Genomic DNA, 115,343 nt, shown 5'->3' on the forward strand with positions numbered 1-115,343 from the left:
CACTTGGGCTAAATCCTTGTTTCTCAACAAGTTTTAATCAACATCACCGCCGATGGATGTGCATTCTACAGCATTTCTAACCCCTTGCAACACCTTTTTCCATTATTTTACTTCAAGCGCATATTTTTTATTCAAAAATGTGATTTTTGTCGATTATTAAAGCAATTTTAACCATCACTGTTTATTTTTCGTTAAAATAAGCTCACTTTCGCTGCCAAGCAAAATGAATAATGACAGCTTTTAAATACAAAATTTATTTAACTCTATTGTCCTGTTTAATGATTTCTCAGGCACAGGCACAGCCGCAACTAAATCTCCCCGCAACCACATTGACGATTTTGAGCTATGTGCGTTGGAATACACCTACGCCTATTTCTTTATGCATTTTAAATAACAGCCAATTATCCAATCAGTTCATTCAAGTGAATCAGCAACTCAAAAATGCGTATCAAATTCAAGCGGTCAGTTTGTCTGAATTAAATAAGGTTATGTGCAATGCTGTTTTTTTCTCAACCTACACACCACGTGAAGAGCAAAATATTATAAACAACCTAAAAGATGCTCCACTGACTTTTAGCTCCAACAATACTGAATGCGAATTAGGTAGTGCATTTTGCTTATATCAAAACAAAACGCGAACTTCCTTTAAGGTAAACTTGGCCAGCCTGTCCCAGTCCCAAGCACGTGTAGATCCACGTGTTTTATTATTAGCAAAATCTACGGAGCCTTAAGTCAATGTTTCGTAAAAGCTCTAATACGTCCCTACAAAAAATTTTTAGTCAGTCTCAATTGCTGATTTTTGCTCTTACTCTTGGAATTTGTAGTTTAATTTTCGTGGTAATTTCCATCTACACCATGAATACCTACGCCAAGCAAAGCCTCAATATTTTTAGCGCAACCTTAAGTGAGCAAATTCAACCTGCTGTCATTTTTAATGATCGTATTACACTACAGCAAACGCTGAACAATCATATTCAGCAATATCCCATTCGCGCCATTCAAGTCATCAATCTACAAGGAAAACCACTGGCCGAAGCATACAAACCTACACCTGAGTTTGCATGGATGGAAAATCTGTTTGATAAGGTCTTCTTTAAACACCCAGTGACACGCACCATCAAACATCAAAATAACCAGTATGGGACTTTGATCATTTACGGTAGTGCCACTCAACTCATGAGCTTTTTCTTTCAACTCTTGATTTGTCTCTCCGCTGGGATTTTTGTCATCCTGCTGATTATGTTATGGTTGGTACATTCAACATATCAAAAACTGATGCACTCGATTCAACCCATGGTCAATACTGTTGAAAGCCTTAATCTAGATACTCAATATCAAGCACGTCTTCCGTCATCCCCCATTTATGAATTTCGCGTGATCAGTGGTGCATTTAATAATTTATTAGATAAGGTGCAGCGCACCAATGAAAAACTACAAAGCGAAAACTCTCAGTTATCACATCAAGCATTGCATGATCAGTTAACCGAACTCCCGAATCGTCATTATTTTTACAATATTTTGTTCAATCAATTTGAGCACCCTGAGAAAAACCAGACAGCTCTTTTTTTTATCGACAACAATAACTTTAAAAACATTAATGATGTTTATGGACACTTAGCAGGTGATGCCGTGCTCAAAGAAATGGCGCAACGCTTAAAAAAGAATGTCCGAAGCCACGATGTGGTAGCACGATTAGGTGGTGATGAGTTTGCCATCCTCATTCGCAATATTAAACATTATGATCACTTAGAACTAATTTGCGAGCATTTAATCGAATGCAGTAAAGCCCCGTTATCTTTTGATCAACAACAGATTCATTTTAGTTTCAGTATTGGTGTTGCTTTCTCAAAATGTGCAACAACACCGGAAGATTTGATTGCTGAAGCAGACAATGCCATGTATAAAGCCAAAAACTTAGCTCAAGGGTGGTACATCACACCTTGCCTAAATCCTGATCAGGAATCCTCATGTTAAAACATCTTTGTAAATTTATGCTTATCGCAGGTCTTATCACTGCTTTATCTGGCTGTCTCAGTTTAGGGCACCTCAACTATAAACAAGCGCGTATGCTGAAGAAACAAGGCTTTACCCTGACTGAAGAAGGCTGGACACTGAGACTGCCTGAAAAGTTATTGTTTGGTTTTGACCAATCCGACATTCAAGCTTCTCAAAAACCTGCACTCGAAGCGCTTTCTAAACAGTTGCAGCAGTATAATTTGAATAAAATTAAAGTAGTTGGACATACGGACAATATTGGTGACCCAAGCTACAACCAAACACTCTCAGAGAAACGCGCATCAACAGTTAGCCAGATTTTTATCGAAACAGGGTTTAAAACTCAAAATATTCAGAGTATGGGTCGCGGCGTATCACAACCTCTGGTAGAAAATAACAGCGAGGAAAATCGAGCGCTGAATCGTCGTGTAAATATTATTATTATTCCTTAAGCATTTCTGTTTTATCTTGAGCCTTCGTCACGAAGGCTTTTTTCTGTATTTACTAAATTTCAGGCATAAAAAAACCGCTTAATGCGGTATCTTTATCTCGACCATTTCAATAAATGGTCGGAGCAGTAGGATTCGAACCTACGACCCCCTGGTCCCAAACCAGGTGCACTACCAGGCTGTGCTATGCTCCGATTTCAACTTTTTAAAGTTGGGGTGAATGACGGGATTCGAACCCGCGACAACTGGAATCACAATCCAGGGCTCTACCAACTGAGCTACATCCACCATAACGTGTCGGTTCTTAATACCAAGCTACCTAATGGCGCGCCTGACAGGATTCGAACCTGTGACCATCCGCTTAGAAGGCGGATGCTCTATCCAACTGAGCTACAGGCGCATGACCAATAATACGAGGTATTATGGATAACCTTGCCTTGAAGAATTGGTCGGAGCAGTAGGATTCGAACCTACGACCCCCTGGTCCCAAACCAGGTGCACTACCAGGCTGTGCTATGCTCCGATTCATCTCAGCTTTTGTATCGAACATCTCGTTCGGTACGGTGTGCATTCTAGGCGTGACGCTTGATAACGTCAACACCTATATTTAAAAAAAATAAAAAAATCACGTCAAATGTATATTAATCAAGCATTTCAGGCATTTTTTATACAAATTTTAACGTTTTAGCGATGCACTGAAATCCAACATGCGATCTAAAGGTAATTTCGCACGCTCAGCAAGTGCCGGGTCTACAAATATTTCCTGATCGCCACGCTGTAATACCTCTAAAATACCATCCAGCTCATTCATAGCCATCCATGGACAGTGTGCACAAGAACGACAGGTTGCACCCTCTCCGGCTGTTGGTGCTTCAACCAAAATTTTGTTGGGCACCGCTTGTTGCATTTTGTAGAAAATACCCCGATCTGTTGCCACAATCAGTCGTTCATTTGGCAAAGTTTGCGCAGCTTTAATTAGTTGTGACGTACTTCCAACGGCATCAGCAACATCCACCACTGACTCAGGTGACTCAGGATGTACCAGAACCGCAGCATCAGGATAAAGCGCCTTCATTTGTGCAATGCCACGTGCACGAAATTCTTCATGCACAATACAAGCACCATCCCAAAGCAACATGTCTGCGCCTGTTTTCTTTTGGATATAACGACCTAAATGCTGATCAGGCGCCCAAATAATCTTTTCACCTAAACTGTCTAGATGCTCAATAATTTCGACCGCACAACTTGAAGTCACCACCCAATCAGCACGGGCTTTAACGGCTGCTGAAGTGTTGGCATAGACCACTACCTTATGGTCTGGATGGGCATCACAAAACTGACTAAATTCTTCAACAGGACAACCCAAATCTAAAGAACATGTGGCCTCTAAAGTTGGCATCAGAATGGTTTTATTCGGTGATAAAATTTTTGAGGTTTCACCCATAAATTTAACCCCCGCCACCACCAAGGTCGATGCTGGATGATCACGACCAAAACGTGCCATTTCCAATGAATCGGATACACAGCCACCACTTAACTCTGCTAATTCCTGCACTTCAGGATCGCAATAGTAGTGCGCTACCAATACCGCATCGCGCTTTTTCAACTCAGCCAAGATTAAAGCAAATTTTTCTTGCTTTACTTCTTCACTGAGCTTTGAGTCTTTGGTTTCACCCAAACGGTCCAAATGCGCCTGCACAATTGATTTTGCGTCATTGGCAATTAAATTGGTCGCATTGTTCATCATTCATTCATCCCTTCATGCTTGTCGGCAAGCAAGTCCCGCACTTAATTTATTGGCCAAATGGCTTCTCGGCTTTTGACCAATCATTCAAAAGTTCTTATGGTAAAAAAGCCTCCAAAGGAGGCTTTTTAAAACTCGTTAAGATTAAGAGCGATAATCCGCATTAATCTTCACATAGTCATAAGATAAGTCACAGGTATACACTGTGTCTTTCGCTGCCCCACGTCCTAGATCTACACGAATGGTCATTTCAGCTTGTGACATTACACGAGCACCTTCCGCTTCCGTGTAATCGGCAGCTGCGCCACCATCCTTACAGATTTGCACATCATCTAACCAAACTTGGATTTTTTCAACATCTAAATTTTTTACCCCTGCATAACCAATCGCAGCCAAGATACGCCCCCAGTTCGGATCGGAGGCAAAAATCGCGGTTTTAACCAAAGGTGAATGCGCAATACTATAAGCAATATCACAGCATTCTTGCGTGTCATACCCACCTTCAACTGCAACCGTAATAAACTTGGTTGCTCCTTCACCATCACGCACAATCAACTGTGCAAGGCGTTTCATCATACGCGTGAGCACATCTAACACTACAGTATAACGTGCATCTTGGGTTGAGGTGATTTCAACACCACCCGCTTGCCCCGTAGCTGCCAAGATACAGGAGTCATTGGTTGAAGTATCACCATCAATGGTAATTCGGTTGAACGAAACATTAACCGTTTCGCTCAATAGTTGCTGAACCAACTCGCGGCTGATAGGTGCATCGGTTGCAACATAGCCCAACATCGTCGCCATGTTGGGACGAATCATGCCTGCGCCTTTAGAAATACCAGTCATGGTATACGTGACGCCATCCAATTCGAATTGCTCAGATGCGCCTTTCGGTGTGGTGTCTGTGGTCATAATCCCAGTAGCAGCATCACCCCAAGCATCAGGACTCAAACTATTTAATGCAGGCTGTAATCCATTTAACAAACGCTCCAACGGCAATTGTTCACCAATCACCCCTGTTGAAAACGGTAACACTTCCGTTGCTTGCACACTGGCAAGCTCAGCCAATTTTGCACAAGTACGCTCAGCATTCAGCATGCCTGTCTTGCCTGTACCTGCATTGGCATTACCGGTGTTAATAATGAGGTAGCGCGGATTCGCCACGTGTAAGTGCGCTTTTGACACATGCACGGGCGCTGCACAGAACGCATTTTGAGTGAAAACACCCGCAACATTCGTTCCTTCAGCAAATTCGAAAATGACAAGATCACGTCGGTTCTGATAGCGCACATAAGCTTCAGCCGTTCCGATTCTCACCCCTTTCACCACGTGCATTTGTGGCATTGATACGTCACCTACTGGCATTTTAAACGTCCAATTCATTTGTTAGAAAAAACACAGCTTATTAGAATTTTCAGAAAAAATCGAGCAGAAGACTTTGTTTGCTTTAACTTTTCAATGCACACTCATTTTTGACATAAAAAAACCAATCCGAAGATTGGTTTTATGCAGCAGCATTTGATTAATTTGAAGCAAGCTGTGCTGAGCTAGACAAAAGCGCTTGTTTAGCATTTTCTTGACTTACAGGAGAAAGCGCTGGGTTTGAAGCCACAATACGGTTCACCGTTGCGGCATTTACAGGAGCAATAGCAGCCGTTTGCAGAACCACTGGGCGTTGATTTGGATTGGCAAAGGTATAACGAATCCCTGTACGCGGACTTTGTACCGTAATATTGCCATTGGCTTGTGCCGCAGGTGCTGTGGTTGCACCGCGCGCTTGTTGAACTTTAGCTGCGGTAGTGGTATCTGCAAATGCAAAAGTTGGAAGCGCTAAAGCTACAATCATGATTGGTTTTAATACTTTTTTCATTGTCTTTCCACTTTAGAGGTTTAGATGATGAGCAACTAAATAGCATTTAATGCCTAACACTGCAAATGCTATTCACATTATGCAACGCTTTAGCTGTAATCAGAATCGTATTTGGATTGATCTTAACGTCAATTTTTCAGTCATATCAATAAAAAGCAGAACCGAAGTTCTGCTTTTTCACTCGTTCACAGTTTAGATTTTACCGTGACACTGTTTGTATTTTAAGCCTGAACCACATGGGCAAGGCGCGTTACGACTCGCAGGTGCAGCAAACTCTTCTACTGGCTCGTACTGTGCATCTACTTCTGCGAAGTGGCTTTGATCATCGGCCAACAAACCATCAAAGTCTGCATGCGACAAGTTCAATTGCATCGCTTCAGCTTGAGCTTGCTTTTGAGCTTCCATTTCAGCCAGCTCTTCAGCCGTTGGCACATGTACGCGAGATAAGTCAGTCACAACATCTGATTTGATAATCGCCAACATATTTACAAATAAGTTATACGCTTCTTTTTTGTATTCTTGCTCAGGATTTTTCTGTGCATAGCCACGTAAGTGAATGCCTTGACGTAAATAATCCATCGCCGCCAAGTGATCTTTCCAGTGGCGATCCAGCGAGTTCAGCATGAAGTGACGCTCCAGCATAACTGCTGTTTCATCGCCCATTTGCTCACGGCGGCTACGGTAGCGCTGTACCACTTCATCAGTAATACGCTCAACCAAAGACTCTTCATCTAAACGACGGTCATCTTCCAACCATTGGTTGATTGGCAAATCAATCGCAAGGTCTTCACGTAACGCTTTTTCAAGCCCATCAATATCCCATTGGTCATGAATTGACTCAGGTGGAATATAGTTAGAAATCACGCCTTTCATCACATCACGTTGCATCTCTTCGATGTAATCTTGCAATGTACTTTCAGCCAAAACTTCATCACGTTGCGAGTAAATAATCTTACGCTGTTCGTTGTTGACGTCATCGTATTTCAATAAGTTCTTACGAATATCGAAGTTACGTGCTTCAACTTTACGCTGCGCATTTTCAATCGAACGTGACACCATTTTATGCTCAATGGCTTCATCTTCTTGTAAGCCCATCGCACGCATCATGCCCACAACACGATCACCCGCAAAGATACGCATTAAGTCATCTTCAAGGGACAAGTAGAAACGTGACACACCAGGGTCACCCTGACGACCTGCACGACCACGAAGCTGATTATCAATACGACGTGATTCGTGACGCTCAGAACCAATGATGTGTAAGCCACCAGAACTCAATACCATTTCATGGCTTTGTTCCCATTCAGCTTTTAAGCGCGCTTCATCTTCAGGGGTTGGGTTTTCAATTTTTGCCAGTAAAGCTTTCCAGTTACCACCGAGCAGAATGTCTGTACCACGACCTGCCATGTTGGTTGCAATGGTTACTGCTCGCGGTGCACCCGCTTGCGCAATAATATCCGCTTCACGTTCGTGTTGTTTCGCATTCAACACTTCGTGCTGAATACCGGCATCACGTAATTTATCAGAAAGAATCTCAGAAGCTTCAATGGTTGCTGTACCAATCAAAATTGGTGCGACACCAGACTCATGCACGCGTTGAATTTCTTGAATAATCGCATTGTATTTACCATTACGATTTAAATAGATTAAATCGTTTTGGTCGAGACGAACCATTGGACGGTGCGTCGGAATGATCACCACGTCTAGACCATAAATTTCTTTCATTTCCGCTGCTTCAGTATCGGCTGTACCGGTCATACCTGAAAGTTTTTTGTATAGGCGGAAATAGTTCTGGAAGGTCGTGGTTGCGAGCGTTTGGTTTTCAGGCTGGATTTCTAAGCCTTCTTTTGCTTCAACTGCTTGGTGTAAACCTTCTGACCAGCGACGACCTGGCATGGTACGTCCTGTGTTTTCATCGACAATAATCACTTCACCATCATTGATGATGTAATGCACATTGCGTTGATACAAGTAATGCGCACGAATGGCAGCGGTAACATGATGAACCAAGTTCAAATTGGTCGATGAATACAGGCTTTCACCTTCAGCCAACAAGCCCATCTCAATCAGTTCATTTTCAACCGTTTCAAAACCAATTTCTGTCATTTCAACAGAACGTTGTTTTTCATCAATCCAGAAATGACCGCCATCCGCGACTTTTTCTTCTTTCTGCGCATGCAGTTTCGGTGGGATGCTATTGATTGCAGCATACAACTGTGAAGAATCATCACTTTGACCTGAAATAATCAAAGGCGTACGCGCTTCATCAATTAAGATCGAATCGACTTCATCGATAATGGCATAGATCAAACCACGTTGTTTTTTCTCAGCAAGCGAGAACACCATGTTATCACGTAGATAGTCAAAGCCAAATTCGTTGTTTGTACCGTAGGTAATATCGGCACGATAGGCTTCAGCTTTCTCTGTTGGATCTTGCATGGAATAGATAATCCCGATGCTTAAACCCAAAAATTCAAATAGCGGACGGTTTAATTCAGCATCACGCTGTGCCAAGTAGTCATTCACGGTAATGACGTGAACACCTTGAGCACTAATCGCGTTTAAATAACACGCCAAGGTACCCATCAGGGTTTTACCTTCACCTGTACGCATCTCCGCAATTTTACCTTCGTGTAAGGTAATACCACCGATCAACTGTACATCGTAATGACGCATGCCCATTACACGCTTAGCTGCTTCACGGCAGACGGCAAATGCTTCTGGGAGTAATTTATCGAGGCTTTCGCCCTTGTTATATCGTTGTTTAAATTCTTCAGTTTTTGCAGATAAGTCTGCATCGCCAAGAGCGGATATCGTCGGCTCGAGCGCATTAATCTTGTCTACGATTTTACGCATGCGTTTGAGTTCGCGCTCATTTTTGGTACCGAAGATTCCTCCGATCAGACTTGCCAACATGAATAGACTCTCTAAATCTTGCTTGTCAAATGAATATGTTTTCTTAGTCGTTATTATGGTGCTAGAAATTTGAAGTACAAGGGCTTTACACAAAACCATTTAAAAAATCTATTCATTGTTTCTAGCCCGTCGAATCTAAGGCAAACTAATGTAACAAATTTTAAACAGCCGACATAGAGATTTCATCCGAACTCATCAGGATTCACGGTCTTTTTTAAAGTAGTGACTTTAATTGTTTGCAGTTATTCAAGGTTTTGCTTTCAAGCGCTTGATTTTGCCGCAGCGAAGCTTTCACCCCGTTGTTGGGTTGATTTGGATTCATGCTCTGTAGAAAACCCAAGAGTTGTTCATCATTGACCCGCATCGCGGTGAGAATCGGAACGAGCTGTACGCAGGTAATATTATAGACATTACTCGCATTCGTATTCTGACCTTGAGCCAACTCACGCTCGAGAGCCTGTGAAAGGGTCGCTTTACGCTGTTTGATGCTTTTTTGAGATGCTAGATATTGATCTGTGATTTGTTGTGGTGTTTGATGGGAGGTACTCACTTGGGCTTGTTTCAATTGCCCACCATTCTGCGCATGGGTTGAAGCGACCCCACACAGCAGAAAAGTCAGGGCGATACCTATTTTTTTCATTGTTCTAATACTCAAGTTTTTTATACTTTGTGAAATTACTTTAAGAAACAACTACAAATCAATCATAAAAATAATTATAGCTCATAATAAACCGATCGTATGCACGATCAATTCTATAGAGCGACCCCCTTCAGAAGCAGAAATAATCTCATCTAAACACCGTTACCAAATATGCAAATAAGCGGTCTCTAGAGCAACCATGAAGGTCATCTTTGACATACCCAAATACTTAACAGCTATCCGACCAATTATGAGTATTTTGTATAAACAAATAATAAAACACTATTTTTCATGCAAAAGAAATTGCGCCATAGTGATGTTCATTCCATAGACATAAAGATAATTTGAGGTTCAACATGAGTTTACGTTTAGGCGACATCGCACCCAATTTCCAACAAGCATCAAGTGCAGGCGAAATCGATTTTTATCAATTTTTAGGCGATAGCTGGGGAGTATTGTTTTCACATCCTGCTGACTACACGCCAGTATGTACCACCGAGCTTGGCTTTACCGCAAAACTCAAAGATGAATTTGAAAAACGTGGGGTAAAAGCCATTGCCCTCTCAGTCGATGATGTCGAGTCACATCAGGGTTGGATCAAAGACATCAATGAAACCCAAAATACTACGGTGAACTTCCCAATCATTGCCGACCAAGACCGTAAAGTGTCTGAGCTATATGGTTTTATCCATCCCAATGCCAGTGAAACATTAACAGTTCGCTCTTTAGTGATTATCGACCCAAACAAAAAAGTCCGTTTGATTATCACTTATCCTGCATCAACAGGTCGTAATTTCCATGAAATCTTACGCGTGATTGACTCACTGCAACTGACCGATCATCACAAGGTTGCAACTCCTGCGAACTGGCAACAAGGTGAGGATGTGGTGATTGCGCCATCACTCAAAGATGAAGCTGAAATCGCACAGCGCTTTCCGAAAGGCTATAAGGCCATCACGCCGTATTTACGCCTGACTCCACAGCCTGAGCAAGGATAAAATACTCTGCCCTTGTCGCAGACAAGCGAAGCCCGAAGTTTTGACCGAACAGCCCCATTGAAAACAAAAATGGGGCACTGAACTCCAAGCAATCCAAAGAGGAACCTAAACAATAAAAATACGTTCTGAGTCACCTTGTATGATCGTTTCAAACTCCAATGACGAGCCGAGTTTGAACTTTTGAAAGCCTGTCAATCGACAGGCTTTTTTCCGCTTAAAGCACGCACACATGACTCTTTAACAAAATCAAACTGTTAAAACTCAAATCTTCCGCTATAACAGTCAAAACAATACGATAAAAATGACTTTATGATCTATAACATTCACCATTTACATTGCGGCACCATGTGTCCAGTGTGTGCCCCACTCTTTGGTCAAAAAGGTTTTCAAGCTAAGGTGGTATGCCATTGTCTTTTGGTTGAAACAGATCAAGGGCTGGTGCTGATTGATACGGGCTTAGGCATACAGGACTATCTATACACCAAGCAGCGTTTAGGGCAGTTGGTGGCTCGAATTGGAAAAATTGAACAAAACTTAGAATTAACCGCAATTGCACAAATCCAAAAACTTGGCTTTAGCCCAAAGGATGTCAAACACATTTTGGTTTCACATCTGGATTTTGACCATGCGGGTGGCATTTCCGACTTTCCCAATGCAACAGTACATATCCTGTCTAACGAATATAATGCGGCACAAAATTTAAAATCATTTAAAAATACAGCCCGTTATAAAACACAACAATTTCAGCAGCATCGTCATTGGCACTTTATCGAGCCGATCCACGGTGACGCATGGTTTAATTTGACTCAAGTGCAAGGGTTTGACTTATTTCATGATGAGATTCTTTTGATTCCACTGTTTGGGCATACTGAAGGTCACTGTGGCATTGCCATTAAAACCCAACAAGGTTGGAAACTCTTCTGCGGGGATGCCTACTACTCCCACCTAGAGCTTAACCCTCAAAATAAACTTCGCAGCTTAAATGCTTTGGAAGTATTTTTTGCCGAAGATAACTCACAGCGCTTAAGCAACCTGCATAAGATTCAACAATTGGCACAGTCTGAACCAAGTATCGAAATCTTTTGTGCGCATGACCCTGTTGAACTTTCACACCATCAGAGCCTGATCCTATGACCAAATATCTTGTTATGCTTTCTCTTTGTATCAGTGTTTCTGGCTGTATGACTACGCCTGCGCTGCCCGAGACAGAGCGTCCACAACACTGGGGGCAGTCGATCCAACCTGCGCATAATTTCTATCAAATCAGTGAAACTGTTTTTCGTAGTGAGCAACCCGATCAAGATTTAGTTCAGAGTTTAAAAGCACAGAAAATTGATGTGATTATTAACTTACGCTCCCGCAATCAAGACCTGAAAAAACTGTCCAACCAAGGATTTGAATTGGTGCACATCCCGATTCATACATGGGCAATTGACCGAGAAGATTTGCTAAAAGTAATGCAGAAAATTCAACATGCGGAGCAAAACCAGCAAAAAGTTTTATTGCATTGCTACCATGGTTCAGACCGTACAGGCGCCAGTGTGGCTATGTACCGCATTATTTTTCAAAACTGGTCTACCGCAGATGCCTTGGCTGAGATGAAACATGGCGGTTATGGTTTTCATCCGATTTGGCAAAATATCGAGCCTTTATTTAGCCCCGAAAATATAAAATGGATTCAACAGCAACTGTTGAATCCATCTTAGGGAAGGCAATTGGATTAAACCCGATCTTAACGTTTGTCGAGTGGCACCCAGTCAATCACCCATGCTGACTTCATGCCAAGGCTCGCATCTGAAGTAATCTTCTTGCGGGCTGCATCGGCAGTATCACGGTCTTTAGATGGCCCCACCATAATTCGCACACCTTTAGAGGTTGGACTTTTAGTGACCTTATAGCCCTTGGCACGAAGCTTAGCAGCCAGTGCATCCGCATTGGCTTCATTGGCAGCCAATGCCACCTGTACCATCCACTGCTTATCGCCATGTTCAAGCAAATCACGCGCTTTCTCAGCTTCCACCTTTTTCTTGGCTTCATCAGCTTTACGCTTTTCATCTGCCTTACGTTTGTCTTCCGCTTTTTTCTCAGCATCTGCTTTACGTTCAGCTTCTTTTTTCGCTTCAGCCTTACGCTCGTCTTCTGCTTTACGTTTAGCCTCTGCTTCTCGTTTAGCTTTATCTTCAAGTGCTTGCTTTTCTGCTAAGGCTTTTTGCTCAGCCAGTTTTTTTGTAGCCGCTGCTTTTTCTGCTTCAGTACGTGCTTGCAGCTTTTGCTGTTCCAACTTCTTTAGCTCAGCGGCTTTATCCGCAGCCATTCGCTGTTGCTTAGCTTTTTCATCTTCAACCAATTCTGGTGGAATGTTATCCGAGCTTTGCTGTGCAGCATTACGGTGTGCATTTAACGCGGCATATTCTTCCGCTGCTTTACGTGCAGCATCTGCTTCGGCTTGCTGTTGCATTGCTAAAAATTCGGCCGCACGAGCTTCTTGTTCAGCAACCGATTTTTCACGTGCTACACGTTGTTGTTCCAGTAAACGCTTTTCTGTTTCAACATCGACCGTTAACGGCTGAAGTTGAACCAACTCACCTTCGGCATTGCGTTGCACATTTTGTGTGACTAGCTCTGGTGTTTTAATATTATTTTGATGTATTTCTTCTTTGCCTTTAAGCAGTAATGCCGCCAAAAGGACACCACCACCTAATAAAACAACGCCACCCATCCAACGTTGTTTGCTATTCATTGACATTCTTCCAAATACTCCCATACCGCTTCTAATGTATGAAATGAACCACATACCAAAATCAGCTGATTATTCTTTGTTTCGTCGAGCGCTGATTTAAAAGCCAATTTCACACTGTCAAAGTGCTGCACATGTTGCCCTTGCAGCGCTTGATCCAATTGTTCAATTGGAGCTGCACGCGGGACAGTTAATGCCGCAATTTTCCACATTTGTATGGAGTCTTTCAATAACTCTGTGACAGATTTCACATCTTTATCTGCCAACATCGAGAAAACACTGACTACTTCAGTGTACTGTTTATTGTATTTTAGGAAATTTCGCAATTGATTTAATAAAAAAGCAACACCATGCGGGTTATGCCCTGCATCAAAAATCACCGTTTTGTTCTGTATTTGGCGAATTTCAAAACGACCTTGCAATTTTGCATTTTGAATTCCTTCAGAAATAGCCGCTTGAGTGACCGTTAAACCACTCAATAAAACAGCAGCAACAGCTGTTGAAATATTCTCAACCGCCAATGTGCCGAGCGGTAAATTTAAAGTGGTGCCGCTGGATGCAAACATCCATGACTGACTATGTTCACTGCGTTGATAAAAATAGTCACGATTCACTGCATAAAGTTTTGCAGCACAAGCATCCGCTTTATCGATAATCGCTTGAGGGATTTGTTGTAAGCCACCAAACACAACAGGAATATTGGGACGGATAATGCCAGCTTTTTCAAAGGCAATCTTTTCGATGGTATCGCCCAGCCAGTCAGTATGGTCTAAACCAATATTGGTGATCACCGCAACATCGGGTTCAATCACGTTGACCACATCTAAACGACCGCCCAGCCCCACTTCAAGCACCCAAACATCACATGCTTGGTCTTTAAAAATGACAAAAGCCGCGAGTGTGGTCGCCTCAAAAAACGAGAGGCTTAAATCACAATCACGGCGCGCTTGATCCACTTGTACAAAAGCATTGACCAAGCTTTGGTTATCGACCTCTACACCACGCAATTTAACCCGTTCATTAAAACGATAAATATGTGGTGACTGATACAGTCCCACCTTATAGCCTTGCGCATTTAAAATGGCAGCCAGTGTGGTGGTGGTCGAACCTTTTCCATTGGTTCCCGCTACGGTTAAAACTTTGGCATCGGGACGCGTCACACCGAGCTTTTCAGCTACAGGAATGACCCGTTCCAATCCTAAATCAATCCCCGTAACATGAACATGGCCCCAATAATCGAGCCATGTTTCTAAAGAGTCTGTTGCAAGTGGTGCTGTGTTCAAGACAAATTCATCAGTTTCGCGACAATACGATAAACTGTATCACGTAATGCGTGACGGTGAACAATTTGATCGATTACACCATGATCAAGCAAGTATTCCGCACGCTGGAACGGCTCTTCTAGCTTTTCACGCACAGTTTGTTCGATCACGCGTTTACCAGCGAAACCAATCATCGCTTTCGGCTCAGCAATATGTACATCACCGAGCATCGCTAGAGATGCGGTTACACCACCATAAACAGGATGCGTCAACACCACTAAGTATGGTAGGCCAGCATCTTTCATTTTTTGAATGGCCGCTGAAGTACGCGCCATTTGCATCAAAGACAACATACCTTCTTGCATACGCGCACCGCCTGAAGCAGCAAAGCAAATCAGAGGTTGCTTGTCCGCAATGGCTTTTTCAGCCGCTTGCACAAAACGGTCACCAACAACTGTACCCATTGAGCCGCCCATGAAGTCAAATTCAAAGGCACAGGCAATCAAAGGAATACCTTTGAGTAAACCTTGCATCACCACCAAGGCTTCAGTTTCACCTGTTTTGGTCTGCGCTTCACTCATACGCGCTGGATATGGCTTTGAATCGACAAATTTCAACGGATCTTTGGCTTTAAATTCTTGTCCCAATTCTGTTTGCACTTGGTCAAAGAACCAATTCAAACGATCACGGGCTTTCATACGCAAATGTTCATCACACTGAGGGCAAACATAAGCGTTAAATGACATTGCAGTACGTGTAACAAGTGCATGGCACTCAGGGCATTCAATCGTTGGTTCTGTAAACGTCGCCTTGAGTGAGGTTTGCTCATCAGGTACTTGAATACCGGGTACACCACGTTCAGTCCATGGCGTCGATGGGCTTAGGATTTTCCCTGATTTAACATCTTGACTCATACTAACTCATCGAGCGCTGCTCGAAGCTCCTTGACTTTATTAACCGTTTCAACCACGGCTTGTTCTGGCGCTAAGCTTGCAAATTGCTTAACAAAAGCACTACCAACAATCACAGCATCAGCCACTCCGCCCATTGCTTTGGCAGATGTCGCATCACTGATCCCAAAACCAACACCGACAGGAATATCTGTTTCTGCTTTAATTTTAGCAATTCGGTTTGCAGCTTCAGCAACGTCTAAAGTTGCTGCACCTGTGACCCCTTTTAAAGACACGTAATAGATGAAACCACTCGCCTGTTTCACCACATGTTTAATGCGTTCGTCCGTTGAGGTTGGCGCTAGTAAAAAGATTTGATCCATATCAAATTGCTTCAATACAACATCAAGCTCTGCTGCTTCTTCTGGTGGTAAGTCCACCAGTAGAATGCCATCGACACCACATGCATGCGCAGTCGATACAAACTTTTCATAACCAATGACTTCAACTGGATTCAGATAACCCATCAATACGACTGGAGTCTCTTGATCCTTTTGACGGAACTCTTTGACCATATTCAAAGCATCTAAGGTATTGGTGCCACCTGCCAATGCGCGTTCTGCTGCAAGGGCAATCACAGGACCATCTGCCATAGGGTCTGAAAATGGAAGACCGAGTTCAATCACATCTACACCCGCCTCGACCATCTGATGTAACAAAGGAACTGTTACCTGTGGATGAGGGTCACCAGCCATAACATAAGAAACCAAAGCTTTACGCTGTTGAGATTTAAGCTGTCCAAAACGAGTGGCTAAACGTGACATAGGGTTGTGCTTTCCTTAACTTGTTTAAAATTAAAACTACTGAGGAGTTGGCTTTGTAAAAATACAAGACGCTGCATTGTAACGCTATTTTTTACTCATTGAATAGAGCACATCGCGTTCGCGTTCCAATTCATTTTTCGTCAAATATTTTCAGAACAACCGTAAAGCACCATTTACTGATATTTCGGTTTTTTTCTCAATGATCAAAGATGCCTAATTTTAGGAAATACCAAAATGTCTAAGTTTTAGATAAACTTATTTTTATTTACAAAAAAATGATAAAAATAGACGGCTTAGCTTTTACATTTAAAGTTTTATGAAATAGCAAAACCTGCATTATACTACGCACATTCTTTCATTTCCCTATCTCCTATGACCACCGATAACTCAGGTTTAGTGCAAGCACGTGCGCTTGCGCTGTTACCGCTTATTGTTTTTTTAGCCATTTTCTTAGGCAGTGGTATTTACCATTCTGTGATTGGAACCGAGTTTGCGTTCTATCAAATGAAAGCGCCTGTTGCGGCCATTCCTGCCATTATTTTTGCGGTGTTGATTTATCGCGGTGAGCTGAATCAAGGCATCGAAACCTTTCTGCGCGGTGCAAGTCACCCGAACCTTATCTTGATGTTCATGGTGTTCATGCTGGCAGGTGCATTTGCCAGTACTACCAGTGCCATTGGCAGTGTAGATGCCACAGTGCAAATGGGCTTGTCTGCGATTCCACCAGCCTTTGTGCTGCCCATGCTATTTATTATTTCAGCGTTTATTGCAACGGCAATGGGCACCTCGATGGGCACCATCGCGGCCTGCGCCCCCATTGCCTTTGGTTTCTCTCAAGCCACTGATATTGCCGCAGTCTATGCCATAGGTGCGGTCGTAGGCGGTGCGATGTTTGGTGATAACCTGTCGATGATTTCGGATACCACCATTGCAGCCACCACCAGTCAAAAAGTTCAGCTTCGAGACAAGTTTCGCGTCAATGTCTGGATTGCAGTACCTGCAGCTTTAGTCACGATCGCGATTTATGTCTTTAGCATCCATCAAACCGAAACCATTCAATCCAAAGACTTTAATCCTTGGCTAGTGTTGCCCTATGTGGTGGTGTTTTTCCTCGCCTTCAGTCGTTTACACGTGCTTGCAGTACTTACAGTCGGCGTGGTGCTCTCTGGGGTGATGGGACTGATTGCACAACCAGAATTTACCGTCATTCAACTCAACACAGCCATCTATGATGGTTTTGTCGGTATGTTTGAAGTCGCGTTACTGTCGATGTTCTTGGGCGGTCTTTCGACCATTATGCAAAAAGAAGGCGGACTCGACTGGCTTATTCAACGCATTTACCGCCTCACCCGTTTATTCAAAGTCGGTCGCGAGCGAGCAGGTGAAATCGGATTGAGCTTTTTAGTGGTGTTTTCCAACATTTTTGTGGCCAACAACACTGTAGCGATTATTTTATCGGGCGATATGGCACGTGAAGTCGCGAAAGAATATGGCGTAGACCCCAAACGTGCAGCCGCTTTGCTCGATATCTTTTCATGTGTTGTACAAGGGCTTATCCCCTATGGCGCACAGCTTCTATTGGCCTGCTCGATTGCAAAGCTTTCGCCTGTTGAACTCATCGGCAGCATTTACTACTGTTGGATACTGGCGATCTTTGCCATCCTTGCAATTGCATTCCGTTTTCCACGACTGAAATCAGTCTAGTCATTTCATACATTTCAGCGCCTGTACAAAGGCGCTTTTTTATGCGTGCTGTTATTTCAATTGTCGTTTCAACTGTAATAAGGTCTGTCCACTGTGCTGTTTATAGGCACGCGCTAAAGCAGACTGCCCCGAATAGCCGAGTTGTAAGGCGATTTCAGTCAAACTCAAACCTTGTTGTAATAAATATTCACAGCGCTTCATGCGCTCTGACTCAAGTACTCGCTTAAATGAACTATCCCAGTCTTGCAACTGGCGTTGTAGGGTCCGCGTTGACAGGTGTAATTCATTGGCAATCTGTTCAATTTTAGGAGCTTCCGCATGTGCTTTAAGATAATCAGCCACGGCGCTATGAATCTGGTGTAATACGCTCTCATAACGAGGCTTGAGGGCAATTGCAATTTCTGCTTGTTTCAGTAAAAGCTGCGTTAAGGAAGGATCAGCAAAGCCCGATTTTAAGGTCAGACTGTCCACACTCATCACATAGGCATAGCAGGCTTGATTAAAGCTCACTTCACAGCCATAAAATTTTTGATAATGATACTGTGCCATCTGGGCTGGATGCGCCATTTGGATTTTTAAGAACTGTAATTGATCGGGGAAAATTTTCTTGGCCAAATGCACAATGGATGCCATGGTCATTTCATTCAGTGAAGCATATTTTTCATTGAGAAAAGGCCAAGTCAGCCAAATCTCATTGCCCCTTTGCTGCATCTGCATGGGACTAACTTCTGCACCATCAATCACCAAACGACTAAAACGCATCACATAACTCAGTGCTTCAGCCACGCTATTACTGCGTGTGGCCATATAGCCTAAAACACCAAAATGCTCAGGTTGAATAAATTTTGCCATCTCCATAATCAACTGAGGACAATCCAACTGTTCTCGCGTCAGGTATAAAATCGTTTGAAAGAACGAAAATGGCGATTGGGTATCGATTGGCAGTTGTAATACATGCTGCAATTCATTCTGATATTGCGCTAAAAAACCGAGTTGATGAAAATCGATTCCTTGCTCTATGAGGTACATGTTCCAGAGCTGAAAATAACCATTGGGGATTTGTAATTCTTGCATGACGGCCCACCCGCTATTTGACATGCGATATTTTCACATTGGCGTAAAATGTATAAAAAATGGCAATATCTGTCAAAACAAACTGCATTTTCTCCGACATACTGCAATCATCCAAGGCAAATGAAGTAAAACAAAATGAATGCCATTGTTACAGCCCCTGTTGAACCGATTGTACGAACCCAACTCAATTTTAAGCTCAATGAAGTGCCACGTTTTTGGTTTGGCAACGACCCATTTCGGACCCGAATGTTCGATGCACTCAGCCTCACTTTCCCCGATGGAGAACGCTATTTTATTCAAAGCGTGCGTTTGTTTCGGGACCAAATTACAGACCCAAGCTTAGCGGCTCGTGTCACCGACTTTATTAAGCAGGAAGCACAGCATGGCATTGCCCATGACAAAATGAATCAGGTCATGCGAGAACAAGGCATGCCTGTCGATCAGTTTATTCAGCGTTTAAATAAAATCTTTAAGTTCGAATTAAGCAAACGCTCACCTCAATACAACATTGCTATGACTGCGGCAGCAGAACATTTAACCGCACTAATGGCCGAGACTTTTTATAGCCATAAAGCCACGTTGGCTGAGGCCCACCCCTATGTGCGTGCTTTATTTGCATGGCATGCCATTGAAGAAATGGAACACCGTGATGTCGCGTTTGATGTGATGAAACAAGTCGGACATGTGCCTGAAGCGACGCGTCTATTTGCATTGGCCTTTACCACGGTGATGATGTTTGGTTTCACCACTTATCGTGCAGATGTCATGCTCAAACATGATGGCTTTAACCGTATTCAACGCTTGCAAATGATGCGCAAAGGACTGCCGTGGTTCTTTGGGAAAAAAGGGATACTGTCTCGAATGCGTGGTCAATATCTGGATTGGTTTAAGAAAGACTTTCATCCCAATCAACATTCTGTGATTGCGCAGTACGATGTTTGGATCGACGCCCTAGCAGAAAGTCATGATCCGATTTTAGCGGGTGAAGCTTTTTGGCAAGCAGGAAAATAAATTCATAAACATAACAAAAGAAAAAACCAGCATGATGCTGGTTTTTTTGTTATAGGTCTTTTACCACTTTGCATAGTGCTGTTCGAGCAGTCCATATTCATTTAGCAATACAACCTCTTGATCATCCTGCTGAATCGTACCGCTAATTTTGGCTTGCCACTGACTAAACTGACTGCCCACGAGACGCAAATTTAGGTTTTCAAAACGGCGCCAGCCCGTAGTCACAGTTAAATTTAAGCGTTCATCTAGCGAGCGAATGCTCCAACGCCCTTCTTCTTCCATTTGGAACAGAACATCACTCACGGTGTAGAGCTTTCCATTCACCCACAAACAGTTTTCATTGCCAAAACTTTCATTCACACCAGAAGCTAAATTGAGCCCAATGCGTCTGCCCTCAGCATCCCAAAAACTACAAGAGAGCCAAAACCAAGCTGTTTCTGGTCGGAGGAAACCACAAGTATCATCTAGCGCAGCCAAGGTCCGCTCATTAAACTGAATAATCTGCCCGGCTTTATTGGTAAAAAACCCCTCACAAGCTAAGGTGGTCAATTTCTGGGTATAAGTCCAGCCATTAATCCCTGTTGGACTACACATACTCAATGGATCAGTACCTGCGCAGAAAATACGGGCGCTCAGCTTAATTTCACCATACTTAGTGACTTGAACATAGCGCACCCCATTGGCATGCTGGATTTCAATTTGAAAAGGTGAATTTGCAAACACACTTTGGTTATATAAAGGCTGTTCATCTAATACGGTTTTACGCGCCAGAAAATTCACGGCATTCCATTCAAGCACTTCATTTTTGAGATGATCATAAATATAAACGAAACCGTGTCCAGCCCAAGCAATATCAGCAATCGCTAAGCCAATGGTATAATGCTCATGTTGAATGCTACAAAACTTAAATTTCTTATATTTCAGCTTTTTCCGCCAGCCAGTGAGCACTTCACCATATGGGGTTTTATACTGATACTTATTTAAATCAATGGTTTTTGGGAGTTCGCTAAACCGACCATAATGTGGTTGTCCGTTGGACTGAATCAAATCCATTGATGCTTTATCCTTAAGCAAAAGTTAATTAATATCCAGAAGCCTATTATGCCTATAATTTTAAAGGTGAAAAGTATTTAGTTTGTTTTTTCATCAAATTATTCACTAAACCTGCTTTTCGTTTTAATACATCACTTAAAAAAATTAGGAATAATCCAACCTAATTTAACATGAGATATGTATTTTCCCATGTGTTTGCATCGAATTCAGCTTCAACCAAAACCACATAACGCCCATGTACACAATCAATCTCAATACAGTCATCGACGTCTAAAACACGGTCAGTATGTTGCTTTTGCCACTTTTGATCAAAATATTGTTTGCCAAGTTGTTTAGCTTCCGCGGCATGCGGCGCAACGACGAGTACATAACGATGTAACTCCCCAAATTCACGTGTGTCATAGCCACCTAAATTTATGAGCCACAGTTTTTCATCCTCTGCTTGGGGTTGGGCATCACTAAACTGTATTTGGTATTTTTTCCCTGCACTTTCGACACCCTCCACTTGCATCCAAGCATCAATATGTAAGCCTTTTTGTTCACCAAACCATGCATTTTTAAGTTGCGGGTAACTCTCTTCTAAACTGTCAGCGACTGCAAATACAACATCATGAACTTCGGTATTGGCGCGGGCATGACGACCACCTAGCATAACCATAAATAGATTAGGCATTCTATTTCCTTTCTTTTGACACATTTTTTATAGCTAACATGCGATTCACAGAAACGTCTTTCGCAATTGTTCGAGGTAGACCACACTGCGAGTGAAATGTTTTAGCAACGACATTAATCACATGAAAGTATAGGACGAGTTTTGCGAATGACAATGACTTTGGTTACTTTGGTCTTATCCAAAGTAACATTATTAACTCCTTACATTTGAGGTCTAAGCCGCAAGACCCCCTCAAAATGTAAATAACGTTACGACCAATAAGATAGATTTGACCAGAGTTTTCATTGCTAGGAAATATCTTACTTTTGTTTCGGCAAAAGTAACAAAACCATCTTATTGAGCAGACATTACATCCCTGTAATGCTGCTCAACGGGCAACATCCATGTCGCCTTCACTTATTCATGTTTTGGATAAACTTCTATTTCAAAAAAAGTCGTGCTGAATTACTTCAGCACGACTTTTGTAATCCAACCAACCCTCATTTATTAAAAGGGGGAGGCTTTTCTCTCTTTTTCAAAAGTGGTTAGTGGAGGATTCTTACATCTCAACCATTTCCACACCATCAATACGTGCCACAGTCATTAAGTCCTTATCACCACGACCTGAAACAGTCGCAATAATAATTTGATCTTTAGACATGGTTGGCGCAAGTTTAGTGACATAAGCCATCGCATGTGAACTTTCTAATGCAGGAATAATGCCTTCAATATGGGTTAAATCACGGAAACCTTGTAAAGCTTCATTGTCATTGATAGGCACATATTCAACACGATGCATATCTTTCAAGAAGCTATGTTCAGGGCCTACACCGGGATAATCCAAACCTGCTGAAATTGAATGTGTTTCAATAATCTGACCTTGTTCATCAGACATCAAATAAGTACGGTTACCGTGTAAAACCCCAACATGACCTGCGTTTAATGGAGCAGAATGTTTACCTGTTTCAATACCATAACCGGCCGCTTCAACACCATACATTTTGACATCTGGGTCATTTAAGAATGGGTAGAACAAGCCCATTGCATTTGAACCACCACCGACACATGCCACCAAAGCATCAGGTAAACGCCCTGCTTGTTCTTGAATTTGCTTGCGTGCTTCACGACCAATAATCGATTGGAAGTCACGTACCAATTGTGGATACGGATGTGGCCCTGCAACAGTTCCAATCACATAGTAGGTTGAATCAACGTTGGTCACCCAATCACGCATGGCTTCGTTCATGGCATCTTTCAATGTTTTAGAGCCACTTTCCACAGGCACAACGGTCGCACCGAGTAAACGCATACGATAGACATTCATGGCTTGACGTTTCACGTCTTCTGCACCCATGAACACCACACACTCAAGACCTAAACGTGCTGCGATAGTCGCAGTTGCCACGCCATGCTGCCCTGCTCCCGTCTCTGCGATAATGCGTTTTTTACCCGACAGTTTTGCCAATAAAGCCTGACCAATCGTGTTATTCACTTTATGTGAACCTGTATGATTAAGGTCTTCACGTTTTAAGTAAATTTGCGCACCACCCAACTCTTTCGACCATCGCTCAGCATAATATAAAGGACTAGGACGACCTACATAGTAGGCGAGGTCACGGTCGAATTCTGCCAGAAACTGCTCATCATCTTTCATACGGAAATAGAGCTTTTCTAAGTCTTCTAATGCTGCCATTAGAGTTTCTGACACAAAACGTCCGCCATGGATACCGAAATGCCCACGTTCATCTGGGTATTGGGTATAGTCAATCACATTACTTTGCTGATCCACGATGGACTCCTTGCATGAAGTTTTCTATAAGTTGTTGGTCTTTTATACCTTTAGCGGATTCTACGCCTCCGCTGACATCTACAGCATAAGCCCCAGTCGTCTTTATAGCGTCTTCAACATTAGTTGGAGTTAAACCACCAGCTAAAATTAAAGGAATATCCAGTTTAGGGAATTTTGACCAGTCAAAACTGTGTCCTGTTCCCCCTTTCAGTTCAGGATGCCATGCATCTAAGAGCACTGCGCTTGCCCCTGCTTGCTGAAAGCATTGAACTTCTGCCACCACATCCAGTTCAGGTTTCACTTGAATGGCTTTATACCAACGGCGCCCAACCTGTGCCGCAATCGCCTGACAGCCTTCTGGTGTTTCATCACCATGAAACTGAATGATATCCAGCGCCACTTGTTTTAACACATCGGCAATGTCATCCGCAGTGGCATTCACAAAAAGTCCAACAGTTTGCACATAGGCAGGTATATGTTGGATCAGTTCTTTGGCTTGAGCTGCACTGACATGACGTGGACTAGGCGGGAAAAATACAAAACCAATTGCATCTGCCCCGGCATTGACCACAGCGTGAATATCTTGGCTACGGGTAATTCCACAAATTTTGGCACGGGTTCGCATAGGTTATGACTCTGGCTCAACCCTATTTATAGCTGATCTATAAATAACAGGGCGAATCATTGTAATGCAATTTTTTCGCCTTGCGTAAAGTTCATCCTGAAAAATCTTTACATAGATTGTTTAATTCGCATACAAACCTTATACTTCGCCCAAATGCAATAAGTCTAAGCACTATGCTTTAGGGAAGTTGGTGAGAGTCCAACACTGCCCCCGCAACGGTAAAACGAAACGTATATCTTTATAAGTGTTTACACTTACATCACTGCACCCGTGTGGGAAGATGGATATACCAATATTGTTCGCAATATTTATATTTAAGTCCGGAGACCTGCTTATTGCGCCATTTAACTCAATCATTCACGGGGGGTGAATGTATGGAGCCAGCATGCCAAATTTATTTCAGCCTACAGCTTTAGTGGGTGCAATCGCTATTGCGATGGGTTTCTCCGTTTCTGCATCTGCACAAGACAGCGTTAATGCGTCTTTAGATACACTAGTTGTGACTGCCACACGTTCTGAAGAAAAGATTAAAGACGTACCAGCACGTATTTCTGTGATTTCAAAAAGTGAAATCGAAAAGCATCCAACTCTCAACTTATCAGATTTAATTCAACGTGATCCTTCTGTTTACGTGAAACAAAGTGGCGGTATGGGACAAATTTCTGAAATTGGATTGCGTGGAACAAAAGCTGTCCATACCTTAGTTTTAAAAGATGGCGCGCGTTTAAATAGTCAAAATGAACTTGGCCCACTTTATCCTGCTTTTTTAGATACTTCAGATGTTCAACAAATTGAGATCTTGAAAGGCCCCGCTTCCGTCCAATATGGTAGTGATGCAATCGGTGGTGTAGTTCAGCTTATTTCAAAAAAACCTGTGAAGTCTGGTGCAGAATTAACTGGTATCTATGGTGAAAACAATACCTATAAAACCATTGTAAAAGCAGATTTAGTCACTGATCAAGGTTTCTATGCTCAAGTAGGTGGCCAACGCTTAGAAAGTGATGGCACTCGTATTTTTGAAAGCCAAGATAAAAGTGATAAGGCCAGCTATGATCAAAAAGGCTATAATGCAAAAGTTGGATATTTCCAAGAAAATCAGATTGATGCTTCTGCTTCGATTAGTGAAAATAAAGGAACAAGTATTTTCAGTAATGACTACATTACCAATACAGCTCCTCGTAATTTTGTAAATCGTGTTATTAATGCGAAAGTTGATTACAACATTCTACAAAATCTAATTTTAGGTGCACATTTTGCAAACGTTCAAGACAAGCAAGATGTTCCATCATATTTCACGCAGTACAACACTGAAAATAACCAAAGTGATTTAAACCTAAAATGGAAATTCACACCAAATCAAAATATTTTAGTTGGTGCAACTTATAATGACGCCAACTACAAAACCAGCTCAATCAAAAATCAAGATCAGAGCGTTAATAGCACAGGTTATTATCTACAACACCAATTTAAAAATGAACTGTTTGACACCCAAGTTGGTCTGCGTGTAGAAGACAATGAGCTTTTTGGAAGCCACACAGTAGGTCAAGGCGCTATTCGCTATCATTTCCTGCCTAATGCAAGCGTTTATGCCAATATTGGCAGTGCATTCCGTGCTCCGACCCTAAATGAACTCTATTCTCAGTGGGGCGGTAATGAAAATTTAGAACCCGAAGAAAGCATCTCTTATGAACTAGGTTTTGATTATGCGATTACGGATAATCTAGCGACTAGTTTTTCTGTTTATCGCACCAATGTGGATAACTTAATCGTCTATAGCGACAGCATGAATCAAAATGTTGGCGAAGCCAATTTTACAGGTGGTGAGGCAGGTCTGAAATGGAAACAAGACGATTTATTCCTCGCGACAGAATATGCTTATGTTGAAACTGAAAATAAAGCAACAGGTTTAGAAATTGCCTATCGCCCAAAACAGACGCTTACCTTCACCGCAGGACTAGAAAATGCTGTCTATGGACTTAGTACTTCGATAATAGCTCGTTCACATGCCAATGCTAGCAATAGTGCAAATAGCGTAAAAGTTCCAGGTTATGCAACTGTCGACTTCAATGCCTATTGGAATATTAACCCAACAGTTAAAGTGTTTACTAACATTCAAAACATGGGTGATGTTCAATATCGAGAAGCATATAAAGCGGCAAGTTCTTGGGATAACTCCCCAGAAGATTGGTACATCAACGGCGGTCGTTTCGCTTCCGCAGGAGTCACTTTCCGTTATTAATTTAACGTAAAGACTCAAAAAACAATTTAAAACAGCGCAGTTTATGGATAATGTTCTTGACCGACATTATCCTTTTTTTCATTTAAACCTAGGAAAAATTATGGGCCACCGTTTAAGTAAAATTTATACCCGTACTGGCGACTCAGGCACCACAGGTCTGGGTGATGGATCACGTGTCACTAAAGATGATCTAAGAATTACCGCACTTGGTGATGTGGATGAACTCAATTCAACGATTGGTGTGCTTCGTGCTCAAATTACTGCAAGCCAAATCACAGACAAAGCCACATGGGATAAAAGCTTAAGCCTGATTCAGCATTGGCTTTTCGACTTAGGCGGTGAAGTGTGTATTCCAAACTATCACTTGCTGCAACCGGTTTGTATTGAGTTTCTTGAACAAGAAATTGACCGCATGAATGAAGACTTACCCATGCTGAAAGAATTTATCTTACCTTCGGGTTCTTTGGCATGTAGCTATGCACATCAAGCACGAGCGGTATGTCGCCGAGCTGAACGTAGCTTAATGTCGGTGCACACGCGTGATCAAAATATTCAAAGCACCGCACTACAGTTGCTCAACCGCTTATCGGATTGGCTTTTTGTTGCATCGCGTGCTTTACAGCGTGCTGAAGGTGGCTCGGAAGTACTTTGGCAAAAAAATATCAATGAAACTATTTAAACGATTCTAAGTTTTTAGAACGAAATAGATTTTTTCAGAGTCTTCCTGTGATCAATTCACTGGAAGACTTTTTGATATTATTTTTCTTTTGGGAATAGAAACCAAAAGCATTTGCCAAGCGTAAAACTCATCTACTACCATCTCTTATCCTAAATTTCACAGAAGCCTTTCATTCAAATTCAGCTCTGCCTCAAACCATTACGAATCGCATTTACGCATATCTAATATTCCCACCTTAGAATCTATCCCAATCAGATATTTTTAGCGCTACAATCACTCAAAAGACGTATATAGCTCAGGTTCAATATGAGAATCATCGGACATCGTGGTGCACGTGGCGAAGCCCCAGAAAATACACTCGGCGGTTTTCAATATATTCATGATCTGGGCATACGTGCGGTCGAATTTGATGTTCGTCAGCTCAAAGATCATGAGCTGATCATTATGCATGATGACAACATGCTCCGAACCACTGGTATCGACCAAGCACTCTACCCATTAAACAGCACACAACTCGACACCTATAACCAAGCACATATTTGGCTAGACTGGGAAAAGCAAAGTACGCCAACATTGCTACAAGCACTCCAGATTATGCAGGACTTCGAACATCTTGAAGTTGAAGTCAAAGCCGTGCAAACACAAGCTGAAGCGGAACGACTGACACAACATCTCACACAGCAACTTAGAGGCTTTGAACACAGTGCGGTCATCACCAGTTTTGATCTTAAAATCCTACAAGCACTCCAAGATCAACACTCCCCATTTAAACGTGGCTTATTGATTGAAGCCGATATTCAACATCTTGCGATTGAACAAGCGCTCACATACGACTGTTGCCAAATCGGCTGGATGAACCAACTGGCAACCGATGACCTGTTAAAAGCCACACAACAAGCGAATTTAGCCATTAGTGTTTGGACAGTGAATGACATCGAGCGCGCCAAACATTTACGTGACTGTGGCATTGATGGATTAATTACCGATTTTCCTAAAATGATGCTACAACATTTGATAGATGTGCATTGAACAGGCCACAGATTGACTTGAGTTTTACATGAGTAGTAGCACTGAAAATGGTTATTTTTCATATTGATCGCTCTGCTACTATAAAGCCTAGAAAAGCTTCGGTAATTTCGATATCTAAACATTCGTATTCTGTTACTGTTTAGTACAATACATCTGTACAATAATGCTAGTGAACCAAGGTTCGCTCATGCTAATATGCTGTAGCTTAATCCATGCAAAAAGTAATGGATTGACCTTCCATTTATACCTCCCAAGGTTTCAGGAGTGCTGTTGGAGATGAATGCTCCCCTACCCAAAGCCCCATTTAACTGGGTTGCAATTTTTGCATTGGTTTTTCTTCCGATTGTGGCTGTGATTGCAATTCCCTTATATGCCTTTCAGCATGATTTCAGCTTAGCCGCTTGGATCAGTATGTTTGTATTACTGGGTGTTAGTAGCTTAGGTATTACCGCTGGCTATCACCGCTTATGGGCACACCGTGCTTATGAAGCAAGCTTACCTTTAAAAATCATTTTGATGATTATGGGTACCTTTGCCGTGCAAAACAGTATTTTATTTTGGAGTTCAGGTCACCGTACCCACCACCGCCATGTCGATGATATCGAGAAAGATCCGTACTCGATTAACAATGGCTTTTGGTATGCGCACATGGGTTGGATGCTTCGTGACTATCCATCAGCAGAACCTGACTTTAAAAATGCACCCGATTTGCTCAATGACAAACTGGTCATGTTCCAACACAAATACTATGTTCCTTTAGTGATCATCGTCCACACTGGTATTTTACTACCAATTGGTTGGGCTGTAGGGGACCTATGGGGCGTGTTATTATTGGGTGGATTAATGCGTTTAATCCTCAGCCACCATGTCACATTCTTTATTAACTCTTTATGTCATATGTGGGGCAAGCGTCCATATACCGATGAAAATACTGCACGTGACAACTTCTGGTTAGCCATTGCCACTTGGGGTGAGGGTTATCATAATTACCACCACATTTTCCAATACGACTATCGTAACGGCGTGAAATGGTGGCAATATGATCCAACAAAATGGTTGATTTGGTCATGCTCAAAACTCGGTTTAGCTAAAAACTTACGCCGTATTCCAAGCTTTAATATTAAAAAAGCTGAACTTGCGATGAAGTTTAAATACGCAGAACAGGACTTAGAAGTTCATGGTCTAAATGTCAGTGATGACATTAGTTCCGCTAAAGCTCGTATTGCACAAGAGTATGATGCGTTCACCCAGACCTTGAATGACTGGGCAAAATTGAAAGAACAAGAAATTCAAGCCAAGAAAACGGCTGTGGCAGAAAAAATTCACCAGATGGATGAGAAACTCAAAATTGAGTTTCAGTTAGTCGAACAGCGCTTAGGTCATCATCGTCAAACCTTGACCACACTGATGCGCAGCATTAAAAAAGCGCCTGTTTCACAATAACTAATCTCTGATTTACCATTTCAAAAGAAAGCTCCGCAAGGGGCTTTTTTTAGCAGTTTATAAAGGATAACAACATGGATATTAAGAATATTCCTTTCGATATCACCAACTGGGCCGAGATACCAACCACCCACCATACAGGTGATCAAGGTCATGCCCTATGGCGTACTCAGCAATTTGATGCGATTCGCGTGCGTATGGTGGAGTATTCTGAGAACTATCTGGCCGACCATTGGTGTTCAAAAGGGCATATCTTGTTGTGCTTAGAAGGCGAACTACACACCGAACTAGATGATGGTCGTAGCTTCACCCTCACGGCTGGCATGAGTTACCAAGTTGCGGATCAAGCCGAAGCCCATCGCTCGTCTACCTCAAAGGGTGCCAAGCTGTTTATAGTTGACTAAAATAGTTGGATATATGCCTTAACACTAAAACTTTGCTATATTGATGGGGTCATGGCTTATCCCTTGTGATCCTTCACTATGCAGTTCAATTCACGCTACTCCCTCCTTCCTTCAAAGCTTTATCACCATCAACAGCCCCTGCCACTGAAAGGCGCAAAAGCGGGGCATTTCAATGCCGCTTTAGCAGAACAGTTGCAATGGTCTGAAGCCGACAAACAGTCTTGGGTAGAGATTTGTAGCGGACAAAAAACCTTTAGTGAATTTGAACCTTTGGCAATGGTTTATGCAGGACATCAATTTGGTCAGTGGGCAGGACAGCTCGGTGATGGTCGGGGTTTATTGATCGCACAAATTCTCGATCAACATGGGCAAACCATTGACCTGCATTTAAAGGGCGCAGGCTCTACGCCTTACTCGCGTATGGGAGATGGTCGTGCGGTACTTCGTTCTGTCATTCGTGAGTATTTAGCTGGACATGCGCTGAATAGTTTAGGCGTGGCTTCAAGCAACGCGGTGGGCTTTACCTCATCAGCTCAAGGTGTACAGCGGGAGAAACTGGAACTCGGTGCAATCATGTTACGTACATCGGACTGTCATATTCGCTTGGGACATTTTGAGTGGATCAACCAGTATCAACCTGATTTACTCGACGAATTTACCCAAAAGTGCATCGCATGGCATTACCCCGATTGTTTAGATACGGAACAACCTATTTTGGCATTTGCAACCCAAGTGATTCAACGGACTGCGGTAATGATTGCCAAATGGCAACTGGTCGGCTTCGCACATGGGGTGATGAATACCGATAATTTAAACATTACAGGCTCAACCCTCGATTTTGGCCCTTATGGTTTTATGGAACGCTTCCGCCCGAATTGGATTAACAATCACTCTGACTATCAAGGCCGCTATACCTATCAGCAGCAACCGAGCATTGGACACTGGAACTTATGGACATGGTTGAATAACCTCATTCCGCTTTGTCCGCAAGACTATGACAAAGAACAATGGAAGCAAGACCTTGCCGATTGCCTAGAGCACTATGAACCCACGTTCTTGGAGCACTACAAACTGGGTTTAAGTCAGAAAATGGGCTTACCTCATTTTCATACTGACAGTTTTGACTGTGCCATGACCTTCTTACGAATTCTACAAACCGAGCAGCTCGACTACACACAAAGCTTTACGCGTTTGCAGAATCAACAATATGAAATGATTAAAGATGACTGCCTTGACCGTCGTCAGTTTGAAAGTTTCCTCGCGCAATATGAACAAATTCGTGCGAATCAAGACACGGTAGAACTCAATGCAGCCATGCAACAAGCCAACCCTGTTTATATCCTACGCAATCACATGGCACAAAAAGCGATTGAACTGGCTGAGCGCAATGATTTCTCAGAAGTCGAACGCTTATTTGACCTGCTTAGCCAACCGTTTGAGCGAAATGTAGCACTAGAGAAAGCTGAGGATTTAGCACCTTTGCCAACGGATGTTCCTGAGGTGATGGTGAGTTGTTCCTCTTAAGCGTTTGGCTTAGACTGTGGATAAATTAAACAATATCCACAGGGCTTCGCCCACTAGAGTGATGATCATCATGTCCTTACACCTTATTGCTGCAAAAGCTGCACTTGCCCTGCCAGAAGTGACGTGTAGTCAGCCTTTTGGTGAAGGCTGTGATGTCTATAAAGTTATGGATAAAATGTTTTTGCTCAATTCATCTTTAAGTGGGGCAGCTTTAAGTAACTTAAAAGTTACGCCTGACCACGGCGCGATGCTACGTGATATTTATCCGTATATTCATGCAGGATGGCATATGAATAAAAAGCATTGGATTTCAATTTATGAGCATGAAGACTTAGATTCGGATTTAGTTATTGATCTAGTACAAAGTTCTTATGAGCTCGTGGTATCCAAGCTGAATAAACTACAAAGACAGCGAATCGCTGCACTTCAAGCCATCACCTAAATATGTATTGAATGAAAAAGATTTTTTAATTATTCCTATTATATTTTCTAAAGCTCAACCCTATCACTGTATCAAACAGGTCATGGATTTGAACGTATATTGTCTCGGCTAAACAGTTTTTTAACATTTTCTACGTATTGCCCACTTTGGAACCCAAAATTCGAAACGAAAAGTGAAATGAGACATTTATAGATGATAAAAAAAAGCCCGACATCCTGTCGGGCTTTTTCGTATTGGTTAGCTAGGTATAACTCCTGTCGTACCTCACATCCTAGTGTTGAACTTATCATTTTTGTTTTATGTTTTGGAACTTCCTGTTCTCTATATCTGCATCATATAAAACATTTCAGAGCTGACCTAGACGCAATCTGCTTGAATTAATGTAAGCCAAAACGTACATAGAAAAATAAGCTTAATTAGACTTACCCCCAAAATTATCCGCAGAAATTGTGGATAGTTTTCAGGATAACTAAAGCTGAGCCTTAGCCCTAAAAATTACTTTTTGAGTACTTTAAAATCAACTTTATAGCTCACTGCTTCAATCTGTCGGAAATACAACCACTCTTTTCTCAATTTTGCCTATTTAATTATCTATACATATCAATCTGAAAAGATGGAGTATGCGAGTCGCTCACTCTCCACTCAAGTTAATCAGAAAGTCAGGGTGAACTCGTACAAAGACAGGCTGAGAATCAGTAAAGTCTTAGTCATTTTCCTGCTCAGTTGCTTATTTGATTCCATTGTTGAAAAGTTAGGACGCCATCTCACAGTCCAACCATAGGTGACATACATATGGCTTGTAGAATGCTTCGCTGATTTGAATACAGACTGATAGACCCTCTGCATAGCAAAAGACAAACTAAAACATTATTTAAAATGCTTATAACTTACCCATGAATCAGAACCCCAAACAATCCAAAGCCCAATAAAAAAGGACTCATAGTGAGTCCTTTTTTAACATCATTACTTACGCTTTAGCTCTTCTTCGGCTTCAATGTTTTAAATAAAACAAATAACACCAGGATCCAGACAGGAAGCATCAACACGGAAAGCATAAAACCTTGATTCCACATGATATATAAAATCATCAGCATAAATACTAAAACAAAATAATTGCTAAACGGTGCAAATAACGCTGGAAACTTGGTTTGAATGCCCTGTTTTTTCATACTCTGTCTAAATTTAAGATGGATCAAACTGATCATCATCCAATTCAACACCGCAGCACTGACCACAATATAAATCAGATAACTGAGCGCTTTTTCAGGCAAAAAGTAATTCAACAGCACGCAACCAAAAATCAGTAATGCTGAAAATAAAACAGCCGCAATCGGTGTCCCTTGTCGATTAACCTGCTTAAAAACTTGTGGAGCATTGCCTTGTTCGGCCAGACCTAAAAGCATGCGACTATTGGCATACATCCCACTATTACAAACAGAAACCGATGCAGTCAGAATAATAAAATTGAGTAAATGCGCTGCCCAATCAATGCCAATTTGCTTAAAAATAAGTACGAATGGGCTTTTATCTAAGCCACCCAAATCCAATTGATTCCAAGGCACCAGAGACAAAAGAATCGCCAGCGAGCAAATATAGAATAGAAAAACCCGAATCACCGTTTGATTGACTGCTTTTGGAATGTTCTTTTCAGGATCTTCGGTTTCCGCAGCCGCCATACTGATCAACTCAATACCGCCAAAGGCAAACATCATAAAGGCCAACATATAAAACAAGCCTTCAAAGCCATGTGGGAAAAACCCGCCATGTGCCCACAAATTAGTGACGGATGCGGTTGAACCGACATCAGCCGTCAACAACAGGTAAACCCCGAAGATGATCATGGCGATAATCGCCACAACTTTAATCATCGACAGCCAAAACTCAGACTCCGCATACAGTTTGACATTAGCGAGATTGGCCAACGTGATCACCACAAAAAACACCAGCACCGAGACCCACGCAGGAATATGTGGCCACCAGTAATTCACATACTTACCAATCGCGGTCAGCTCAGTCATCACCACTAAGATGTACAGCACCCAGTAGTTCCAGCCCGTTAAAAAGCCTGAAAACCGCCCCCAATATTTAAAGGCAAAGTAGCTGAATGAACCCGTCACTGGCTCATGCACAATCATTTCACCGAGCTGACGCATAATTAAAAATGCAATCAAACCGCCAATCATATAACCCAAAATAATAGATGGGCCAGCAGACTCAATAATATGTGCTGAACCTAAGAACAGACCTGTACCAATTGCACCGCCCATGGCGATCAATTGAATATGGCGGTTCTTTAAACGGCGCTGAAGTTTAGGCGTCTCGCTGCTCAAAACACATGCTCATCTGATAAAAAAATGAATTGTACCGCTTGCACAGACGATCAACCAGTCTTGTCCTTTAAAATCGCCAATTGATCAGTTTCATTTCACAAGCTAGAGATTTAAGCGAACGGTTGATTTTGATTACCGCCTTGAGTCCATCCCATAAAAAAAGCGGATAAACCAAGGCTTATCCGCTTTTTTTTATCGCTCAGAAAACTGAATTAATCTTCAGGATATTCAAAACGGTAGCCTACCCCATATACCGCCTGCACCCATTCATGACGGTTGCCTGTTTCAGCTGCATCTGAAATCTTACGACGTAAATTCTTAATATGGCTATCAATCACACGGTCAGCCACTTCAAAGCTGTCTGGGTTGATATGATCCAGCAACTGCGCACGTGAATAGACTTGCCCCACATGCTCTAAAAACAACTCCAGTAAACGAAACTCGGTCGGCGTTAGGTTTAAAGGCTTTTGTTGATACCAAATACGTTGCTGCGCTTTATCCATACGGAACAAAGACTGATCTTCAGGCTCAGCCTTACGTTCTAAACGGCGTAATACGGCTTGAACACGCGCCACCAATTCTTTCGGGCTAAAGGGTTTACACACATAGTCGTCTGCCCCCATGTTCAAGCCAAGCACGCGGTCGATTTCTTCCGTACGCGCGGTGACCATAATGATCGGCAAATCCGACTGTTCACGGACTTTACGGCAAATGGTCAAGCCATCCATACGCGGCACCATCAAGTCTAAAATCATCAGACTCGGTTTACGCTGCGTAAAGCTATCGTAGGCTTCCTGACCATCGTGAAACATACTGACTTCAAAGCCCGCTGCTTCAAGATAATCGCGGACCAATTGTGCAAGTTCTACTTCATCTTCAACCAGCATAATATGTTTCATACATACTTCCTTTTGTGTTTCATTTTTTTGGGAACGTTAACTTGCAACGTAAACCACCCAAAGGTGAATGATCAAAACTCAATTCACCGCCTAAAGCCTGTGCCAGTTTAGCCGATAAAGCCAAACCTAAACCTGTACCACCTGTGCTCCGCGTCCGCGAGTCATCTACCCGATAGAAACGCTCACCGAGTCGTGCCAACTGCTCATCGCTTAAGCCATATGGACTGTCATCGACATAGACCGTCCAATCTGTTGCGGACTGTTCCGTATGAACTCGAACCTGACCACCCGCTTCGGTATAACGAATACTATTACCCAACAAATTGACCATGATTTGCTTAAAGCGGTCAATATCAAGTTGTAACTCAGCGCCCTCACCTTCGACACTGATGCTTAAATGGGCCTGTTCAAATTTGGGCTTAAAGTTTTCCACTTCTTGCTCAATCACCGCCCACGGGTTCACGGTTGCAAAGTAACAGTTTAATTGCTGTGCTTCTGCTTGTGCCAAATCGGCCAAGTCATGTGTGAGTTTTTTCAAACTGGTGACTTGGCGTAGCATCGATTCAAAATGCTCAGGTGTTGGTTTTCGAATACCGTCTTGCATCGCTTCAATCTGTGCTTGTAACACTGCCAGCGGTGTTTTCAACTCGTGTGAAGTATCTGACACCCACTGACGACGTGAAATTTCATGCTGATCTAAAATCACCGCCAGTTGGTTCAGTTCATTGGATAAATCACCCAGCTCATCGTTTCGATTCACTTTAACTTGATGCTGAAAATTACCCTTGGTTAATTCACGCGTACCATTCAACAAGCGTTGAATCGGTGTCTTAAAATAAGTCGCAAGTAACAACGCAGCAATTAAACTGGCAAAAACGGTTAAACCATAGACCAGTAATAAATAACGTTTTTGGTTACTAAAGAAGTTAATACTCAACGCATCATCTTGATCGAGAACTGGTTTCAGCGCCAAGTACCCCACCACTTGGTTATTCACCACAATAGGACGGAAAGAAACTTGATCATCCGAGGGTTCACCGACCACAAACTGACGCTGCGTATCGTATAAAGATAACCGCGAACTAAGACCTAAACGGTCAGGTGTGGAAATAAACTGTTTTTTACCTGTGTTTTGTTTGCTCTCTTGTTCAATCTCTTCTTTTTTACGATCTGGACGGAACACATTTTGATTGGCGCTGAGTGGGAACTTTAAACCTTCAAAGGGTTGAAACTCAGAAGGTAAATTTTCCTCCAAAGCTTGCAGTTCTTGTTCGGTTAAAATCTGTTTTTCATGTTTGACTTCAGTGGTAGAGACATCACTGAGTAAGGTTTTGGTATTTTCTTTAAAATAACGCTGTTGCAGAGCAATGTCGTACTGGCGGCGCAACCACCAACGAGAGAGACGGTCATAATCATCTGGCGCAGCATGTCCTTCAATCTGCAAAATTTGCGCTTGAATGGCATTGCCCCAGTCATGATAGGTACTATAAACGCCTGCCAAGTTATCAATCAGATGATCGAGCTTTTGCATTTCCACGTCCGCCACATATTTGGCAAAATTCTTTTGCATCGTCCAATGCAGCACACCTAAACTCACCGTGGTAATCACCAAAGTGGTCAGTAATACAGTGAGGAATAAGCGCAATGCAATCGGTACGCGGCGAATCTTCAAAAGCAGTCTCTCGGTCGTTCTTTTGCCTTGTTATTGTATAGAACACTGCATCAAAAAACTCTCCATTGTTTCTACATCTTTATTATTTAATCTTTAATCATCCAAAATCACATGCTCTTGTATGGGGGAGTTGTAGAATGAATAAGATGACAAAAATGGCTTTAGCCACTGCCAGCGTTTTATCTGTAGGTGCGTTGACTGCCTGTCAATCCACCCAAGCACCAAAAGATATGGAGCAGTCGCAACATATGCATGGTCATTATCAAAAAGACCGTCACATGACACCTGAACAACGCGAACAATTTGAAAAAATGCGTACTGAACGCAAACAGGTCATGCAAGACATTAAAAAAGCCTGCGATGGCAAAGCGGTGGGTTCAGCAGTCCAAGTTAAAGCAGGTGAACAAACACTAGAAGGCACATGTGCGATTTCGTTTAAACCGAACCGTGATGAAATGAAACGTGGTGAACACCGCCCAATGCGTGGCGATCAAGCCGATCGTGGTGAATTCCGTGGCATGCATATGCAGCGTGGCGAACCGCTAACCGATGCGAAACGTGCTGAGTTAACCCAGCAATACGATCAACGTTTAGCTGAACGTCAAGCGCGCCAAAAAGCCGCGACAAAAGCCTGCCAAGGTCAAACCGATGGTAAAGCCGTGCAGCTAAAAGTCGGCACACAAACAGTAGATGGCAAATGTATGGTTCACTTCCAGCCTAAAGCCCCTGTTTCAGCACCGAATAAGGCCGCTTAAGCCACTCTAAAAAGCATAAATAGATCAAAAAGGCGCAAATTGCGCCTTTTTTATTGGACATAACTTTTTACGCTTTTTGACTATTTATGTCATGCCAAAAGCAGCAAAACTGTTTACACTCAGTGCACTTAGCGATTTTTAATAATATTTATTTGACTTTACAGTCACCAAGAAAAGCACCCGAACCGCTTGTACCAAATTAGAAGATGTTGCACGATTAAGTTATTCCAATCCGTGTCAAAGAAGACACGTTTTTATGTTTATTAGGATTATAAGCTGGTTAAACCAGTATTGAGGAAACCGATATGCCACAATACAAAGCGCCCTTACGTGATATGCAATTCGTACTGCATGAGCTATTGAATGCAGAAGAACACTATTCTAAATTGCCTGCATTTCAGGAAACCGTAAGCCGTGAATTGGTTGACCAATATTTAGAAGCTGCTGCAGATTTCTGTGAAAACGAATTGTCTCCAATCAATCAAAGCGGCGACCGCGAAGGTTGTACTTGGAATGATGGCGTTGTTACAACGCCAACTGGCTTTAAAGAAGCGTATCAAAAATATATCGAACTTGGCTTCCCGTCTCTTTCTGCTGAAGAGCAGTACGGCGGTCAAGCATTACCTGTTTCTTTGGGTAACGTAATTTCAGAAATGGTCGGTACTGCGAACTGGGCATGGGGTATGTACCCTGGTCTTTCTCATGGTGCAGTTCGTACTTTAGAACATCACGGTTCTGCTGAACAAAAAGATGCTTACTTACCAAACCTTGTTTCAGGTGTTTGGACAGGTACGATGTGCTTAACAGAATCTCATGCTGGTTCTGACTTGGGTATTATCCGTACTAAAGCTGAGCCACAAGCTGACGGTAGCTATGCAATCACGGGTGAGAAAATCTTTATCTCAGCGGGTGAACATGACATGGCTGAGAACATTGTTCACATCGTTCTTGCTCGTCTTCCTGGCGCACCTAAAGGTACCAAAGGTATTTCCTTATTCATCGTACCGAAGTTTAACTTAAACGCAGACGGTACTGTGGGTGAGCGTAATGCGGTACGTTGTGGTTCAATCGAACATAAAATGGGGATCCATGGTAACTCAACTTGCGTGATCAATTTTGACAATGCAAAAGGTTTCCTCATTGGGCCTGAAAACCGTGGCTTAAACTGCATGTTCACATTCATGAACACAGCACGTATTGGTACTGCAATTCAAGGTTTATCTGCATCTGAAGGTGCATTCCAAGGTGCATTAACCTATGCGAAAGACCGTTTGGCAATGCGTTCTTTAACAGGTCCTAAAGCACCAGAAAAAGAAGCCGATCCAATTATTGTTCACCCTGCTGTTCGTAACATGCTGTTAACTCAAAAAGCATTTGCTGAAGGTGGTCGTGCACTGGTTTACTTATTGTCTCTACATGCGGACGTAGTTGAGCAAGGTGCAACGGAAGAAGAGCGTAAATCTTCTGACAACATCTTGTCACTGCTTACGCCAATTGCAAAAGCATTCTTGACTGAAACAGGTTCTGAATCTGCAAAACACGGCGTTCAAGTATTTGGTGGTCACGGCTTTATTTCAGAGCATGGCATGGAACAAATCGTTCGTGATACACGTATTGCGTGTCTATACGAAGGGACAACTGAAATTCAAGCGCTTGATTTGTTAGGCCGTAAAGTTTTGGGTACTCAAGGTGCAATGTTGAAAGACTTCACTAAGATTATTCACAAATTTGTTGAAGCAAACAAAGACAATGCTGCAATGAAAGAGTTTGTTGAACCTCTTGCTGCTCTTAACAAAGAGTGGGGCGACTTAACCATGCAAATTGGTATGAAAGCAATGCAAAACCCAGATGAAGTGGGTGCTGCTGCGGTCGATTACCTATACTTCTCTGGTTATGTAACCCTTGCTTACCTATGGGCGCGCATGGCACTTGTAGCACAAGAAACATTGGCTGCAGGTACCACTGAAGTTGACTTCTACAACGCAAAAACAACGACTGCACGTTTCTACTTCAAGAAGATCCTTCCACGTGTTCGCTCACACGTTGACGTGATTGCTGGTGGCGTAGAACCGTTATTCGCATTAGATGCAGAGCACTTTGCATTCTAAGTAGTTAATAACTAATTCGATATTCGAAATAGTTGTACTCTTGAGTACAGAAATGAAAAAGGACAGTCATAGCTTTGGCAGTCCTTTTTCTTTATAAATAGAGCGTTATTTCGCTTGGGTCATCTGACAACACTCTCCGTTGTTAATTAAGCTGTCCTAAGTCTACAGAGATTCAAACAATAAACAGGTGAACGAACATGCCAATTTATAATGCCCCACTTGCGGATATGAAGTTTATCCTCAATGACGTTTTCAATGCAGATCAGTTCTGGCAGTCTAATGAAAATCTAGCTCATGTAGACAGTGCGACGGCTGAAGCGATCCTCGAGGAAATGGCTAAATTTGCGCAGAACGTAACCCTACCTTTAAACCGTACAGGTGATGAAGAAGGTGCAACATTTAGCAATGGTGCAGTTACCACGCCTGCTGGTTTTAAAGAAGCGTTTAAGCAATATGCTGAAGGCGGTTGGATTGGCTTAGCGGCTGATGAAGAATGGGGCGGTCAAGGCATGCCAAAAATGCTGACGGTTCTTGCAGATGAAATGCTGTTCGCAACCAACCCATCATTCATGCTCTACCCGCTTCTTTCTGTCGGTGCGGGTATGGCGCTAAACAGCTATGCATCGCAAGAACAAAAAGAAACCTATTTACCTAAAATTTACTCAGGCGAATGGTCTGGGACCATGTGTTTAACTGAGCCACATGCAGGTACAGATTTAGGCATTATCAAAACTAAAGCTGAACGTAACGAAGACGGCACCTATAATATTACAGGGACCAAAATCTTTATTACTGGCGGTGACCACGACTTAGCTGAAAACATCATTCACTTAGTTCTAGCAAAAACTCCTGATGCACCTGCGGGTTCACGTGGTATTTCACTCTTCATCGTACCTAAATTCCTTGTGAATGAAGATGGTTCTGTAGGCGAGCGTAATGCCGCAGGTCCAGGTTCGATTGAACACAAAATGGGGATCAAAGCGTCTGCGACTTGTGTGATGAACTTTGACGGTGCCAAAGGTTACTTGGTCGGTAAAGAAAATGAAGGCCTTGCGGCAATGTTCGTGATGATGAACTACGAACGTTTATCGATGGGTATTCAAGGTTTAGGTGCATCTGAATTTGCTTACCAAAATGCTGCACAGTACGCGACAGACCGTCTACAAGGTCGTAGTGCGTCGGGTGTTCAATCGCCAGCTAAACCCGCGGACAGCATTTTAGTTCATGGTGATGTACGTCGCATGTTGCTTAATGCACGTGCGAACAATGAAGCATCTCGTGCATTTGCAGTTTACGTGGGCCAGCAACTGGATATCACCAAGTTCTCAACAGACCCAGAAGCAGTAAAAGCAGCCAATGACCGTGTTGCACTGTTAACCCCTATTGCAAAAGCCTACTTAACCGACACTGCATTCCAAGCAACTTTAGATGCACAAATGGTGTTCGGTGGTCATGGTTATATTCGTGAATGGGGCATGGAGCAATGTGTACGTGACTTACGTATTGCACAAATCTATGAAGGCACCAACGGCGTTCAGTCTCAAGATTTGATCGGTCGTAAAACCATTAAATGTGGTGGTGCATTCATCGCAGACTACATTACTGAAATCCGTGACTTTGCTAACGGCTTAGATGCAGACCTAAACTTCATTAAAGATGCAACACTCGATGCAGCAACTGAAGTGGAAGAAGTGACCAAGTATATACTTGAACGTGCTACTGAAAGTGCAGAGTTCCCGAATGCTGCAGCAGTGGATTACTTACATGCAGTTGGCCTACTCAGCTTTGCCTATATGTTTGCAAGAATTGCCAATGCGGCAAAAGCCAAAGATGGTGACTTCTATCAAAACAAACTGGCGCTTGCAGCTTATTTCGCTCAACGTATTTTGCCTGAAATCGACTTACGTATTGCAAAAGTAAAAGCAGGTGCAGAAGTCATCATGAACTTCTCTGAAGACTACTTCACCAGCCAAGCTTAATCGCCTAAATACTGAATAAAAAAACGCCTGCTTCGTCAGGCGTTTTTTTATGGCTCAGCTTTATTTTTGCTTTTATACGTCACGTGCATGAAATTTGCATATGATGCAATAAACCACCATCAACATATCAGGAGGCAGCCATGACCAACCGTGACCCTAAAATAGAGAAAATAGAAACCCTCCTCGATAAACTGGGCAATACTGCAGTAGAAAGCTTTCACTATGTGGCTTTATTTATTATTGGCTGTATGGTGATTTGGTCGGCAGGACATACCGTTTATGAGATACTGACCATTAAACAATATGCCTCAATTGATGATATTTTACTTTTATTCATATACTTAGAGCTGGGCGCAATGGTCGGTATCTATTTTAAAACCAACCACATGCCTGTCCGCTTTTTAATTTATATCGCCATCACCGCCCTCACCCGTCTTTTAATTTCCGATATCCAGCATGACCACAAAGCTGATATGGATTTGGTGATTATTACGGGTTCAATTTTAATTATGGCGATTGCAATCTTGGTGGTCCGTTATGCATCGTGGAATTATCCTTCAGTAATTCGGGATAAACATGCCGACAAGCCTTTGCCTGAAGGGAAAACACCACGCCCACAAGATGATGAACTCGCTTAATTCTTTATTGACCACTAAAAAACCCTCCGTCTAAACAACGGAGGGTTTTTTGTATCAAGCAAAGATTCATTTATTTTGAATTAGGTTCTAAAGCGTAGCGTCCATTTTCATAGATCCAGTGCATGCCTTCAGGTGGGTCTGGTAATCCCAAACGTCGCCAATCGGTAATCAACACATAATCACGGCTTTCAATACTGGAGTCGCCATCCCCATACACATAGCTATTGGTTTCCTGACTATAGGTTGAATAGCTGGGTGCTCGGTAGATAATACCCACACCGGGTCGCATCGGATATCCGCCATGTGGTGGATGGTGCGGAGGTGGTCTGTGATGAGGGGGTTCAATTTGAGGCGGTGATGTGGGTCTGGGCATTGCACCTTGATACGGCCCAGCATAGGTTGGGAAACGCTGCGTTTGCGAAGTCAGCGGTTTTCCATAATAACGCGTCGTGGGTTGAGCAAAACTCAGTGCAGGAAACAAGCTGAGTAAACTTATTCCATAGATTATTTTTAAATATTTCATCATCTTCCTCCACTGAGGTGAATATTATTATTTTAAACCCATTTTATGGATAAAAAATATACAAAATGTCAATTTTAGATCACTAGCCGTTATCACCGCTATAAGGTTTGAAGCAGGATTTCTTTGAAAAGCAAAAAATCGTATATGTTTTCAGTTTATACTTAATCTTTGTTTATAAATGTATTGGATGAACAATCGTGGCTGAATTAAGTTTTGATCGACTCTATGAATATTTTGCAAAAGTGCCCAGTATTCAAAAAAATCTGATTGATGCTTATGGCACAGATGGCAAAAATGCATGGTGGTTTAAGTTTCAAATTGATGTAGATCATCCTTTGGCATGGCAAACGGTACAAGAGCTGGGACATGTACTGAACTATATTTCTAAAAATGAGCGCCTACCGACGCAGTTTTTACCTGTTTCACCACCGCCGTATATGAATGGTGAAGCCAAACAATTCTTGGCATGGGTCATTCAGTGTAACCATGCTGACTTTCCACCTGATGTGATTTGTGACTGGTTAGAAGCACGTCTACCAAGTCCAGTAGAAGATGCTGAAAAATGGAAAATCAAAACCGATCTACATGAACTCGATAACATGACCGATAAAGATTTGGATCAAATCATCCCGCCAAATCCTGAGCAATAAGTCCAAATAAAAAAAGCGCATCTTGCGCTTTTTTTATTTTAGCTTTTCTCTTGCCTAGCTGTGCTAGGCCTCTTTCCAAAGGGTAGAAACAAGGCTCTAAAACGTCGACAAACCACTCCACTCCATAAAGCGGTATAGCCCATATTTAAGTTTCGACTCATCTTTATATTGCTCATAGCCCACACTCATTTGACGACCATTTAAGTTCGACCATGCCCCATCAAAATATTGCTGTGCATCTGTAAACACCGCTGCTTTAGACTGGCCAATCACACGTAAATTGGTCTCTAAGTTATAATTTTTCAAATTCCGCGCGGTAAAATTCGCTGAACCTAAAATGAGCTCTGCTTCTTGCGCATGGCGTTTTAAAATCATTTTGCTATGACACTGCTCTCCTTGAGTATTACACCAACGTACTGTAATACCGGCATCGTTAAGCTCAGACGCAACTTGACGGTTGGGGATTCCATTCTTTTGACGACCAAATGCATCTTTATTTGGGTCGAGTAAAATCCGAAGTTTAACGCCACGGTTCTGCGCATTTTTTAAAGCATTGATAATTTGACGCTCAGACAAATAAAACATCGCCAAATCAATCTGATCATTGGCCTTTGCGGTATCCAACAAGTTGAGGGTTGCATCTAGGATTGCTTTTTCAGTCAGTACCTGTACCTGAGGCTGCGATGGATTTCCTGCAATTTCGCCTAGAATCACCATTGGTACATCGCCCTGAGACATATGTGCCACAGTTTGCTCTGTTTTCAAGACATCAATTGCGGTATTGCCTGTCACCAACAGCGCCACATTGGAATGTCGCGAACTTCCATCATGTGGATTCGCCGATGTGACCAAGGTTTTCCAACCTTCCGCTGTATCGACCACCAAAGTTTTGCGGTGATTCGCTTTGAAATTAAATAAGTTTAGATAGCTACGTAGGGTGATTTTTTCATCCCCAAACGGGTTTCTTAACCAACCACCGTCGGGATTATTGCCTGCATTTTGACAACAGAGATACCAAAAACCAGACCAAACGGGATTCGATGCACGGAGCGGACGTAAATCGGTTTCAATTACATCCACGCCTGCCTGACGTAATTTACGGTAATGCTCAGGTAATAGCCCACCATACACCGAGTTAATCGGGTCGGTAATGACTTTGATTTCAATATTCGGATGCAAGCTTCGCTTGACAATCAACGCATCGGTCAACTGACGAGTCAAAGCACGTTGTGATGCTTGAGATGTCCCCACTTCATCGTTAAACAAGAACATATCCAACACAATCGTGGTTTGTGCATCTTCAATCAGTTTAAACACTGCATTGAAAATATGATGATCTTGTTGCTGCTTGCCTTGTGCATCGATGTAGGTTTGATCTGCAATAAATTTGACATCGGCATGACGTAACTTGCCTGTATAGTCCAGCCCATCAGGTAGTGGTTTAACGCTATGGTAAATCGCGGACGTTAAATAAGTCAGAGCCAATAAACCCACCACGACACCGACATAACGGGTCGATGTCCAGTTGAGCTTTTGATGTAATTTTCGAAAGATACGCATAACAAAAAACCTAATCCAATATACTCAGACTAGGTTTTATTGTTTGATTTTTCAAGAGGATTTCTGTTGTCAATGTTTTGGTAACCTCTCCCTAACCCTCTCCTTAAAGGAGAGGGAGCACCTCCTCTTTACGGAAAAGGTTGGGTTGAAGCTTGAAATAGCACCTTAGAAACTAAAGTCCAGTCCAACTGTGAAGTTACGCCCCACTTGTGGAATGGTCGATAAGAAAGAGGTATGCGAATAAACCGTCTCATCTAAGAGGTTATTGGCTTTGAAATACACGCGATAATCATTGCCCTGCATATACTGACCATTATACGCCAAGCCGAGATTCACCATATTATAGCCCTCGGTTTCAGTCTCATAGCTTGCAATTCGATCTTGTTCAAACACATGGTAGTACTCTGCCGTTCCCGACAACGTATCACTAAAGTTAGCACTTACTTTTGTTCCTAAACGGCCAGCAGGCACCCGTGGCGCATTTTCATTGTCAATTTTGCCACGGACATAATCACCAAAGATACTCATTTTATAAACATCATTGAGAGCATAAGACGCTTCTGCTTCAGTCCCATAAAAACGCGCTTTGTCTTGAGTGTAGTCCACTAGACGGAAGTTTTCGTAACGGTCTGCAGTTTGAGCATAAATGTAGTTGTCATACCAGTTGTGGTAAACATGAACGTGATAATCAATTTTATCCGTATCGTAATGGAAACCTAATTCTAGATTATTGGACTTTTCGACATCGAGATTTTCATTGCCACGCTCGTAGGTATTGGTTGCAAGATGCTTACCATCGGCATAAAGCTCTTGCGCCAAAGGTAAACGCTCTTGATGTGATCCAACCAAAGACAGCTTATAGTTCGGTGCAAACATCCAATTCACAGCACTCGAATAGGACACGGCATAATCATCATAGTCTTTTCGATTGGACTCAATATCAATCTTCTGCTGATCGATACGTGCCCCTAACTCAAAATGAAAGTCATTCCACTGCTTATGTTCTAAACCAAATACGCTCCACTTTTGCGTCTTGGTCGGTTCTAAAATAGACTCTTCACCAGTGATATCTAGTTTTTGTTGATTGTACTGTACGCCAACCACACCTTCCCAATCTGCAATCGGCTGATGCACCATTTCTAGACGTGCATCATAACCTTTACTTTTAAAAGTGGTTGCAACACTATCACCTTCAATTTCATCATGTTGGTAGTCGGTATAACTAGCATGGGCACGTAACTTCTCAAACCCAGCAAACGGATTTAAAATTTCTGTACGGAAGTCATAACGCTCCGACTTTAAATCAACCCAAGGCCCTGCCTCATGTTCGTCATGTGCATGGTCGTGTCCTGAGTGATCATGTTCATCCGTATGTCCATGATTATCGCTCCCGTCACAGTGCAAATGATCCTCATGCGGATGACAGCTTTCATATTCATGGCTGTGCCCAGGTAAACCGTACTGATCTTGACGGTTGGTATAGGCGATACCTGCAAAACCACGCTCACCAATCCATGAACCGCCAACACTGACGGTTTCACCTTTAGCAAAGGTATTTCCAACACGACGTTCTTTTTCGAGTTCACCCTCATGTTCATGGAAATAGTTCGGCGCAATATAGTCATTCGCTTCACGCTTTGAACCTTCAACCCGTAGAGCAAACTGACTCCCCAAAGCAACCGTCGCCCCAGCACTGGCCAACTTTTCATCACTGCCAGAGTTGTAGCGTAATCCAGCCGTACCTTCTAGACCTTTTTCAGGCATGCGGGTTGGAATTTTTTGATCGGTGACATTCACCAAACCACCCACGGTGCCTGCACTGTATAACAGGGTTGAAGGGCCACGGATGATTTCAATTTGCTTGGCCAAAATCGGATCGACCGTCACGGCATGGTCTGGCGATAAAGTCGAGACATCAGCAGTTTCTGAAGCATGTTGTAAGACCTTCACGCGTGGGCCATCTTGACCACGAATCACGGGGCGGCTTGAACCTGAACCATATTGATTTGAATATACGCCTAGCTCATCGGCCAAAGCATCCCCAATGGTCGGTGCACGTTCTTTTAAGCTTTTTTGCTCGATGACCTGATCGGCGACTGCAAAATCAGCAGCGGTCTGAACGAGTGGATGTGCTTGGCTGGTCAACGTGTCAAGTTGTTGTGTTGTTGTGTCATCTGCAAAAACGGCAGGTGCGACCACCGCCAAAATAGAGAGCGTTATCAAATTTTTATGGAAAGCCATGGAACTCACTCAAGCGTACAATTTTTGAATATTGTTATAATATAACATTTCAAATTCATTGCAATAAAAAACATTCCAATCGTAGAAAAAAGATAAACTGCCCTATCCATCTAAGTCGATGCCAACGCCAACAGATCAATGCCCTTTACCATTTCACATGCCGTTCTCGCGCCCCCTTTAGCCAAACTCAGTGGTGACCGTTTACCGATTGCTGCCATTGCCATTGGCAGTATGACCCCTGATCTTTATCGACTGTTTACACAAGCCAATTCAAATACTACCCACTACTGGACTTCACTGATTCACCCCGATCTTTGGATTGGACTCAGTTTTTGTGTTTTGTGGTACGCGCTATTACGGCCCTGTTTTTATCGTTTTTTAGGCATTCAGCATGAATTAAGACTCAGCAATATGCTGCGTTTTTTTAAATTTTCGGTGGGCGTTATTCTAGCAATACTGCTCGGCACGGCTACTCATCTGTTATGGGACGGACTCACCCATGTTGATCACCGAACTTTGTTCGGACATGCGTTTTTAAGCCAGAAGGTCTCACTGTTAGGGCACTATTATCCGCTACACCGCATTTTACAAATTGGCACATCGGCACTGGCCCTCCCCTTGTTGGCATGGATGAGTTGGCGTTATTACCAAACCTATCGGCAACATTTTCCTGTCAGTTTAAAAATCAAACGCTTTGCGATGGGACTGTTCATACTGAGCCTTTTAGGCGGTTTAGTCAGTGTTTTGGACTATGCACGTTATATTCCCACGCAAGTTTGGAAGTCAGACCTGTATTATTTTACAGGGCGAAGTATTAATGAGTTTAGCCAAGTCGCTTTGCTGATTTTAATCTTTGGCTGCATTCTGTTTTTATTTTTAGATCGAGACTATCGTTTAGGCTGAATTTAGACCAACGCTTAAATGCTATTTCATACCTTTTTTAAGCTATACCTTGAGAGTCAATGTCCAAAGAGGCATAATCCTACCTTTATTTCTGGCGGTACGCTGTTTACGTATTCGCTACCTTTAGCCATATAGTTGGATTTTTAACGCCATGATGCGAACTCATTACTGCGGTTCTTTAACCGAAGCTCAAATTGATGAAACAGTAACTCTCTGCGGTTGGGTACACCGTCGCCGTGACCACGGTGGTGTCATCTTCCTTGATATGCGTGACCGTGATGGTCTTGTGCAAGTGGTTATTGACCCAGACACTCCTGAAGCATTCGCAACTGCGGACAAAGTACGTTCAGAATTCGTATTAAAAATTACAGGTCGTGTACGTCGCCGCTATGCAGGCACAGAAAATGCCAATATGGTGAGCGGTCAAATCGAAGTTCTAGGTAAAGAAATCGAAGTTCTTGCTGCATCAGAAACTCCGCCGTTCCCATTGAATGACGACAACACCAATATTTCTGAAGAAATTCGTTTGAAATACCGTTTCTTGGACATCCGTCGTCCTGAAATGTTAGATCGTTTACGTTTCCGTTCTAAGCTAACCAACCTAATTCGTAACTATTTCGAAGACAATGGTTTCTTAGACGTTGAAACCCCGATTTTAACCCGTGCAACGCCTGAAGGTGCACGTGACTACTTAGTGCCAAGCCGTGTTTCAAATGGTAGCTTTTATGCACTTCCACAGTCACCACAATTATTCAAACAATTGTTGATGGTGGGTGGTATTGATCGTTACTACCAAATCGCAAAATGTTTCCGTGATGAAGACTTACGTGCAGACCGTCAGCCTGAATTCACCCAAATCGACGTTGAAACATCGTTCATGAGTGACGATGACATCATGGATTTAATGGAAACGTTGACCGTTAAGATGTTCAAAGAACTTCTTGATGTTCAATTCGATAAATTCCCACGCATGACTTATACCGATGCTATGCGTGACTATGCATCGGACAAACCAGACTTACGTATTCCTTTGAAATTGGTTGACGTTGCAGACCTGATGCAAGAAGTTGAATTCAAAGTATTCGCAGGTCCAGCTAAAGATCCTAAAGGCCGTATCGTTGCATTACGTGTTCCGGGCGCAGGTTCACTACCGCGTAGCCAAATCGATGAATACACGAAATTTGTCGGCATCTACGGTGCAAAAGGTTTAGCATACATTAAAGTGAACGAGCTTGAAAAAGGCATCGAAGGCTTACAGTCTCCAATCGTGAAATTCATCGAGCCAATCGTGCTTGATCTCTTGAAACGTGTTGGCGCAGAAAATGGCGACATCGTGTTCTTCGGTGCAGACAAAGCTAAAGTTGTAAACGATGCCATGGGTGCTTTACGTATTAAAGTCGGCCATGACTTGAAAATGTCGACTTGCGAGTGGGCACCGCTTTGGGTGGTTGACTTCCCAATGTTTGAAGAAACAGATGATGGCAAATGGACCTCTGTTCACCACCCATTCACACTGCCTAAATCAAGCGTTGAAGATGTGAAGAATAACCCAGGTGCAGCACTTTCTGTGGCTTATGACATGGTGTTAAACGGTACTGAAGTCGGTGGTGGCTCACTACGTATTCATAACTTAGAAATGCAAAAAGCGATCTTTGAAGCTTTGGGTATTGGTGAAGAAGAAGCCGAAGAGAAATTCAGCTTCTTACTGAACGCATTACGTTACGGTGCGCCTCCACATGGTGGTTTAGCATTCGGTCTAGACCGTTTAGTGATGCTCATGACGGGTGGTGCTTCTATTCGTGACGTGATTGCATTCCCGAAAACCAAGACTGCTGAATGTCCATTAACGCAAGCACCTGCACCAGTTGAATCAAATCAACTACGTGATTTAGGTATTCGCTTACGTGAAAAACCAAAAGCTGAAGAAACTAAATAATCTTTAGATTTTGATTAAAGAAACCCTGCCATGTGCAGGGTTTTTTCATTCAAGGCAAGACCATCCATTCCATAGATATTTTTTCGCTTCAAATTTTCCAAAATTTCCTTTGAACTTTTGATCTATCACACTTACAGTGGGTCACGATAGTCTATATTTTATTGCAGCAGTGCTGGCACTGAATCACTCTATTGATTTATTCATTTATTTTGTTCTTAAGATGCTCATCTTTTTTTGATTTTATCTATCTTAGATTTTTAAGTCTCTTTGCAAAATTTTCTCTCATCTCATCTTTTAAAAAGATTCCTGAGTCAAAATATGGCTATTTATTATCTACTTAAAATCATCTCACTTTTTCCATTGTCCTTTTTACAATATATCGCACGCGGAATTGCGCACCTGCTTTATTATAGTGACTCTTCAATCAAGCGTATCACCACCATTAATCTGCAGTTGGCCTACCCTGAACTCGACCCAATAGCACTCCAGAAACGCGTTCATCTCAGCATTCAAAGCCAGTGTCAGACCTATATTGAATTTTTAAAATGTTGGGGAATGCCACCACAATACAACCTAGATTTATTAAAAAATATTCATGGGGAATCTGTTCTAACAGAGGCTTTAGCCAATAAAAAAGGCGTAATTGTGGTCATTCCACATTTTGGCTGTTGGGAGCTGTTAAATGCATGGTTAAATGTCTATACGCAACCAATGATTATGTATAAACCCTATAAAATTAAAGGGATTAACCGCTATATTTTAGATGCACGTCAAAAGTTTAATGCCACCCTTGTCCCCACCGATGAAACGGGTATCCGCAGTATCTTCAGACACTTAAAACAAGGTGGGCTGACGGTGATTTTACCGGATCATCTACCCAAACCTAGCGGGGGTATTTATTCATATTTTTTCCGGCAAAATACTTTATCCACGACACTGGTCTCTAAAATGGCAGCTAAAACACAATGCAATGTGATTGGATTAAGTTGTATTCGTAATACTGATGCAGCGGGTTTTGATGTTTACTGTACAGAGTTATCTCAAGATATTTTATCGAAAGATCTACAGCTATCTGTGGACAGTTTAAATCTTGCCATGCAAGACATGATTAACCAAGCACCTGAACAATATATTTGGTCCTATAGACGTTTTAGAAATTGTTATGGCAATATCAATGCTTATCGGATACAGCCACCAATGTAGGCTCCGCAAACCAGCACGTGATCTCAAGTAATTCGAAAACAATAATGTATGCTATTTCCTAGAGGCCTGAATAGAATACTTTTATTCATTTGAGATCAATTCTCAGCAGTGGCATAATAGCGCACTGTTTTAGATAAGTTGTGAGCAACCAAATGGCTATGCGTCCTGAAGTCCGTCGTCGCGGTATTGTGCTAATTGTTTTTGCAATCGTACAGTGGTTTTTCATGCGCTATATTTTAGACAATCAATTATTTAATTTAACAACCTATGACCGTATTGTCTTTTTTTGTGTAAGTAGCCTTGCGGGTGCTTTTGTCATTTTTGTCGGCTTAATTTATATGGTCTTGAAGGGAAATGCGGATAGAGATTAGGTACTTAGTTTAAAGTATAGACGCTTTAAATCAGCAAGATCGATTGTATAATCGGAGTGAATATATTTTTCATCACTTATCTGATCAGTTAACACAAAATTTAGATCACATTCAAAAATTTTTGCAAGTGATGAAAATACAGAAAACTCTGAGAGTTGTTCTGGTAACCAACTTATCCCCTTACAACCTGCCTTGCAAAAGATAATATTGGACCAGGCAGCACCACTTGGTCCAACGATAAAGTCAGCATGTTTAAATAATGCAATTTGTTCTTCAAAAGAATACTCTTCTAAATACACAGGCTGAAAACCTTGTTGAATAAAAAAATTTAAAATTTCATCTTGATTGTATTTTCTTAATTGAGCCGATTTTCTTGCGAGAAAAATTTTAGAGTATAAACTTTTCATTGAATTATCCGAATACATTAAAGTATTACGAATATCACTTAAAAATGATGCAGAAAAATGTGAATATTTAACCGAGGACAATTTATTTTTATTATTAAAAACCACATTATTTAGATTGTTAATATATAGTACCTCTTCCGCATAAACCTCATGATAGTTATTAACAAATACAATTGGTAAATCAATCTTTGCAGCTTTCAGCATTATATTGAGAATTTTCCTATACGACTCTATATTTTCAATCGATGCATCACAAACAATACAATCTACAGGATATTCATCAAGAACCTGATTGCTCAAGAATAATATTTTGGGTGAAATCTCCATAACCCAGTGATAATAATTAAAACAGCCATTACCTCCCAAAAAAAATATTTTTTTAAACTTAATTATTTTACGGTTTAAACGTATCAAGGCATAATTTGCATTGTGCATTCGTATAAATCCAGCAGAATAATCACAATACTCTAGAGGTACATCAACAAGCCGTTCAACAACAAGAGTATCACTATCCTGTAATAAAAAACTGGATGAACGTATATTCATCAGCACATTTTTAAAATGATATATTGACACTCTAGATTGAAAATAATGCACTTCAGATGCTTTATTTAATTTATCTATAATGGGTGAATAACTAATGCAAGCATGAGTCTCACAGGTATTTATCAGATAAGACTTATCTAACTGATCTAGCCAAACTATATTTTTCTTATAGATTTTTTTTAATTTAAGTAAAAGAAAGAAAAAAGCTGACACATTAAATTTCTTTCTTTCTACATAATTAATTAGTTTTTGACCCAACATACACTATAGCCCAGTTATCTTCCCATACTTTTTGCTAGATAAAGTAATAGGTACTTCATTCGAAGCCAAAAGTATAACAAATAACTTTTTTCTTTAGCTGGTCTTATTTTATACAACTTGTATACTTTATATTCAGCATAAGGAAATCCTTTACGATCCTTATAACTTTGTACAATATTAAACACTTCATCAAACATCAATGATTTGTTTTTACTCAAATTACTATCATGCATTCTATAACCAACTATAACATCGGGTATATAAACCAGTTTAGCTCCAGCTCCAGTCAATCTAAGCCACAAATCCCAATCTTCTACTTTTGTATTCTCATTATATCCACCAATATCTCTTAAATGATTAAGCTTAATCATTTGTGACGAGGCAGGAATATCATGTTGATGATAGAAAATTTCTTGAAAACTAAACTCTCTATATGATGCTTTTTTCACACTAACAACATGACTTTCATCATCAATATATTGGTGTGCTCCAAAAACTGCCGTGATTAAAGGATCCTTTTTAAATACATCGACTTGTATTGCTGTTTTTTCAGATAGCATAATATCATCAGATGCCACTATGCTAAAATATTCTCCTCTAGCAAGACTTAATCCCTGATTTAAGGTTCTACTTAATCCTCTATTCTCTCTAAAAATAAATTGGAAATGTTCAAAACGTTGCTCACAAGCCAATCGCATTTCTTCAATTATTTGGATTGAATTATCCTTCGACCCATCATCAATGACGATCAATTCTAAACGTGAATAAGTCTGATCAATCACAGACTGTATACTTTCCTTGATAAATTTTTCATGGTTATAACAGGGGATCATAACCGTGACTAAAGGTAGTTCTGTATTTTCCATTTCTAAAGCCTAAACTCATTACAAAGCTGAATTACTTTTTCAACATCTTCCAAACTCAGCGTTGGCCCCATAGGCAAGCTCATTACTTCATCATGAATCTTCTCTGAGATTGGATAACTCAAATCATTCCATTCTTTATATGCTTGCTGTTTATGTGGAGGAATTGGGTAATGGATTAACGTTTGTACGCCATTTTCTGCTAAATATTGCTGTAATATTTCTCGATTTCTTGAACGAATGACAAATAAATGCCAAACATGTTGGTCATATTGAGAGGCATCTATATTACTTAATGGCAATTCAATGAGAGGATTATTAATCTTCTCAAGATATAAACTGGCAATTTTACGACGATGTTCAACCTCTTGATCTAAGAATTTTAATTTAACATCTAACATTGCAGCTTGAATTTCATCTAGTCGACTATTCACACCGGGTACTAAATTTTTATACTTTTCATGTGAGCCATAGTTACGAAGAGCTTTTAGCATATTTGCCAACTCAGCATCATTCGTCGTAATCGCCCCCGCATCTCCTAGCGCACCTAGATTTTTGCCTGGATAGAAGCTAAAACCTGAAGCATCTCCCCAGTTACCCGCTTTTTTATGGGCTAATTGAGCACCATGACTTTGCGCCGAATCTTCTAAAACCAATAAATTATGTTTTTTTGCAATGTGCATAATGTCTGACATTGCAGCCAATTGACCATATAGATGGACAGGTAAAATCACTTTGGTTTTGGCTGTTATTGCTTCTTCTATTTTTAGTGGATCAATATTGTAGGTAGCGATATCAGGCTCAACTAAAACTGGCGTTAAGTTATTTGCTGTAATTGCTAAGATACTGGCAATATAGGTATTTGAAGGAACAATCACTTCATCACCATCTTGGAGTTTACCGAGTTCTTTCCAAGCACGTAAGGTTAAAACTAATGCATCCAGACCATTGGCTACACCAATTGCAAATTTAACTCCACAATAGTTTGCAAAATTTTGTTCAAATTGTTCAAGCTCGTTTCCGCCAATATACCAACCAGAATCAATAACACGCGTACAAGCCGTAATTAACTCTTCACGATACTGCTGATTAATATTTTTTAAATCTAAAAAGGGAATCATTCTTATATATAACCTTTAATGATTGCAGGGTTGCCTACCACTATTGCATTTGCGGGGACATCTTTAGTCACTACAGCACCAGCACCAATCAGTGCATTTTGACCAATACGAATTCCAGGTAAAATGGTGGCATTGGCCCCAATGCTTGCACCCTTTTCAACAGTCGTTTGAGAAAACTCTTCTGGATACTGCTTTGAACGGGGTTTTTTATCATTTGTAAACGTAACAGATGGGCCGATAAAGACGTTATCTTCTAATGTGATTCCATCCCATACATAAACACCTGATTTTATAGTGACATTGTTACCAATGATGACATCATTTTCAATGAGAGTATGCGCACAAATATTACAATTCTCACCAATTATAGCATTCTGTAAAATGACGCTAAATTGCCAAACTTTGGTTTTCTGTCCAATTTTTTGGGATTTCACGTCTGATAAAGGATGAATAAAAGGCTTTTGTACTTCTTTTAAAAATTCTTGATAATCACGAATATAATCAGATTCTGTAAAATGCTCACTTGCCAAAACAAGTAGAACACAGTCCTCCGAAAAATCATGCATTTCCCGCCAAATCAAACCTTCAATAAGTAAGCCCTGAGCAGGCGAATCTAATACAATTTCTTCCTTTTGATGACCATCATCTAAAATAAAGCGACAGCTCCCTTTTAAACAAATGGCCACTTGTTTTAAATTAAGATGTGCGTGAAAACCACGAGGCTTATCTACTGTATTAAAAATATAATATAAACGCTGAACGTCAAAGGGAATGGACTGATTGGACTCAATAGCCACTAACCCACCACGGTCATCACCAAAGTTCGGCAGATCAATTAACTTTACTAAACTCATTTTATTCATTTACCAAAGAAATCAGATATTGACCATAGTCATTCTTACTCATGCTCTGCCCAATGGATAAAACTTGTTCTTTGCTTAACCATCCATGACTAAGAGCAATTTCCTCTAGACATGCAACTTTATAGCCTTGGCGTTTCTCTAAGGTTTCTACAAATTGCGCCGCTTCGAGCAAACTTGCATGTGTACCTGTATCAAGCCATGCAAAACCTCGCCCAAGAAGCTCTACATTTAAATCACCACGCTCCAAATACATTTGGTTCACTGTAGTAATTTCTAATTCACCGCGTTCAGAAGGCTTAACTTGTTTGGCAATTTGAATCACCTCATTGTCATAGAAGTACAGCCCCGTTACCGCAAAATGAGACTTCGGATACTGAGGCTTTTCTTCTAGGGAAATTGCTCGTTGCTGCTCGTCAAATTCAACTACACCAAAACGCTCAGGGTCTTTAACTTGATAACCAAAGACTGTTGCGCCTTTTGCACGAGCAACGGCTTGTTTTAACATTGGCGTAAAGCCTTGACCATAGAAAATATTATCGCCTAGTACTAAACACACATTACTATCACCAATAAACTCTTCGCCGATAATAAATGCTTGTGCCAAACCATCTGGACTTGGCTGAATAGCATATTGGAGACGAACACCAAATTGTGAACCATCACCCAGTAAACGCTCAAAGCTCTCTTTATCTTCTGGTGTTGTAATAATAAGAATATCCTGAATTCCTGCCAGCATGAGCACAGAAATTGGATAATAAATCATTGGCTTATCATAAATAGGTAAAAGTTGCTTTGAAATACCTTTTGTAATTGGATACAAACGTGTACCCGAGCCGCCCGCCAGAATAATACCCTTTGTTGTTATTGCCATTATGCGTTTACACCTAATCTTTCACGTTGATAGCTACCATCTTGAACTCGACGGCACCAATCTAAATTATTTAAATACCATTCAACCGTTTTTCGTATACCCGTTTCGAAGGTTTCTTGTGGCATCCAACCGAGTTCTTTTTCAATTTTTGCCGCATCGATCGCATAACGCAAATCGTGCCCTGGACGATCTTTCACAAAAGTAATCAGTGTTTCATATTTCTGTCCAGTGGACTGAGGCTTTAGCTCATCCAAGATCTTACAGATCGTTTTTACGACTTCAATATTTTGTTTTTCGTTATGTCCACCAATATTATAGGTTTCACCAACAATACCTTCTGTCACAACCTGATATAAAGCACATGCATGATCTTCAACGAATAACCAATCACGGATTTGATCACCCTTGCCGTAAATGGGTAAAGGTTTCGTATCTAGAGCATTAAGAATAACCAAAGGAATCAATTTCTCAGGGAAATGATATGGACCATAATTGTTTGAACAATTCGTCACAATCGTGGGTAGACCATACGTACGCTGCCACGCACGAACCAAATGATCTGAACTGGCTTTACTTGCAGAATACGGTGAACTTGGTGCATAGGGCGTTGTTTCAGTAAATAAATCCGTAGTCCCCTCTAAATCACCATACACTTCATCGGTTGAAATATGATGGAAGCGAAAAGCTTCTTTTGCTTCTACGTTTAGGCTTAACCAATATTTTCGTGCGGCTTCCAATAAGCTATAAGTGCCCACAATATTGGTTTGAATAAATGCAGCAGGACCATCAATAGAGCGGTCAACATGCGATTCAGCAGCCAAATGCATGACTGCATCTGGCTGAAATTCCTTAAATATTTTTTCTAGTTCGACTTCATCACAAATATCGGTTTGGGAAAATTGGTAACGTTCATTATTATCAATCGATGTTAATGATTCTAAATTTCCAGCATAAGTTAATTTATCTACATTAAGTACTTGGTGTTGTGTATTCTGAATAATATGGCGTATTACTGCTGAACCAATAAAACCCGCACCACCTGTTACAAGAATGCGCATATCAAGCTATTCCTATCATTTCATCACATTTACATTTTGATTTGTTAAGTAAAATATCAAAGTATTCACTTTAACTGCTAGATCAGCTCTTATTTAAACTCAACACGCTTACCTACTAACGCATATTTGACTTGTTTCAATATACGTAAAATCTCAAGTTTGACTTTAGCCCACCCCTTTTTCTTTTGTTTTTTCATCCGACTTTTTCGCTCTGTAACTAAGTCACTTGAAAGCATCGTTTTCTTTTCAGGAAACAACATCATTTCTTGTATACATAATGCTGGACTTAACTGATGAACAGGTAGACTTCCCTCAAAAACAAATTTTTCAAACATAATATGATCTAAAGGAAGACTAACCCCTTCAGCAATATAGTTTAACAATGTTTCCGCACCCTTTAATGATAAAATATAGCCTGCCGTTCCATAGTTTTGACCTAAAAGTTGATATACTTTACGCGTGCCGTCCGCAATACTTACATAATTTGTACTTAAAAAAGTACGTTCAGCGAATGCTTCTAACTTAATAATATGCCAATCTGTTTGAATCCAATCACTATGATTTAAAAGCTTTTGAGCATTCTCTCCAAGGTAAATATCATCTTCAAAAATTGCCATATAGGGCATATTTTCATCAACAATTTTTTTCCACAAACTAACATGGCTCATGAGGCAAGCAATTTCACCATCAGTCAAACAACTTCTATCTACTTTTAGACCTAATGATTTTACAAATGGTAAAGCCGTATTGGGAGTCAATGCATCAAAGAATTCAAAAGCTACTTCTTTTTTATCAAATTCTTGCTTTATATGTTCTCGTCGCTGATCAGCTGAACTAAGGCTTATAACATAATTGCACATACATCTTACCGCTTATCTTGATTTTTTTGCCATAACATCAAATACTTGTCTAAGGTATACCCCAATGATGCTACTGCAAGAAATAAACCATACGCTCCACCGAGTATATCTCCTCGAATAATATATTCACGAATAAAAGAGAATATAGATCGGAGAACAACCATCAATAGATTAACTTGTTTTCCATTATTATATTTTTCAGTTGCCCAATCGTGGCTATAACGAATATTTTTTAATAGAAAATGATGTAAATCATCATTGGTTAAATGCATCAAATAACCATCTAATCTTTTGACAGGCACACCCTTTGAATCTAAAGACTCATGTACCTCTAAGCTGGAATATTGGAAATGTTCACGTGCATATAAACGAGCAAGTTTATCTGCATACCAAAAACGTTTCTGTACTTCGATACCACAAAATTGATTTACTCGAGCGACACTAAAAACCTTATCTGTTTGTACAGGTTGATTCAGCACATTCACAATCGCTTGTCTTAAAGGCTGATCTAATCGCTCATCAGCATCTAAGACGAGAACATAATCTCCTGTCGCATAAGTCTGAGCCAATTGTCTTTGCTTACCAAAACCCTGCCAATCCAAATTCACATGCCATTTCGCATTATATTTTTCAGCTATTTCTTTTGTAGAATCAGTACTGCCTGAATCTAAGATAATAATTTCATCAACAATATCAGATACTGTATCTAAACATGCTGCCAAATGTTTCGATTCATTTTTGAGTATCATAACCAAAGATAAGGTCGACTTTTTATTCGCTTTATCAATAGGTTCTAATAGTTGCTGTTTGTTATTCAGATCTAAAAAATTCTTTTCCGCTTGGTTATTTTTTAAATCGTATAAAATGGCATATTTATTAAACGTGTATTGTGTAAATAATAACGAGTAAACAAAACCATATCGACCTTTTAAAAACCGACCATCAACCAGATATTGTTTAATAAACGCCCAATTTGTATGCAATATAACAGAAACTATTGAAACATTTTTGCCACGTTGATGTCGATCAACTGCCCATGCTTTTGCATACTGTAAACGTTTATCTAGCCAAAACTGAGGTGTATCTGCCGTATGGTGTAGCATCGTTCCTTTCAAGGTTTTTGTTACTGCGCCATTCAGTTCAACTGATTCATGTACTAAATTATCATTATATTGAAACGTCTTCGGGTATAAGCGCCAATGGGCTTTTAATGCCCAATATGAATTATCAATTTCATGACCAAAGATACAATCGATTCGTTTAATACCATAAACTGTATTGGCAGGTGGCTGCGCAATCACCTCAAGAATGCTTTGCTTCAACTGAGGGGTGATTTCTTCGTCTGCATCTAGTGCTAAAACCCAGTCACCCGTTGCATAACTCTGCGCCAATTGTCTTTGCTTGCCAAAACCTTGCCAATTTGTATTTACGAACCATTGACCACCAGCAGATTCCACTAGTTGCCGACTATCATCAGTACTACCAGAATCAAGAACAATAAGCTCATCGATCCAGCCTTTTAAGGCAGGTAATGATATTGCTAAATTTTTCGCCTCATTTTTTACCATCATCACGACGCTTAAGCGGAATGGCCGAGGTTGTTGATTTAATACAAACGACATAAGATTACTGCCAAGCCTCTTTAATCCAATCTGATGGCAACACATAACGATACCATTTACCACCACCACCATTTACTGCATCAGGTGGGTTAATTTCCCCATGGAAAACAATAATTTTTGCACCTTCGGGTTTTACTGGTGCTTTAAAGTACGCCAAAGGTATTTTTTGCAAGCAATGATACTTATAACTTTTACACCAACTGTCAGGCCAGTAAGAGAGCTTTTTCTCTTGATCGACATACCAAGACAAATAAGCTTGCTCATTGCGGAACTTTTGACGAATTTCATCAAAATGCTCACGAAAATATGGCATCAATCCAGGAAAAGCACCCAACTTAAAACGGTAAACTGAACTATTCCCCGTAATACGCCAAGGACGCTTCCAGTCGTGAATAATCAGAAAATCCCCAGAATGGGTAAAGAAACTATCGATGTTATCAACAATCACGACATCCAAGTCTAAAAAGAGCGCATTGCCTTTTAAACCATAAAGATCTGGCTCAAACGTAGACAATTTATTCCAGCCACGTTCAGGGCTTCCCTCTGGAAGTGCTAATGGAGGAATAGGAAAACACTGTACAGCAGGATCAATACCATCGGTACGGTCCGTTAAACACACCATTTTAAAGTCAACAGTAGTGTGGCGTTTTACCATGTTATACAAACGATTAACGTAGTCCGAACCATATTTGGTCCCCCACTTCATACACAGCACAATATTCTGATTTTGTTGCTCTGTCGTATTTAAAACGTCATCATTTTCATGTACAGACATGCTTGAAACTACCGATCTACATAGTATTTTGCATCATAACATAGTCTCGGTTTGATTGAAGATTAGAGCCATAAAATCCCAAGTAATTACACGGTAATTAAACTGAAATGTATTGTTCATTTACGTGACATCTTGCTCCTGCACCGTATTATAAAATAATTCAGAATCAACAGAATGAAAATTACAGTGGTCGGTTTAGGCTATGTTGGACTCTCTAATGCTTTGATTTTAGCGCAGCAGCACTGTGTCACTGCATTTGATATCGATGAAAATCGTATTCACCAGTTAAATCAAAAAATCTCCCCAATTCAAGATAAAGACATCTCATTATTCCTAGAAAATGAAAATCTTCATTTTAAAGCAACGTCAAATAAAATAGATAGTTACATCAATGCTGAGGTTATTCTGATTGCAACGCCCACCAATTACGACACCATCACTAACCAATTTGATACTTCAAGTGTGGAGCAAGTCATTCACGACATCCAATTCACCAACCCGCTTGCGACCATCATCATTAAATCAACAGTGCCTGTCGGCTTTACACAAAGAATGCGCCAGCGATTTAACACAAACAATATTATTTTTTCACCTGAATTCTTACGTGAAGGCAAAGCACTTCAGGATAATCTTTATCCTTCTCGAATTATTATAGGAGAGCAATCGGAACGTGCAGAAACATTGGCTCAACTCTTTCTTAATAGTGCTACTAAGAAAGACTGCCCTGTACTATTTACTCACTCGACTGAAGCAGAGGCTATCAAATTATTTGCCAATACTTATCTCGCCATGCGTGTCGCTTATTTCAATGAACTTGACACCTATGCGCAAGTTTTTGATTTAGATACTCGTCAAATTATTGATGGCGTGTGCCTTGATCCGCGTATTGGAAAGTTTTACAACAACCCTTCTTTTGGCTATGGTGGATATTGCCTCCCTAAAGACACTAAACAACTTTTAGCAAATTATGAGCAAGTCCCAAGTAACTTAATTCAAGCGGTTGTAGATGCAAATAGGACCCGTAAGGATTTCATTGCTGAAACGATTATTCATAAAAATCCCAAAGTGGTTGGTATCTACCGGTTGGTCATGAAATCAGGATCTGATAATTTCCGCTCATCCGCAATTTTAGGGATTATGCGTCGAATTAAGGCGCAAGGCATTAAGGTGATTATTTACGAGCCAAATATTTCAGAAAAAAAATTTGCCAATAGTAAAGTTATTCACGATCTAAAAAAATTTAAGCAAGTAGCTGACTTAATTATTAGCAATCGTCAAACATCGGAACTAAATGACGTACAAAATAAACTCTACACTCGAGATATTTTCGGTATCGATGACTAAACTACAGAGCAACAAAAAAGGGCTCTGAAGAGCCCTTTTCCACCGAATTACTTATTTTACATAAGTTAACCAGTGTGCGTATTTCGGGTCTTTACCTTTAACCGCATTAAAGAATGTGGTTTGTATTTGCTCAGTGATTGGGCCACGCGTACCTGAACCGATTTCACGGTCATCATATTCACGAATAGGCGTCACTTCAGCAGCTGTACCTGTAAAGAATGCTTCATCTGCAATGTAGAATTCATCACGTGTAATACGACGCTCAACTACGTCATAGCCCAAGTCTTTTGCGATGGTAATAATAGTTTGACGCGTAATACCATCAAGCGCACCACCCGCGATATCAGGCGTATGTAACACACCATCTTTCACCAAGAATACGTTTTCACCAGAACCTTGACATACATAACCTTGAGGGTCGAGCAACATTGCTTCGTCATAACCTGAATGCGCTACTTCTTGATGAGCTAAAATCGACAAGGTATAGTTACCTGACGCTTTCGCTTTACACATCGTCACGTTTGGATGGTGATGGGTAAACGATGAGGTTTTCACACGAATGCCTTTCGCCATTGCTTCATCACCGAGGTACGCCCCCCAACTCCATGCCGCTACTACTGCATGAATCGTATTGTCTGTTGCAGCAATACCTAATTTTTCCGAACCAATAAAAATAATTGGACGTAAGTAGCAAGACGCTAATTTATTTTCACGAACCACATCAATTTGAGCTTGCTCTAGTGTTGCTTGATCAAATGGGACTTTCATTTGATAAATTTTTGCAGAGTTCAATAAACGCTTAGTGTGTTCTTTTAGACGGAAAATAGCCGTGCCATTCGGTGTTTCATAGGCACGGACACCTTCAAACACACCCATGCTGTAGTGCAAGGTATGTGTTAATACGTGAGTTTTTGCCTCACGCCAGTCAACCAATTGTCCATCTTGCCAAATAAAACCATCACGATCAGCCAAATTCATGACACACACTCCAAATTTATATACACAGTCATGTTACCCAATGCTCACGATTGAGCTTGGATCAATTAATCTTTGCCATAATTTGCAAACGATCACTCGGGTATCGCGCCAGTCCGCAGCATTTACTTGCATGGATTGATTCGCAAGGGCTAAACGGTGGCTCTCGGCTCGTTCACTGAGATAAGCTTGAATCAATGCAGTCGCATCGTCACTGGATAAGCAACTGGCTTTTGCGGCGTCTTCAAGGATTCGTACATTGTCGGAATAATGGGCAAGATCTGGATGAGATCCGCTCCATGCCAACACAGCATACTGTGCCATAAATTCGATATCGACGATACCACCTGCGTCTTGTTTTAAATGAAAAATTCCATCTTTTTGTTGTTCTTTAGAAGAACCCAAATGGTCTTTCATTTTTTGACGCATCTTCAGCACTTCTGCGCGTACGTTTTCCTCATCTCGTGGCTGCGTCAAAATCCGACAGCGCAATGCTTCAAACTTATCACGCAAACTTGGCTCACCCGCAATCGAACGAGCACGTACCAATGCTTGATGCTCCCAGACCCATGCATTTTTCAACTGATATTGCTCAAAGGCTTTTAAACTGGTGACCAAGACCCCCGCTTCACCCGATGGACGTAAGCGCGTATCGATTTCATAGACCCGACCATCAAGGGTCTGCGTGGTCATCAACGACATAAATTTCTGCGCAACACGCATTGCAAACTCGAACCCACTGATCGACTTCAGCCCATCGGTATCGGCTTGCTCATCCATATAATGAATAAAGACCAGATCTAAGTCCGAGCCATAACCAAGCTCAATCCCACCAACTTTACCATAGCCCACCACAGCAAATGCCAAATGATCAATCGAACAGCGCTGCCCTTCAACATCGAGCGGATAACCATGTTTTTTTGCCGTCATTTGATAGGCTAAATTTAAAGTCGTACTGACCGAAACTTCTGCAATATCGGTCAAAGCATCGGATACTTTCATCAACGGACTTTCAGCCAAGACATCACTGGCTGCAACCGCCAATACATTGGATTTTTTAAATAGGCGCAGCACACGCATCAAATCCTCAACGTCATCAAGCTCAATGCGAAGCAACTGTTGACGCAACGAATCTTCCAAATCTTGACGGCGCGGCAGCTCAAAGTCCATGGACAAAAATTCATCCAATAGCACTGGATAATGGGTCAATTCTTCACAAATCCATGGACTTACGGTTGCCATTTTCACCAAGCGCTGTAACGCCCCTTTACTCTCAATCAACATGACCAAATATACGGTGCGCCGCATCACAGACTCGACCAAAGGCATGAGGCGAAGCAGCGCGGCTTGCGGCTTATCTGACTGTAAAATCGCTTCAATCAAATGCGGCCAAAACATTTTTAAACGCTGTACCGCTTTTGCAGGCAGCTTTTTCAGCGCATGACCATTCCAAAATTCATGGATGAGATTTTTTGCATTCGCATCTAAGACTTCATTTAACCGCGCTTCTAACTGACTAAAACTTTCTACGAAAGGGTCATGCTCTTTTTCTTTAATTAAATGCTCAAACTGGTAAATAACTTTGGCGCGCTTTTGGTTTAAGTTCTCAATAAATGCATCCCAACTGACAAAACCCAAGGTGTCAATCATCCTTTGTCTGAGTTCTGGTTCTGTTGGCAAAGACTGGGTTTGTTGATCATTCAGAGCTTGAATGGCATGTTCTACACGGCGCAGAAATAAGTAGGCATCTTCCAGCTCACTGACCGCTTGACCATCCAGTAACCCCACTTCGCCCAAATGATGTAAGCTGACTAAACATTGACGGTCTTGTAATTCTAATTTTGCCCCACCATAAATCAGCTGAAAAACTTGCACAATAAATTCGACTTCACGAATACCACCCGCACCCAGCTTAATATCATCTTCGATATTACGGCGTAATACCTCGCGCTCAATCATGGCTTTCATTTCGCGCATGGCTTCAAAAGCGGTGTAATCAACATACTTGCGGAATACGAAAGGACGAGTCATATCCAACAACTCATCCCCCTCTTTGCCCCCTGTCACAATCCGCGCCTTAATCCACGCATAGCGCTCCCACTCGCGACCATGCTGGCTTAAATACTTCTCCAGCGCCGCATGACTAATGGCCAGTGCAGAACCATCGCCCCAAGGACGCAAGCGCATATCCACACGGAACACAAAACCATCAGCCGTAATATGGTCCAACAAGTAAATGAGCTTCTGCCCCCACAAAATACAGAACTGTTGTACATCAATGCATTTACGACCATCGGTTTCACCTTGCTCATCAAAAGCAAAAATCAAGTCGATATCACTGGACAGATTCAACTCTTGTGCACCGAGCTTCCCCATTGCAACCACAATTAAATCTTGAATTTTATGGTTATAGCCCAGAGGCTGACCATGTTTAGCCACCAATGGCGCTAAGGCAAATGCTTTTGCCACACAAATAGCCGCATCGGCAAAATCCGATAACTCCCGCGTCAGCGTCATCACATCGATCAGTTGATTGGCATCCTGCCAAATCCAGCGAAACATTAAACGCGCACGTAAAATTCGGATGGTGCGCATCCATGTTGTTTCATCACTGATCTCTTTTAAGCTGTTTTGAACGACATCGAAAATTTGTTCGGTGGTCAATGGCTGAGAAAATTGATCAATTGCATAATCTTGTTCAAGATAAACCTGATGTATAGATAGGACTTGTTCCGCATATTGACTTGCGCGCAATGTCTTTTGCAATTGCTCAGCATTCATGATCGACTCTTTCGCATTGTTTTGGTTATTTATAACAGCAGATCATGAGATTAGGCGAATTATTTTATAAGAAAAGTATGATTATTCACTAAATTCTTGCTGGGATGTCGCGAGTGACAATGCTTGATGTGCGCTGTTCGAACGTGGCAGGCTAACGATAAAAGTTGAACCGACACCTTCTTTGGATGTGACTGAAATTTCACCTTTATTTAAGTCAACAAAACGCTTACACAGTACCAGACCTAACCCCGTACCTTTCTCCCCAGCTGTCCCCTTAAAACTAATGGTCAGCTTCGGTTCAAACAAAGATTCGATTTGCCCCAAGGTCATACCTAGACCCGTATCTTGAATATAGATATCGATAAAGTCTTCACGTTGTTTGGCATCAATCGTCACAACACCTTCGCCGTGCATATGGGTAAACTTCAGCGCATTTGAGACCAAATTTTGGATCACAGAGGTCACCATATTGATATCTGCAAAAATTTTTAAATCATCGGGGACACGGTCAATCAGTTGAATATTTTTATTGATGGCCAACGCATGCAACACATCAAAAACGATTTGAGAGGACTGCTTAAGCTTGTAATGGATGGGGTGATAAACAAAACGTCCGCCCTCTGCCATCGCCCAATTCAATAAACTCTCTAACAAGCTATAAGTCGATTGCGCTGTATCATGCAGATAATCTGCAATACTTTGCACACCAGACTCATCCAAACTTTTGCGCTCTTCAGCCAACACCTCAGAAAAACCAATTAAGCCATGAAAAGGCGCCCTTAAGTCATGTGCAATAATTTGGAAAAATTTGGTTTTACTGACATTCATGGCCACTTGTTGTTCATATAACTCTTTGAGCTCCGCATTTTCCATGCGCAAATGCAGCAGGTTAAGAAAACCAGAGGCTAGTTCATAGACATTTTCTACAGCATCTTGCGTAAAAGCGTCCAACTGTTCATCAAAGAAAATGACCTGCCCCACAGATTTATCCGATGCCTTTAAATCCAATGCGATGATACGACGGTGTTCAAATCCTAGCGCAATGACCTGCTGAGAAAGACGATGATAATGGCGATGGTGAGCATCAATCGTGATATCACCTTCAAAATGGGTAGAAAAATTGGCTTCAGCGGGTAACTGAAAAGCATTGAATGCATGTTTGCCCGCATACCAGCTATAGGGTTCATTGCTAAACGTTAAAATTGCGGCATGTGCACCTAAAATTTTTCGCGCAAATTTGAGAAAGCTTTTAATTTTATTGTCATTACTGTTCACGCCCAACAACAAAGATAAGTGACAAGCACTTAACTGTTCTGTATCAGACCCGACATCTAGCAATTGAATACCCATTTCTGCCTCATCTTTTGTGATTTTAGCGGCACAAACCCATTATTTATTCTATGTATTAGCAAATTTTCACTATTAAAACAATATAAAAATACAACAATACGATGATGGCATTTAACAAAAAAATCAATTATGTCAGACTTTTATCTTGTGACTGGTTTTACTTTTTGAAAAATTCTTATTTATCAGAAGGATTAAAACAAAATCTTGGATGTATCACATGAAGCAAATAATCCATCAGACCTACACTGGACATTCAATTGTTTTAAGCCATCTGTAACGTTTTACGGCGATTTGATTCAAATCTTAAATTACAGGCAATAAAAAACCCAAGACTGAATATGCTTGGGTTTTTTAATATCTTGGTCCCGAGGGTCGGACTCGAACCGACACGTCATCTCTGACAGCGGATTTTGAGTCCGCCGCGTCTACCAATTTCACCACCTCGGGAAGGTGTTGATGCGTATATTAAACTTTTTGAAAAACTTGTCAACGCAAGTTGGTAATGATTGGCTATTTTTAAGTCATATTTGATTTTTTAGCTTTATATTTGTGCAATTTCAGCGTTTTTATATAAAAACGCATATACTAAGTGCAATTTTGACCTCCCTTATTTTGACGCTGCTTTCCCATCATGCAACTTTCTGATTTTAATTTCGACCTCCCCGATGAACTCATTGCCCGTTATCCTTTAGATACACGCAGTGCTTCTCGACTGTTACACCTCGATGCTCAAGGTCAGCATCATGACTTTCAATTCACCGACATTTTAGATTTGCTCGATGCAGGTGATTTACTTGTCTTAAATGACACCAAAGTGATGAAAGCACGTCTCAAAGGCAAACGTGCCAGCGGCGGAGCCGTCGAAGTTCTGGTTGAACGCATGCAAGATGCATTTATTGCACACTGCCACATCAAAGCCAGCAACACACCCAAAGCGGGCGCTGAGCTCTTTATTGGCCCAGATGCCGTTAAAGTCACGGTGCTAGGTCGTCATGAAAATTTATTTATTGTGGAGTTCTCGCAGCCAATTTTAACGGTGCTGGATTTATACGGACAACTTCCGATCCCTCCTTACTTCAACCGTGAAGCTGAAGCCATTGATACCGAGCGTTATCAAACGGTATTTAATGATCCAACCAAGTTAGCCAGTGTCGCTGCACCTACTGCAAGTTTACACTTCGACCAAAAGCTGTTGGATCAACTCGAAGCCAAAGGTATTCAAAAAACTTTTGTCACTTTACACGTGGGTGCTGGCACCTTTCTGCCTGTACGTACCGATGACATTGCCAATCACATTATGCACAGTGAGTGGTGTGATGTTCCAGAGCACGCCGTTGAGCTGATTCACCAAACCAAAGCTCGTGGCAACAAAGTTATCTCTGTTGGGACAACCGCCACACGTGCCGTAGAAAGTGCGGCTCAAGCGCATCAGGGTGAACTCAAAGCTTGGACGGGAGATACTCAAATTTTTATCTATCCAGGTTATGAGTTTAAAGTGGTGGATCGTCTTATCACCAACTTCCATCTGCCTGAATCGACCCTCTTAATGTTGGTTTCAGCGCTGTCAAATCGTGATAATATTTTGGCGGCTTATCAACATGCGGTGGCCAACCAATATCGCTTCTTTAGTTATGGCGATGCCATGTTAGTCGACCAACTTCAACCCAAATAAGAACCTCATATGCCTATCGATACGATCAAACACTCCATTCATATTCGACGTAAAAAGAATAAAGTTGTGTTTGATAATATCGATAGGCTTTGGGACATCGGTCGAGGGGCAGATTCGGCACAAGATATTCTTGACCGACTGCATCCTTGGAATGCCCCGATTACCCTGAGATTTGAAAATGTGCTGCCTATTCTGCTTGGAATAATCGGCATTTTTTTTATTGTGCCAGTGTTCTTTGTCGGAGAGCACATTTGGACCTTATTCAGCTTTTTATTTGGCTTAGGCTGTCTGCTTTGGGCCTATTTAAGTTATGAGCAAGATGATCCACTTGAAGAGGTCACTGACTATCTCGAAAAACAAATTATTCATAAAAAATACCAGCTCAACGAGTTTACCCCTCCACAGCATATTGGCGTAGTGCTACAACCTGCATTTTTTATTGCCCATCTCAAACAGCTGTTTCCAATTTTTAATCAAGGCACCATTAGTAATGATATTCCTTACTACGCCAGTACTACTTGGCAGGATGAAGCAGGACAACAACATCAGGTTTTGCTGTTTCAATATCATTTTGTTGATGAAATTCGCGTGCGTGATAAAGATGGCAATGAGTTAAAAGTCAAAGAAGTGCATAAAGACTTATGGGGATGTTTTGTCTTTGAAGTACCCACGCAAGGACTCGCAATTACCGCATACAATAAAAAATTTTATTATCCTTATAGTTTTCCATGGCATAGCAGTGATATTCAGATTAACCAGAAACTCAAATTTTTTGGTACTGACCAGATGCAGATGGCAAAACTCCTTTCCCCTGCATTTGTGCTGCGTACTGCCGATTTTTTCCGTTCCCGGGAAGGCGATTTACTTTTTCATCCTGAAAAAAATATCTTGTGCTATATCAGCCCACAAAACCTGTTTGAAATATCCAGCAAAGCAAAAAAAATCAATGACATTTCGACATTACGTGGACACTTACGCACTTTTAAATTACCTTATCTAGAGCGCTTAGAATCTGATCTAACGCAATTTTTAAAATAATGACATTTTGCTGTTTGAGGACTGTATGGGGCTATTGATTTTCTTATTGATTATTATTGCAATCGTGTTTGGCGTAATCGTCATTCGCAATAATATTGTGCGACACCACAATGCAACCATTCGCGCATGGTCGGATGTAGCAACCTATGAGCGTCAGAAAATAAAAATTCTAGATGGCTTAGAGCCTCTGGTCGAACAATACTCCAACTTTGAAAAAGGCACCTTGGAAAAAGTCACTGAGCTCCGTCAGAACATTCTCAACCTGAACTTAAACAATACAGATGTCAATCAGTTGCAGCGTATCGAAGCATTGAACCAAGAGCTGATGCGTAGCCTCAATGTCGTGGTCGAAAACTACCCTGAACTCAAAGCCAATGATATTTATCTAAAGATGATGAATGAAATTGAAGAGCAAAATGAAAATGTCGGGGCTGCGATCAGCATCTTTAACCGCAATGTCGAACTGTTTAACAACCACATTCAAATCTTTCCGAACAACATTGTAAACACCATGACTGTCGGTAAAAAAGCTGTGCGTCCATTCCGTGACGCTGCTGCGCTGCAAAATTTTGATTACCGCCCCAATTTCAACTAAAAGATCGCTTTAACACAAACAACAAATCCAAGGCACTCACAATGAGTGCCTTTTTAACTTCTACGTTCACAACCTCGTCCATGCAATCAACTCTTTTCATCCTAATCACGACTCACTCGCCACCATGACATAAATTCAAACCGAAACAGCCCTTACAGCACACCACCCTGCTCCGAAAAGCTTTGCGTTAAAAGTGTTACAACACTGGTGTTTATTTGCATAATCAAGGAAAATAGCCTCCTTTTAGCGGCGAACTGTTTTTTCGCTCTTGCACTGCAAGCAAAGCAGTGCTTTGCTCTTGTTCAGGATATTTTATGAAGTTTGAAAAATTAGGTCAGTCGGGTCGCGCCCGTCGTGGTCGTTTAACTTTAGAGCACGGTGTGGTTGAAACCCCTGTGTTCATGCCTGTCGGTACTTATGGTACGGTGAAAGGCATGCTCCCGCGTGATATTGAAGACATCAAAGCGCAAATTATTTTAGGTAACACCTTCCACCTTTACCTACGCCCTGGCCTTGAAGTGATTAAAGAGCACGGCGGTCTGCATAAATTCATGAAGTGGGATAAGCCCATTCTGACCGATTCAGGCGGCTTCCAAGTCTTCAGTTTGGGCGCGATGCGTAAAATTAAAGAAGATGGCGTAACGTTCCGCTCTCCAATTGATGGCTCTAAAGTATTTTTGTCTCCAGAAATCTCAATGGACATCCAACATACATTGAACTCAGACGTCGTGATGATTTTTGACGAATGTACGCCTTATCCTGCAACGCATGAAGAAGCGCAAAAGTCGCTACAATTGTCATTGCGTTGGGCAAAGCGTTGTAAGACTCAGCATCATGATGTGCTTGAAAATAAAAATGCGCTCTTCGGCATTATTCAAGGCGGTATGTATGAAGACTTACGTGATGAGTCTTTAAAAGGCTTGCTTGAAGTGGGTTTTGACGGTTATGCCATTGGTGGTCTATCGGTCGGTGAACCAAAAGAAGAAATGATCAAAGTGCTGGATTATCTTCCAGAGAAAATGCCAGCAGACAAACCGCGCTACCTGATGGGCGTGGGTAAACCTGAAGATATCGTGGAAGGCATCCGCCGTGGCGTCGATATGTTTGACTGTGTCATGCCTACACGTAATGCCCGAAATGGACATTATTTTGTGACCGACGGTTTAGTACGTATCCGTAACAGTAAATACCGTCATGATCAAAGTCCACTTGACCCACACTGTGACTGTTATACCTGTACCAACTTTACTCGCGCGTACTTATTCCATTTGGAAAAATGTGGCGAGATGCTAGGTTCAATGCTGGGCACTATTCACAACTTACGTTACTACCAACGTTTCACTCAAGACATTCGTGATGCATTGGATAATGATCGCTTTGATGCCTTTGTTGAAGATTTTTATGCACGTCGTGGTTTAGAAGTTCCACCTTGCCCCCAAGATTAATTGTTGTGAGCATTTGCGCTTGGTAAAAAGACAAGGTAAATTGCAGAACAAGTCTATTTATGATCAATTCGTTGGTCACCGTTTTTTTAGTTTAGGAATTTGAAATGAGCCTTTTTATTTCTACAGCTCACGCAGCGGGTGAAGCTGCACAACAACCAAGTATGGTCGCAAACTTATTGATGATTGCTGTTTTTATTGCAATCTTCTATTTCTTAATTTGGCGCCCTCAAGCAAAACGTGCCAAAGAGCACCGCTCTTTGGTTGAAAGTCTTGGCGTAGGCAGCGAAGTAGTATTTGCTGGTGGCTTAATGGGTAAAATCACTAAACTCGAAGGTGACTTTGCAGTGGTTGAACTGAGCCGCGGTGTAGACGTAAAAATTCAACGCGCAAGTGTGATTTCAGTTCTTCCTGAAGGCACATTAAATAACCTTTAATCAAAAAAATTAGTCGTGCATCCGCACGACTTTTTTCATTTTAAGAAGAAAACAAATGCGTTACCCAGCATGGAAATATCTACTGATTCTCGTGGTTTTGACGATCAGTACATTATATGCCCTGCCTAGTTTGTATCCGGATGAGCCTGCGGTTCAAATTTCTGGTGCCAAAGCTGGTACCCAAATTGACCAAAGCATCGTACAAAAAGCAGAGCAGATTTTAAAATCTGAAAGTATTTCAAGCCATGACAACAGTTTTAGCAATAATGCTGCACTGTTACGTCTTGACTCTAGCGAAGCACAATTAAAAGCCAAAGAAGCGTTACGTCGTGGCCTTGGTGATGACTATGTTGTCGCGTTGAACTTGGCACCAACCACGCCAGAGTGGCTACAAAAAATTGGTGCAAAACCAATGAAGCTCGGTCTGGACTTACGTGGTGGTGTTCACTTCTTATTAGAAGTGGATATGGATAAAGCAATTGCTCAACGCATGGAAACCTCTGCGACTGATTTACGTCGTCAGTTCCGTGACAACAAGATTAAATTTAACAGCCTTGCATTAAACAACAACACCATTACCGTTCAGTTCGCCAACAACGATGATCGTACTGCGGCTCAAGACTACTTACGTAGTAATGGTAATGAGTTTAATCAGCAAGCGGTCGCAACTGCGACAGGTTCAACCTTACGCTTAACCTATACCGATGTTCGTCGCCAAGAAATTCAATCTTATGCGGTGAACCAAAACTTAACCACTTTACGTAACCGTATTAACGAGTTAGGTGTGGCAGAAGCATTGGTACAAACACAAGGTAGTAACCGCATCGTGGTTGAGCTTCCAGGTGTTCAAGACACTGCTGAAGCAAAACGTGTCTTGGGTCGTACAGCAAACCTAGAATTCCGTTTGGTCTCTGACCAAAATGATCAAGTGATTGACCCTTATACGGGTAAGAGCAATGGTCAACCACTGCCACCAGGAACCGAACTTTTTGCATATCAGTCTTTAGACAGCGGACGTGAATTACTTTTAAACCGTAACCGTATTTTAACAGGTGAACGTGTTCAAAACGCATCAAGTGGATTTAGCCAAGACACTGGCGGTGCTGAGGTAAACATTACCTTAGACACAGCAGGTGGCAAACTAATGTCAGACGCAACCCGTAATGCGGTAGGTAAGCGTATGGCAGTGTTGTTCATTGAAAATAAACAACGTATTAGCTATATCACAGATCCTGCGACTGGTGCGCAAACCGAAGTCCGTACACCCTATGCAGAGTCTGTCGTGATTAACGCTGCAACTATTCAAGCAGTACTCGGCTCTCAATTCCGTATCACGGGTCTAGATTCACCTCAAGAAGCGTCTGAACTTGCACTAATGCTACGTGCCGGTGCACTTGCTGCGCCAATGTACTTCGTTGAAGAACGTGTAGTTGGTCCAAGCCTCGGTCAAGAAAACATTGATAAAGGTGTTTTATCAACTCAAATCGGTTTCTTACTGGTAGCAATCTGGATGGTAGTCTTCTTCCGTCTCTTTGGTTTAATTGCTAACTTTGCCTTGATCTTCAACTTAGCCATGATTCTAACGGTCATGTCTTGGATTGGTGCTTCCCTTACCCTGCCGGGTATTGCGGGTATTGTGATTACCATTGGTATGGCGGTCGATGCCAACGTCTTGATCTGTGAACGAATACGTGAAGAAATGAAGTGGGGAGCATCGCCCAAACAAGCCATTGTGGCGGGTTATGACCGTGCTTATAACACCATTTTCGACTCAAACTTAACCACGTTCTTGGTTGCGTTTATCCTATTTGCTATCGGTACAGGCCCAATTAAAGGCTTCGCTGTGACCTTAATGATCGGTATTGTCTGCTCTATGTTTACTGCTATTACAGTAACACGTGCGATTGTACAGCTCATTTATGGCAAAAAACGTAACTTGAAAAAGTTGAGCATATAAGGAGATCGATGATGACTGATGTGACTCAACAAGATTCAAAAAAATACGGCCGTCCAGATGATGAACGTGTGATTGATTTTATGAAGATTGCGCTGCCTGCAGCCATTCTTTCTATTGTCTTAACCATCGGCAGCCTATTCTTTATTTTCACTAAGGGTCTTAACTTAGGTTTGGATTTTACTGGTGGTATTTCTGCCGAATTGAACTATAGCAAACCAGTGAAGTCAGCCGATGTCTCTGCTGCACTGACCAAAGCTGGCTTTCATGACCCTGTGGTACAAACCATTGGTTCAGATCGTGATTTGATTGTGCGTATGCCTGTACAAAAGGACACAGCCGCAGAAGACTTAACCAAAACCATCACCCAAGCTGTACAGCTACCAGGTAACTCAGCCTCAGTCAACAAAGTTGATGTGGTGGGTGGACAAGTCGGCAATGAACTCTACATTCGCTCAGCGGGTGCTGTGGCTTTAGCGTTACTGCTGATGTTGGTCTACGTAACGATTCGCTTTGAATTCAAACTGGCAATGGGTGCGGTACTGTCTTTGTTCCATGACGTGGTGGTCACCATCGGTATTTTTGCCATGATGCAGTGGCCATTTGACTTAACCGTCTTAGCAGCAATTTTGGCTCTGATTGGTTTCTCACTGAATGACAACATTGTCGTTTCGGATCGTATTCGTGAAAACTTCCGTAAGATTCGTGGCGCTTCTCCTTTAGAGATCGTTAACATTGCTTTAACTGAGACCCTACGTCGTACCATTCACACCTCAATGACTTTATTGTTGGTGGTGATCTCAATGATGCTTCTTGGTGGCGATGGCCTTAAATGGTTCTCTGTTGCAATGTTTGTGGGCGTCTTTGTGGGTACCTACTCTTCAATCTACATCGGTACAGCTTTTGCTTTATGGCGTGGCTTAAATCGTCAAGACTTCATTGTTCAAGTGAAGCCTGAGTTTGAAGAAGAAAATGAAATTCCATAAATACTTACCCTAGTGTAAAAAAAGCCTCTCAATCGAGAGGCTTTTTTATGTCGGTGTGAAGGTGTTGTACCAGCTCAATCTGAGGCAACGCATAGCCACGACAGGACTGCTCTGCCCGCCAAGCCACGGTCAACATCACATCTCCCAACTCAAAATTCTGGTAGGCAAAACTCCCAATCAGCGAATGACTACACATGCCGCCATTATGCGTTGGGTGTGCTTGGGTATTCAGTTCATTTAAGTTTAAACGAATGCCTAAACCCGAGGCTTTAAGCACAGCTTCTTTGGTGGTCCAGACTTTAAACCAGTATGCTTTGTCCTGATCAACCTGTTGCCACACGCGAAGTTCCTCTACGTGAAAAGCATGTCTAGCCAAAGCCTCAAAGCGTACTTTTCGGCTTAATTCTTCCACGTCCACGCCGAGATCCTGCACCCGCCCACTCGAAGCTAAAGCATAGTAATTTTGGCTGTGACTATGATTGAAATGAAAGGAAGGTTGATCAAGTAAATAAGGTTTACCGGTCTCGCTCAGTGCAATGGAGCGATCATCGACAACCATCTGCCGTTGTTCGGATAAGCATTGATTGCGATATTGATAAATGGCTTGTTTTCGCTGCGTAATTTGCTCAACACGTGACAGGCTGTGATCCACCTGCACAATGTCCTCAATCTTTTTCAGCTCAACACGTATTGTCCTTGTCACTTTGCCTTCCTGTCATGGTTTCATGCATCATAAAATAAAAAAGCCCAAAGATCACTTTGGGCTTTTCAGCATCAAAACCTAAATGCCTGATTAGCGTTTGAATTTCTTCTCAGCTTTCTTAAACTTCTGAACATAACGACGCTTACGTGCTGCTATACGCTCATCCACCTGTGACTTACGTCCTTCAAATGGGTTTTCAGAGGTTTTAAACTCAATACGTACTGGCGTACCTTCAAGTTTGTACACTTTACGGAATACGTTTTCTAAATAACGACGATAATCCGCAGGGGTTTTATCAACTTTGTTACCATGCACCACAATCGTTGGTGGATTTTGTCCACCCATATGTGCATAACGCATTTTAATACGGCGACCACCGACCATTGGTGGTTGGTGTGCATCCGTAGCATCACTTAAAATTTGTGTGATTTTTGCAGGTGAAACTTTCAAATGTGACGAGTCATAAGCACGGTGAATCGATGGATATAAATCACCTACACCCGTACCATGCAATGCAGAAATCAAATGCACTTTCGCCCAAGGAATAAAGTCAAAGCGACGATCAACATCCAACTTACATTGTTTACGATCATACTCGGACATATTGTCCCATTTGTTAATCGCAATCACCATCGCACGGCCCGCTTCAAGCGCGTAACCAATCAAATGTAGATCTTGCTCAACCACACCTTCACGTGCATCAAGTACAACCACGATAACATGCGCATCTTTAATAGCTTGGAGTGTTTTCACAATTGAGAACTTCTCAATCATTTCATCGACTTTACCTTTACGACGCACACCTGCAGTATCGATTAAGGTGTACTGACGGCCATCACGTTCATACGGAATATAGATCGAGTCGCGGGTTGTACCAGGTTGGTCAAATGCAACTACACGCTCTTCACCCAATAAACGGTTCACTAGCGTCGATTTACCTACGTTTGGACGACCAATAATCGCTAAACGTAAACCTGTGTTCTTGTCGTGTTCATCTGCATCTTCATCTTCAGGCACACTTGAAAGCACATCTTCAAGCATTTGCTGTACACCGCGACCATGGCTCGCAGCCACTTGCATGGGTTCGCCCATACCCAACTTGTAGAATTCAACAAGTGCAGCTTCGGCATGTACACCATCAACTTTGTTCGCCACAAGGTAAACTTTCTTACCCAGTGTACGCAGCTCACGCGCAATTTGCTCATCAGATGCGAGCAGACCTGCGCGTGCATCGACTACGAAGACAATGATATCAGCTTCATTGATGGCTGTTTTAGACTGTTCCGCCATGTAAGAGTCGATACCGCCTTCATTTTCGCCAATACCACCAGTATCAACCACAATGAAAGACTTATTTTGAAATACGGCATCACCATATTTACGGTCACGAGTCAGACCGGCAAAGTCAGCAACAAGCGCATCTCGGCTTTTGGTGATCTGGTTAAATAGCGTTGATTTTCCGACGTTCGGACGACCAATGAGCGCAATTACGGGTTTCATAGATTAACCTTTATTCAAGATCAGCCAGTGAGACTGGTCTGAACATCAGAAACTGGAAGAAAAATTAGGTGAAAAACCTGAATAAAAACTCGGGGTTTTGACTAAGCAAACACCCCGAGGAATTTAAAAAATACGAATTTCGACTAGTTTAACATAAGTCGAACAGAATTAACGATTCTGCCAAATGCTTAATGCACCCTTTCGTGTCGCAACATAGAGCTGATCATCAATCACACGTAAAGTACGCACTTCGCCAGACGTCTTAGCACGACCGATCAACTCACCTGTCGCAGGGTTCAGCATGTGCAATACGCCATCTAGATCACCGACGATTAGGTCTTGGCCTAACATCACAGGATTACTCAATTGGCGGTTCAGCAGGCTGTCATTTTCCCAAAGCTTTTGACCCGTGCTAATTTCATAAGCCACTAACTTGCCGTCAGTTTGCGCCACAAATACACCATTACCCACCACTTCAGGGCGCTGCGTACTGCTTGAGTCTTCACTCCACACTACTTGCTGTGAAGCCAAATCTGTCATGGTCACTTGACCTTGATAGCTGGTCGTAATCAAGTACTGACCTGCTACTACAGGATCACCATCGACATCATTCAAACGTTGAATATCCGAACGACCATCCGACACTGCCACACGGCGCTGCATACGTGGTACACCTGTAAGCACATCTAAAGCATAGACATAGGCATTAGCTGAAGAAATCAGCACTGTACGCGCATCGACAGGAACAGGCGCTGCATTACCACGTAAGCTAAGTTGTACATTCGGTAAGTTATAGGTCCACACTTGCTGACCTGTTGCCAAATCATGCGCAAAAACAGTGCCATCATTACTTACAGAAATAACACGACCAGCTTGAATCAACGATGGCGCAAGAAGTGCACCCGTTAATTGTGCTGTCCATTTTTGCTCGCCAGTTGCCTGATCTAAAGCAAACAACTGACCTTTGGCGTTACCTACAATGACATGACCATCGGCAGCCTCAACACCTGAACTCAAGCCTGCTTTAGATACTTCTTTCTGCCATAGTTTTTGTTTACCTTGATATGCCGTCACTAGACCTTTAGGGTCAAGTGCAAAAACTACACCGTTGTCTGCATCTAAGCGTAAACGTAAAGGATCAGCAGTCGAAGTTGAAGACACACTTTGAGAAAATACAGGAGTCAGGGTTTTCGCCTGCGTCAGTTTTGGAAGTGGATTCGGCTTAACTTCTTCTACTTTTCCGCTACTTGCACAACCCGCAAGTGCTAAAGTTAATACGGTTAATGCGCACGAAATTTTGTATTTTCTATTCATTCAGTTTCTTCCGCTGCTGTTTCTATAAGTGGACGTTCGATTTCAGGATCATCAACTAAAATACCAACACTTTCGAGTTTAATTTGTAAAATTTGGCGTTCTTGTTTACGTTCAACCAACTGATCCCATGCACTTTGGTAGGCTTTTTTCGCATTTTCGATGTCGTTTTTAGCCACATAGACATCACCCAAAGCTTCATCGGCTGTCGCTTTAAAAGCAGGATCTTTTACCAATGCGAGGTTTTTAATCGCATCATCAAACTTCTTTTGAGCCAATTGTGCATACGCTAAACGCAATTTCACAATTTGCACTAAGCCATCGTCATCCACTTTAGAGTTTTCAACTTTCTTCAACGCTTTTTCAGCACTTGCATAATCCGCTTTGTCATAGGCCAATTTTGCCATCAACAATTGCGTTTGAATGGCCTGCGCCGAATCTGGTGCTTCTTTCACAATTTTGTCGGCAGTTGCAGACAAAGCTGTAAATGCATCACCTTGCGTTGCACGTGCTTCATCCATCAATTGCTGAACTTTAGCCGTATTCATTTGGTTCTCGGCCAAAGTTTTCTTCTGCCAGTATTGCCATCCAAAAAAGGCAATCAGCGCAATTAAAATCCCACTAATAATGGCTGAACCATATTTCTTAGTGAAAGACTTTAAACTATCAAGTTGCTCATCATCACTTAATGCGCTCATGTGACTACCCTTTCCTTATATTTTGGCTTATTTTGAAGAAAATTTTTCAATCATAAATGGCACGATGTCATCCACCGCAACCAAAGTTTGTTCAGCTGTTGCCAACTCTTTTACGGCAAACTGCGCAGCTTCTACCTCGCGCTCACCCAAAATGAGGGCAAACAATGCGCCAGACTGATCCGCTTTTTTCATTTGCGACTTCATTGAACCATGTGAACCAACTTTCAAACGAAGCGTACTTGATGCAGCATCTAACTGGTTACGAATTTGTTCTGCAAGCACCAAAGCTTTGCCTTGAGAAGCGGGATCTGCCAACAAAAACATTTCGCAGTCACGTACAGGTGTAGCGTCTTCGACTTGCTCAAGCAACAACAACAGACGTTCCATGCCCATCGCAAAACCAACTGCAGGTACAGACTGATCTGCCTTGCCTTTAAGTTGGCCCACTAAGCCATCGTAACGACCGCCCGCACAGACTGTGCCTTGTGAACCCAAATGCGTGGTGGTCCATTCAAATACAGTTTTATTGTAATAATCTAAGCCACGCACCAGTTTTTGGTTAATCACAAAGCTTACACCTGCATCGGTTAAATACTGCTGCAAGGTTGCAAAGTGCTGTAGCGTCTCTTCCCCCATAAAGTCATGCAACTTCGGCGCATTTTCTAAAATGGCTTGGGTTTTTGCATCTTTAGAGTCAAGAATACGCAGTGGGTTGGTGGTTAAACGACGCTGTGAATCCTCATCTAAATCATTTTTATGTGATTCTAAAAACTCCACCAATGCCGCACGATAAGCTGCACGTTCATCAGACTCACCAAGAGTATTTAACTCAAGTTGAACTTTATCTGCTACACCCATGCGTTTCCACAGACGTGCCGTCATCAAAATCAGCTCAGCATCCATATCTGGGGTTGCCACACCAAAGGTTTCCACGCCAAATTGGTGGAACTGACGATAACGACCCTTTTGCGGTTTTTCATAACGGAACATCGGCCCGATATACCAAACACGAGGCGTCGCACCGCGAAGCAAGTTATGCTCCAGCATGGCACGTACACAGCCTGCTGTTCCTTCAGGACGCAAAGTCAAAGACTCAGGCGGATTACCTTTGTCCAAGAAGGTATACATTTCTTTTTCAACGATATCCGTTGCATCACCAATCGAACGTTTGAACAAATTGGTTTGTTCAACAATAGGCAAACGAATTTGCTGGTAGCCATACGCATCCATCAATGATGCGAGATGCTGTTCAAGACGTCTCCACGCTGGTGTTTGCGTAGGAAGAATGTCATTAAAACCTTTGATTGCGACAATTGAACTCATGATGAACTACGGATGATCTCTTTAGATTTAGCTTCTTCAAGCTCTGAAACACGCTGACGAACCATCGTTTCGATTTCGTCAACCAACTGATTTGTGTCAATTAAATGGCTCTTTTCACCATTACGATACACCAGTGAACGTGGACTTGCACCAACTACACCAATATCGGCTTCTTTGGCTTCACCCGGACCATTCACTTTACACCCAATCACCGACACATCCATTGGGGTACGAATATCTTCTAAACGCTCTTCTAAGGCTTGCATCACTGAAATCACGTTAAACTCTTGACGTGAACAGCTCGGACAAGCAATAAAGTTAATCCCGTTTGAGCGAAGACTAAGTGATTTTAAAATATCAAAACCAATCTTAATCTCTTCTTCAGGTTCCGCTGCCAAGGAAATACGCATGGTGTCACCAATGCCATCCAACAACAAACCGCCCAATGCAATCGCAGACTTCACTGAACCTGTACGGTAAATCCCAGCTTCTGTTACACCCAGGTGTAACGGATTATCAATTTGCTGTGAAAGTAGGCGATAAGCGTCCATGGTTAAAAACACATTGGATGCTTTCACTGAGACTTTGAATTCGTGGAAATCTAAACGATCTAGAATATCAATATGACGCATCGCCGACTCAAGCAATGCCTGACCTGTTGGCTCACCATATTTCTTTTGAATATCTTTTTCCAGTGAACCTGCATTCACCCCAATACGCATAGAAATATCGTTATGGCGCGCTGCAGCCACCACTTCACGGATTTTAGCTTCAGAGCCAATATTCCCTGGGTTAATTCGTAAACAATCCGCACCCAAGTCTGCAACACGCAGTGCAATCTTGTAGTCAAAATGAATATCTGCAACCAACGGCACCGATGAACGCTTACGAATTTCACCAAAAGCCTCTGCCGCTTCCATCGTCGGTACAGAAACACGCATGATGTCCGCACCTACATCTGCACAGCGCTGAATTTGCGCCAGCGTTGCTTCCACATCACAAGTTTCAGTATTGGTCATACTTTGAATGCTGATGGGTGCATCGCCACCGACATAGACTGAACCTACACGAATCTTACGAGTAGGCTTGCGTTTAATTGGATTTACAATCATTGCTTTTCCTTGATCCCATTAACGTGACAAGCGGAAATCTGCTTTTCCACCGACGGTATATGGTGACAATGAAATACTTTCATTATTTAAGCTGAGTGACACAGCAGCGGCATCATCGATACGAATTTGAAAAGGTGTCTCGCCAGCAAGCTCAAGTGTAGAGGCTTGACGCCCTGTTGCCAGTACTTTCCCAGTTGAATCGACAATATGTACAGACGTAGGACGATTGAACTCAAGTTTCAACTGATCCCCTGTAGTTGCAGCAGCCCCATTCATATTGATGATTTGTACATCAGATTCCATCTGCGGAGTCGCAGCCTCATCTGTACTGCCTGACCAATTCTGAATCATGCCGAACAACGCTGCCAAAATCGAAATTACAACAATCGCAATCAGCCCACGTTTCAACCATTTACGGTTACGGTCACGGTTAGAACCGGGTAATTTACCCATGATTTTAATAGGTGAATTATTCAATGCATGATTTGGCAATAGCCCCGTATCATTGGCATAAATGTCATCAAAACGCTGAATAATCGTAGTAGCATCCACTTTTAGAAACTTCGCATAAATACGATAGTAACCTTTAATGAAGGTTGCTTCTGGAAGTGCCGTATATTCGTCCTGCTCAAGCGCAGTTAAAGTCTTGAGTGGAATATTCAACTCTTTAGCAACGTCGCTTAATTCACGTTTTTGTGTAATACGAATTTGACGAAGATAATCACCCGGACGTTGGATATTTCCTAAAGCATTGCTAGAACCATTCGATTGTGGTGAATTAGGATTTACTTCCATACGGCCTCAGTAGTGTACTGTAATTGCAAATAACGTTTGTATTCTTGACTATCTGGATACATTGCACGTAGCTGGTTGACCAGTACTTGCGAACCCATCGTGTCATGATTTGCTCGCGCAATTCGGATCCCAATCCAAAGCGCACGCGCATCTAAGTTTTTCTCGCCCACCGCTCGCACAAACTGTTCATAGTACTGCGTAGCTTCAGCATTTTGCTGACGTAAATATGAAATTTCCGCCATTTCGATCATGGCAAGATAGGCACCTGAGTTTACCTGTAGGGCTTGTTTAAAAGCTGCTTCTGCTTCCGCCACTCGACCTACTTGTAGATACGCACGACCTAAATTTTCCAATGCTCGATAACGTTGATCATACCCTAAAGTTGAACCTGCAACTTGAAGTTGATCAATCGCGTCATTATAACGCCCAATTTGATATAAATACGTACCGTAGTTGTTACGAGCCTGTGCATTTTTTGGCTCAGCCGCAATTGCATGCTTAAAATAACGCTCAGCCTTTTCCACATTTTGTGGACTGCCTTCACGCTGTAACAACACCCCCATCATCATATTTGCAGATGCATCACGAGAGTCGATGTCTAATGCCTGATCCAATGTACGTTTCGCAGCATCATAATCATTCGACTTAATATATTCAGCCGCCAACTGCGTTCTAACTTGTACTGCTTTACTTGGATCACCTTTCGTATTCACGGTTTGGCAACCCACCAAGTACCACACTGACACACCTAGTGTCAGCGCAAGGCAAAGTTTAGAAACGGGTTTTTTCAATTGGCATCCCCTTATATTATCCTTGTGAACGTAGAATCTCGTTTTTCTCTGCTACTTTCTTTTTCCACTGCTCAGCACGACGTGTTCGATCGGCCACTTGACCGACCAATTGTCCGCAGGCAGCATCAATATCATCACCACGCGTTTGACGAATCGTACACACAAATCCTGCATCAGACAAAGTTTTTTGGAAAGAAATAATGCGGTTGCGACTTGAACGACCATAAGGCGCGTGTGGAAATGGATTAAATGGAATTAAATTAATTTTACTTGGTAAGTTCTTCAACAGTTTAATCATCTGCTGCGCATGCTCAGGATGATCATTCACCCCATCCAACATCACATATTCAATGGTGACATGCTTACGTGCACTTTCATTACCGTCTTTGGCGATATAACGTTGACATGCTGCAATCAGCTGTACCAATGGATATTTTTTATTGATTGGAACCAATTCATTCCGCAATTCATCATTTGGCGCGTGTAGGGAGATAGCCAATGCAACATCAATATCTTGTGCCAATTGATCAATTTTCGGCACCACACCTGAAGTCGATAAGGTCACACGACGCTTAGACATACCATAAGCAAAGTCATCTAGCATAATACGCATTGAGCTCAATACGGCATCATAGTTGAGTAATGGCTCGCCCATCCCCATCATTACGACGTTGGTCACCGAGCGCTCACGCTCAGCTACAGGCACATCTTCCATATAAGAATAGTTTGCGACCCACAACTGGCCAATAATTTCATCTGGGTTTAAGTCGCGCTGAAAGCCTTGTTTACCGGTTGAACAGAATGAACAATCCAGTGCACAGCCTACTTGAGATGAAATACATAAAGTACGGCGCAAACCACTGCGATGCTCAGCAGGAATCAATACGGTTTCAACCAAAGAGCCTTCGCCCTCACCGACACGAAACACCCACTTACGCGTACCATCTTTAGAATAGTTTTTATGCACCACTTCTGGCGCTTTAATTTCACAAAGTTTTTCAAGTTTTTCACGCAATTTACCTGAGATATTGGTCATCTCAGCAAAATCAGTCACAAAAAACTGATGAATCCATTTCATCACCTGTCCTGCGCGAAACTTTTTTTCTCCCATATCTTCGAAGAATTTTTCAAGCTGCGGACGTGACATGCCAAGTAAGTTCACTTTCGCAACAGAATTTTGCTGTGCAGGAGCGGATGGAGATTGTTGCTGTTCAGCCGAAACTGTAGAGACAGCGACCACTTCAGTACTCATGTGTATTACCTAAACCATGTCTAACGATGAAAGGAGAAGCTCAATAAACGAGCAGAAATTTATTCAGGGAATAAAAAAACCAGATAAGTATAATAACACTTATCTGGTTTGAATACTTCGAATTAACGAGTACGTGGAGCAATCTCAGTTTGAGCGAAGAAGTAGTTAACTTCACGATCAGCAGATGCTACAGAGTCAGAACCGTGAGCAGCATTTTCGTCGATGCTTACAGCGAAGTCAGCGCGGATAGTACCTGGAGCAGCTTCTTTAGGGTTAGTTGCGCCAAGGATTTCGCGGTGAGCAAGAACTGCGTTTTCACCTTCAAGAACTGAAACAACAACTGGACCAGAAGTCATGAACGCAACTAGGTCAGCAAAGAAACCACGTTCTTTGTGCTCTGCGTAGAAACCTTCAGCTTCAGCTTGAGTCAAGTGTTTCATTTTAGTTGCAACGATTTGAAGACCAGCTTTTTCAAAACGAGCAAAAATGTCACCGATGTGGTTTTTAGCAACTGCATCTGGTTTTACGATAGATAAAGTACGTTCAATAGCCATGATTGGCTCCTTAAGTCAATGTAGACATGAAAATTTTGGCGCATTATACCGACATAATGCACAATTTTCTGCTTTTACTCTGTAAAAAGTTGCTTTTTTCGATGCAAGGATTATCGCGCTTCGTCAATCCATGCCATTTGAATTGCTTCAAGCAAACCTTCAGTCGACTTGGTCGGATCATCACTAAAGTCTGGTAAGGCACACACCCAAGCATGTAAGTCTGTAAAGCGAATCCACTGCGGATCAACATCTGGATGAGCTTCATACAACTCAATAGCAATATCAATAGTGTCTGACCAACGTAAGCCCATGGTGGAGTCTCATCACAATGTAGAAGATGCTGTACTGTAGCAAACTCTAAAATTTAAGCGCTAGTTTGTTTGAGATAAAACTGGGCTTTTTTACAACACGATATTTAAAAATGGTGCACTACAAATTAAAGCCACTGCTACAACTGCGCCAATTGCAGCCCCGACTAACACATCACTTGGATAATGTAGCCCTAAAATCATGCGTGACGCGGCAACTAAAACAGTAAAAGGCAACATGAGTACCAATAAAATCGGCTGTACGAAGCCCAATAAAGTACTCACCATCACCGCATGTAAAGTATGACCCGAAGGAAAACTAAAGTGATCGAGCGGTCGCTCACCCATTCGAATCACCTGATGTACTTGATAGGGTCTTGGGCGAATAGTTTTGATTTTTAAGACCTTATAAATTAAAGTCCCGCACAATGAACCAAGAACCAAATACACGATTTGCAAACTGTAGACCAAGCCTTGCAATAACCAAGTTAAAGCCAACATCGTGTACCAAAAGATGCCATCTCCCAATCGACTGATCCGCTTAAAAAAATTAGCTACAGCATGCGAATGGGAGAAATGATTGAGATAGACACAGCCTTTTAAATCTAAATCTAATATTCTTATTTTTGCAGTTTTAAGATTCATACCACTTCTCCTTAACAACAATGTTGAAAGTTCAGCTGGAAAATCATTGTTATATGACGATTTAATTCATCAAAATCGCTTCTCGTTAAGCTCATATTAAAGGGTATTTTTGACAGTTTGATGATTTAAGTTAAAACCCATCAAAATTACCCAACTCATCTTTATCACGGACGCTTTAATACAACTATTGGTTAAGGGGCTGCCTTAATATTGGCCACGTGATATAAGGCTTGCTCAAACTGTTTCACAGGATACTGCCAGCCTACACTCTCAATGTCTTGACGCGCTTGAGTTCCCATACATCTAAGCACCTTTTGCTCTGGCAACTGCATAATAGCTTGCATAAAGTGTGCCACTTGTCCACAAGGACTCAACCACCCTGTTATACCTTGCTTGATATAGCGCTGTGGACTGGCATAGTTATAGGCCACCACGGGCAAGCCGCTGGCCATGGCTTCCAGTACCACATTACCAAAAGTCTCTATTTGACTGGCAAAAACAAAAGCATCTGCGCTGGCGTAGGCTTGAGCGAGTGACTGCCCTGTTAAGCTTCCCGTAAAAATAACATCTGAGCCATTTGCCATCTCGGTTAAACGCTTACGATTCGGGCCATCCCCCACAATCACCATTTTCAACTTGCGTGATTGCTGCTTCTTGATATTCAAATAACTTTGAATGAGCACATCGACTTCTTTTTCTGGAGATAAACGTCCCACATATAACAACACAGAAGTATTTGCATCTGCTTGCCAGCGCTGACGCAATTGTTCTGAGCGATGCTCTGGATGGAAGCGAATTGTATCCACCCCTCGCCCAACCTCAACCAAAGGGCAAGTCACTCCAAAGGTCTTGAGTTGATTTAAGGTGGTTTGACTCGGCACACAAGTAAGCACCGTATGGTTATGAAACCAGCGGAGATAATTTTCAATCGGTTTGACCAGCAAAGCCAAATCAAAGAAGCGACTAAAGTCATGAAAAGTTGAATGAAAGCCACTTGATACTGGAATTTGATGTGATTGAGCAGCATACAGTGCGGTCAGCCCTAGAGGACCTTCCGTCACAATATGGACCACATCTGGCGCGAAGCGTTCAATTGCTTTGCTGACTTTCACATACTGTGGCATACCAAATTGCATGTCGGCATATTTAGGAATGCTCTTTGCCCAGACCAAACACTCCTGCTCCGCCTGAAAGTCGGTACACATCGTTTTTTGTATTGGGCGAATGAGCTGAATACGATGCCCCAGTTTTTGCAAACCTTTACACAGTTGTAATAAAGAGTTCGCCACACCATTGATTTCTGGTGACCATGTTTCCGTCACAATGGTTATTTTTAACTTGGGCTTAAGTGTTTCTTGAAGGATAGAGAGTTCTTGCTGAATATTATGCTGATGTTGTTGCTTGAGATAAAACCGCTGTGGTTCTGGGAAATTGTGCTGTTTGAATAATTTTGTTGTCATTGAACCGATCATGTTATTCCAAACTTTTCTTATTTTCCTCCGAGTTTAATTAAACTTTTTGACAGTTTGATGATTGATTTTTGACACTTCAATGAAATACAAAAGGGAGATGTACGCCACCTCCCTTTTGTTGATAAAACATAAAATCACATGACTTTATATTAATCTTAAAAATCCACATTGACATAAATTCGGTCACGATAAACTCCCGCAGGAACACTATATAAAGGGTTTTCTTGAAGCTGTGCTGAAATAATAAATTTTTGATTACCTCCACCGCGCTGATTCATTTGAACCCCCCATAGGTTTTCACTTGCACCTCTGATATTTAACTGTGTTCTTAATCTATACGGTCCATTCGAGACAAAACTTGCACCACTAGAGTTCAGTAAATTCTGACTGCGAAATGAAATTGAATAATTTCGATCACAAGCCACATTAAATGATGTTGCTGTTTGACTATGATAATAATTCGCCAACTTCATTTCATGTGCTGAAAAACCACCAATGTAACATTCTGAAGCATATGACGAACAACAAGCCATAGAAAAAATGCAAGCTAAAAATATTGGTTTCATAAAACCTCCTATTACTTACATACCAAATCAATAGTTGGCGTATCAGCGCTATCAATTTGACTTTGGGAAATATTAAATGTGGTATTGCATGACTTACCCTCCTGTGTTTTAACTTTCAAATCATATTTTGATGGTTTAGAGAGATAAAGGTAAACTAGGCCATCACTATCTATCAAATAGCTTTCTTCATTATTACCATCAAAATCTACCAATGTTCCTACAGGAAAATTATTATTATTAGCATCTTTTAAATGAAGCTTAAATTTCTTAGTTACAGCCACTTTAAAGTCTAAAATATATCCCCGCTGATTTAAAGCACTCAGTTTTTGACTTGAACTATCAAACGAGTAATCTAAAGGAAGCTGATCTTGGTTATATGAAATATCATAATTAATATAAGGAATAATATCATGAACAAAAAGATAACCATCTTTATTGGTTTGACCAACAACAGATAAAGACCTCAATACATCAACATCTTTCATACCATCAACATGAACTAAAGCAAAAGCATTATCTACATATTTAGTCATAGAAACTTTATTTCCTAGCCATACCAGCGCACCTTGATATTGAGCTTGGACTACTTTATTATTTTCATACTCATCATAAGATGCTCTAAAATCACCAATATTTGTTTTATATAAACCAAATCCGTGAAAATTCACATCACTATCCATATGTGCGACTGCAACAGAGTAATCAAACCCATTTTGTAAAGTACTGTTATTTGAGTAGCTTAATACCGTTTCACCATCATCCGTGCTGTGTTCTAAATCTATATTTCCTCGACTCCCCCAATTGTAGCTAAGCATAACATTAAGACTATTATCACCATCTTCAAAGTTTTTAAAATAATTTAAACTTGCATATAGATTTCTAGTAATAATTTTTTGAACACCAATATTAACAATCTGACTATCAATAGAATCAAAACCATCCGTATTATAGTTTTTATTATCTACATAACTTATATTTAAACCATCAACGTATTTTAAATTTGAGAAATTCACATAAGCAAGATTTGACATTTTAGTGTTAAAATCATATTCATCAAAACCTAACTGCTGAAACTCTTTGGTATAATAACGTGTATTTAAACCAAATGACCAATTCCCAAAATTTCTCGACACCGAAGCCGAAAAAGCATATCCAACATCACCATTATAGTCACTCACAGCGTAAGCTGTGTCTAGTAGTGCAAACTTACTAATACCCTGTGTCCATAGAAAACTGAGATTACTAACATCTTCTGAATATGTTGCATCAAAGCCTAATGTCGTACTTGCTGCAACCCCACGGCGAAAATATACTTTTGAAAAAAAATCTCGATAATCACTATCATCTTCATCGTAGTTATATCTTAATTTACCTAAAGAAACATCATATTCATTCAAACCAACTCGTAAAAGCTGGCTACTAATATAAATTGGAAAACTCCGTACAGTTTGATTCCCGAGAATATCCTCAACCACAATTTTTGCATCACCAGCCTGATCAATGGTTGCCCCAGTTTGTAATGAGTAATTCCCTGGAGTAATCGATTGTTTATATAAATTCACTCCATTAATATACAGATCAACAGTAGATGGTAATGCTGCACTTCCTTGTAAAGCTGGCATATTCCAATAAACAAAATCTGGACGATCAGTATAATTTGTACCAAAACTGATGCCACCATAACGGAATGAATTAAATAAAGAGTTATAAACGCTCGTAGTATCACCGACTCTTAATTTTAGGTATTTATCTGGAAATTCTAGTTCAAATAAAGAGCTCACCCGTAAGAATTGATTTTCCCCTTCATCCGGTGAGTCTCGATACAAAACCGAATTATTTAACATCCAGTAGTCTTTAAATATTCCAATTTCAGAATACGCATTCAAATCTGTAGAATAGTCATCCTTAGAGTAAAAGTAATCATAATTAAGGAATCCCCCAAAATTTGCTTTACTTGGAGTAATAATTAAATTTTCATAATTAGTATCTTTAAAGTATGAGGCAGGCAAGTCAATTTTAATCGCCTGTAAAGCATCATCTTTTTGGAATTTTATATCCGAACCACGCATAAGACAAAATCCAACTTTAGTTTGGTTTTTAACAAACTTAGTGGAGTTGACTCCTAAATCTTCTAGCGCTTTACACTCAATGTATTCACCATCCTTAGTCACAATCAAGATGGTTTCCGTATTTCGATCTACACCATTAAGCCAAACATTTACAATCAGTGCACCAGCATCGTCAGTTTGTGTTAATGGTTCTATAGTAGTTTGTGGTTTAGCTAATAACTCTACATTAGCTTGTGCAGTACCAGCAACACTAAAAAAAACAAGAACAACTCTAAAACATTTCATAGAATTACCCCTTAATTTTAATATTCCAATAAATCTCCATCTTTATCGGTTTTAATTTTAACTTTTATTCTATCGTTCTGTTTATTATTCATCACCCCCAAATCAAATGTATATTTTTGCCCAATGAGTAAATATCGATTAAAACTTTTTTGTATCAAATCTTTATTATTACTATCAACTAATTTAATATCTGTAATTTGTGCATGCGATTTTGACATATTCTTTACATCAACCAACATATTATTATTTTCTGTTCTTAATTTTACATCTAAATTTGTTTTATCTTGCTTACCAACAAACAATGGTAAAGAAAAATTAAATTGAAAATTGATAGCCTCATCATCCAAAACTGGTGTTACTTCATTGAAAATAACACGCCAAGTTTGTTCTTTCTCTAAGTCTTGACTTGAAAATGGTTGGCTAAATCCAACGCGTACAATTTGTTTACTTTCTGGCTTTAATTCAAAAATTTTAGGATTAAATAAAATATTCTTTTCTTCTACTAATACATCTTCTCCTTTTTCATTTTGCTCCCACTTCACTGCTGATAGTTCAAATATCTTAACACTATCAACCCCAGAGCTTTCAACTACTACCGTTGCACTACGTTGCTGTTTACCCTTATTACCCAAATATAACTGAATTGGAGTAAATTTAATTCCAGCAATCAAAGAAAAGCTCAAGCTACTCAAAATTAAGAATAAAATTATTTTTTTCATATTTATTCCTTTTAAAATTATTATAGTGATGCATGCTATCCGCATACACCACTATTCCTTATTTTTATTTAGAATGCAACAGCCACTTTATAAGTTCCTTTATAGAGACCCCAATGCGCCATATCTGAAACTGGATTTGTGGTTTCTGCTTTGACCGTAAATGTTCTTGATGATGAGCTGTACGGTAAAACTGTACCTGTATAAAGAGCAGCACCTAGTTTGGTATCAACACCCACCGCAATCTTTTGTGCTGGATCTATTTGATTAACCAAATGAGATGGTTTCGTAATATTCAAACTATATGGTGCATTCGCACTCACTTCAAAACCAGATTGACCACTCCATTTACCACCAGAAACATTTTTTGTCATGGTAATTTTTTCTTTATCAATATCCAAATCACAATGTTTTTCAACATACAGTTCGATATCAATATCACCATCACATTTCGTTCCACAGCCATTTTTACCTGGGTGGTGACCGCCTCCGCCAAATGATTCCACTTCACCATCTGCAAAAACAGCACTAGAACCTAAGCCTAATGTAATTGCCATTAAAGACATTTTAAGTAATTTATTCATAGCTACTCTCCGAGACTTTTCTTTTAAAACTGATTAATTGTTATGATCACCCTTAATTAAACTGGACCTTGTTTGGCTACCGATGTTCTCTTAAGTGTGTTTTTATTCTAGTTATTCTGTATAAAAAACCACCTATGCAGCCTTTTTCACTCAAATAGAGACCCAACTTTAAAAACTTAACAAAGTAAAATTAATATATTGTTTTTATTAATATTTTATTTATTAATCAATTTAATAAATCCCTAAAAACAGTTACACCACTTTCAGTGATGCACAATTTTAGTGCTTTTTTATATTTTAAATAGATCTCTGTTTTATATTAGAAATTCACTTTTACATTTCATTACATCTTCAGTTAAATAATTTCTTAAATCCCTAAAAAATCCATTTTTCATCTTTTTTTTACTTTATATTTCTACCAATTTTTTAATTCAGGTCGATCATCTTACAAAAATTCAAAGTTTATTCATATGCTATTTACCTAGTTTTAGGGATTGAACAATATGACTAAAATCACATAATCAAGCCTTAAATTTACATGACCTACTATTTTAGAAATCTAAAGCACACACTAAAAACCTAAACGTAATCATGAGTACACTTTTTTGAGAATTTCATTTATTGCAATAAAGCCCACGGATACGTTATTAATCCAATAGTTTTTTAGCAATATATGCTGCCCATATATCTAGCACTAAAATGGAATACTCGTTGACTCTATCTAACAATTTTAAACACGGGTTATATCAACTTATAGCTGTGTACCAATAGCCATATCCCCCTATTTATACTCACAACTTTTTAGTCAATAGCTTTGCCCTACATAAAAAATGGTAGTAGATTAATAAAAAACCCTGCCGAGGCAGGGTTTTAGTACTTAAAATCAGCTAGATCAGAAACTTAGTTCTTTTCTTTATCTACAATCTTGTTTGCTTGAATCCAAGGCATCATCGCGCGCAACTTACCACCTGTTACTTCAATGCCATGCGCTGCGTTTTGACGACGACGAGCAGTCATTGATGGGTAGTTCAACGCACCTTCGTTAATGAACATCTTCGCGTATTCACCAGATTGAATACGTTTAAGTGCATTGCGCATCGCTTCACGAGACTGTTCATTGATTACTTCAACGCCAGTTACATATTCGCCATATTCAGCGTTGTTAGACACTGAATAGTTCATGTCCGCGATACCACCTTCAAACATTAAGTCAACGATTAGCTTAAGTTCATGTAAGCATTCGAAGTAAGCCATTTCAGGTGCATAACCTGCTTCTACCAAAGTTTCGAAGCCCATTTTCACAAGTTCTACTGCACCACCACAAAGAACTGCTTGCTCACCAAATAAGTCAGTTTCAGTTTCTTCACGGAATGAAGTCTCGATAATACCTGTACGACCACCACCTACACCAGAAGCATATGAAAGTGCTAGGTTACGTGCATTACCAGACGCATCTTGATGAATCGCGATTAAATCAGGAACACCTGAACCACGTTGGTATTCAGAACGTACTGTATGACCTGGTGCTTTTGGTGCAACCATGATTACGTCTAAGTCTTTACGTGGAACAACTTGGTTATAAAGAACAGAGAAACCATGAGCAAATGCTAAAGTTGCGCCTTCTTTGATGTTTGGCTCAATCACGTCACGATAAAGTTGTGATTGGAACTCATCTGGAGTCAAGATCATTACTACGTCAGCTTGTGCTACAGCAGCAGGAACTTCAGCAACTTTAAGACCTGAATTTTCAGCTTTTTTCCAAGAAGTAGAACCAGCACGTAAACCTACAGTTACGTCAACGCCTGAATCTTTAAGGTTAAGCGCGTGTGCATGACCTTGTGAACCGTAACCAATGATCGCTACTTTCTTAGATTGGATGATAGATAAGTCGCAGTCTTTATCGTAAAAAATTTGCATTGCTGTCTCCGCTAAAATGCTTGGTATTCTGTAATTCCATCAAGGGGTTTATTGTTTGATGAAATCCTCCTCTTTCTCAAAAGGAGGTTGAATCGTGTTAATTAATTAAATGGTTAAAACTTTTTCGCCACGCGCGATGCCTGAAACACCTGAGCGTACAACTTCCAGGATGGTGTTTTCTGCTAACGCATCAATAAAACCATCAATTTTTTCAGTCGTACCCGCGATTTGAATGGTATAGGTCGTTGGAGTGACATCAACAATTTGCGCACGAAAAATGTCCGCAGTTCGTTTGATTTCAGCACGTGCTGAGCCAAGTGATTTGACTTTAATCAACATCAACTCACGCTCAATGTGCGCACCTTCAGACAGATCAACCACTTTCACCACTTCAACCAATTTGTTGAGCTGTTTGGTGATTTGTTCAATTTTATGGTCATCGCCATAAGTCGTTAACGTCAAACGAGATAAGGTCGGATCTTCGGTTGGTGCAACGTTTAAAGTCTCAATGTTATAACCACGTTGAGAAAATAAACCCACCAAACGAGAAAGCGCACCAGCTTCGTTTTCTACAAGTACAGAGATAATGTGTCTCATGACGTGCGCTCCCCTTTACCTAACCACATATCTTGCATTGATTGACCTGCAATAAGCATTGGATAAACATGCTCTGTACGGTCAACCATCACATTAATAAATACACATTTATCGTTGATCGCCATTGCTTCAGCAAGCTTCGACTCTAGCTCATCCGCATGGTCGATTTGGATACCAACGTGACCATATGCTTCCATTAATTTAGGGAAGTCAGGCAATGAATCGATATAAGAACTTGAATGACGTCCTTCATAGTTCATATCTTGCCACTGCTTCACCATCCCTAAAGCTTGGTTATTCAAGCAGAGGATTTTTACGTTTAGGCCATATTGCTTACACGTCGAAAGCTCTTGGATGCACATCTGAATCGATGCTTCACCCGTGATACAAACCACTTGTTGGTCAGGGAAAGCTAATTTCGCCGCCATCGCATAGGGTAAACCAACACCCATGGTGCCTAGGCCACCTGAGTTAATCCATTGGCGTGGACGTTTATACTTGTAATAGTTCGCACCAAACATTTGATGCTGACCTACGTCAGAAGTAATGATCGCTTCACCATTGGTGATTTTATCCAGTGCTTCCACCACTTGTTGTGGTTTCATTACGCCATTTGCACCTGACTCATAACGCATGCCGTGAACTTTACGCCATTCATTGATTTGCGCCCACCAAGCAGCCATGTCTTCAGGATTTGGTTTAGACACATTCATTTGTTTCAACTGTGTCAACATTTCTTGAAGGACAGGTTCTACCGCACCCACGATTGGGATATGTGCCATGATGGTTTTTGAAATCGTCGCAGGGTCGATATCAATATGAATCACTTTGGCATTTGGACAGAATTTTGCTGGATTATTGGTTACACGGTCATCGAAACGCGCACCGATACACAAAATCACATCAGCATTGTGCATGGTCATATTGGCTTCATAGGTACCATGCATACCCAACATGCCAATAAACTGCGGATCATTGCCTGGGAATGCACCAAGGCCCATCAAGGTATTGGTTACTGGGAAGCCCAAAATGTGCGCCAGTTCAGTTAGGTGTGCAGAAGCATTACCTTGAACCACGCCACCGCCTGAATAAATCACAGGACGTTTAGCGTGAATCAGCTCTTCAATCGCTTTACGAATTTGACCTGAGTGACCACGATGCGGCGGTTGATACGAACGCATCTTCACTTTTTCTGGGTATTCGTAAGCAAATTTCTCAGCAGGATTGGTTGCATCTTTTGGAATATCGACCACAACTGGACCCGGACGGCCTGAAGCAGCAATATAAAATGCCTTCTTAATAATCGAAGGAATTTCGCTGGCATGGCGCACTTGGAAACTATGTTTTACGATCGGACGAGAAATACCGACCATATCTGTTTCTTGGAATGCATCTTCACCAATTAAATGTGACGCAACCTGGCCTGACAAAATCACCATTGGGATTGAGTCCATATAAGCCGTTGCAATTGGAGTCACAGTATTGGTTGCACCCGGACCTGAAGTCACGAGGACCACACCCGTCTTACCTGTTACACGTGAGTAAGCATCTGCCATATGGCCAGCAGCTTGTTCATGGCGCACGAGGTAATGATTGATTTTGTCTTGTTGAAAGAACGCGTCGTAGATATGTAAAACTGCGCCGCCTGGATATCCAAATACATGTTCAACGCCTTCGTCCGCCAATGCGCGAACGAGCATTTCACCACCAGATAAAAGTTCCAACGTGATTCACCCTAATCTTTATCACTGCAATGGTTGAAGGCACCAGCAGTGTTTCATTCATTGATTGTCTGCACTGTTATAGCACACATATTTCTTAGTTTTCATAGCAATAGGAAAAAATTCTGATCTGTATGCTGTTTGAGCAATATGAGATCTAAAACGTGTTGGGATAAACACATTTTTTTACTTTGTTCACGGTCTCGGCTAGAAAGCGTGTCCATTGCATGAAATGACACTTTATCGAAGGGTGATCGAGTAAAGGCATATAAAACTAAAGACAGCATTTTTAGGAGTTTCGTGACTAAAGTCAAGTTTAAAAATTAGCTTTTTTTGTTTATTTACAGAGCGTTTGTTTTTTATTCATCACGGACAAAGAAAACTGAGCTGCTTTTTCTTGGTTTTTTAGTGCAAAAACAAATAGATTTCTATTTCACTGAATTTATTAATAAAAAAACATAATAAAACCCATAAATAAGTTTAATAAGATATTCACCCAGATTTAAATCCAACATCTATCTCAGGTTTTTTCATTTTTAAGTGTAGATCAGCATTTGTACATCAGGTTTTAGCACAACCTTCTTATTGTCATACTGTGTCATAACGCATATTTCACACTTTAAACTGAGGATTTGACCTGCAAAATATTTCAAAAAACTCAGATGAAAAACGCATCAAACACTGCTTATTGCTCTAAAATTGGCATAAAATAACGACAACGATAAACCCGATAAAATCCAATGACTCCGGATATAAAAAGGACAATGGTAGATGAGTATTCAGTTTGCAAGAATGGCAGCATGTTTGGTGGGGATGGGGCTTGCTATGAGCAGCACACAAAGCTTTGCTAAAACTTATTATAAGTGGGTCGATAATCAAGGCTCGACACATTACACCACGACGCCTCCACCTAAAACAGCAAAGAAAAAAGGCAAAGTCGACACCTATGGTTGGAAAAATTCACCACAAGCTGCGTCATCAGAAGCACCTCCACCTGCCAATATGCCGAATACTGTACCAGCCCCTCCCAACGCTATACCGAGTGCTGCCCCAGCACCAGCGGTTGATTTAGAAAATCAACGACGTGAAGCGAATGAAGCACTTCAACAAGGACAACAAGTCCGCCCTGCGGTTTAATCATTCCTTACGTTTCCAGATTTATTTTCAGCTTGTTTAATTTCCTGCACAAAACATAGCGCAAAATTCACTTTTATGTGCATTTTGCGCTATGCTGTGCAACAAACTTTTTAACCATTGTTCTACATACGTATATGACTACTCACATTGACCCTGAATATCAAGCGAGCGCGATTGAACCTACCGTCCAACAAGACTGGGAAGCTCGTAAAGCCTTTAAAGTTGCCGACTCTGTAGAAGGTCCACGTCGTTATATCCTCTCGATGTTCCCTTATCCAAGTGGCAAACTGCATATGGGTCATGTGCGTAACTACACCATTGGTGATGTCATCAGCCGTTTCCATCGGCTCAAAGGGGAAACCGTCCTGCAACCTATGGGTTGGGATGCTTTTGGTTTACCTGCTGAAAACGCTGCAATTGCACACCAAGTTGCACCTGCAAAATGGACCTTTGAAAACATCGCATACATGCGTGACCAATTAAAAAAATTAGGTCTATCAGTTGATTGGGATCGTGAATTTGCGACTTGTACCCCTGAATACTACCGCTGGGAACAGTGGTTGTTCGTGCAACTTTATAAAAAAGGCCTCATTTACCGTAAACTTTCAACAGTAAACTGGGATCCTGTGGATCAGACTGTACTGGCTAATGAACAAGTTGAAAATGGTCGTGGCTGGCGTTCAGGTGCATTGGTTGAAAAACGTGATATTCCAATGTACTACTTCCGCATTACCGACTATGCGCAAGAATTATTAGACGATTTAGATACCTTAAAAGATGGTTGGCCACAACAAGTCTTGACCATGCAACGCAACTGGATTGGTCGCTCACAAGGAATGGATATCACCTTCCCTTCAGCGAATCCTGAAATTTACGCAGACGGCTTAACAGTATTTACGACCCGTGCTGACACCTTAATGGGTGTGACTTATGTTGCAGTTGCAGCAGAACATCCAATGGCGCTAAAAGCTGCGGAAAATAATGCTGAACTTAAAGCATTTATTGAAGAATGCCGTATGGGTTCAGTAGCAGAAGCCGACCTTGCCACTGCTGAAAAGAAAGGGATGGCAACAGGTCTGTTTGTGAAGCATCCTGTCACTGGCGAAGAAATTCCTGTTTGGATTGCCAACTACGTGTTGATGTCTTATGGTTCTGGCGCAGTGATGGCTGTACCTGCACACGACGAACGTGATTTTGAATTTGCCAATAAATATGGCTTAACCATCAAACAAGTGATTGATGCTCAAGGTGCAGACGATGCAGACTTTGATACTGCACAATGGCAAGAATGGTACGGCTCTAAAGAAGGTAAATTGGTCAATTCAGCAGAATTTGACGGTTTAGACTTCCAAGCTGCTTATGATGCCTTCCTTGCAAAATTAGAACCAACAACTCTTGCAAGCACCAAAGTTCAGTTCCGTTTACGTGACTGGGGTGTATCGCGTCAGCGTTATTGGGGTTGCCCGATTCCAATGATCAACTGTGAAAAATGTGGTCAGGTTCCTGTACCTGAAGAGCAACTTCCAGTGGTCTTACCGACTGATGTCGTACCTGATGGCTCTGGTAACCCATTGAACAAGATGCCTGAGTTTTATCAAACCTCTTGCCCAAGCTGTGGTGGCGATGCACGTCGTGAAACCGATACTTTAGATACCTTTGTAGAGTCTTCTTGGTACTATGCACGTTATGCATCTCCTGATTTTACTGGTGGTTTAGTTAAACCTGAAGCTGCTCAAACATGGCTTCCAGTAAATCAATACATCGGTGGTGTTGAACACGCGATTCTGCACTTACTTTATGCGCGCTTCTTCCACAAGTTAATGCGTGATGAAGGCGTAGTACAAGGCAATGAACCGTTTACCAACCTGTTAACTCAAGGTATGGTTTTGGCAGACACTTATTACCGTGAAGCTGAATCAGGCAAAAAAACTTGGTTTAACCCTGCGGATATCGACCTCGAACGTGATGAAAAAGGTCGTATTCTGTCTGCGAAATACCAAGGTGATGGTCAGGACGTGATTGTGGGTGGCCAAGAAAAAATGTCGAAATCGAAAAATAACGGTATCGACCCGCAAGCTATTATTGATCAGTACGGTGCAGATACGGCACGTGTATTCATGATGTTTGCTGCTCCACCAGATCAATCCCTTGAATGGTCTGATGCGGGTGTGGAAGGCGCAAACCGTTTCTTGAAACGTGTATGGCGTTTAGTTGCAAGTTTCCTTGAAAAAGGCAATGCAGCCTCTGCAATTGATACTGCTCAACTGTCTACAGAAGCACAAGACTTACGCCGTAAAACGCATGAAACCATCCAAAAAGTGGGTGATGACATCGAACGCCGCCATGCCTTTAACACGGCTATTGCAGCGATGATGGAACTGTTAAATGCGAACAACAAGTTTGAAGCGAAGAATGATAATGATGTTGCGGTTGCTCGCGAATCGATTACAACGCTTTTAACTTTACTTGCGCCATTTGCACCACATTTAAGCCAAACTTTATTGGCTGAATTTGGACTGGACTTAACCAGCGTGTTGTTCCCAACTGTGGACGAATCTGCACTCACGCGTAATACGCAAACGATTGTGGTTCAAGTAAACGGTAAACTGCGTGGCAAATTAGAAGTGTCTGTCGATACATCAAAAGATGAATTGCTTGCACTGGCTAAAGCATTGCCAGAAGTTCAACAATTCTTGACAGGTCCAACCAAGAAAGAAATTGTGGTGCCAAATAAATTAGTGAATTTGGTGGTTTAAAAAGCTTTAAAACTCCTTCTTAAGTTCCCTCTCCTTCAAGGAGAGGGCTAGGGAGAGGTAAATTCCCCTCATCCTAACCTTCTCCCTTAGGGAGAAGGAACTGAAAACGATAAACAAAACCCAAACAAAGCCCGTTGCCAGTCAACGGGCTTTGCACATACAATCACGACATATTATTTTTCTTTTATCAAAAAGAGCAAACAGAGGACAACACATGCATTTAGGCAAACGTTTGGCAGCTATTGTTTTAACTTGTGGCCTAAGTGCTGGCTTGGTCGGGTGTGGCTTTCATTTAAAAGGCACCAATCCAAGCGCAACGCCGATTGCTTATTCAAAAATGAATTTGGTGCTTCCGAAGAACACCGATGAACTGCATGAAAAATTGGCAATTTATTTGGGTGCGTCGGGTGTACAGCTGAGCAGTGGTTCAGATGCCTATGTGCTTCGCGTGCTAGACTATAAACCACAGCGTTTAGAGCTGAACGGTAAACTGATCGAAGTATTGCTACGCCTAAATGTCACCTTCCGTATTGAAGATGCACAAGGCCATCCAATCACTGAACCACGTACCGTAGTTGCATCACGTAGTTATCAATACAACGTTGAAACGGTCAATACCGATGACCAAGAGAAAAACTATTTGAATCAAGTCATCGTGGATGATGTCGCGCAGCAAATTGTGCGTCAGATTTCATCGAACCGTCTACCACCTGCACAGCAGTAAGGTTTATTAACAATGAAACTTGACTATTTGCAAGCCTTAAAACGTGTCGATGAAGCTCGCGGCGCGTGGATTATGCAAGGTCAAGAACCATTGCTTGAGCAAAATTTACTGGATGCATTTCGAGCAAGTTGGCAAAAGCAAGAGATTGAACGACAACGGCATGACATCAACAATGTCAATGACTGGAAAAATGTCTTTAATGCACTGAATAGCTTGTCCTTATTTTCAAGCCAGCTTGCCATTGAAGTTCATGGCAATATTAAGCCCGATGCTAACGCTTTAAAGTTGCTAAAAAGCTATATCCAAAGCAATGAACAGAACTTGCTTTTGGTGGTGATGCCAAAACAGGACAGCGCCAGCCTAAAAACGGGCTTTTTCCAAACGGTTGAAGCCAATGGAGTGCATGTTGCCCTGACCGCGAATTATCCGCGTGATCGTCAGCAGATTTTAAGCATTGAAGCAGATAAGCTTGGGGTTAAACTGAGTCAGGATGCATGGCAGTGGTTAGAACAACACCATGAACACAACTTACTCGCAGCTAAAAATAGCTTAATGCGTGTCAGCGATACCTTTGCCGAGGTTGAGCTGATTCAGATTGATCATTTACACGCCTGCTTACAAGACCAGTCCCGCTATAGTACTTTCGATTTGAGTGATGCTCTGCTCGAAGGTAATTTGGCGCAATCGATTAAAATTTACCAATACCTGATTGCCTCAGGTGAACCCCTCAGTCTGATTTTGTGGAGCATCAGCAAAGAAATGCGTTTACTCATGCAACTGTTTGAGCAACCGCAAAATGCACTGCAACTGGGAATTTGGAAGAATAAAGTCAGCGTCTATCAACACGCCTTACGTCGACTGAACCCGCAGTGCTTTTTAACGTGGCCCAGTCTCCTGCTTCGCATTGATGCTTCGATTAAAGGTTTGGGGCATGAAAATGCGGAACATGTCGTGATGCAAGCCATTGCGACGCTGTGTGGAAAATCACTCTTCTCCACTTAAATTGCCACAACAAATCTTTTAAAAATAATAATCATTTCTATTTGTTCAAAAAATTCACGATTTATCCGTATTTCGCTTTTATACTATCTGCAATTCTGTTTACTCCCTGATTCCAATGCAAAAAATAAAAGCTGTCAAAATGGTTATCGCGGTACTGTGTGTTGCCGTACTTGCTTATGTCGCGTGGACATATTTCAAACCAAAACAAGAACAACCACAATATATTAGCGAATCGGTCACTCGTGGTGATCTTGAAAATACGGTATTGGCGACAGGTACTCTAGATGCAACCAAACTGGTGAGTGTCGGCGCACAGGTCTCAGGTCAAGTACAGAAAATGTATGTGCAATTGGGCGATGAAGTTAAACAAGGTCAATTGATTGCGCAAATTGATTCAACCACTCAAGAAAACAGCTTCAAAACAGCAGAAGCCAATATTAAAAATTTGCAAGCGCAGCGTCTACAACAAGAAGCCAGCTTAAACGAAGCGCAACTGGCCTATAAACGTCAACAGCAAATGTATGCACAAGATGCCACATCAAAAGCAGAATTAGAATCGGCTGAGGCCAGCTATAAAACAGCACAAGCACAGATTAAAGCCATTGATGCACAAATTGAATCTGCAAAAGTAACCAAGTCGACCGCACAAACCAATATCGGTTATACCCGCATTGTGGCACCGACTGACGGTACTGTGGTAGCGATCGTGACTGAGGAAGGTCAAACTGTAAACGCCAATCAAAGTGCCCCGACCATTGTTAAAATTGCAAAATTGCAAAACATGACCATTAAGGCACAGGTCAGTGAAGCGGACATCATGAAAGTTGAAAAAGGCCAACAGGTGTATTTCACCACTTTAGGTGATGACAGCAAGCGTTATGCCAGCCTACGTCAAGTTGAGCCCGCACCAGATTCGATTAGCAATGACAGTACGACGAGTACATCAACCAGCACTGCAATTTACTACAATGCTCTGTTTGATGTACCCAACCATGATGGCAAGCTGCGTATTGATATGACGGCACAAGTTTACATCGTGCTCGATTCTGCAAAAAATGCGTTATTAGTTCCCTCTTCTGCCATATCCACCCGTCCTGCAAATGCAAAGCGTAACGGCAGTTCAAATACGCAAGCCGCGTCATCGACACAAAGTAAATCGGACTCAGATCGACCTCAAGGTCCGCGTCTTGAACGTCTGAATTTAAATGCAGCACAACAACAATTGGTTAAAGAAGGCAAAGCTACACTGAGCGTAGTTCGAGTCTTACAAGCAGACGGCTCAGCTCAACCAAAACAAATTTTGGTGGGTATCAATAACCGTGTCAATGCACAGGTGCTTGCAGGCTTAAAAGAAGGTGATCAAGTGGTGATTGCAGACAGTTCGGAGAATACTGCCGCTTCTGCCAATAGCAGCAACCGCCGTCGTAACAGTCCACCGATGGGAATGTAAGCATGACCAAAAAAGCCTTGCTTGAAGTCAGCAATTTGGTGCGAGAGTTTCCAGCTGGCGAAAGTACTGTCCAAATTCTCAAAGGCATTGATCTGACCATTTACGAAGGTGAATTGGTTGCCATTGTCGGCCAGTCGGGTTCAGGTAAATCCACCCTGATGAATATTTTGGGCTGTCTCGACCGTCCAACTTCAGGGAGTTATCAGGTCAATGGTCGTGAAACCGGTAAACTCGAACCTGATCAATTGGCTGAGTTACGTCGTGAGTATTTTGGTTTTATTTTTCAGCGTTACCACCTTTTAGGCGACTTAACTGCAGAAGGTAATGTTGAAGTACCTGCCGTTTATGCAGGTGCAACACCGTATGCGCGTAAACAACGTGCCACTGCTTTACTGACAGAATTAGGACTGGGCAATAAAACCCAAAACCGACCAAGTCAACTTTCTGGGGGGCAGCAACAACGTGTCTCCATTGCACGTGCCTTGATGAATGGCGGTGATGTCATTCTCGCTGACGAACCGACAGGTGCCCTAGACTCGCATAGTGGCGTGGAAGTGATGCGGATTTTGCGTGAGTTAAATGCCGCAGGCCATACCATTATTTTGGTCACTCACGATATGCAAGTGGCGAAAAATGCCTCGCGTATTATCGAGATCAGCGATGGGCAAATCATTGCAGACCGTATCAATCAACCTGAGCACGACACTGAACTGCATAGCGATCCTGATGCAGAAACGGCGATTTCTACCCAACAAGAAAAAAATAAAAGTGTTTCCGCATGGCGTTCCCTACTCGACCGTTTAGGTGAAGCCTTTCGTATGGCACTTTTGTCGATGAATGCACACCGCATGCGAACCTTTTTGACCATGTTGGGTATTATTATCGGGATTGCCTCAGTCGTGACGGTGGTGGCTTTAGGAAATGGATCACAACAGCAGATTTTAAGTAACATCAGTAGTTTAGGAACTAACACCATTACAGTGTTCCAAGGGCGCGGTTTTGGTGACAACTCCAAAACGGCCAACTTTAAAACCCTTGTTCCTGCCGATGCTGAAGCGCTCGCCACCCAACCGTATGTAAGTGCGGTCAGTCCAATGGTGAGTTCATCCAAAACCATTCGCTATCAACAAAGTGAAGCCAATGCCACCATTAATGGTGTCGGTGGCGATTATTTCACAGTGAAAGGCCTGACCTTCAAAAATGGACAAACCTTTGACCAGCGGAGCGTCCGCGACCGCACCCAAGACGTGGTCATTGACACCAATACACAAAAACAGTTTTTTAGTGATGGTAGCAGTCCGATTGGGCAGGTCGTACTTTTGGGCAGTGTCCCTGCACGAATTATTGGTGTCGTCGAACCGCAAACCAGTGCCATGGGTTCCGATGATACGTTGAATGTATATATGCCCTACACCACGGTCATGAGTCGTATGCTCGGTCAGAGTAATGTGCGCAATATCGTGGTGCAAATCAATGATAAGTACTCCACCAGCGCGGCTGAAAACGCAATTGTGAACTTACTCACCTTGCGTCATGGTCAACAAGATGTGTTCACCATGAACAGTGACAGTATTCGCCAAACCATTGAAAAGACCACCAGTACCATGACCCTATTGGTCTCTGCAATTGCCGTTATTTCTTTGGTGGTGGGCGGTATAGGGGTAATGAATATTATGTTGGTCTCGGTCACCGAACGCACGCAAGAAATTGGGGTTCGGATGGCGGTTGGTGCGCGTCAAAGTGATATTTTGCAGCAGTTCCTGATTGAAGCCATTTTAGTCTGCTTAATTGGTGGGGTTTTAGGCGTGTTGCTCTCGCTGGGTCTAGGACAAATCATTCAAAAATTTGCTGGGGGTAATTTCGGGGTTGCCTACTCAACCACCTCGATTATCGCCGCATTTGTATGCTCGACTTTAATTGGTGTGGTGTTTGGTTTCTTGCCTGCAAAAAATGCAGCCAAACTCGACCCTGTTGCAGCACTTGCCAGAGAATAAGGAAAAAATATGCCTTTTTTATTAACGCGCCTTTGTACCGCAATGCTGCTTGGCAGCACTTTGGTTGGCTGTGCAGCTGTGGTTAAAACACCTTATCAGTCACCAGCAGTACAAACGCCATCTCAATTTCAATACGACAAAGCAACATCACAACAACGTCAACAAGCCCTGTATGCCGATCGATGGTGGACGTTATTTGGCGATGCACAGCTCAATCAACTGGTCGATGCTGTGCTAGTAAAAAATGCTGATTTGGCCGTTGCAGGGATGACCTTAAAGCAAGCGCGCTTACAAGCAGAACTGGCTGAGAATCAACAAAAGCCGCGGGTGAGTTCTACAGTATCTACAGGTCATATTTTTGATCTTAATGATGGAAGTGATACATCAAGCGGGCTATCTGCCAAAGCTGGGCTCAGTTATGAAGTCGATTTATTTGGTAAATTGGCTCGTCAAACTGAAGCAAAGAGATGGGAAGCACTAGCGACTGAGCAAGATTTACAAGCCACTGCTCAAAGCTTAATTGGCACCACGGCGAAGTTATATTGGCAGTTGGCCTATTATAATGAAAGCCGTACAACTGCCGAGCAAAGCCTTGCGACCTCACAAAAACTGTATGACTTGGTTAAAGTTCAGTATCAAGCTGGTGCTGTATCAGGACTGGACTTAACTCAAGCTGAACAGTCAGTACAAAGTCAAAAAGCCAGTCTGAGTCAAATTCAGCAAAGTTTGGTCGAGACCCGTACCGCAATTGCCGTGTTACTGCATATGCCTGTGCAGCAGTTAAGTATTGATGAACCACAGCGTTTACCACGTTTAGCTTTGCCAAGTATCGCAGCGGGCTTACCTGCCGACATTTTGTCGCGCCGTCCAGACTTAAAAGCGGCTGAGCTACGTTTACGAGAGAGTTTAGCGACCAAAGATGCCACCACGGCGAGCTATTATCCTTCGATCAGTTTGACTGGGAATCTTGGTTCAAGCAGTACCTCGCTAACGCAACTGCTCAAGAACCCAGCCCTAACCTTAGGCGCAAGTTTAAGTCTGCCGTTCTTGCAATATAACGACATGAAACGCGACCTTGCGATTAGTCAATTGGACTATGAAAAAGCTATCGTGCAATATCGTCAGACCTTGTACCAAGCCTTTGCCGATGTGGAAAATGCATTGTCTGCGCGAACTGAGTTGAACCAACAAGTGCAATTACAACAGCGTAATTTAGAGCTTGCTGAGAAAGTGGAGCGTTTGACCCAAGTGCGTTATCGCTATGGAGCCGTGGCTTTAAAAACCTTGTTGGATCAACAGGAAACCACGCGCACTGCACGCTTAACGTTGGTCAATACCAAACAAAGCCAATACAACGCTTATGTGACGTTGATGCAAGCTTTGGGCGGAAGTCCTGTAAAAGAACTAGCAAAACAATAGTCCGAGCACTATTGTTTTGTTCTCTTATTCTTTCACTAGATCTGGATTATTCTGGATCTGGTGAATACGTTTAATCTTGTCTTGATCATCAAAAACAACTTCATACGAAAGTTGCTGACCATCGAAATACATCTCGGCTGGAGAGCCAATCACTTCCCATAGACCAATCGAGGCAATATCCGCAGTCGTGTGCCATAGTGTACGACTGATTCTGGCTGCTTTTGAGTAGCCCTGTTGGAAAGTATAAATCTCTTTACGCTCTCCATTGACGGTTTCTGAGGTAACTGGTGCACCCAATTCAGAAATCACATAATTACGATGTTTTCCAACCTCTAAAACCGTCAGATTCTTTTTATGCGGCTGGTTACTCGCCATCACCGCGGCACAACCTTGAAGTGAAAGAACAATGACTAATCCTAAAATAACAGTTATCTTTTTCACGCTTTTTCCCTACCCCGAAAGCTCAAAATTATATTTTTATCGACATTATCTTTAGAATTTTAATTCAACAAAAACTAGGATTTATTAGCATATAAAATATTCGATGACAAATAAATAATTATACTTTTTGATAAAACTTCAACTGATCAAACATCACTCAATGGAATATCAAGTCAAAACAATCACTATACAGCTCAAAGCATATGGATTAATAAATACTAAAACAACAAAAGGTGGAATGGCTCTTTTTTGGACATTAACTCCCAAAGGCGAGCAGTTAATGATTGAAAGTCGCGTAATTAAAAGTAGTGCTTAACAACGTAAGCTCAATAGACTCAATTATGCTTCACCGCACTCACTGATTACGAAGCAACTATCCTTTTCAAAAACAAAGCCGCTATCAAAGCGGCTTTATCAGATGATTTGAATCAATCTAATTACTCATCGAGCATCAAGTCTGGGCTCATGCCTACAGTATTGAAACCTGCATCGACATACATGATTTCACCCGTAATACCATTTGCCCAAGGTGAGCAAAGGAATAATGCAGCATTACCGACATCTTCAATGGTCACATTACGTTTAAGCGGTGAAATTTTTTCGTTTACGTCTAACATTTTACGGAACGATTTAATCCCTGATGCCGCCAAAGTACGGATTGGGCCTGCTGAAATCGCATTCACACGAATCCCTTCTGCACCTAAGCTTGAAGCCAAATAACGTACGCCTGCTTCTAATGATGCCTTCGCCATACCCATCACGTTGTAGTTTGGCATCACACGTTCAGAACCTTGGTAAGTCAAGGTCAACAAACAACCTTGACGAACTAAAAGTAATGGCTTCGCAGCACGCGCCATAGCAATAAAGCTATATGCACTGATGTCATGTGCCACTTTAAAACCATCACGATCCGTTACATCGGTAAAGTCACCATCCAAAGTATGCGCAGGCGCAAAACCAATCGAATGCACCACACCGTCTAAACCATCCCAGTGTTTTGCCAATTCAACAAAAGTCTGTTCAATTTCAGCATCGACAGCCACATCACATGGTAGAACAATCGTTGAGCCAAATTGTGCTGCAAATTCATCTACACGTTTTTTCAGTTTTTCATTTGGATAAGTAAATGCAAGTTCCGCGCCTTCACGGTGAAGCGCTTGAGCAATACCAAATGCAATTGATAATTTACTTGCAATACCTGCTACTAAAAAACGCTTTCCAGCCAATAGTCCTTGTGCCATGTGACTCTCACTCAAAATAATTTATCTGCATAATGCCAAGTTTAAGTTGAAACCGAAATTGCATAATGCGCCTTTTTTCAATTCATCAACATTCAATAACAAATACGCCCCAATGAAGGGGCGTATTTGTTAAAACTAGGGAGATTAGTCATCGCCACGCAACATGCTAAGTAGACGCAGGAATGAATAGTACATCCACACCAGAGTCGCTAGTAGTGCAATACCACACAGCCACTCCATCGCTTTCGGAGCGTGTTGTGCCGCAGCACTTTCAATCAAATCAAAATCTAGAATTAGGTTAAGTGATGCAATCACTGCAACAAAAGCGGCAAAACCTAGACCTAATAAGTTGTTTTCAAATAAAAATGGAATGCTTGAACCAAAAGCCAAACGCATAACCATCTGCACCACAAACACAATCGCGATGGCAATCGATGCCGACATTACTACCGATTTGAATTTTTCAGTGGCACGAATAATTTGAAAACGATACAAACCAAACATCACTAAAGTGGTGACAAAAGTTGCCAAGAGCGCTTGTAAAGGTACACCTGGGTATTTCAATTGGAAAATAACAGAGACCCCACCTAAAAAAGCACCTTCAAACAAGGCATATGGAATGGCAAGAGTGCGCGCGGTATTCGGTTTAAAAGTTGCAATCAGACCTAAAATTAGACCACCAATTGCACCGACTAAGGTTGCAGCATATGCCAGCGAAATATTTAAGGTCATGAAACAGTAGAAAAACAGCGCCATACCAACCACAGCCGCAATCACTGTAAGTAATACAGACTTCTGAATGGCACCTTGAACAGTCATCGGTTGACTATAGTCCGCATGTGTTTCCACGCGGTTCAAAATAGGGTTATTACTTTGCATAACTCAACTCTTTGTTATAATTTAATTAATTTACTTTATCATAAAGCGTGTTTTAAACTTGTATAGCAAAAAAGTGTTTCTTTTTTATACACAAACACCCTCAGCTCTATTCTATTCGATTTCAATAAAAAAGAGGCTAACGCCTCTTTCTTTACTACTTATTTATTCATAATAAAAAAGTATTCACGATAATACTTCAGTTCCGCAATCGAATCACGAATGTCATCCATCGCTAAATGTGAAGCATTCTTTTTCAAGCCACTCATAATTTCTGGACGCCAGCGTTTAGCCAACTCTTTTACCGAAGACACGTCTAAATTACGGTAGTGGAAATATTGCTCCATTTCTGGCATTAAACGGTGTAAAAAACGGCGGTCTTGGCAAATTGAATTGCCACACATTGGTGAGCTTTTTGGATTGACCCATTTCTTTAGAAATTCTAAAGTTTGCTGCTCCGCATCTTGCGCAGTCAATTTACTGCGACGTACACGTTCAATTAAGCCTGATTGACCATGTTGGCGAGTGTTCCACTCATCCATTGCATTCAGCACACGGTCTGGCTGATGTACAGCAAGCACAGGCCCTTCAGCTAAAATATTTAAGTTATCATCCGTCACAATTGTAGCAACTTCAATAATTTGGTCATTATCAGTATCGAGACCTGTCATTTCAAGGTCAATCCAAATCAAACGCGTATCAGCGGTGCTGCTCATAAATGTGCAATCTTATTCGGCTTAAAAACAATGATAGTAGCAAATTAATTGCTTCGATGCTGTAACTGATACCCTGCTTCGTGCTATTTTTGCCATCTTGAATTCACGGTTTTTTAGGATATGAATGGCTTTAATTCGTAAACGTCGTTTAACTGAACAGCAACAACGTCGCATTCAGAAACAACAGCAAACACGTCAAGAAGATATCGACACTTCAAATGACTTAGAAGGCTTGGTGGTACAACACTACGGCCGTCAGCTTGAAGTGCAAGCCCTTACGACTCCAGATCCACATCCCATCAAACCGACGGTACAAGCAGGCGAACCTGAACCGTTTTGGAAACCGATTGAACTCGGCAGTATTTGGCGCTGTCATACACGCACCAACCTCGAACTTCTAGTCACAGGTGATCGTGTCAAATGGCAAGCCGACCCAAATACAGGGCTGGGGATCATCAATGCCATACAGCCACGTCAGTCGCTACTGACTCGTCCAGACCGTTACCATAAAGTGAAACCTGTCGCTGCCAATATCAGCCTGATTGTGATTGTGTTTGCGCCACTGCCTGAGCCTGCACCAGGTCTGATTGACCGTTATTTGGTGGCCTGTGCCGATGCCAACATTCCAGCACTTTTGGTGCTGAATAAAACCGATTTGCTCAAAGACAATGACCCGATTTTAGCGTTGATTGCGGAATATCAAGCCTTAGGCTATGAAGTGATGCAAACACAAGCCGATGGTGATTTAACGGCACTAACTCAGCGTTTAAAAAATGAAACAGTAGCCTTTGTCGGCCAATCTGGCGTTGGTAAAAGCACGCTGATTAATGCCATCGTGCCTGACGCTGCACAAAAAACCAATGTGATTTCTGAAAACTCAGCCTTAGGGCAGCACACCACGACCTCTACCCGTTTGATTGGTTTTGGTGAAGGCGCCTCGCTGATTGACTCACCAGGAATTCGTGAGTTTGGTTTATGGCACTTAGATGCGGACAAAGTGCAACGCGGCTTTCCTGAAATTGAAAACTTGTTGGGCTACTGTCAGTTCCGTAACTGCACCCATAAACATGAAAAACAATGCGCTTTACGCTTAGCTGCAGCAAATGGTGAAATTTTAACGCGCCGTTTAGACAGCTATTTACGTCTGATTGATGAAATTGCTGAAGCTCAGCAAAAAAATTAATTTTTATTCAACCTTAGCCCTTGAAGCGGTGATTTTGATCACCATATTTTATGAGCTATACTCTCTAGCAATTTTTGAATTGTAATTTAGGTGACTTGTGGAACGTTGGTTCGAGTTTATGGGGAATCACCCCTTCTTATTTGGAACACTTGCGGTATTGGTTGTTTTGTTTTTCGTACTTGAAGGACAACGCAATGGTCGCAAAATTTCACCACAATCTTTAGGTATTTTAGTGAAAGCTAAAAATGCCATGTTGATTGACTTACGTGATGCCAAAGATTTCCGTGAAGGTCATATCAGTGGAAGTCGCAACATTCCCTACAGCCAAATTACAAAACATGCTGAAGAGTTAAAAGCTGCAGATCGTCCACTCGTGTTCATCTGTAACTTAGGCCAAGTGGCAGGTACCGCTTTACAACAAGTTGCACATACTGACAGCTATCGTTTAGATGGCGGGATTAGCAACTGGAAGGCTCAAGGCTTACCACTGGTTAAAGCTAAATAATTCGCACAAGGAGAAACTCATGGCTCAAGTCACTATTTACTCAACGACTGTATGTCCATATTGCGTTCGCGCAAAGCAGCTCCTTGAGCGTAAAGGCGTTGAATATAAAGAAATTAATTTATCTAAAGAAGCGCCAGAAGTCCGCATTGAATTGATGCAACGCACCAATCACCGTACGGTTCCACAAATTTTTATTGATGACCAATTTATTGGTGGTTTTGATCAACTTTATGCTTTAGAGCGTGAAGGCAAACTCGACCAACTATTGGCATAATTAGCTCAGCATATTAAGGATTAGAAAATGAGTGAAGCTCAACCACAACTTGCTTTAGAACGTATTTATACAAAAGATATTTCTTTTGAAGTCCCTGGGGCGCAAGTTTTTACCAAAGAATGGCAACCAGAGTTGAACATCAACTTGTCATCTTCTGCTGAAAAAGTTGATCCAACTCACTACGAAGTTTCACTTAAAGTGGTTGTACAAGCAAACAATGCAGGCGACACGGCGTTTATTGTCGATGTTACTCAAGCGGGTATTTTCCTTGTAGATGGTGTTGAAGAAGAACGTCTTCCGTACATCTTAGGTGCATATTGCCCGAACATCTTGTTCCCGTTCCTTCGTGAAGCGGTGAATGATATGGTGACTAAAGGCAGTTTCCCACAATTGTTACTTACACCAATTAACTTTGATGCTGAGTTCGAAGCAAATATGCAGCGTGCTCAAGCAGCCGCTGTTGAAGGTCAAGCTTAAAACTTTAAGCCCTTCAAACATAAAAAAGACCGCTTTTGCGGTCTTTTTTATTGTACTGAATTATTTAAATGCTTTATGGCCTTGCTGCTTAATGGCCTCAAACTTGGCTGAACTTTGTTTAGCTTCTGCAAGTTTCCCAGCATGTACCAAATGTTGAGCATGTTCAATTTCTTGGGTTAATGCATCAAACTTTTGTTCATATTGTTTCACTTTAACACTGTCTTTTGGTTGTTTCACCAAAGTGTCAGGCTTGTTTTGCTTGGCAGCTGCCGCGGCTTTTTGCATTTCAGTTAATGCGGTATTCGCCTCTGTGGCAGTCTTGGCTTGAGCAAAAGCTTTTGAGTTCTTTGCCAAAGATTTCATCGCACCTTCTAGCACTTCCGACGCTTGTGCAAGTCCTGCCAAACATAAACCACTGCTCAACAGCACGACCTTTAATAATGTTTTCATTCTTATTCCTATGAGTTTGCAAAAAAAATGCAGCCTAAGGCTGCATTGAATATCGCAAAAATTAAGACCGATGTAAATTAAAAATCATCATCACTTTCAGGGTCTCGATGTAAAGCATCGTGAATCGCTTCAACCAACTGCAAAGCAATTTCTTGTTTCGATGCTTTTTCCAAATCGCGCTTTTCCATTTTATAACTTTCTGCAAAAAAGACCGTCATCGCATTTTCATCAGACGCAAAACCAATATCAGGACGTGACACATCATTACAGGCAATCATATCGAGCTTTTTCGCCACCAATTTACCTGCGGCATATTCCTCGACATTGCGTGTTTCCGCTGCAAAACCCACCATGAACGGGCGTTTGCCTTGCTGTGCAATGGTCGCCACAATATCAGGGTTTTTGATTAAAGAAACATTGAGCTCGTCCCCTGCTTTCTTAATCTTATGCTCTGCGACTTCTGCAACACGATAGTCCGCAACAGCGGCTGTCGCGATAAACACATCACAGCCTTCATCTAACATTTGCATACTGGTATCCAGCATTTTCATGGCAGATGAAACATTGATTCGGCGTACACCGTTCGGCGTGTCTAAGCTGACAGGACCTGCAATTAAAGTCACTTTGGCTCCTGCCGCATAACAGGCAGCAGCAATAGCAAAGCCCATTTTTCCGGTACTGTGGTTAGAAATATAACGCACAGGATCAATCGCTTCACGCGTTGGCCCAGCAGTAATGGTGACTTTTTTACCCGCCAACATCCCAAATTTTTCAGCCATGGCACGCTGCGCTTTATGGAAGTATTCTGTCACTTGATGTGCCAAATCCTCAGGCTCAGGCATACGGCCTAAACCGACATCACCACAAGCTTGCGCACCCGCATCTGGCATGATCACATGCACGCCATCTTCCACCAAAGTCGCTAAATTACGCTGCGTCGCTTTTGCTGCCCACATTTGTTGGTTCATGGCTGGTGCGACCCATACAGGGGCTTTGGTGGCTAAATATAAAGTAGAAAGCAGGTCATCGGCTAAACCCGCAGCAAACTTTGCAATGGTGTTGCAACTGGTAGGCGCAACCAAGAGTAAGTCTGCCCAACGTGCCAGCTCAATATGGCCCATGCCCGCTTCGGCTTCAGGGTCGAGAAGTGCGGTATGGACAGGGTTGCCCGACAAAGCTTGAAAAGTTAGCGGCGTAATAAAAGCCTGCGCACCTTCGGTCATCACCACACGGACTTGAAAACCCGCATCTTTTAAACGGCGAACCAAAATGGCACTTTTATAGGCAGCAATACCGCCCGTAACAGCTAAAAGGATATTTTTATTTGGAATTACACTGAGATCAAAGCTCACGAACAGGCTACCTTTCTGTTGCAGTGGCGCTCACAATAGCATTAAATAGTCTCGCACCCAATCATCGATTGGGCCCTGTTTCTCAGATTAAGAATAAAAAAGTATAAAATAATGCACTTATCCATAAAAAAATGGCCCGAACAAGAACGGCCACGTGAACGCTTATTACAACAAGGGCCAGCCAGCCTATCCGATGCAGAACTGCTGGCTATTTTCATCCGCTCGGGTTCAACACAGCATTCTGCGGTCGAATTGGCACGTCTTTTGTTGCAACATTTTGGCAGCCTGAATGCGGTTTTCGATGCTGAACTGCCCGAACTCAGCCAGTTTCACGGCATTGGCCCAACCAAGTATTCACAATTAATGGCCGTCAAAGAATTGGGGCGTCGCTACAGTAGTCAGCAGCTCAAGCAACAAAAGTTGGAACTCAATCATTCAGCTCAACTGCTCAAGTTTTTACAGTATGAGTTTTCAGGCGAAAACCAAGAAGTCTTTGCAGTGCTCTGCTTGGATGCACATTTAAGAAAAATAAACTTTAAAAAATTGTTCTTTGGTGCAGTCAATTCTTGTGAAATTTCGATCAATCAATTGCTCCGTTACTGTATTGCTCAACACGCCACTTTCATGGTGATTGCCCATAATCATCCACTTGGGAAAGCTCAGCCCTCCACGGCGGACATCGAACTGACCGAGCGCATTCTTCAAGCCAGTCAACTGCTCGATATTCAACTGATTGATCATTTCATCTTATCGCCCGAAGGTGCTTTTTCTTTTGCTGAACACGGCCTGATCCAACCCGTTTAAATATGCAGACAAATGATTGACAAATACCGCGACAAATATGA

103 protein-coding genes, 5 tRNA genes and 1 riboswitch are annotated in these 115,343 nt (G+C 41.7%); of the genes, 45 read left to right on the forward strand and 63 right to left on the reverse strand.

Annotation, left to right across the window (positions count from 1 at the left end):
• The first annotated feature begins 230 nt into the window (after positions 1–230).
• From RR876_RS12690 to RR876_RS12700, 3 genes are read left to right on the forward strand one after another with little or no spacing between them, the layout of a single operon-like run.
• On the forward strand, positions 231–731 hold the full coding sequence (locus tag RR876_RS12690) for a YfiR family protein (RefSeq protein WP_332481897.1): 501 nt from the start codon (positions 231–233) through the stop codon (positions 729–731).
• A 4-nt stretch (positions 732–735) separates the two neighbouring features.
• Complete coding sequence (locus tag RR876_RS12695) at positions 736–1,974, forward strand: diguanylate cyclase (protein WP_332481896.1); 1,239 nt, start codon at positions 736–738, stop codon at positions 1,972–1,974.
• A complete protein-coding gene (locus RR876_RS12700; protein ID WP_332477982.1) occupies positions 1,968–2,447 on the forward strand; it encodes an OmpA family protein in 480 nt (159 codons plus the stop codon). The genes RR876_RS12695 and RR876_RS12700 overlap by 7 nt, the downstream gene beginning before the upstream one ends.
• Positions 2,448–2,561: 114 nt before the next feature.
• On the opposite strand, the gene RR876_RS12705 is transcribed toward RR876_RS12700, so the two are convergent.
• The 9 genes from RR876_RS12705 to RR876_RS12745 all read right to left on the reverse strand — a co-directional run bounded on the left by RR876_RS12705 (position 2,562) and on the right by RR876_RS12745 (position 9,614).
• A tRNA-Pro gene (locus tag RR876_RS12705) sits at positions 2,562–2,638 on the reverse strand.
• Between the two features lie 18 nt (positions 2,639–2,656).
• Positions 2,657–2,732, reverse strand: a tRNA-His gene (locus RR876_RS12710).
• A 35-nt stretch (positions 2,733–2,767) separates the two neighbouring features.
• Positions 2,768–2,844, reverse strand: a tRNA-Arg gene (locus RR876_RS12715).
• A 46-nt stretch (positions 2,845–2,890) separates the two neighbouring features.
• A tRNA-Pro gene (locus tag RR876_RS12720) sits at positions 2,891–2,967 on the reverse strand.
• Between the two features lie 153 nt (positions 2,968–3,120).
• On the reverse strand, positions 3,121–4,188 hold the full coding sequence (nadA, locus tag RR876_RS12725; RefSeq protein ID WP_332481898.1) for a quinolinate synthase NadA: 1,068 nt from the start codon (positions 4,186–4,188) through the stop codon (positions 3,121–3,123).
• A 144-nt stretch (positions 4,189–4,332) separates the two neighbouring features.
• Positions 4,333–5,553 (reverse strand): bifunctional glutamate N-acetyltransferase/amino-acid acetyltransferase ArgJ, encoded by a 1,221-nt coding sequence (gene argJ / locus RR876_RS12730; RefSeq protein ID WP_332477981.1) that lies wholly within the window; start codon positions 5,551–5,553, stop codon positions 4,333–4,335.
• Between the two features lie 157 nt (positions 5,554–5,710).
• Entirely contained in the window at positions 5,711–6,058 is a 348-nt protein-coding gene (locus tag RR876_RS12735; protein ID WP_004983653.1) for a hypothetical protein, read from the reverse strand.
• Positions 6,059–6,250: 192 nt separating this feature from the next.
• Positions 6,251–8,974 (reverse strand): preprotein translocase subunit SecA, encoded by a 2,724-nt coding sequence (gene secA, locus RR876_RS12740; protein WP_005401950.1) that lies wholly within the window; start codon positions 8,972–8,974, stop codon positions 6,251–6,253.
• Positions 8,975–9,188: 214 nt separating this feature from the next.
• A complete protein-coding gene (locus RR876_RS12745) occupies positions 9,189–9,614 on the reverse strand; it encodes a hypothetical protein (RefSeq protein ID WP_332477980.1) in 426 nt (141 codons plus the stop codon).
• Positions 9,615–9,970: 356 nt separating this feature from the next.
• Here RR876_RS12745 and RR876_RS12750 point away from each other — a divergent pair, with 356 nt between their 5' ends.
• The 3 genes from RR876_RS12750 to RR876_RS12760 all read left to right on the forward strand — a co-directional run bounded on the left by RR876_RS12750 (position 9,971) and on the right by RR876_RS12760 (position 12,318).
• Positions 9,971–10,612 (forward strand): peroxiredoxin, encoded by a 642-nt coding sequence (locus RR876_RS12750; protein WP_332477979.1) that lies wholly within the window; start codon positions 9,971–9,973, stop codon positions 10,610–10,612.
• 309 nt (positions 10,613–10,921) lie between these two features.
• Positions 10,922–11,746 carry an MBL fold metallo-hydrolase gene (locus RR876_RS12755; RefSeq protein WP_332481895.1) on the forward strand — a complete coding sequence of 275 codons (825 nt, stop codon included), beginning with the start codon at positions 10,922–10,924 and terminating at the stop codon, positions 11,744–11,746.
• Positions 11,743–12,318, forward strand: coding sequence for a dual specificity protein phosphatase family protein (locus RR876_RS12760; RefSeq protein WP_332477977.1), 576 nt, complete (start codon positions 11,743–11,745; stop codon positions 12,316–12,318). Before RR876_RS12755 ends, RR876_RS12760 begins: the two co-directional genes overlap by 4 nt.
• A 26-nt stretch (positions 12,319–12,344) precedes the next feature.
• Here RR876_RS12760 and RR876_RS12765 read toward each other — a convergent pair whose 3' ends face one another.
• Genes RR876_RS12765 through trpA form a run of 4 tightly spaced genes read right to left on the reverse strand, consistent with a single transcriptional unit; the run spans position 12,345 to position 16,325 of the window.
• Positions 12,345–13,352, reverse strand: coding sequence for an SPOR domain-containing protein (locus RR876_RS12765; protein ID WP_332477976.1), 1,008 nt, complete (start codon positions 13,350–13,352; stop codon positions 12,345–12,347).
• The gene (folC, locus tag RR876_RS12770; protein WP_332477975.1) at positions 13,349–14,632 is read right to left on the reverse strand and encodes a bifunctional tetrahydrofolate synthase/dihydrofolate synthase; all 1,284 of its coding nucleotides are present in this window, start codon (positions 14,630–14,632) and stop codon (positions 13,349–13,351) included. Before folC ends, RR876_RS12765 begins: the two co-directional genes overlap by 4 nt.
• Positions 14,629–15,525: an acetyl-CoA carboxylase, carboxyltransferase subunit beta gene (gene accD, locus RR876_RS12775; protein WP_005401957.1), complete on the reverse strand. Its 897-nt coding sequence runs from the start codon at positions 15,523–15,525 to the stop codon at positions 14,629–14,631. Before accD ends, folC begins: the two co-directional genes overlap by 4 nt.
• A complete protein-coding gene (gene trpA / locus RR876_RS12780) occupies positions 15,522–16,325 on the reverse strand; it encodes a tryptophan synthase subunit alpha (protein WP_004983629.1) in 804 nt (267 codons plus the stop codon). Before trpA ends, accD begins: the two co-directional genes overlap by 4 nt.
• A gap of 372 nt (positions 16,326–16,697) precedes the next feature.
• On the opposite strand from trpA, the gene RR876_RS12785 reads away from it, so the two are divergent.
• Positions 16,698–18,029: a Na+/H+ antiporter NhaC family protein gene (locus RR876_RS12785; protein ID WP_332477974.1), complete on the forward strand. Its 1,332-nt coding sequence runs from the start codon at positions 16,698–16,700 to the stop codon at positions 18,027–18,029.
• A 51-nt stretch (positions 18,030–18,080) separates the two neighbouring features.
• Here the strand turns inward: RR876_RS12785 and RR876_RS12790 are convergent, their stop codons facing one another.
• Complete coding sequence (locus RR876_RS12790) at positions 18,081–19,103, reverse strand: AraC family transcriptional regulator ligand-binding domain-containing protein (RefSeq protein ID WP_332477973.1); 1,023 nt, start codon at positions 19,101–19,103, stop codon at positions 18,081–18,083.
• 135 nt (positions 19,104–19,238) lie between these two features.
• On the opposite strand from RR876_RS12790, the gene RR876_RS12795 reads away from it, so the two are divergent.
• Complete coding sequence (locus RR876_RS12795) at positions 19,239–20,114, forward strand: metal-dependent hydrolase (protein ID WP_332477972.1); 876 nt, start codon at positions 19,239–19,241, stop codon at positions 20,112–20,114.
• Between the two features lie 60 nt (positions 20,115–20,174).
• Here RR876_RS12795 and RR876_RS12800 read toward each other — a convergent pair whose 3' ends face one another.
• From RR876_RS12800 to RR876_RS12815, 4 genes are all read right to left on the reverse strand, one after another.
• Entirely contained in the window at positions 20,175–21,167 is a 993-nt protein-coding gene (locus tag RR876_RS12800) for a DUF2804 domain-containing protein (RefSeq protein ID WP_332477971.1), read from the reverse strand.
• Between the two features lie 160 nt (positions 21,168–21,327).
• A complete protein-coding gene (locus tag RR876_RS12805; RefSeq protein ID WP_332477970.1) occupies positions 21,328–21,840 on the reverse strand; it encodes a DUF1543 domain-containing protein in 513 nt (170 codons plus the stop codon).
• Positions 21,841–22,378: 538 nt separating this feature from the next.
• Positions 22,379–23,608 carry a tryptophan synthase subunit beta gene (trpB, locus tag RR876_RS12810; protein WP_078388461.1) on the reverse strand — a complete coding sequence of 410 codons (1,230 nt, stop codon included), beginning with the start codon at positions 23,606–23,608 and terminating at the stop codon, positions 22,379–22,381.
• Positions 23,592–24,233 carry a phosphoribosylanthranilate isomerase gene (locus RR876_RS12815; protein ID WP_332477969.1) on the reverse strand — a complete coding sequence of 214 codons (642 nt, stop codon included), beginning with the start codon at positions 24,231–24,233 and terminating at the stop codon, positions 23,592–23,594. The genes trpB and RR876_RS12815 overlap by 17 nt, the downstream gene beginning before the upstream one ends.
• A gap of 143 nt (positions 24,234–24,376) precedes the next feature.
• Positions 24,377–24,584, forward strand: a riboswitch (cobalamin riboswitch).
• A gap of 34 nt (positions 24,585–24,618) precedes the next feature.
• Here RR876_RS12815 and RR876_RS12820 point away from each other — a divergent pair.
• The 7 genes from RR876_RS12820 (at position 24,619) to RR876_RS12850 (ending at position 31,993) form a co-directional block, all read left to right on the forward strand.
• Positions 24,619–26,472, forward strand: coding sequence for a TonB-dependent receptor (locus tag RR876_RS12820; RefSeq protein WP_332477968.1), 1,854 nt, complete (start codon positions 24,619–24,621; stop codon positions 26,470–26,472).
• A 100-nt stretch (positions 26,473–26,572) separates the two neighbouring features.
• Positions 26,573–27,151: a cob(I)yrinic acid a,c-diamide adenosyltransferase gene (locus RR876_RS12825; protein ID WP_078388464.1), complete on the forward strand. Its 579-nt coding sequence runs from the start codon at positions 26,573–26,575 to the stop codon at positions 27,149–27,151.
• A 306-nt stretch (positions 27,152–27,457) separates the two neighbouring features.
• Positions 27,458–28,180 carry a glycerophosphodiester phosphodiesterase gene (locus tag RR876_RS12830; RefSeq protein WP_332477967.1) on the forward strand — a complete coding sequence of 241 codons (723 nt, stop codon included), beginning with the start codon at positions 27,458–27,460 and terminating at the stop codon, positions 28,178–28,180.
• 276 nt (positions 28,181–28,456) lie between these two features.
• Positions 28,457–29,623 (forward strand): acyl-CoA desaturase, encoded by a 1,167-nt coding sequence (locus RR876_RS12835; RefSeq protein WP_058951655.1) that lies wholly within the window; start codon positions 28,457–28,459, stop codon positions 29,621–29,623.
• Between the two features lie 74 nt (positions 29,624–29,697).
• Complete coding sequence (locus RR876_RS12840) at positions 29,698–30,027, forward strand: DHCW motif cupin fold protein (RefSeq protein ID WP_332477966.1); 330 nt, start codon at positions 29,698–29,700, stop codon at positions 30,025–30,027.
• A 78-nt stretch (positions 30,028–30,105) separates the two neighbouring features.
• Entirely contained in the window at positions 30,106–31,551 is a 1,446-nt protein-coding gene (locus RR876_RS12845; protein WP_332477965.1) for a YdiU family protein, read from the forward strand.
• 70 nt (positions 31,552–31,621) lie between these two features.
• Entirely contained in the window at positions 31,622–31,993 is a 372-nt protein-coding gene (locus tag RR876_RS12850) for an MmcQ/YjbR family DNA-binding protein (protein ID WP_332477964.1), read from the forward strand.
• Positions 31,994–32,967: 974 nt separating this feature from the next.
• On the opposite strand, the gene RR876_RS12855 is transcribed toward RR876_RS12850, so the two are convergent.
• The 3 genes from RR876_RS12855 to baeS all read right to left on the reverse strand — a co-directional run bounded on the left by RR876_RS12855 (position 32,968) and on the right by baeS (position 36,894).
• The gene (locus RR876_RS12855) at positions 32,968–34,323 is read right to left on the reverse strand and encodes an amino acid permease (RefSeq protein ID WP_242759613.1); all 1,356 of its coding nucleotides are present in this window, start codon (positions 34,321–34,323) and stop codon (positions 32,968–32,970) included.
• 212 nt (positions 34,324–34,535) lie between these two features.
• Complete coding sequence (locus RR876_RS12860; protein WP_004697755.1) at positions 34,536–35,222, reverse strand: response regulator; 687 nt, start codon at positions 35,220–35,222, stop codon at positions 34,536–34,538.
• 19 nt (positions 35,223–35,241) lie between these two features.
• The gene (gene baeS, locus RR876_RS12865) at positions 35,242–36,894 is read right to left on the reverse strand and encodes a sensor histidine kinase efflux regulator BaeS (protein WP_332481894.1); all 1,653 of its coding nucleotides are present in this window, start codon (positions 36,892–36,894) and stop codon (positions 35,242–35,244) included.
• A 137-nt stretch (positions 36,895–37,031) separates the two neighbouring features.
• Here baeS and RR876_RS12870 point away from each other — a divergent pair, with 137 nt between their 5' ends.
• The 4 genes from RR876_RS12870 to RR876_RS12885 all read left to right on the forward strand — a co-directional run bounded on the left by RR876_RS12870 (position 37,032) and on the right by RR876_RS12885 (position 42,374).
• Positions 37,032–37,649, forward strand: a complete 618-nt coding sequence (locus RR876_RS12870; RefSeq protein ID WP_332477962.1) for a hypothetical protein — start codon at positions 37,032–37,034, stop codon at positions 37,647–37,649.
• 305 nt (positions 37,650–37,954) lie between these two features.
• Positions 37,955–39,757 (forward strand): acyl-CoA dehydrogenase C-terminal domain-containing protein, encoded by a 1,803-nt coding sequence (locus RR876_RS12875; RefSeq protein ID WP_332477961.1) that lies wholly within the window; start codon positions 37,955–37,957, stop codon positions 39,755–39,757.
• Positions 39,758–39,954: 197 nt separating this feature from the next.
• Complete coding sequence (locus tag RR876_RS12880; RefSeq protein ID WP_332477960.1) at positions 39,955–41,736, forward strand: acyl-CoA dehydrogenase C-terminal domain-containing protein; 1,782 nt, start codon at positions 39,955–39,957, stop codon at positions 41,734–41,736.
• 140 nt (positions 41,737–41,876) lie between these two features.
• On the forward strand, positions 41,877–42,374 hold the full coding sequence (locus tag RR876_RS12885; protein ID WP_004983586.1) for a phosphate-starvation-inducible PsiE family protein: 498 nt from the start codon (positions 41,877–41,879) through the stop codon (positions 42,372–42,374).
• Positions 42,375–42,444: 70 nt separating this feature from the next.
• Here RR876_RS12885 and RR876_RS12890 read toward each other — a convergent pair whose 3' ends face one another.
• Positions 42,445–42,900, reverse strand: coding sequence for an RcnB family protein (locus RR876_RS12890; protein ID WP_332477959.1), 456 nt, complete (start codon positions 42,898–42,900; stop codon positions 42,445–42,447).
• A 194-nt stretch (positions 42,901–43,094) separates the two neighbouring features.
• On the opposite strand from RR876_RS12890, the gene RR876_RS12895 reads away from it, so the two are divergent.
• On the forward strand, positions 43,095–43,547 hold the full coding sequence (locus RR876_RS12895) for a hypothetical protein (protein ID WP_332477958.1): 453 nt from the start codon (positions 43,095–43,097) through the stop codon (positions 43,545–43,547).
• A gap of 96 nt (positions 43,548–43,643) precedes the next feature.
• On the opposite strand, the gene RR876_RS12900 is transcribed toward RR876_RS12895, so the two are convergent.
• Positions 43,644–45,107, reverse strand: coding sequence for a phospholipase D family protein (locus RR876_RS12900; protein ID WP_332477957.1), 1,464 nt, complete (start codon positions 45,105–45,107; stop codon positions 43,644–43,646).
• Positions 45,108–45,272: 165 nt separating this feature from the next.
• Positions 45,273–47,348, reverse strand: a complete 2,076-nt coding sequence (gene znuD / locus RR876_RS12905) for a zinc piracy TonB-dependent receptor ZnuD (RefSeq protein ID WP_332477956.1) — start codon at positions 47,346–47,348, stop codon at positions 45,273–45,275.
• A 138-nt stretch (positions 47,349–47,486) separates the two neighbouring features.
• Here znuD and RR876_RS12910 point away from each other — a divergent pair, with 138 nt between their 5' ends.
• From RR876_RS12910 to RR876_RS12925, 4 genes are all read left to right on the forward strand, one after another.
• Complete coding sequence (locus tag RR876_RS12910; protein WP_332477955.1) at positions 47,487–48,251, forward strand: DUF4184 family protein; 765 nt, start codon at positions 47,487–47,489, stop codon at positions 48,249–48,251.
• A 151-nt stretch (positions 48,252–48,402) separates the two neighbouring features.
• Positions 48,403–50,187, forward strand: coding sequence for an aspartate--tRNA ligase (gene aspS / locus RR876_RS12915; protein WP_332477954.1), 1,785 nt, complete (start codon positions 48,403–48,405; stop codon positions 50,185–50,187).
• A gap of 318 nt (positions 50,188–50,505) precedes the next feature.
• On the forward strand, positions 50,506–51,390 hold the full coding sequence (locus RR876_RS12920; RefSeq protein WP_332477953.1) for a lysophospholipid acyltransferase family protein: 885 nt from the start codon (positions 50,506–50,508) through the stop codon (positions 51,388–51,390).
• Between the two features lie 152 nt (positions 51,391–51,542).
• Positions 51,543–51,761 carry a hypothetical protein gene (locus RR876_RS12925; RefSeq protein ID WP_078388480.1) on the forward strand — a complete coding sequence of 73 codons (219 nt, stop codon included), beginning with the start codon at positions 51,543–51,545 and terminating at the stop codon, positions 51,759–51,761.
• On the opposite strand, the gene RR876_RS12930 is transcribed toward RR876_RS12925, so the two are convergent.
• The 9 genes from RR876_RS12930 to RR876_RS12970 form a co-directional block, all read right to left on the reverse strand.
• Positions 51,758–52,975: a glycosyltransferase family 61 protein gene (locus tag RR876_RS12930; protein WP_332477952.1), complete on the reverse strand. Its 1,218-nt coding sequence runs from the start codon at positions 52,973–52,975 to the stop codon at positions 51,758–51,760. The genes RR876_RS12925 and RR876_RS12930 overlap by 4 nt on opposite strands.
• A 14-nt stretch (positions 52,976–52,989) precedes the next feature.
• Positions 52,990–53,841, reverse strand: a complete 852-nt coding sequence (locus RR876_RS12935) for a glycosyltransferase (RefSeq protein ID WP_332477951.1) — start codon at positions 53,839–53,841, stop codon at positions 52,990–52,992.
• A 2-nt stretch (positions 53,842–53,843) separates the two neighbouring features.
• Complete coding sequence (locus tag RR876_RS12940; protein ID WP_332477950.1) at positions 53,844–54,959, reverse strand: DegT/DnrJ/EryC1/StrS family aminotransferase; 1,116 nt, start codon at positions 54,957–54,959, stop codon at positions 53,844–53,846.
• Between the two features lie 2 nt (positions 54,960–54,961).
• Positions 54,962–55,813: a WxcM-like domain-containing protein gene (locus RR876_RS12945; protein WP_332477949.1), complete on the reverse strand. Its 852-nt coding sequence runs from the start codon at positions 55,811–55,813 to the stop codon at positions 54,962–54,964.
• 1 nt (position 55,814) lies between these two features.
• Entirely contained in the window at positions 55,815–56,693 is an 879-nt protein-coding gene (gene rfbA / locus RR876_RS12950) for a glucose-1-phosphate thymidylyltransferase RfbA (protein ID WP_332477948.1), read from the reverse strand.
• The gene (rfbB, locus tag RR876_RS12955; RefSeq protein ID WP_332477947.1) at positions 56,693–57,751 is read right to left on the reverse strand and encodes a dTDP-glucose 4,6-dehydratase; all 1,059 of its coding nucleotides are present in this window, start codon (positions 57,749–57,751) and stop codon (positions 56,693–56,695) included. The genes rfbA and rfbB overlap by 1 nt, the downstream gene beginning before the upstream one ends.
• Before the next feature lie 89 nt (positions 57,752–57,840).
• Positions 57,841–58,611 carry a glycosyltransferase family 25 protein gene (locus RR876_RS12960; RefSeq protein WP_332477946.1) on the reverse strand — a complete coding sequence of 257 codons (771 nt, stop codon included), beginning with the start codon at positions 58,609–58,611 and terminating at the stop codon, positions 57,841–57,843.
• Between the two features lie 5 nt (positions 58,612–58,616).
• The gene (locus tag RR876_RS12965; protein WP_332477945.1) at positions 58,617–60,233 is read right to left on the reverse strand and encodes a glycosyltransferase family 2 protein; all 1,617 of its coding nucleotides are present in this window, start codon (positions 60,231–60,233) and stop codon (positions 58,617–58,619) included.
• 4 nt (positions 60,234–60,237) lie between these two features.
• Entirely contained in the window at positions 60,238–61,008 is a 771-nt protein-coding gene (locus tag RR876_RS12970) for a glycosyltransferase (RefSeq protein ID WP_201701600.1), read from the reverse strand.
• A gap of 174 nt (positions 61,009–61,182) precedes the next feature.
• Here RR876_RS12970 and RR876_RS12975 point away from each other — a divergent pair, with 174 nt between their 5' ends.
• The gene (locus tag RR876_RS12975; protein WP_332477944.1) at positions 61,183–62,352 is read left to right on the forward strand and encodes a nucleotide sugar dehydrogenase; all 1,170 of its coding nucleotides are present in this window, start codon (positions 61,183–61,185) and stop codon (positions 62,350–62,352) included.
• A 51-nt stretch (positions 62,353–62,403) separates the two neighbouring features.
• On the opposite strand, the gene RR876_RS12980 is transcribed toward RR876_RS12975, so the two are convergent.
• From RR876_RS12980 to RR876_RS12995, 4 genes are all read right to left on the reverse strand, one after another.
• A complete protein-coding gene (locus RR876_RS12980; RefSeq protein WP_004983545.1) occupies positions 62,404–63,330 on the reverse strand; it encodes a branched-chain amino acid transaminase in 927 nt (308 codons plus the stop codon).
• A 33-nt stretch (positions 63,331–63,363) separates the two neighbouring features.
• Positions 63,364–66,108, reverse strand: a complete 2,745-nt coding sequence (gene glnE, locus RR876_RS12985; protein WP_332477943.1) for a bifunctional [glutamate--ammonia ligase]-adenylyl-L-tyrosine phosphorylase/[glutamate--ammonia-ligase] adenylyltransferase — start codon at positions 66,106–66,108, stop codon at positions 63,364–63,366.
• Positions 66,109–66,189: 81 nt separating this feature from the next.
• Positions 66,190–67,458, reverse strand: coding sequence for a HAMP domain-containing sensor histidine kinase (locus tag RR876_RS12990; protein ID WP_332477942.1), 1,269 nt, complete (start codon positions 67,456–67,458; stop codon positions 66,190–66,192).
• Positions 67,459–67,818: 360 nt separating this feature from the next.
• Positions 67,819–67,905, reverse strand: a tRNA-Leu gene (locus RR876_RS12995).
• A 184-nt stretch (positions 67,906–68,089) separates the two neighbouring features.
• On the opposite strand from RR876_RS12995, the gene queA reads away from it, so the two are divergent.
• The 7 genes from queA to secF all read left to right on the forward strand — a co-directional run bounded on the left by queA (position 68,090) and on the right by secF (position 75,582).
• Entirely contained in the window at positions 68,090–69,130 is a 1,041-nt protein-coding gene (gene queA, locus RR876_RS13000; protein WP_332477941.1) for a tRNA preQ1(34) S-adenosylmethionine ribosyltransferase-isomerase QueA, read from the forward strand.
• A 9-nt stretch (positions 69,131–69,139) separates the two neighbouring features.
• Entirely contained in the window at positions 69,140–70,168 is a 1,029-nt protein-coding gene (locus RR876_RS13005) for a hypothetical protein (RefSeq protein WP_332477940.1), read from the forward strand.
• Between the two features lie 25 nt (positions 70,169–70,193).
• A complete protein-coding gene (locus RR876_RS13010) occupies positions 70,194–70,763 on the forward strand; it encodes a LemA family protein (RefSeq protein WP_332477939.1) in 570 nt (189 codons plus the stop codon).
• A gap of 314 nt (positions 70,764–71,077) precedes the next feature.
• A complete protein-coding gene (gene tgt / locus RR876_RS13015; RefSeq protein ID WP_126035309.1) occupies positions 71,078–72,208 on the forward strand; it encodes a tRNA guanosine(34) transglycosylase Tgt in 1,131 nt (376 codons plus the stop codon).
• Between the two features lie 104 nt (positions 72,209–72,312).
• Complete coding sequence (gene yajC, locus RR876_RS13020) at positions 72,313–72,642, forward strand: preprotein translocase subunit YajC (protein WP_004697692.1); 330 nt, start codon at positions 72,313–72,315, stop codon at positions 72,640–72,642.
• Positions 72,643–72,697: 55 nt separating this feature from the next.
• Positions 72,698–74,599, forward strand: a complete 1,902-nt coding sequence (gene secD / locus RR876_RS13025) for a protein translocase subunit SecD (RefSeq protein ID WP_332477938.1) — start codon at positions 72,698–72,700, stop codon at positions 74,597–74,599.
• An 8-nt stretch (positions 74,600–74,607) separates the two neighbouring features.
• Positions 74,608–75,582, forward strand: coding sequence for a protein translocase subunit SecF (gene secF / locus RR876_RS13030; RefSeq protein WP_332477937.1), 975 nt, complete (start codon positions 74,608–74,610; stop codon positions 75,580–75,582).
• Positions 75,583–75,610: 28 nt separating this feature from the next.
• Here the strand turns inward: secF and RR876_RS13035 are convergent, their stop codons facing one another.
• The 20 genes from RR876_RS13035 to RR876_RS13130 all read right to left on the reverse strand — a co-directional run bounded on the left by RR876_RS13035 (position 75,611) and on the right by RR876_RS13130 (position 96,504).
• Positions 75,611–76,285, reverse strand: coding sequence for a 4'-phosphopantetheinyl transferase superfamily protein (locus RR876_RS13035; protein ID WP_332477936.1), 675 nt, complete (start codon positions 76,283–76,285; stop codon positions 75,611–75,613).
• A gap of 90 nt (positions 76,286–76,375) precedes the next feature.
• Positions 76,376–77,785 carry a ribosome biogenesis GTPase Der gene (der, locus tag RR876_RS13040; RefSeq protein ID WP_332477935.1) on the reverse strand — a complete coding sequence of 470 codons (1,410 nt, stop codon included), beginning with the start codon at positions 77,783–77,785 and terminating at the stop codon, positions 76,376–76,378.
• Positions 77,786–77,953: 168 nt separating this feature from the next.
• Positions 77,954–79,099: an outer membrane protein assembly factor BamB gene (gene bamB, locus RR876_RS13045; RefSeq protein WP_078388498.1), complete on the reverse strand. Its 1,146-nt coding sequence runs from the start codon at positions 79,097–79,099 to the stop codon at positions 77,954–77,956.
• Positions 79,096–79,794, reverse strand: a complete 699-nt coding sequence (locus RR876_RS13050) for a tetratricopeptide repeat protein (RefSeq protein ID WP_178928279.1) — start codon at positions 79,792–79,794, stop codon at positions 79,096–79,098. Before RR876_RS13050 ends, bamB begins: the two co-directional genes overlap by 4 nt.
• A gap of 27 nt (positions 79,795–79,821) precedes the next feature.
• Positions 79,822–81,117 carry a histidine--tRNA ligase gene (gene hisS, locus RR876_RS13055; protein ID WP_062031308.1) on the reverse strand — a complete coding sequence of 432 codons (1,296 nt, stop codon included), beginning with the start codon at positions 81,115–81,117 and terminating at the stop codon, positions 79,822–79,824.
• Complete coding sequence (gene ispG, locus RR876_RS13060) at positions 81,114–82,229, reverse strand: flavodoxin-dependent (E)-4-hydroxy-3-methylbut-2-enyl-diphosphate synthase (protein ID WP_004697677.1); 1,116 nt, start codon at positions 82,227–82,229, stop codon at positions 81,114–81,116. The genes hisS and ispG overlap by 4 nt, the downstream gene beginning before the upstream one ends.
• Before the next feature lie 18 nt (positions 82,230–82,247).
• Positions 82,248–83,024, reverse strand: a complete 777-nt coding sequence (locus RR876_RS13065) for a RodZ domain-containing protein (RefSeq protein WP_332477934.1) — start codon at positions 83,022–83,024, stop codon at positions 82,248–82,250.
• Positions 83,015–83,815 carry a type IV pilus biogenesis/stability protein PilW gene (pilW, locus tag RR876_RS13070; RefSeq protein WP_332477933.1) on the reverse strand — a complete coding sequence of 267 codons (801 nt, stop codon included), beginning with the start codon at positions 83,813–83,815 and terminating at the stop codon, positions 83,015–83,017. The genes RR876_RS13065 and pilW overlap by 10 nt, the downstream gene beginning before the upstream one ends.
• Positions 83,816–83,831: 16 nt before the next feature.
• Entirely contained in the window at positions 83,832–85,067 is a 1,236-nt protein-coding gene (gene rlmN, locus RR876_RS13075; protein WP_130235009.1) for a 23S rRNA (adenine(2503)-C(2))-methyltransferase RlmN, read from the reverse strand.
• Between the two features lie 122 nt (positions 85,068–85,189).
• Positions 85,190–85,621 (reverse strand): nucleoside-diphosphate kinase, encoded by a 432-nt coding sequence (ndk, locus tag RR876_RS13080; protein ID WP_004697669.1) that lies wholly within the window; start codon positions 85,619–85,621, stop codon positions 85,190–85,192.
• A gap of 110 nt (positions 85,622–85,731) precedes the next feature.
• Positions 85,732–85,932: a Fe-S cluster assembly protein IscX gene (gene iscX, locus RR876_RS13085; RefSeq protein WP_004697668.1), complete on the reverse strand. Its 201-nt coding sequence runs from the start codon at positions 85,930–85,932 to the stop codon at positions 85,732–85,734.
• 90 nt (positions 85,933–86,022) lie between these two features.
• Positions 86,023–86,574: a phosphatase PAP2 family protein gene (locus tag RR876_RS13090; protein ID WP_004697666.1), complete on the reverse strand. Its 552-nt coding sequence runs from the start codon at positions 86,572–86,574 to the stop codon at positions 86,023–86,025.
• Between the two features lie 191 nt (positions 86,575–86,765).
• Positions 86,766–88,046 carry a glycosyltransferase family 1 protein gene (locus tag RR876_RS13095; protein ID WP_332477932.1) on the reverse strand — a complete coding sequence of 427 codons (1,281 nt, stop codon included), beginning with the start codon at positions 88,044–88,046 and terminating at the stop codon, positions 86,766–86,768.
• Between the two features lie 155 nt (positions 88,047–88,201).
• On the reverse strand, positions 88,202–88,612 hold the full coding sequence (locus tag RR876_RS13100; RefSeq protein ID WP_332477931.1) for a hypothetical protein: 411 nt from the start codon (positions 88,610–88,612) through the stop codon (positions 88,202–88,204).
• A gap of 11 nt (positions 88,613–88,623) precedes the next feature.
• Positions 88,624–90,966 carry a fimbria/pilus outer membrane usher protein gene (locus RR876_RS13105; protein WP_332477930.1) on the reverse strand — a complete coding sequence of 781 codons (2,343 nt, stop codon included), beginning with the start codon at positions 90,964–90,966 and terminating at the stop codon, positions 88,624–88,626.
• A 17-nt stretch (positions 90,967–90,983) separates the two neighbouring features.
• A complete protein-coding gene (locus RR876_RS13110; RefSeq protein WP_332477929.1) occupies positions 90,984–91,685 on the reverse strand; it encodes a fimbria/pilus periplasmic chaperone in 702 nt (233 codons plus the stop codon).
• A gap of 68 nt (positions 91,686–91,753) precedes the next feature.
• Positions 91,754–92,266, reverse strand: coding sequence for a hypothetical protein (locus tag RR876_RS13115; protein ID WP_332477928.1), 513 nt, complete (start codon positions 92,264–92,266; stop codon positions 91,754–91,756).
• A gap of 900 nt (positions 92,267–93,166) precedes the next feature.
• Entirely contained in the window at positions 93,167–94,183 is a 1,017-nt protein-coding gene (gene ilvC / locus RR876_RS13120) for a ketol-acid reductoisomerase (RefSeq protein WP_332477927.1), read from the reverse strand.
• Between the two features lie 105 nt (positions 94,184–94,288).
• Positions 94,289–94,780: an acetolactate synthase small subunit gene (gene ilvN / locus RR876_RS13125; protein WP_004697653.1), complete on the reverse strand. Its 492-nt coding sequence runs from the start codon at positions 94,778–94,780 to the stop codon at positions 94,289–94,291.
• Positions 94,777–96,504, reverse strand: a complete 1,728-nt coding sequence (locus RR876_RS13130) for an acetolactate synthase 3 large subunit (protein WP_332477926.1) — start codon at positions 96,502–96,504, stop codon at positions 94,777–94,779. Before RR876_RS13130 ends, ilvN begins: the two co-directional genes overlap by 4 nt.
• Before the next feature lie 768 nt (positions 96,505–97,272).
• Here RR876_RS13130 and RR876_RS13135 point away from each other — a divergent pair.
• The 7 genes from RR876_RS13135 (at position 97,273) to RR876_RS13165 (ending at position 106,983) form a co-directional block, all read left to right on the forward strand.
• A complete protein-coding gene (locus RR876_RS13135) occupies positions 97,273–97,638 on the forward strand; it encodes a DUF4124 domain-containing protein (protein ID WP_332477925.1) in 366 nt (121 codons plus the stop codon).
• Positions 97,639–97,772: 134 nt separating this feature from the next.
• Positions 97,773–100,394 (forward strand): leucine--tRNA ligase, encoded by a 2,622-nt coding sequence (gene leuS, locus RR876_RS13140; RefSeq protein ID WP_332477924.1) that lies wholly within the window; start codon positions 97,773–97,775, stop codon positions 100,392–100,394.
• 214 nt (positions 100,395–100,608) lie between these two features.
• The gene (lptE, locus tag RR876_RS13145; protein WP_332477923.1) at positions 100,609–101,118 is read left to right on the forward strand and encodes an LPS assembly lipoprotein LptE; all 510 of its coding nucleotides are present in this window, start codon (positions 100,609–100,611) and stop codon (positions 101,116–101,118) included.
• A 12-nt stretch (positions 101,119–101,130) separates the two neighbouring features.
• Positions 101,131–102,120, forward strand: coding sequence for a DNA polymerase III subunit delta (gene holA, locus RR876_RS13150; protein WP_332481893.1), 990 nt, complete (start codon positions 101,131–101,133; stop codon positions 102,118–102,120).
• Positions 102,121–102,235: 115 nt separating this feature from the next.
• A complete protein-coding gene (locus RR876_RS13155; protein WP_332477922.1) occupies positions 102,236–103,570 on the forward strand; it encodes a MacA family efflux pump subunit in 1,335 nt (444 codons plus the stop codon).
• A gap of 2 nt (positions 103,571–103,572) precedes the next feature.
• Positions 103,573–105,564, forward strand: coding sequence for a MacB family efflux pump subunit (locus RR876_RS13160; protein ID WP_332477921.1), 1,992 nt, complete (start codon positions 103,573–103,575; stop codon positions 105,562–105,564).
• A 9-nt stretch (positions 105,565–105,573) separates the two neighbouring features.
• Positions 105,574–106,983, forward strand: a complete 1,410-nt coding sequence (locus tag RR876_RS13165; protein ID WP_332477920.1) for an efflux transporter outer membrane subunit — start codon at positions 105,574–105,576, stop codon at positions 106,981–106,983.
• A gap of 24 nt (positions 106,984–107,007) precedes the next feature.
• Here RR876_RS13165 and RR876_RS13170 read toward each other — a convergent pair whose 3' ends face one another.
• Positions 107,008–107,424: a hypothetical protein gene (locus RR876_RS13170; protein WP_332477919.1), complete on the reverse strand. Its 417-nt coding sequence runs from the start codon at positions 107,422–107,424 to the stop codon at positions 107,008–107,010.
• A 160-nt stretch (positions 107,425–107,584) separates the two neighbouring features.
• On the opposite strand from RR876_RS13170, the gene RR876_RS13175 reads away from it, so the two are divergent.
• Positions 107,585–107,740: a hypothetical protein gene (locus RR876_RS13175; RefSeq protein ID WP_332477918.1), complete on the forward strand. Its 156-nt coding sequence runs from the start codon at positions 107,585–107,587 to the stop codon at positions 107,738–107,740.
• A gap of 121 nt (positions 107,741–107,861) precedes the next feature.
• On the opposite strand, the gene RR876_RS13180 is transcribed toward RR876_RS13175, so the two are convergent.
• The 3 genes from RR876_RS13180 to orn all read right to left on the reverse strand — a co-directional run bounded on the left by RR876_RS13180 (position 107,862) and on the right by orn (position 110,257).
• Entirely contained in the window at positions 107,862–108,665 is an 804-nt protein-coding gene (locus tag RR876_RS13180) for an enoyl-ACP reductase (protein WP_004983469.1), read from the reverse strand.
• 144 nt (positions 108,666–108,809) lie between these two features.
• Complete coding sequence (locus RR876_RS13185; RefSeq protein ID WP_010327547.1) at positions 108,810–109,544, reverse strand: Bax inhibitor-1/YccA family protein; 735 nt, start codon at positions 109,542–109,544, stop codon at positions 108,810–108,812.
• 158 nt (positions 109,545–109,702) lie between these two features.
• Complete coding sequence (gene orn, locus RR876_RS13190; RefSeq protein ID WP_004697635.1) at positions 109,703–110,257, reverse strand: oligoribonuclease; 555 nt, start codon at positions 110,255–110,257, stop codon at positions 109,703–109,705.
• A gap of 124 nt (positions 110,258–110,381) precedes the next feature.
• Between orn and rsgA the strand changes: the two genes are divergently transcribed.
• The 4 genes from rsgA to secB all read left to right on the forward strand — a co-directional run bounded on the left by rsgA (position 110,382) and on the right by secB (position 112,696).
• Positions 110,382–111,440, forward strand: a complete 1,059-nt coding sequence (gene rsgA, locus RR876_RS13195) for a ribosome small subunit-dependent GTPase A (protein ID WP_004983468.1) — start codon at positions 110,382–110,384, stop codon at positions 111,438–111,440.
• Between the two features lie 97 nt (positions 111,441–111,537).
• Positions 111,538–111,945: a rhodanese-like domain-containing protein gene (locus RR876_RS13200; RefSeq protein ID WP_004697633.1), complete on the forward strand. Its 408-nt coding sequence runs from the start codon at positions 111,538–111,540 to the stop codon at positions 111,943–111,945.
• A 19-nt stretch (positions 111,946–111,964) separates the two neighbouring features.
• Positions 111,965–112,219, forward strand: coding sequence for a glutaredoxin 3 (grxC, locus tag RR876_RS13205; protein WP_004697632.1), 255 nt, complete (start codon positions 111,965–111,967; stop codon positions 112,217–112,219).
• A 27-nt stretch (positions 112,220–112,246) separates the two neighbouring features.
• Positions 112,247–112,696 (forward strand): protein-export chaperone SecB, encoded by a 450-nt coding sequence (gene secB, locus RR876_RS13210; RefSeq protein ID WP_004697631.1) that lies wholly within the window; start codon positions 112,247–112,249, stop codon positions 112,694–112,696.
• Positions 112,697–112,756: 60 nt separating this feature from the next.
• Here secB and RR876_RS13215 read toward each other — a convergent pair whose 3' ends face one another.
• Positions 112,757–113,146 (reverse strand): cytochrome b562, encoded by a 390-nt coding sequence (locus tag RR876_RS13215; protein WP_332477917.1) that lies wholly within the window; start codon positions 113,144–113,146, stop codon positions 112,757–112,759.
• A 77-nt stretch (positions 113,147–113,223) separates the two neighbouring features.
• Positions 113,224–114,498 carry a bifunctional phosphopantothenoylcysteine decarboxylase/phosphopantothenate--cysteine ligase CoaBC gene (gene coaBC, locus RR876_RS13220; RefSeq protein ID WP_332477916.1) on the reverse strand — a complete coding sequence of 425 codons (1,275 nt, stop codon included), beginning with the start codon at positions 114,496–114,498 and terminating at the stop codon, positions 113,224–113,226.
• Positions 114,499–114,609: 111 nt separating this feature from the next.
• Between coaBC and radC the strand changes: the two genes are divergently transcribed.
• Entirely contained in the window at positions 114,610–115,302 is a 693-nt protein-coding gene (gene radC / locus RR876_RS13225) for a DNA repair protein RadC (protein WP_332477915.1), read from the forward strand.
• Positions 115,303–115,343 lie beyond the last annotated feature (41 nt).

It is taken from the genome of Acinetobacter sp. (assembly GCF_036666595.1).
In the GTDB taxonomy this organism is placed as follows: domain Bacteria; phylum Pseudomonadota; class Gammaproteobacteria; order Pseudomonadales; family Moraxellaceae; genus Acinetobacter.

What these genes read in the sequence shown, in the direction of transcription:
- RR876_RS12690 (WP_332481897.1), top strand. Translation starts at nt 231, where the DNA reads ATGACAGCTTTTAAATACAAAATTTATTTAACTCTATTGTCCTGTTTA.
- RR876_RS12695 (WP_332481896.1), top strand. Translation starts at nt 736, where the DNA reads ATGTTTCGTAAAAGCTCTAATACGTCCCTACAAAAAATTTTTAGTCAG.
- RR876_RS12700 (WP_332477982.1), top strand. Translation starts at nt 1,968, where the DNA reads ATGTTAAAACATCTTTGTAAATTTATGCTTATCGCAGGTCTTATCACT.
- nadA (WP_332481898.1), bottom strand. Translation starts at nt 4,188, where the DNA reads ATGAACAATGCGACCAATTTAATTGCCAATGACGCAAAATCAATTGTG.
- argJ (WP_332477981.1), bottom strand. Translation starts at nt 5,553, where the DNA reads ATGCCAGTAGGTGACGTATCAATGCCACAAATGCACGTGGTGAAAGGG.
- RR876_RS12735 (WP_004983653.1), bottom strand. Translation starts at nt 6,058, where the DNA reads ATGAAAAAAGTATTAAAACCAATCATGATTGTAGCTTTAGCGCTTCCA.
- secA (WP_005401950.1), bottom strand. Translation starts at nt 8,974, where the DNA reads ATGTTGGCAAGTCTGATCGGAGGAATCTTCGGTACCAAAAATGAGCGC.
- RR876_RS12745 (WP_332477980.1), bottom strand. Translation starts at nt 9,614, where the DNA reads ATGAAAAAAATAGGTATCGCCCTGACTTTTCTGCTGTGTGGGGTCGCT.
- RR876_RS12750 (WP_332477979.1), top strand. Translation starts at nt 9,971, where the DNA reads ATGAGTTTACGTTTAGGCGACATCGCACCCAATTTCCAACAAGCATCA.
- RR876_RS12755 (WP_332481895.1), top strand. Translation starts at nt 10,922, where the DNA reads ATGATCTATAACATTCACCATTTACATTGCGGCACCATGTGTCCAGTG.
- RR876_RS12760 (WP_332477977.1), top strand. Translation starts at nt 11,743, where the DNA reads ATGACCAAATATCTTGTTATGCTTTCTCTTTGTATCAGTGTTTCTGGC.
- RR876_RS12765 (WP_332477976.1), bottom strand. Translation starts at nt 13,352, where the DNA reads ATGAATAGCAAACAACGTTGGATGGGTGGCGTTGTTTTATTAGGTGGT.
- accD (WP_005401957.1), bottom strand. Translation starts at nt 15,525, where the DNA reads ATGAGTCAAGATGTTAAATCAGGGAAAATCCTAAGCCCATCGACGCCA.
- trpA (WP_004983629.1), bottom strand. Translation starts at nt 16,325, where the DNA reads ATGTCACGTTTAGCCACTCGTTTTGGACAGCTTAAATCTCAACAGCGT.
- RR876_RS12785 (WP_332477974.1), top strand. Translation starts at nt 16,698, where the DNA reads ATGACCACCGATAACTCAGGTTTAGTGCAAGCACGTGCGCTTGCGCTG.
- RR876_RS12790 (WP_332477973.1), bottom strand. Translation starts at nt 19,103, where the DNA reads ATGCAAGAATTACAAATCCCCAATGGTTATTTTCAGCTCTGGAACATG.
- RR876_RS12795 (WP_332477972.1), top strand. Translation starts at nt 19,239, where the DNA reads ATGAATGCCATTGTTACAGCCCCTGTTGAACCGATTGTACGAACCCAA.
- RR876_RS12800 (WP_332477971.1), bottom strand. Translation starts at nt 21,167, where the DNA reads ATGGATTTGATTCAGTCCAACGGACAACCACATTATGGTCGGTTTAGC.
- RR876_RS12805 (WP_332477970.1), bottom strand. Translation starts at nt 21,840, where the DNA reads ATGCCTAATCTATTTATGGTTATGCTAGGTGGTCGTCATGCCCGCGCC.
- RR876_RS12815 (WP_332477969.1), bottom strand. Translation starts at nt 24,233, where the DNA reads ATGCGAACCCGTGCCAAAATTTGTGGAATTACCCGTAGCCAAGATATT.
- RR876_RS12820 (WP_332477968.1), top strand. Translation starts at nt 24,619, where the DNA reads ATGCCAAATTTATTTCAGCCTACAGCTTTAGTGGGTGCAATCGCTATT.
- RR876_RS12825 (WP_078388464.1), top strand. Translation starts at nt 26,573, where the DNA reads ATGGGCCACCGTTTAAGTAAAATTTATACCCGTACTGGCGACTCAGGC.
- RR876_RS12830 (WP_332477967.1), top strand. Translation starts at nt 27,458, where the DNA reads ATGAGAATCATCGGACATCGTGGTGCACGTGGCGAAGCCCCAGAAAAT.
- RR876_RS12835 (WP_058951655.1), top strand. Translation starts at nt 28,457, where the DNA reads ATGAATGCTCCCCTACCCAAAGCCCCATTTAACTGGGTTGCAATTTTT.
- RR876_RS12840 (WP_332477966.1), top strand. Translation starts at nt 29,698, where the DNA reads ATGGATATTAAGAATATTCCTTTCGATATCACCAACTGGGCCGAGATA.
- RR876_RS12845 (WP_332477965.1), top strand. Translation starts at nt 30,106, where the DNA reads ATGCAGTTCAATTCACGCTACTCCCTCCTTCCTTCAAAGCTTTATCAC.
- RR876_RS12850 (WP_332477964.1), top strand. Translation starts at nt 31,622, where the DNA reads ATGTCCTTACACCTTATTGCTGCAAAAGCTGCACTTGCCCTGCCAGAA.
- RR876_RS12860 (WP_004697755.1), bottom strand. Translation starts at nt 35,222, where the DNA reads ATGAAACATATTATGCTGGTTGAAGATGAAGTAGAACTTGCACAATTG.
- RR876_RS12870 (WP_332477962.1), top strand. Translation starts at nt 37,032, where the DNA reads ATGAATAAGATGACAAAAATGGCTTTAGCCACTGCCAGCGTTTTATCT.
- RR876_RS12875 (WP_332477961.1), top strand. Translation starts at nt 37,955, where the DNA reads ATGCCACAATACAAAGCGCCCTTACGTGATATGCAATTCGTACTGCAT.
- RR876_RS12880 (WP_332477960.1), top strand. Translation starts at nt 39,955, where the DNA reads ATGCCAATTTATAATGCCCCACTTGCGGATATGAAGTTTATCCTCAAT.
- RR876_RS12885 (WP_004983586.1), top strand. Translation starts at nt 41,877, where the DNA reads ATGACCAACCGTGACCCTAAAATAGAGAAAATAGAAACCCTCCTCGAT.
- RR876_RS12890 (WP_332477959.1), bottom strand. Translation starts at nt 42,900, where the DNA reads ATGATGAAATATTTAAAAATAATCTATGGAATAAGTTTACTCAGCTTG.
- RR876_RS12900 (WP_332477957.1), bottom strand. Translation starts at nt 45,107, where the DNA reads ATGCGTATCTTTCGAAAATTACATCAAAAGCTCAACTGGACATCGACC.
- znuD (WP_332477956.1), bottom strand. Translation starts at nt 47,348, where the DNA reads ATGGCTTTCCATAAAAATTTGATAACGCTCTCTATTTTGGCGGTGGTC.
- RR876_RS12910 (WP_332477955.1), top strand. Translation starts at nt 47,487, where the DNA reads ATGCCCTTTACCATTTCACATGCCGTTCTCGCGCCCCCTTTAGCCAAA.
- aspS (WP_332477954.1), top strand. Translation starts at nt 48,403, where the DNA reads ATGATGCGAACTCATTACTGCGGTTCTTTAACCGAAGCTCAAATTGAT.
- RR876_RS12920 (WP_332477953.1), top strand. Translation starts at nt 50,506, where the DNA reads ATGGCTATTTATTATCTACTTAAAATCATCTCACTTTTTCCATTGTCC.
- RR876_RS12925 (WP_078388480.1), top strand. Translation starts at nt 51,543, where the DNA reads ATGGCTATGCGTCCTGAAGTCCGTCGTCGCGGTATTGTGCTAATTGTT.
- RR876_RS12930 (WP_332477952.1), bottom strand. Translation starts at nt 52,975, where the DNA reads ATGTTGGGTCAAAAACTAATTAATTATGTAGAAAGAAAGAAATTTAAT.
- RR876_RS12935 (WP_332477951.1), bottom strand. Translation starts at nt 53,841, where the DNA reads ATGGAAAATACAGAACTACCTTTAGTCACGGTTATGATCCCCTGTTAT.
- RR876_RS12940 (WP_332477950.1), bottom strand. Translation starts at nt 54,959, where the DNA reads ATGATTCCCTTTTTAGATTTAAAAAATATTAATCAGCAGTATCGTGAA.
- RR876_RS12945 (WP_332477949.1), bottom strand. Translation starts at nt 55,813, where the DNA reads ATGAGTTTAGTAAAGTTAATTGATCTGCCGAACTTTGGTGATGACCGT.
- rfbA (WP_332477948.1), bottom strand. Translation starts at nt 56,693, where the DNA reads ATGGCAATAACAACAAAGGGTATTATTCTGGCGGGCGGCTCGGGTACA.
- rfbB (WP_332477947.1), bottom strand. Translation starts at nt 57,751, where the DNA reads ATGCGCATTCTTGTAACAGGTGGTGCGGGTTTTATTGGTTCAGCAGTA.
- RR876_RS12960 (WP_332477946.1), bottom strand. Translation starts at nt 58,611, where the DNA reads ATGTGCAATTATGTTATAAGCCTTAGTTCAGCTGATCAGCGACGAGAA.
- RR876_RS12965 (WP_332477945.1), bottom strand. Translation starts at nt 60,233, where the DNA reads ATGTCGTTTGTATTAAATCAACAACCTCGGCCATTCCGCTTAAGCGTC.
- RR876_RS12970 (WP_201701600.1), bottom strand. Translation starts at nt 61,008, where the DNA reads ATGTCTGTACATGAAAATGATGACGTTTTAAATACGACAGAGCAACAA.
- RR876_RS12975 (WP_332477944.1), top strand. Translation starts at nt 61,183, where the DNA reads ATGAAAATTACAGTGGTCGGTTTAGGCTATGTTGGACTCTCTAATGCT.
- RR876_RS12980 (WP_004983545.1), bottom strand. Translation starts at nt 63,330, where the DNA reads ATGAATTTGGCTGATCGTGATGGTTTTATTTGGCAAGATGGACAATTG.
- glnE (WP_332477943.1), bottom strand. Translation starts at nt 66,108, where the DNA reads ATGAATGCTGAGCAATTGCAAAAGACATTGCGCGCAAGTCAATATGCG.
- RR876_RS12990 (WP_332477942.1), bottom strand. Translation starts at nt 67,458, where the DNA reads ATGGGTATTCAATTGCTAGATGTCGGGTCTGATACAGAACAGTTAAGT.
- queA (WP_332477941.1), top strand. Translation starts at nt 68,090, where the DNA reads ATGCAACTTTCTGATTTTAATTTCGACCTCCCCGATGAACTCATTGCC.
- RR876_RS13005 (WP_332477940.1), top strand. Translation starts at nt 69,140, where the DNA reads ATGCCTATCGATACGATCAAACACTCCATTCATATTCGACGTAAAAAG.
- RR876_RS13010 (WP_332477939.1), top strand. Translation starts at nt 70,194, where the DNA reads ATGGGGCTATTGATTTTCTTATTGATTATTATTGCAATCGTGTTTGGC.
- tgt (WP_126035309.1), top strand. Translation starts at nt 71,078, where the DNA reads ATGAAGTTTGAAAAATTAGGTCAGTCGGGTCGCGCCCGTCGTGGTCGT.
- yajC (WP_004697692.1), top strand. Translation starts at nt 72,313, where the DNA reads ATGAGCCTTTTTATTTCTACAGCTCACGCAGCGGGTGAAGCTGCACAA.
- secD (WP_332477938.1), top strand. Translation starts at nt 72,698, where the DNA reads ATGCGTTACCCAGCATGGAAATATCTACTGATTCTCGTGGTTTTGACG.
- secF (WP_332477937.1), top strand. Translation starts at nt 74,608, where the DNA reads ATGATGACTGATGTGACTCAACAAGATTCAAAAAAATACGGCCGTCCA.
- der (WP_332477935.1), bottom strand. Translation starts at nt 77,785, where the DNA reads ATGAAACCCGTAATTGCGCTCATTGGTCGTCCGAACGTCGGAAAATCA.
- bamB (WP_078388498.1), bottom strand. Translation starts at nt 79,099, where the DNA reads ATGAATAGAAAATACAAAATTTCGTGCGCATTAACCGTATTAACTTTA.
- RR876_RS13050 (WP_178928279.1), bottom strand. Translation starts at nt 79,794, where the DNA reads ATGAGCGCATTAAGTGATGATGAGCAACTTGATAGTTTAAAGTCTTTC.
- hisS (WP_062031308.1), bottom strand. Translation starts at nt 81,117, where the DNA reads ATGAGTTCAATTGTCGCAATCAAAGGTTTTAATGACATTCTTCCTACG.
- ispG (WP_004697677.1), bottom strand. Translation starts at nt 82,229, where the DNA reads ATGATTGTAAATCCAATTAAACGCAAGCCTACTCGTAAGATTCGTGTA.
- RR876_RS13065 (WP_332477934.1), bottom strand. Translation starts at nt 83,024, where the DNA reads ATGGAAGTAAATCCTAATTCACCACAATCGAATGGTTCTAGCAATGCT.
- rlmN (WP_130235009.1), bottom strand. Translation starts at nt 85,067, where the DNA reads ATGAGTACTGAAGTGGTCGCTGTCTCTACAGTTTCGGCTGAACAGCAA.
- ndk (WP_004697669.1), bottom strand. Translation starts at nt 85,621, where the DNA reads ATGGCTATTGAACGTACTTTATCTATCGTAAAACCAGATGCAGTTGCT.
- iscX (WP_004697668.1), bottom strand. Translation starts at nt 85,932, where the DNA reads ATGGGCTTACGTTGGTCAGACACTATTGATATTGCTATTGAGTTGTAT.
- RR876_RS13090 (WP_004697666.1), bottom strand. Translation starts at nt 86,574, where the DNA reads ATGAATCTTAAAACTGCAAAAATAAGAATATTAGATTTAGATTTAAAA.
- RR876_RS13095 (WP_332477932.1), bottom strand. Translation starts at nt 88,046, where the DNA reads ATGATCGGTTCAATGACAACAAAATTATTCAAACAGCACAATTTCCCA.
- RR876_RS13100 (WP_332477931.1), bottom strand. Translation starts at nt 88,612, where the DNA reads ATGAAACCAATATTTTTAGCTTGCATTTTTTCTATGGCTTGTTGTTCG.
- RR876_RS13105 (WP_332477930.1), bottom strand. Translation starts at nt 90,966, where the DNA reads ATGAAATGTTTTAGAGTTGTTCTTGTTTTTTTTAGTGTTGCTGGTACT.
- RR876_RS13110 (WP_332477929.1), bottom strand. Translation starts at nt 91,685, where the DNA reads ATGAAAAAAATAATTTTATTCTTAATTTTGAGTAGCTTGAGCTTTTCT.
- RR876_RS13115 (WP_332477928.1), bottom strand. Translation starts at nt 92,266, where the DNA reads ATGAATAAATTACTTAAAATGTCTTTAATGGCAATTACATTAGGCTTA.
- ilvC (WP_332477927.1), bottom strand. Translation starts at nt 94,183, where the DNA reads ATGCAAATTTTTTACGATAAAGACTGCGACTTATCTATCATCCAATCT.
- ilvN (WP_004697653.1), bottom strand. Translation starts at nt 94,780, where the DNA reads ATGAGACACATTATCTCTGTACTTGTAGAAAACGAAGCTGGTGCGCTT.
- RR876_RS13135 (WP_332477925.1), top strand. Translation starts at nt 97,273, where the DNA reads ATGAGTATTCAGTTTGCAAGAATGGCAGCATGTTTGGTGGGGATGGGG.
- leuS (WP_332477924.1), top strand. Translation starts at nt 97,773, where the DNA reads ATGACTACTCACATTGACCCTGAATATCAAGCGAGCGCGATTGAACCT.
- lptE (WP_332477923.1), top strand. Translation starts at nt 100,609, where the DNA reads ATGCATTTAGGCAAACGTTTGGCAGCTATTGTTTTAACTTGTGGCCTA.
- holA (WP_332481893.1), top strand. Translation starts at nt 101,131, where the DNA reads ATGAAACTTGACTATTTGCAAGCCTTAAAACGTGTCGATGAAGCTCGC.
- RR876_RS13155 (WP_332477922.1), top strand. Translation starts at nt 102,236, where the DNA reads ATGCAAAAAATAAAAGCTGTCAAAATGGTTATCGCGGTACTGTGTGTT.
- RR876_RS13160 (WP_332477921.1), top strand. Translation starts at nt 103,573, where the DNA reads ATGACCAAAAAAGCCTTGCTTGAAGTCAGCAATTTGGTGCGAGAGTTT.
- RR876_RS13165 (WP_332477920.1), top strand. Translation starts at nt 105,574, where the DNA reads ATGCCTTTTTTATTAACGCGCCTTTGTACCGCAATGCTGCTTGGCAGC.
- RR876_RS13175 (WP_332477918.1), top strand. Translation starts at nt 107,585, where the DNA reads ATGGAATATCAAGTCAAAACAATCACTATACAGCTCAAAGCATATGGA.
- RR876_RS13180 (WP_004983469.1), bottom strand. Translation starts at nt 108,665, where the DNA reads ATGGCACAAGGACTATTGGCTGGAAAGCGTTTTTTAGTAGCAGGTATT.
- RR876_RS13185 (WP_010327547.1), bottom strand. Translation starts at nt 109,544, where the DNA reads ATGCAAAGTAATAACCCTATTTTGAACCGCGTGGAAACACATGCGGAC.
- orn (WP_004697635.1), bottom strand. Translation starts at nt 110,257, where the DNA reads ATGAGCAGCACCGCTGATACGCGTTTGATTTGGATTGACCTTGAAATG.
- rsgA (WP_004983468.1), top strand. Translation starts at nt 110,382, where the DNA reads ATGGCTTTAATTCGTAAACGTCGTTTAACTGAACAGCAACAACGTCGC.
- grxC (WP_004697632.1), top strand. Translation starts at nt 111,965, where the DNA reads ATGGCTCAAGTCACTATTTACTCAACGACTGTATGTCCATATTGCGTT.
- secB (WP_004697631.1), top strand. Translation starts at nt 112,247, where the DNA reads ATGAGTGAAGCTCAACCACAACTTGCTTTAGAACGTATTTATACAAAA.
- RR876_RS13215 (WP_332477917.1), bottom strand. Translation starts at nt 113,146, where the DNA reads ATGAAAACATTATTAAAGGTCGTGCTGTTGAGCAGTGGTTTATGTTTG.
- radC (WP_332477915.1), top strand. Translation starts at nt 114,610, where the DNA reads ATGCACTTATCCATAAAAAAATGGCCCGAACAAGAACGGCCACGTGAA.